The sequence below is a fragment of the Thalassolituus sp. genome (assembly GCF_984348125.1).
Genome location: NZ_CFHJLR010000003.1, coordinates 126,791 through 242,133 on the forward strand (window position 1 = coordinate 126,791; position 115,343 = coordinate 242,133).

Annotated in this window: 101 protein-coding genes and 1 riboswitch (2 of these 102 running past the window's edge); of the genes, 46 read left to right on the plus strand and 55 right to left on the minus strand. The window is 51.8% G+C overall.

Annotated features, from left to right (window positions below; genetic code table 11):
- A protein-coding gene (locus AC5E51_RS03235; protein ID WP_068434878.1) for an alkene reductase crosses the window boundary here: on the plus strand, positions 1 to 173 show its final stretch. Its footprint begins 922 nt before the window's first position; the window shows 173 of its 1,095 coding nt (coding positions 923–1,095); the start codon falls outside the window, past its left edge; the stop codon is at positions 171 to 173.
- Positions 174 to 419: 246 nt separating this feature from the next.
- Positions 420 to 887: a bacterioferritin gene (gene bfr / locus AC5E51_RS03240; protein WP_068434876.1), complete on the plus strand. Its 468-nt coding sequence runs from the start codon at positions 420 to 422 to the stop codon at positions 885 to 887.
- Between the two features lie 63 nt (positions 888 to 950).
- Here the strand turns inward: bfr and AC5E51_RS03245 are convergent, their stop codons facing one another.
- On the minus strand, positions 951 to 1,490 hold the full coding sequence (locus tag AC5E51_RS03245) for a TetR/AcrR family transcriptional regulator (protein ID WP_301388767.1): 540 nt from the start codon (positions 1,488 to 1,490) through the stop codon (positions 951 to 953).
- Positions 1,491 to 1,588: 98 nt separating this feature from the next.
- Here AC5E51_RS03245 and AC5E51_RS03250 point away from each other — a divergent pair, with 98 nt between their 5' ends.
- Entirely contained in the window at positions 1,589 to 2,491 is a 903-nt protein-coding gene (locus AC5E51_RS03250; protein WP_068434869.1) for an alpha/beta hydrolase, read from the plus strand.
- Here the strand turns inward: AC5E51_RS03250 and AC5E51_RS03255 are convergent.
- From AC5E51_RS03255 to AC5E51_RS03265, 3 genes are all read right to left on the minus strand, one after another.
- Complete coding sequence (locus AC5E51_RS03255) at positions 2,485 to 3,156, minus strand: type 2 periplasmic-binding domain-containing protein (protein ID WP_297533789.1); 672 nt, start codon at positions 3,154 to 3,156, stop codon at positions 2,485 to 2,487. The genes AC5E51_RS03250 and AC5E51_RS03255 overlap by 7 nt on opposite strands.
- A gap of 260 nt (positions 3,157 to 3,416) precedes the next feature.
- Positions 3,417 to 4,289 (minus strand): MOSC domain-containing protein, encoded by an 873-nt coding sequence (locus tag AC5E51_RS03260; RefSeq protein WP_301388768.1) that lies wholly within the window; start codon positions 4,287 to 4,289, stop codon positions 3,417 to 3,419.
- Between the two features lie 111 nt (positions 4,290 to 4,400).
- The gene (locus tag AC5E51_RS03265; RefSeq protein ID WP_301378120.1) at positions 4,401 to 5,195 is read right to left on the minus strand and encodes a hypothetical protein; all 795 of its coding nucleotides are present in this window, start codon (positions 5,193 to 5,195) and stop codon (positions 4,401 to 4,403) included.
- Between the two features lie 436 nt (positions 5,196 to 5,631).
- Here AC5E51_RS03265 and AC5E51_RS03270 point away from each other — a divergent pair, with 436 nt between their 5' ends.
- The 3 genes from AC5E51_RS03270 to AC5E51_RS03280 are packed head-to-tail and all read left to right on the plus strand — an operon-like array spanning position 5,632 to position 6,512.
- Complete coding sequence (locus AC5E51_RS03270) at positions 5,632 to 5,973, plus strand: type II toxin-antitoxin system RelE/ParE family toxin (RefSeq protein ID WP_301388770.1); 342 nt, start codon at positions 5,632 to 5,634, stop codon at positions 5,971 to 5,973.
- Positions 5,966 to 6,253 carry a NadS family protein gene (nadS, locus tag AC5E51_RS03275; protein ID WP_301388771.1) on the plus strand — a complete coding sequence of 96 codons (288 nt, stop codon included), beginning with the start codon at positions 5,966 to 5,968 and terminating at the stop codon, positions 6,251 to 6,253. The genes AC5E51_RS03270 and nadS overlap by 8 nt, the downstream gene beginning before the upstream one ends.
- 34 nt (positions 6,254 to 6,287) lie before the next feature.
- Positions 6,288 to 6,512, plus strand: a complete 225-nt coding sequence (locus AC5E51_RS03280; protein WP_301378085.1) for a CopG family antitoxin — start codon at positions 6,288 to 6,290, stop codon at positions 6,510 to 6,512.
- An 84-nt stretch (positions 6,513 to 6,596) separates the two neighbouring features.
- Here AC5E51_RS03280 and AC5E51_RS03285 read toward each other — a convergent pair whose 3' ends face one another.
- From AC5E51_RS03285 to purL, 3 genes are all read right to left on the minus strand, one after another.
- Complete coding sequence (locus AC5E51_RS03285) at positions 6,597 to 7,145, minus strand: GNAT family N-acetyltransferase (protein WP_301378084.1); 549 nt, start codon at positions 7,143 to 7,145, stop codon at positions 6,597 to 6,599.
- Complete coding sequence (locus AC5E51_RS03290) at positions 7,133 to 7,681, minus strand: NADPH-dependent FMN reductase (RefSeq protein WP_301378083.1); 549 nt, start codon at positions 7,679 to 7,681, stop codon at positions 7,133 to 7,135. Before AC5E51_RS03290 ends, AC5E51_RS03285 begins: the two co-directional genes overlap by 13 nt.
- A 520-nt stretch (positions 7,682 to 8,201) precedes the next feature.
- Positions 8,202 to 12,077: a phosphoribosylformylglycinamidine synthase gene (gene purL / locus AC5E51_RS03295; RefSeq protein ID WP_491778120.1), complete on the minus strand. Its 3,876-nt coding sequence runs from the start codon at positions 12,075 to 12,077 to the stop codon at positions 8,202 to 8,204.
- A gap of 287 nt (positions 12,078 to 12,364) precedes the next feature.
- On the opposite strand from purL, the gene mltF reads away from it, so the two are divergent.
- Positions 12,365 to 13,810, plus strand: coding sequence for a membrane-bound lytic murein transglycosylase MltF (gene mltF / locus AC5E51_RS03300; RefSeq protein ID WP_068435505.1), 1,446 nt, complete (start codon positions 12,365 to 12,367; stop codon positions 13,808 to 13,810).
- A 19-nt stretch (positions 13,811 to 13,829) separates the two neighbouring features.
- Here the strand turns inward: mltF and tadA are convergent, their stop codons facing one another.
- The 6 genes from tadA to AC5E51_RS03330 form a co-directional block, all read right to left on the minus strand.
- Positions 13,830 to 14,357 carry a tRNA adenosine(34) deaminase TadA gene (gene tadA / locus AC5E51_RS03305; RefSeq protein WP_491778121.1) on the minus strand — a complete coding sequence of 176 codons (528 nt, stop codon included), beginning with the start codon at positions 14,355 to 14,357 and terminating at the stop codon, positions 13,830 to 13,832.
- On the minus strand, positions 14,347 to 16,185 hold the full coding sequence (locus AC5E51_RS03310; protein ID WP_076515057.1) for a monovalent cation:proton antiporter-2 (CPA2) family protein: 1,839 nt from the start codon (positions 16,183 to 16,185) through the stop codon (positions 14,347 to 14,349). The genes tadA and AC5E51_RS03310 overlap by 11 nt, the downstream gene beginning before the upstream one ends.
- Positions 16,178 to 16,726: an NAD(P)H-dependent oxidoreductase gene (locus AC5E51_RS03315; RefSeq protein WP_076515058.1), complete on the minus strand. Its 549-nt coding sequence runs from the start codon at positions 16,724 to 16,726 to the stop codon at positions 16,178 to 16,180. The genes AC5E51_RS03310 and AC5E51_RS03315 overlap by 8 nt, the downstream gene beginning before the upstream one ends.
- A gap of 2 nt (positions 16,727 to 16,728) precedes the next feature.
- On the minus strand, positions 16,729 to 17,088 hold the full coding sequence (locus AC5E51_RS03320; protein WP_068435511.1) for a translation initiation factor Sui1: 360 nt from the start codon (positions 17,086 to 17,088) through the stop codon (positions 16,729 to 16,731).
- 75 nt (positions 17,089 to 17,163) lie between these two features.
- Entirely contained in the window at positions 17,164 to 18,777 is a 1,614-nt protein-coding gene (locus AC5E51_RS03325; RefSeq protein WP_491778122.1) for a sensor histidine kinase, read from the minus strand.
- Positions 18,778 to 18,819: 42 nt separating this feature from the next.
- On the minus strand, positions 18,820 to 19,305 hold the full coding sequence (locus AC5E51_RS03330; RefSeq protein ID WP_068435515.1) for an Lrp/AsnC family transcriptional regulator: 486 nt from the start codon (positions 19,303 to 19,305) through the stop codon (positions 18,820 to 18,822).
- A 288-nt stretch (positions 19,306 to 19,593) separates the two neighbouring features.
- On the opposite strand from AC5E51_RS03330, the gene AC5E51_RS03335 reads away from it, so the two are divergent.
- Positions 19,594 to 21,279: a 2-isopropylmalate synthase gene (locus tag AC5E51_RS03335; protein ID WP_491778123.1), complete on the plus strand. Its 1,686-nt coding sequence runs from the start codon at positions 19,594 to 19,596 to the stop codon at positions 21,277 to 21,279.
- Positions 21,280 to 21,323: 44 nt separating this feature from the next.
- Here AC5E51_RS03335 and AC5E51_RS03340 read toward each other — a convergent pair whose 3' ends face one another.
- The 7 genes from AC5E51_RS03340 to AC5E51_RS03370 form a co-directional block, all read right to left on the minus strand.
- Complete coding sequence (locus AC5E51_RS03340; RefSeq protein WP_491778124.1) at positions 21,324 to 23,018, minus strand: VRR-NUC domain-containing protein; 1,695 nt, start codon at positions 23,016 to 23,018, stop codon at positions 21,324 to 21,326.
- 83 nt (positions 23,019 to 23,101) lie between these two features.
- Entirely contained in the window at positions 23,102 to 23,314 is a 213-nt protein-coding gene (locus AC5E51_RS03345; RefSeq protein WP_301378075.1) for a hypothetical protein, read from the minus strand.
- A 390-nt stretch (positions 23,315 to 23,704) separates the two neighbouring features.
- Positions 23,705 to 24,190 (minus strand): FKBP-type peptidyl-prolyl cis-trans isomerase, encoded by a 486-nt coding sequence (locus AC5E51_RS03350; RefSeq protein ID WP_076515062.1) that lies wholly within the window; start codon positions 24,188 to 24,190, stop codon positions 23,705 to 23,707.
- A 76-nt stretch (positions 24,191 to 24,266) separates the two neighbouring features.
- A complete protein-coding gene (locus AC5E51_RS03355) occupies positions 24,267 to 26,588 on the minus strand; it encodes an ATP-dependent helicase (RefSeq protein ID WP_491778125.1) in 2,322 nt (773 codons plus the stop codon).
- A gap of 197 nt (positions 26,589 to 26,785) precedes the next feature.
- Positions 26,786 to 28,234 (minus strand): ethanolamine permease, encoded by a 1,449-nt coding sequence (gene eat / locus AC5E51_RS03360; protein WP_491778126.1) that lies wholly within the window; start codon positions 28,232 to 28,234, stop codon positions 26,786 to 26,788.
- A gap of 70 nt (positions 28,235 to 28,304) precedes the next feature.
- A complete protein-coding gene (gene eutC, locus AC5E51_RS03365) occupies positions 28,305 to 29,141 on the minus strand; it encodes an ethanolamine ammonia-lyase subunit EutC (RefSeq protein ID WP_491778127.1) in 837 nt (278 codons plus the stop codon).
- Between the two features lie 4 nt (positions 29,142 to 29,145).
- Complete coding sequence (locus AC5E51_RS03370) at positions 29,146 to 30,546, minus strand: ethanolamine ammonia-lyase subunit EutB (RefSeq protein ID WP_491778128.1); 1,401 nt, start codon at positions 30,544 to 30,546, stop codon at positions 29,146 to 29,148.
- Between the two features lie 236 nt (positions 30,547 to 30,782).
- Between AC5E51_RS03370 and AC5E51_RS03375 the strand changes: the two genes are divergently transcribed.
- A complete protein-coding gene (locus AC5E51_RS03375) occupies positions 30,783 to 31,769 on the plus strand; it encodes a helix-turn-helix domain-containing protein (RefSeq protein ID WP_491778129.1) in 987 nt (328 codons plus the stop codon).
- Between the two features lie 325 nt (positions 31,770 to 32,094).
- Here the strand turns inward: AC5E51_RS03375 and AC5E51_RS03380 are convergent, their stop codons facing one another.
- The 6 genes from AC5E51_RS03380 to AC5E51_RS03405 form a co-directional block, all read right to left on the minus strand.
- A complete protein-coding gene (locus tag AC5E51_RS03380) occupies positions 32,095 to 33,273 on the minus strand; it encodes an alkane 1-monooxygenase (protein WP_068436082.1) in 1,179 nt (392 codons plus the stop codon).
- Positions 33,274 to 33,321: 48 nt separating this feature from the next.
- On the minus strand, positions 33,322 to 34,371 hold the full coding sequence (locus AC5E51_RS03385; RefSeq protein WP_068436080.1) for a 2Fe-2S iron-sulfur cluster-binding protein: 1,050 nt from the start codon (positions 34,369 to 34,371) through the stop codon (positions 33,322 to 33,324).
- Between the two features lie 356 nt (positions 34,372 to 34,727).
- Complete coding sequence (locus tag AC5E51_RS03390) at positions 34,728 to 35,309, minus strand: NADPH-dependent FMN reductase (RefSeq protein WP_491778130.1); 582 nt, start codon at positions 35,307 to 35,309, stop codon at positions 34,728 to 34,730.
- Positions 35,310 to 35,377: 68 nt separating this feature from the next.
- Positions 35,378 to 35,986 (minus strand): glutathione S-transferase family protein, encoded by a 609-nt coding sequence (locus AC5E51_RS03395; RefSeq protein ID WP_491778131.1) that lies wholly within the window; start codon positions 35,984 to 35,986, stop codon positions 35,378 to 35,380.
- Positions 35,987 to 36,060: 74 nt separating this feature from the next.
- Positions 36,061 to 37,008 (minus strand): response regulator, encoded by a 948-nt coding sequence (locus AC5E51_RS03400; RefSeq protein WP_491226582.1) that lies wholly within the window; start codon positions 37,006 to 37,008, stop codon positions 36,061 to 36,063.
- Positions 37,005 to 40,445: a hybrid sensor histidine kinase/response regulator gene (locus tag AC5E51_RS03405; protein WP_491778132.1), complete on the minus strand. Its 3,441-nt coding sequence runs from the start codon at positions 40,443 to 40,445 to the stop codon at positions 37,005 to 37,007. The genes AC5E51_RS03400 and AC5E51_RS03405 overlap by 4 nt, the downstream gene beginning before the upstream one ends.
- A 200-nt stretch (positions 40,446 to 40,645) precedes the next feature.
- On the opposite strand from AC5E51_RS03405, the gene urtA reads away from it, so the two are divergent.
- The 9 genes from urtA to AC5E51_RS03450 all read left to right on the plus strand — a co-directional run bounded on the left by urtA (position 40,646) and on the right by AC5E51_RS03450 (position 49,371).
- Complete coding sequence (gene urtA / locus AC5E51_RS03410) at positions 40,646 to 41,902, plus strand: urea ABC transporter substrate-binding protein (protein WP_301378057.1); 1,257 nt, start codon at positions 40,646 to 40,648, stop codon at positions 41,900 to 41,902.
- A gap of 104 nt (positions 41,903 to 42,006) precedes the next feature.
- Positions 42,007 to 42,933, plus strand: coding sequence for an urea ABC transporter permease subunit UrtB (gene urtB / locus AC5E51_RS03415; RefSeq protein WP_297534069.1), 927 nt, complete (start codon positions 42,007 to 42,009; stop codon positions 42,931 to 42,933).
- Between the two features lie 15 nt (positions 42,934 to 42,948).
- Complete coding sequence (urtC, locus tag AC5E51_RS03420) at positions 42,949 to 44,136, plus strand: urea ABC transporter permease subunit UrtC (RefSeq protein WP_301387775.1); 1,188 nt, start codon at positions 42,949 to 42,951, stop codon at positions 44,134 to 44,136.
- Entirely contained in the window at positions 44,129 to 44,893 is a 765-nt protein-coding gene (urtD, locus tag AC5E51_RS03425) for an urea ABC transporter ATP-binding protein UrtD (RefSeq protein WP_068436057.1), read from the plus strand. Before urtC ends, urtD begins: the two co-directional genes overlap by 8 nt.
- A gap of 11 nt (positions 44,894 to 44,904) precedes the next feature.
- Positions 44,905 to 45,594 carry an urea ABC transporter ATP-binding subunit UrtE gene (gene urtE / locus AC5E51_RS03430; RefSeq protein WP_297534067.1) on the plus strand — a complete coding sequence of 230 codons (690 nt, stop codon included), beginning with the start codon at positions 44,905 to 44,907 and terminating at the stop codon, positions 45,592 to 45,594.
- A gap of 12 nt (positions 45,595 to 45,606) precedes the next feature.
- On the plus strand, positions 45,607 to 46,653 hold the full coding sequence (locus tag AC5E51_RS03435) for an aliphatic amidase (protein WP_301378055.1): 1,047 nt from the start codon (positions 45,607 to 45,609) through the stop codon (positions 46,651 to 46,653).
- A 14-nt stretch (positions 46,654 to 46,667) separates the two neighbouring features.
- Positions 46,668 to 47,738, plus strand: coding sequence for an AAA family ATPase (locus AC5E51_RS03440; RefSeq protein ID WP_491778133.1), 1,071 nt, complete (start codon positions 46,668 to 46,670; stop codon positions 47,736 to 47,738).
- A 10-nt stretch (positions 47,739 to 47,748) separates the two neighbouring features.
- Positions 47,749 to 48,978: a formamidase gene (gene fmdA, locus AC5E51_RS03445; RefSeq protein ID WP_076515082.1), complete on the plus strand. Its 1,230-nt coding sequence runs from the start codon at positions 47,749 to 47,751 to the stop codon at positions 48,976 to 48,978.
- 15 nt (positions 48,979 to 48,993) lie between these two features.
- Positions 48,994 to 49,371, plus strand: coding sequence for a zinc ribbon domain-containing protein (locus tag AC5E51_RS03450; RefSeq protein WP_068435725.1), 378 nt, complete (start codon positions 48,994 to 48,996; stop codon positions 49,369 to 49,371).
- Positions 49,372 to 49,523: 152 nt separating this feature from the next.
- Here AC5E51_RS03450 and AC5E51_RS03455 read toward each other — a convergent pair whose 3' ends face one another.
- Positions 49,524 to 51,404, minus strand: a complete 1,881-nt coding sequence (locus AC5E51_RS03455) for a DEAD/DEAH box helicase (RefSeq protein ID WP_297534059.1) — start codon at positions 51,402 to 51,404, stop codon at positions 49,524 to 49,526.
- Positions 51,405 to 51,654: 250 nt separating this feature from the next.
- Here AC5E51_RS03455 and ppnP point away from each other — a divergent pair, with 250 nt between their 5' ends.
- Complete coding sequence (ppnP, locus tag AC5E51_RS03460; RefSeq protein ID WP_076515084.1) at positions 51,655 to 51,936, plus strand: pyrimidine/purine nucleoside phosphorylase; 282 nt, start codon at positions 51,655 to 51,657, stop codon at positions 51,934 to 51,936.
- A gap of 87 nt (positions 51,937 to 52,023) precedes the next feature.
- Here the strand turns inward: ppnP and AC5E51_RS03465 are convergent, their stop codons facing one another.
- Entirely contained in the window at positions 52,024 to 54,669 is a 2,646-nt protein-coding gene (locus AC5E51_RS03465) for a bifunctional diguanylate cyclase/phosphodiesterase (RefSeq protein WP_297534055.1), read from the minus strand.
- Between the two features lie 249 nt (positions 54,670 to 54,918).
- Here AC5E51_RS03465 and AC5E51_RS03470 point away from each other — a divergent pair, with 249 nt between their 5' ends.
- Together AC5E51_RS03470 and AC5E51_RS03475 are read left to right on the plus strand one after the other, a co-directional pair.
- Positions 54,919 to 55,176 carry a DUF3820 family protein gene (locus tag AC5E51_RS03470; RefSeq protein ID WP_076515086.1) on the plus strand — a complete coding sequence of 86 codons (258 nt, stop codon included), beginning with the start codon at positions 54,919 to 54,921 and terminating at the stop codon, positions 55,174 to 55,176.
- Between the two features lie 3 nt (positions 55,177 to 55,179).
- Positions 55,180 to 55,890: a glutamine amidotransferase-related protein gene (locus AC5E51_RS03475; RefSeq protein ID WP_297534052.1), complete on the plus strand. Its 711-nt coding sequence runs from the start codon at positions 55,180 to 55,182 to the stop codon at positions 55,888 to 55,890.
- Between the two features lie 188 nt (positions 55,891 to 56,078).
- Here AC5E51_RS03475 and AC5E51_RS03480 read toward each other — a convergent pair whose 3' ends face one another.
- Both AC5E51_RS03480 and AC5E51_RS03485 read right to left on the minus strand, forming a co-directional pair.
- On the minus strand, positions 56,079 to 56,312 hold the full coding sequence (locus tag AC5E51_RS03480) for a GNAT family N-acetyltransferase (RefSeq protein WP_068435737.1): 234 nt from the start codon (positions 56,310 to 56,312) through the stop codon (positions 56,079 to 56,081).
- A gap of 38 nt (positions 56,313 to 56,350) precedes the next feature.
- A complete protein-coding gene (locus AC5E51_RS03485) occupies positions 56,351 to 56,671 on the minus strand; it encodes a DUF3301 domain-containing protein (RefSeq protein WP_297534049.1) in 321 nt (106 codons plus the stop codon).
- A gap of 86 nt (positions 56,672 to 56,757) precedes the next feature.
- On the opposite strand from AC5E51_RS03485, the gene AC5E51_RS03490 reads away from it, so the two are divergent.
- The 3 genes from AC5E51_RS03490 (at position 56,758) to AC5E51_RS03500 (ending at position 59,888) form a co-directional block, all read left to right on the plus strand.
- Positions 56,758 to 57,039, plus strand: a complete 282-nt coding sequence (locus AC5E51_RS03490) for a peptidylprolyl isomerase (protein WP_068435553.1) — start codon at positions 56,758 to 56,760, stop codon at positions 57,037 to 57,039.
- Between the two features lie 34 nt (positions 57,040 to 57,073).
- The gene (locus AC5E51_RS03495) at positions 57,074 to 58,153 is read left to right on the plus strand and encodes a CvfB family protein (protein WP_491778134.1); all 1,080 of its coding nucleotides are present in this window, start codon (positions 57,074 to 57,076) and stop codon (positions 58,151 to 58,153) included.
- A 139-nt stretch (positions 58,154 to 58,292) separates the two neighbouring features.
- Positions 58,293 to 59,888, plus strand: coding sequence for an ABC-F family ATPase (locus AC5E51_RS03500; RefSeq protein WP_297534086.1), 1,596 nt, complete (start codon positions 58,293 to 58,295; stop codon positions 59,886 to 59,888).
- Positions 59,889 to 59,917: 29 nt separating this feature from the next.
- On the opposite strand, the gene AC5E51_RS03505 is transcribed toward AC5E51_RS03500, so the two are convergent.
- Positions 59,918 to 60,787 (minus strand): endo alpha-1,4 polygalactosaminidase, encoded by an 870-nt coding sequence (locus tag AC5E51_RS03505; protein ID WP_491778135.1) that lies wholly within the window; start codon positions 60,785 to 60,787, stop codon positions 59,918 to 59,920.
- 184 nt (positions 60,788 to 60,971) lie between these two features.
- Between AC5E51_RS03505 and AC5E51_RS03510 the strand changes: the two genes are divergently transcribed.
- Positions 60,972 to 61,604 carry a cyclic nucleotide-binding domain-containing protein gene (locus AC5E51_RS03510; protein ID WP_301378048.1) on the plus strand — a complete coding sequence of 211 codons (633 nt, stop codon included), beginning with the start codon at positions 60,972 to 60,974 and terminating at the stop codon, positions 61,602 to 61,604.
- A gap of 120 nt (positions 61,605 to 61,724) precedes the next feature.
- Entirely contained in the window at positions 61,725 to 62,987 is a 1,263-nt protein-coding gene (gene nhaD, locus AC5E51_RS03515) for a sodium:proton antiporter NhaD (protein ID WP_301378047.1), read from the plus strand.
- A gap of 4 nt (positions 62,988 to 62,991) precedes the next feature.
- On the opposite strand, the gene AC5E51_RS03520 is transcribed toward nhaD, so the two are convergent.
- The 5 genes from AC5E51_RS03520 to dnaE form a co-directional block, all read right to left on the minus strand.
- Positions 62,992 to 63,723 (minus strand): glutathione S-transferase family protein, encoded by a 732-nt coding sequence (locus AC5E51_RS03520; protein ID WP_068435745.1) that lies wholly within the window; start codon positions 63,721 to 63,723, stop codon positions 62,992 to 62,994.
- Between the two features lie 9 nt (positions 63,724 to 63,732).
- On the minus strand, positions 63,733 to 64,095 hold the full coding sequence (locus tag AC5E51_RS03525; protein ID WP_301391091.1) for a thioesterase family protein: 363 nt from the start codon (positions 64,093 to 64,095) through the stop codon (positions 63,733 to 63,735).
- Positions 64,096 to 64,256: 161 nt separating this feature from the next.
- The gene (locus AC5E51_RS03530) at positions 64,257 to 64,814 is read right to left on the minus strand and encodes a hypothetical protein (protein WP_301378046.1); all 558 of its coding nucleotides are present in this window, start codon (positions 64,812 to 64,814) and stop codon (positions 64,257 to 64,259) included.
- Between the two features lie 16 nt (positions 64,815 to 64,830).
- Positions 64,831 to 66,183 (minus strand): tRNA lysidine(34) synthetase TilS, encoded by a 1,353-nt coding sequence (tilS, locus tag AC5E51_RS03535; RefSeq protein WP_301378045.1) that lies wholly within the window; start codon positions 66,181 to 66,183, stop codon positions 64,831 to 64,833.
- Positions 66,164 to 69,658, minus strand: coding sequence for a DNA polymerase III subunit alpha (gene dnaE, locus AC5E51_RS03540; protein WP_301378044.1), 3,495 nt, complete (start codon positions 69,656 to 69,658; stop codon positions 66,164 to 66,166). Before dnaE ends, tilS begins: the two co-directional genes overlap by 20 nt.
- A gap of 117 nt (positions 69,659 to 69,775) precedes the next feature.
- Positions 69,776 to 69,902: riboswitch (FMN riboswitch) on the plus strand.
- 2 nt (positions 69,903 to 69,904) lie between these two features.
- Here dnaE and AC5E51_RS03545 point away from each other — a divergent pair.
- Positions 69,905 to 70,369, plus strand: a complete 465-nt coding sequence (locus AC5E51_RS03545; protein ID WP_301378043.1) for a 6,7-dimethyl-8-ribityllumazine synthase — start codon at positions 69,905 to 69,907, stop codon at positions 70,367 to 70,369.
- A 98-nt stretch (positions 70,370 to 70,467) separates the two neighbouring features.
- On the opposite strand, the gene AC5E51_RS03550 is transcribed toward AC5E51_RS03545, so the two are convergent.
- Positions 70,468 to 70,731, minus strand: a complete 264-nt coding sequence (locus AC5E51_RS03550) for a hypothetical protein (RefSeq protein WP_301378042.1) — start codon at positions 70,729 to 70,731, stop codon at positions 70,468 to 70,470.
- Between the two features lie 188 nt (positions 70,732 to 70,919).
- On the opposite strand from AC5E51_RS03550, the gene AC5E51_RS03555 reads away from it, so the two are divergent.
- From AC5E51_RS03555 to AC5E51_RS03570, 4 genes are all read left to right on the plus strand, one after another.
- Positions 70,920 to 71,723 carry a TatD family hydrolase gene (locus AC5E51_RS03555; protein WP_297534029.1) on the plus strand — a complete coding sequence of 268 codons (804 nt, stop codon included), beginning with the start codon at positions 70,920 to 70,922 and terminating at the stop codon, positions 71,721 to 71,723.
- A 105-nt stretch (positions 71,724 to 71,828) separates the two neighbouring features.
- Positions 71,829 to 72,359 (plus strand): hypothetical protein, encoded by a 531-nt coding sequence (locus tag AC5E51_RS03560; RefSeq protein WP_273089357.1) that lies wholly within the window; start codon positions 71,829 to 71,831, stop codon positions 72,357 to 72,359.
- Positions 72,343 to 72,666 (plus strand): hypothetical protein, encoded by a 324-nt coding sequence (locus tag AC5E51_RS03565; RefSeq protein ID WP_068438390.1) that lies wholly within the window; start codon positions 72,343 to 72,345, stop codon positions 72,664 to 72,666. The genes AC5E51_RS03560 and AC5E51_RS03565 overlap by 17 nt, the downstream gene beginning before the upstream one ends.
- A 16-nt stretch (positions 72,667 to 72,682) precedes the next feature.
- The gene (locus AC5E51_RS03570; RefSeq protein ID WP_068438393.1) at positions 72,683 to 73,885 is read left to right on the plus strand and encodes a cation:proton antiporter; all 1,203 of its coding nucleotides are present in this window, start codon (positions 72,683 to 72,685) and stop codon (positions 73,883 to 73,885) included.
- Here AC5E51_RS03570 and AC5E51_RS03575 read toward each other — a convergent pair.
- The 4 genes from AC5E51_RS03575 to AC5E51_RS03590 all read right to left on the minus strand — a co-directional run bounded on the left by AC5E51_RS03575 (position 73,882) and on the right by AC5E51_RS03590 (position 77,556).
- Positions 73,882 to 74,547 (minus strand): YoaK family protein, encoded by a 666-nt coding sequence (locus AC5E51_RS03575; protein ID WP_301378041.1) that lies wholly within the window; start codon positions 74,545 to 74,547, stop codon positions 73,882 to 73,884. The two genes, AC5E51_RS03570 and AC5E51_RS03575, sit on opposite strands and share 4 nt — an antisense overlap.
- Positions 74,548 to 74,719: 172 nt before the next feature.
- Positions 74,720 to 75,832 (minus strand): putative solute-binding protein, encoded by a 1,113-nt coding sequence (locus tag AC5E51_RS03580; RefSeq protein ID WP_301378040.1) that lies wholly within the window; start codon positions 75,830 to 75,832, stop codon positions 74,720 to 74,722.
- A 170-nt stretch (positions 75,833 to 76,002) separates the two neighbouring features.
- Positions 76,003 to 76,317, minus strand: a complete 315-nt coding sequence (locus tag AC5E51_RS03585) for a hypothetical protein (RefSeq protein WP_068438400.1) — start codon at positions 76,315 to 76,317, stop codon at positions 76,003 to 76,005.
- 21 nt (positions 76,318 to 76,338) lie between these two features.
- A complete protein-coding gene (locus AC5E51_RS03590; RefSeq protein WP_301378039.1) occupies positions 76,339 to 77,556 on the minus strand; it encodes a glycosyltransferase in 1,218 nt (405 codons plus the stop codon).
- A 114-nt stretch (positions 77,557 to 77,670) separates the two neighbouring features.
- Here AC5E51_RS03590 and AC5E51_RS03595 point away from each other — a divergent pair, with 114 nt between their 5' ends.
- Positions 77,671 to 78,228 carry a hypothetical protein gene (locus tag AC5E51_RS03595; protein ID WP_297534021.1) on the plus strand — a complete coding sequence of 186 codons (558 nt, stop codon included), beginning with the start codon at positions 77,671 to 77,673 and terminating at the stop codon, positions 78,226 to 78,228.
- 72 nt (positions 78,229 to 78,300) lie between these two features.
- Entirely contained in the window at positions 78,301 to 78,846 is a 546-nt protein-coding gene (locus tag AC5E51_RS03600; protein ID WP_297534020.1) for a nucleoside 2-deoxyribosyltransferase, read from the plus strand.
- Here AC5E51_RS03600 and AC5E51_RS03605 read toward each other — a convergent pair.
- Both AC5E51_RS03605 and AC5E51_RS03610 read right to left on the minus strand, forming a co-directional pair.
- Positions 78,836 to 81,943 (minus strand): efflux RND transporter permease subunit, encoded by a 3,108-nt coding sequence (locus AC5E51_RS03605; RefSeq protein ID WP_491778136.1) that lies wholly within the window; start codon positions 81,941 to 81,943, stop codon positions 78,836 to 78,838. The two genes, AC5E51_RS03600 and AC5E51_RS03605, sit on opposite strands and share 11 nt — an antisense overlap.
- Positions 81,944 to 81,949: 6 nt before the next feature.
- Positions 81,950 to 83,128, minus strand: a complete 1,179-nt coding sequence (locus AC5E51_RS03610; RefSeq protein ID WP_301378036.1) for an efflux RND transporter periplasmic adaptor subunit — start codon at positions 83,126 to 83,128, stop codon at positions 81,950 to 81,952.
- A 108-nt stretch (positions 83,129 to 83,236) separates the two neighbouring features.
- Between AC5E51_RS03610 and AC5E51_RS03615 the strand changes: the two genes are divergently transcribed.
- On the plus strand, positions 83,237 to 83,890 hold the full coding sequence (locus AC5E51_RS03615; protein WP_068438414.1) for a TetR family transcriptional regulator: 654 nt from the start codon (positions 83,237 to 83,239) through the stop codon (positions 83,888 to 83,890).
- A 5-nt stretch (positions 83,891 to 83,895) separates the two neighbouring features.
- On the opposite strand, the gene AC5E51_RS03620 is transcribed toward AC5E51_RS03615, so the two are convergent.
- The 6 genes from AC5E51_RS03620 to AC5E51_RS03645 all read right to left on the minus strand — a co-directional run bounded on the left by AC5E51_RS03620 (position 83,896) and on the right by AC5E51_RS03645 (position 88,523).
- Positions 83,896 to 84,303 carry a hypothetical protein gene (locus tag AC5E51_RS03620; RefSeq protein WP_297534015.1) on the minus strand — a complete coding sequence of 136 codons (408 nt, stop codon included), beginning with the start codon at positions 84,301 to 84,303 and terminating at the stop codon, positions 83,896 to 83,898.
- Positions 84,304 to 84,307: 4 nt separating this feature from the next.
- A complete protein-coding gene (locus tag AC5E51_RS03625) occupies positions 84,308 to 84,745 on the minus strand; it encodes a DUF2059 domain-containing protein (RefSeq protein WP_068438418.1) in 438 nt (145 codons plus the stop codon).
- Between the two features lie 31 nt (positions 84,746 to 84,776).
- Positions 84,777 to 85,580: a 2,5-didehydrogluconate reductase DkgB gene (gene dkgB, locus AC5E51_RS03630; protein ID WP_297534014.1), complete on the minus strand. Its 804-nt coding sequence runs from the start codon at positions 85,578 to 85,580 to the stop codon at positions 84,777 to 84,779.
- A 285-nt stretch (positions 85,581 to 85,865) separates the two neighbouring features.
- A complete protein-coding gene (gene groL, locus AC5E51_RS03635) occupies positions 85,866 to 87,506 on the minus strand; it encodes a chaperonin GroEL (RefSeq protein WP_273089318.1) in 1,641 nt (546 codons plus the stop codon).
- A gap of 51 nt (positions 87,507 to 87,557) precedes the next feature.
- Complete coding sequence (locus tag AC5E51_RS03640) at positions 87,558 to 87,851, minus strand: co-chaperone GroES (protein ID WP_068438427.1); 294 nt, start codon at positions 87,849 to 87,851, stop codon at positions 87,558 to 87,560.
- Positions 87,852 to 88,043: 192 nt separating this feature from the next.
- Positions 88,044 to 88,523, minus strand: coding sequence for an FxsA family protein (locus tag AC5E51_RS03645; protein WP_297534013.1), 480 nt, complete (start codon positions 88,521 to 88,523; stop codon positions 88,044 to 88,046).
- 192 nt (positions 88,524 to 88,715) lie between these two features.
- On the opposite strand from AC5E51_RS03645, the gene AC5E51_RS03650 reads away from it, so the two are divergent.
- From AC5E51_RS03650 to AC5E51_RS03665, 4 genes are all read left to right on the plus strand, one after another.
- Positions 88,716 to 90,164, plus strand: a complete 1,449-nt coding sequence (locus AC5E51_RS03650; protein WP_068438430.1) for a flavin-containing monooxygenase — start codon at positions 88,716 to 88,718, stop codon at positions 90,162 to 90,164.
- Positions 90,165 to 90,286: 122 nt separating this feature from the next.
- Positions 90,287 to 91,045, plus strand: a complete 759-nt coding sequence (locus AC5E51_RS03655) for an SDR family oxidoreductase (protein WP_068436931.1) — start codon at positions 90,287 to 90,289, stop codon at positions 91,043 to 91,045.
- 4 nt (positions 91,046 to 91,049) lie between these two features.
- Positions 91,050 to 91,370, plus strand: coding sequence for an MGMT family protein (locus AC5E51_RS03660; protein ID WP_368043886.1), 321 nt, complete (start codon positions 91,050 to 91,052; stop codon positions 91,368 to 91,370).
- A gap of 482 nt (positions 91,371 to 91,852) precedes the next feature.
- The gene (locus AC5E51_RS03665) at positions 91,853 to 93,334 is read left to right on the plus strand and encodes a flavin-containing monooxygenase (protein WP_297534012.1); all 1,482 of its coding nucleotides are present in this window, start codon (positions 91,853 to 91,855) and stop codon (positions 93,332 to 93,334) included.
- 67 nt (positions 93,335 to 93,401) lie between these two features.
- Here the strand turns inward: AC5E51_RS03665 and AC5E51_RS03670 are convergent, their stop codons facing one another.
- The 4 genes from AC5E51_RS03670 to AC5E51_RS03685 all read right to left on the minus strand — a co-directional run bounded on the left by AC5E51_RS03670 (position 93,402) and on the right by AC5E51_RS03685 (position 102,267).
- Positions 93,402 to 95,423: a methyl-accepting chemotaxis protein gene (locus tag AC5E51_RS03670; RefSeq protein ID WP_297534011.1), complete on the minus strand. Its 2,022-nt coding sequence runs from the start codon at positions 95,421 to 95,423 to the stop codon at positions 93,402 to 93,404.
- 22 nt (positions 95,424 to 95,445) lie between these two features.
- A complete protein-coding gene (gene aceF, locus AC5E51_RS03675) occupies positions 95,446 to 97,077 on the minus strand; it encodes a dihydrolipoyllysine-residue acetyltransferase (protein ID WP_491778137.1) in 1,632 nt (543 codons plus the stop codon).
- Between the two features lie 11 nt (positions 97,078 to 97,088).
- A complete protein-coding gene (gene aceE, locus AC5E51_RS03680; protein ID WP_491778138.1) occupies positions 97,089 to 99,770 on the minus strand; it encodes a pyruvate dehydrogenase (acetyl-transferring), homodimeric type in 2,682 nt (893 codons plus the stop codon).
- A gap of 409 nt (positions 99,771 to 100,179) precedes the next feature.
- A complete protein-coding gene (locus AC5E51_RS03685; protein ID WP_297534008.1) occupies positions 100,180 to 102,267 on the minus strand; it encodes a putative bifunctional diguanylate cyclase/phosphodiesterase in 2,088 nt (695 codons plus the stop codon).
- A gap of 246 nt (positions 102,268 to 102,513) precedes the next feature.
- Here AC5E51_RS03685 and AC5E51_RS03690 point away from each other — a divergent pair, with 246 nt between their 5' ends.
- From AC5E51_RS03690 to AC5E51_RS03710, 5 genes are all read left to right on the plus strand, one after another.
- Positions 102,514 to 103,725 carry a hypothetical protein gene (locus AC5E51_RS03690; RefSeq protein ID WP_297534006.1) on the plus strand — a complete coding sequence of 404 codons (1,212 nt, stop codon included), beginning with the start codon at positions 102,514 to 102,516 and terminating at the stop codon, positions 103,723 to 103,725.
- On the plus strand, positions 103,725 to 104,153 hold the full coding sequence (locus AC5E51_RS03695) for a type 2 periplasmic-binding domain-containing protein (RefSeq protein WP_076515136.1): 429 nt from the start codon (positions 103,725 to 103,727) through the stop codon (positions 104,151 to 104,153). The genes AC5E51_RS03690 and AC5E51_RS03695 overlap by 1 nt, the downstream gene beginning before the upstream one ends.
- Positions 104,154 to 104,307: 154 nt before the next feature.
- Positions 104,308 to 104,979 (plus strand): translesion DNA synthesis-associated protein ImuA, encoded by a 672-nt coding sequence (gene imuA, locus AC5E51_RS03700; RefSeq protein WP_076515137.1) that lies wholly within the window; start codon positions 104,308 to 104,310, stop codon positions 104,977 to 104,979.
- A gap of 4 nt (positions 104,980 to 104,983) precedes the next feature.
- Positions 104,984 to 106,378, plus strand: coding sequence for a Y-family DNA polymerase (locus AC5E51_RS03705; protein ID WP_076515138.1), 1,395 nt, complete (start codon positions 104,984 to 104,986; stop codon positions 106,376 to 106,378).
- A gap of 11 nt (positions 106,379 to 106,389) precedes the next feature.
- Positions 106,390 to 109,440 (plus strand): error-prone DNA polymerase, encoded by a 3,051-nt coding sequence (locus AC5E51_RS03710; protein ID WP_491778139.1) that lies wholly within the window; start codon positions 106,390 to 106,392, stop codon positions 109,438 to 109,440.
- An 11-nt stretch (positions 109,441 to 109,451) separates the two neighbouring features.
- On the opposite strand, the gene AC5E51_RS03715 is transcribed toward AC5E51_RS03710, so the two are convergent.
- Positions 109,452 to 110,771 (minus strand): MFS transporter, encoded by a 1,320-nt coding sequence (locus AC5E51_RS03715; RefSeq protein ID WP_068443971.1) that lies wholly within the window; start codon positions 110,769 to 110,771, stop codon positions 109,452 to 109,454.
- Between the two features lie 5 nt (positions 110,772 to 110,776).
- Positions 110,777 to 111,262: a YajQ family cyclic di-GMP-binding protein gene (locus tag AC5E51_RS03720; RefSeq protein WP_068443969.1), complete on the minus strand. Its 486-nt coding sequence runs from the start codon at positions 111,260 to 111,262 to the stop codon at positions 110,777 to 110,779.
- A gap of 176 nt (positions 111,263 to 111,438) precedes the next feature.
- Here AC5E51_RS03720 and AC5E51_RS03725 point away from each other — a divergent pair, with 176 nt between their 5' ends.
- The 3 genes in view from AC5E51_RS03725 to AC5E51_RS03735 are tightly spaced (at most 25 nt apart) and all read left to right on the plus strand, a layout consistent with a single transcriptional unit that may run on beyond the window.
- Positions 111,439 to 112,515 carry a hypothetical protein gene (locus AC5E51_RS03725; protein WP_488046388.1) on the plus strand — a complete coding sequence of 359 codons (1,077 nt, stop codon included), beginning with the start codon at positions 111,439 to 111,441 and terminating at the stop codon, positions 112,513 to 112,515.
- Positions 112,516 to 112,530: 15 nt separating this feature from the next.
- Positions 112,531 to 113,460, plus strand: a complete 930-nt coding sequence (locus AC5E51_RS03730) for a ketopantoate reductase family protein (protein WP_491778140.1) — start codon at positions 112,531 to 112,533, stop codon at positions 113,458 to 113,460.
- A gap of 25 nt (positions 113,461 to 113,485) precedes the next feature.
- Positions 113,486 to 115,343, plus strand: the 5' portion of a protein-coding gene (locus tag AC5E51_RS03735) for a two-component system sensor histidine kinase NtrB (protein WP_491778141.1). It continues 86 nt past the right edge of the window; the window shows 1,858 of its 1,944 coding nt (coding positions 1–1,858); its start codon is at positions 113,486 to 113,488; its stop codon lies off the right edge, out of view.

Sequence of the window (115,343 nt, forward strand, 5' to 3'; positions counted from 1 at the left end):
ACTCTCACAATGCGGATGCAATCGCGTTCGGCACTGCGTTTCTTGCCAACCCTGACCTGCCAGAGCGCATTCGCCAGGGAGCAGAACTCAACGAACCCGACCCGAATACCTTCTACACGCAGGATGAAAAAGGGTACACCGATTATCCAGCGTTAGAAGCAGCTGAAGCTTAATCCAAAATACATAATATGAGAGCAACGCCGGGCATTTTGCCCGGCTGTTCTTTTATATTCCCTCCGGGCCTTCAGTCCGTGTTGCAATAAAACGGATATTTCAAAACATAAAAAGAACAATTCTCAGTCGTCTGGTTCATTACAAAAAACCACTCCTTACCCTAGTATTTACAGGCTTTTTGGCTTGTTCCGCACGCGTGCTCGCGCTATCGTTACCGGAGATATCTACTCAACCCGGAGCATCCCATGAAAGGCAGCCAACGCGTCATTGATCAATTACAAAAACTTCTCAATTGTGAATTGGCCGCCCGCGATCAGTATTTCGCTCACTCGCGCATTTACGAAGACATGGGGCTGAACAAACTCTACGAACGCCTTAGCCACGAAATGGAAGAAGAAACCCAGCACGCAGATGTGTTGGTGCGACGTATTCTTTTCCTGGAAGGCACTCCCGATCTTTCTAATGCAGACGATCTTAATGTCTGTGAAACGGTTCCTGAAATGCTACAAGCCGACCTGGATGTCGAGTACTACGTAGCTGACCTGCTGAAGGAAACGATGGAAATCTGTGAAGAAGAGAAAGACTATCAGACTCGTGAATTGCTTCAGCCTCTACTTTACGATACAGAAGAAGATCACGCTCGCTGGCTTGAACGTCAGCTACGAATGATCAAAATGATTGGTATTGAGAACTACCTGCAATCACAAATGTGAAGCTCTCTTTTTTATCAAAATAAGAAGCGCCATTATGGCGCTTTTTTTATGTCTGCTATTAACTTACATCAACTTTCCCAACGCGTGCTCTACAACCTGAACCCGCTCTTCCAGCGTATGAGGATGCGCAAGCAGGCCCTCGATAACATAAACCATCAAGCGGGCGCCCAGAACTGCCACCGCTGGCTCAAGACCTGCCTTAATGAGTTCTGATACTGACAACTGCTCCACCATCTGATGAAAGCGATCATGCCAGTCACGCACAACCTCGGAATGCGACACTCTGGAATGAACATCCGTCATCAATGAGCCTGAACTTTCGAATTGCTCAATCAACTTCAGCACCCGTTCCGTCAGAGGGGCGTTCTGCATGGCGATCACTTGAGGCATTGCCTGCATCACTTCACGGTTAAGCACCGCAACCAACAGGTCGTCCTTATTCTCGTAGTACCAGTAGATGGTATTCGCAGCAACGCCCGCAGCCTTAGCAACACTGGCCATCGACGTTTTGTCATAGCCCTGCTCTTTGAACAATGCCATAGCGACCGCTTCTATTTCTTCTCGTTTGATCTTCTGCTCTACGTGACGCTTGTTACGTGCCATTAACTGCCCAGCCACTTTCTTGATTGACGTTTAAGATACAGATGCGCTATCTTGAATGCCATTCAAGAAAAGAAAACCGAGAACAAAAGGCTAATACCATGAACGTATTGTCAGAGAATCGATTGAAAGGAACATTCGTAAATCAGGGTGTCAGTTGTGCAGCAACCCTTCACAGACCCACTACCGCCAAGGGCCCATATCCCACCATTCTGATGGTGCATGGTTGGGGTGGAACTCAACTCACACTAGTAACCGGCTTTATCGACGCATTTAACGAGGCAGGCTTTGCAGTGCTTACATTCGACTATCCGGGTTGGGGCGACAGCGAAGGCTTACCGCGCAATACCATCAGCCCCTGGAAGCGTGAAAAGACCGTCGAGGCGGCCTTGGCGTATACAAAGTCGCTGGCCGACGTTGATCAGACAAACATCATTCTCTGGGGGAGTTCCTTTGGCGGTGGCCATGTTGTGAAAACGGCAGCAGAACATCCCGAACTTCGCGGCGCGATTGCTCAAGTGCCGATGCTTGACGGTATGCTGGCAGTAAAAGCGGTTCCGCCAGCACGTATGATCCGCTTTGGGGTCGATATGATGCGCGATATGCTCAACCCGTTCGCAGCACACTACGTACCGATTGTCTCACCGGAAGGCGAATACTCCTCAATGGACCGTGACGGAGCATGGCGAGTGGAAGGCTGGATTTCAGACACATTGAAGCGCGAGAACGATAACCGTGTTGCAGCACGCTCACTGGCTACGATGGGCTTCTACCGCCCGCGGAAACATCTGAAAAGCATAAAAATCCCGATGTTAATTATTGGTGCCACCCGAGACACCGTAGCACCGTTTGATGAGGAAAAAGTACGTAAGCTGTCTTCTGAAAAGGTGGAGATACAAACCATCGACGCCAACCACTTCGATCCATATCTGGATCACTGGTTTGAAGATAACATTGCAAGACAGCTAAATTTCATTAAAAAGCTGGTGCCTGCAAACTACTGATCATGAGGTAGCAGGAAAATCTTCCGCGTTTCTTCCATGTATTGCTCAAATAATCCCTGAGCTTTCATCTCGCTCAACACCTGCTGCAGAGGTTGAGCGAGATCAGCGTGCCGCCGATGGAGCACGGGATAAACAACAATATCATCCTCAAATTCTGCGACGCGAATACCTGACAGAGTCAGCCCCAGTGACTCTTTCAACGCCGAAAGGCGCCCTGGGAAGTCCACAAATACATCGGAACGTCCTGCCAATAATTTATGAAGCCCCTGCTCCGGGCTCGTTATGGCGAACAGATAGCCCTCAGGCAAGCGAGCGGCGAGCATTTCACCCAGCGGCTCAACCCCACGCAGGTATTCAACCCGATAACTTGTCTTCTCCAGGTCTGCGAGACGCTCAAACTGAATATCCGGATCAACCGTCGCATACCCATACTTAGTCGTAAGAATCGACTCCCGCACGATAACAGCCGCAGGATTATCGTTCTCATAACCTGCAGCACGTAAGCCCTCGACGTCGATTTTACCAGTGTTCAATAGAGTGTTAGCGCGAAGTGGAGGATAGACACCATACTCCAGCGTAATACCTAAGCGATCAAATGCCTCAGAAATAAGCCGATGATACCAGGCCATGGTCAGGCTCTGGGCTGGGTCAGCCGTATAAGCCATAATAAATCTGGTTCGTTCGGAAGTGCCGTCGGCATGAGAGAAGAGCGATAGGAGAAGAAGAGACCAAAGAAAAACGCGGCTAACGTACCGAAGCCAGCTGAAAACTGTCATAAATTAAACCTAAAAATGCCTGAACAAACCAGCAGGACAGTAATAGATCCTTATCGTCGTCACACATTGCCAGCGAGCTATAGCTATACAATAGCAGGGCGTTGATAAATTACTTAATACATTCTGCGGCTTAAGATGCCATTCAAGCACTAGCAATCATCATCTCGACATAAGTATACCGCATCACCAACGCGGACCTTTCCCTCCTCAAAAATATCACCGTAGCCCCCCAGGTTCTGCTCAGCGTCGCGGACGATGGTTCTGAGAACCTGCGGGTCTTTCGATATTCCATGCTGTTCACGAACAACGGAACCGCACCTTGGTGCTGTATCAGAACATAAAATAGTGACCTCACCGACCTTCAAAGAACAACCAACCCAGGCTTGTTCAACCAGCCCTTCCATTTCAGGGAATGTTTCCACAACAAGATTTGGCCGGAAGCGCTCGATCTGCCAGTCCGAATCTGGATTCCTAGTCTTCAGATACTCAAGACTGGCCGTAGAAATAATATGAAACGGAGAGACCAGAAAGAAACTACCCAACACAGACACATACGTCTGCATCTCTTCGGGTAAATTATCGAGATCTGGAAGAGGCTCTCCGGGTAGGCGTTCGAACGTCGCTTTTAATTCATCAAGCCAGGTGTGATCGTCTTCTTTAAAACGCTGATAAAACCCCTTATCAGAAGCAGGCCTTAAAGCCTGAATGCGACTGGGCTGACCAACTAGCTCTGACAGTTTTACATCCACGTCCTCCGCATCTGATGGAAGACACTGACCATCAGGAAAGCGAATAGTGACACCACTGTGAATATCGCTGGGGTCAGTAAATTGTGCGCGACACTGCAAAAGTTGAGGGCGAAACTTACAGCTCTGAATCTCCTGACGAACGACATCCTGAACCGCCAGAATTCGATCGCCTCGTCCCCCCATACGCTGTACATCAGCCTCTGACAATGCCTCACCCGCCATCCCTTTCACCGGGTAACGCCAGACTGATTTAACCGTACCTACTTTAATCATCAGAACCTCCTCGTATCACCAAAGTAAACGAGCAAGTTCACAGGAACCATACGTTATAAGACGTAGCTATGTGGCGAGCTGCAATGCAGGCGGAACAATAAGGACTGAAGGTTAACGGCCAGTTTCACTGAATGCCTGCCGTACCTCTTTCATATAGAGATCGAACAAGCCTTCTGCTTTCATTTGAGCAAATACCTCAGCCAGAGCATCCGCAAGATCAGTATACTGTATATTGAGGTAAGTATAGTGCGGCACTTGCTCTTCAATATCGGAGATATAAATCCCTTTACCACGAAGCCTCAAATCATCCGCATCCAGCAGCATACGGCCCCTGAAATCTACCAGCACATCGGTACGCCCCGCGATCAACTTAGCGATGCCCTGTTCAACTTCCGATACCTCAGAGAGGCTATCCTCATCAATGTATTCAGAAAGTATCTGCTCCAGCGGCTCGACACCGCGGACAAATTCGACACGATAGTCTTTCCTACGAAAGTCTTCCCATTTGGTAATTTTCAAATCAGGATCGGTTACGGCAACAGAAAAGGCCACTTCAAGCAGCGTCTGATTGACCCGTACAGCCTGAGGGTACACTTTGCTATACCCTTCTGGACGGATGGCCTCGGCATCAACCTGCCCCTGCTCTAGCAACATACCGGATCGAACTGGCGGATAGACACGTGCAACAAACTCACGATCCAGCCGACGGAAGGCCTCCCTGACCACCATATCGTACCAGCGCATCGTAATACTCTCGGCAGGATCGGCAGAGTAAGCGATGACGAACGGGGCCTCGCTCACATCCGCACCATCATTGCTGGCCAGACACAGCTGCCAGGGTAGCAGCGCTGACAGCACCACAACCCAACACTTCACTAATGCCTGAAAGCCCAAAGCCTGACTCACTTCACCTTCCGGGAGATCAACAGAATCATAACAATCTCAATATCGAACCATATTTCAGGATAGTTGAAGTATGCCGGAAGGCACAAGATAAAGAGCTTTGGTCGCCACTCAACTGAAGGGAATCTTATTCCCAGCAAATACACGGTTAAGCTTTCAAATCACCCTGTAGGAGCGATTCAGCCAGCTTGCCTGGCTATTCGCGATACCCTGCTCGATGAAACCTAATCCCACGCTTGTAGGAGAGAATCTTATTCCCGACAGCGTATCGGACAATACACGGTTCAGGCTTCAAACCACCCTATAGGAGCGATTCAGCCAGCTTGCGTGGCTATTCGCGAACAACCTCAGCAGTGACCGGCGCTGTGACGTCTATGTAAACCGGACTATTATGCCTGCATCTAGCTGAAGTATAATCCATTGGATTACACTAATAACCATGCAGACAATTGTAGAGCTCCCTGAATTTCAGAAGCGAGCTAGCAATCTTTTCACGGATGAAGAGAAGCTGAGTATTATCAATTACTTAGCACGTCATCCTATGGCTGGCGACATCCTGCAAGGAACTGGCGGAATACGAAAGCTACGGTGGTCTGCTCAAGGGCGAGGTAAAAGCGGTGGTGCACGTGTCGTGTACTTCTACCATAACGGAACCATGCCCCTCTTTCTTCTGACTGTTTTTGGGAAGGGTGAAAAGGCTAATCTCAGCAAGGCTGAGCGAAACGACCTGGCCAGACTCACCGACCTGTTACGTAAGCATTATGGTGATGTTGATGAGTAATGCATTCGCAAGTATCGAACAAGGGCTGAAAGAAGCCGTCGAGTTTTCTAAGGGCAAATCCCAAAAAGCCGTCATACATGAGTTTGGCCCTTTAGATGTTAAGGCTATCCGGGCAAAACTGGATATGTCACAGAATGAGTTTGCATCTGCCTTTGGCATCAGCGTCAGTACCCTGCGCCACTGGGAGCGCGGTGATCGCTCCCCTCAAGGTCCGGCTTTGGTATTGCTGAATGTTGTGGCGAGGGAGCCTGAGCTGGTGTTGCGGGCGCTGGCGGACTGATTAGAACGAAGCTTTCGTAAAATGGGGGTATTCGATGAAAGATGAGTACGATTTATCAGAAATGAAGTCGCGTAAAAATCCTTACGCTTCAAAACTGAAGAAATCAGTCACCATGCGCCTGAGCGAAGACGTGATTGAATACCTTAAAGACATGGCCGAAGAAAAAGGCATCCCCTATCAGAGCCTGATCAACCTGTACCTGCGCGACTGCGTAGCGCAGCATCGTGAAGTGGATATTTCGTGGCATTCGAAGTCTTGAGATTCTGATTTCTGCGGTAGCAATTCAGTCAGTATTCCCAGGCTATTTTCGAATCACCCTGTCTGTGATTCTAGGAATCAGATGCTATGGGACATGATAAACCACTTCATCTAGCAGATTACCCGACAAGGACAATGTTTTCTGTTCTTTAATAATCTCTCCGCCTAGCGACACAGCAATTTTCCTGCTTGCCAGATTCTTCTTCTCAACTGGGTAGATAAAGTAACTGAGTTTCAGATTCTCAGAAGCCCAGTCCCTCAGGCAGCGCACGGCCTCCCGACCCAAAGCGCTTCCATGAGCGCATTTTTTAACCCAGATACCTAGCTCTGGAGTAAGTGAAGACTCACGAGAATGCAAACCAGCACATCCGAGGAATTGCCCTTCAGTATCAACTATTACAAACACTAACTCTTCCGAGCGCTGCATACCTTCAATACTGCTGCGAATGAACTCAAGCGTTTCGGAGATATCCTGTGGTGGAGGCGGCATCATGTAGCGAGTAATTTCTGATGTGAATTCGCGATAAATATCCTCTCGAAACCGTTCAGAAATAGGAGTCAAGGAAATGCGTTGAGAAACGATAACCAGATCTTCAAAGCTTGATATCGGATTATTAAAAGTCAGTTGGTGCATTGTGTACTACCTCCCCTAATTTCAGCCAAATAAGCATGAAGAAACCTAGAAACGTCCTTCTGCAACTCAGTGCTTCTAAGTAATTCATATACTTCATCAGGCGTTTTACCAATAAGGGGGATACGCAAAAAATGGTCCTCAAAAAATTTACTACTTACCGTCGAAAGAACCAGCCTCAATGAATAAAGCATATCATCTCCACGATGAGAGGCATGCGCTAACGCTACTGGTTTATCGACAATTTCAAATCGAGAAACCATCCAGTCGATTGCGTTCTTCAGCCCGCCGGGAATGGCTCTGACATATTCTGGGCTTGAGATAATCAGGCCATCGCACTCCTGAACTAACTTGATAAAGTCACAAACCACATCTGGTGTTAAGGCGCCTTCTGCATCTGGAGAGAAAATGGGTAGGGAATCAAGACTACTGAAAACTGTAAGTTCGACCCCTTCGGGGGCCGTATCCTTCATTGCATTCAACAAGGCTGTATTCGTAGATAATCTGCGGGAACTTCCTGATATAGCGAGTATTTTCATAGCATCCTAGCTAACACGGTAATTTCATAAGTAGCGTACCTCCACAATCGGTATCGCTCTCGGGACAAAGAATAGCCTCCGGCTGCTAGTATAGAAAGCGCCCTTTCATCCAACCAGATTGCCAGACTACTCCATATACACTGCTCGATAAAACCTTATCCGGTAATTGTATGAGGGAGTCATATTCCTTCCTACAGTGATACCCGCAGTTGATCGCGAATAGCCAAGCAAGCTGGCTGAATCGCTCCTACATGGTGTGATTTACCTATAGATTCCCAGAGAACCAAAAAGCCGCTAATCATTACTGACCAGCGGCTTTCTTTATGGGCAGGCATGGTAGGCATCGCCTACCCTACACAGGCAATGCAGTTAGTTCTCAAAGGAGTATTGCAAAAGCGTCGCTGACGACGAATTGGCTAGGCAAATCTGAACGAAAAAGCGCAGTTTACGTGTAGTAAATGAGCATTTTGAGTTCAGATTTAACAACTCCAAGTCGAGTAAAGCAGCTTTGGCTTACTCCTTAGTTTTCAGAACACCACACCCGCGCATTTCTGAACATACGCATCCAAGCACCGTCCTCGTCCCAGTCGCCTGGAATATGGCTGTTCTGGATCGCGCGGAATACACGCTCTGGGTGCGGCATCATAATGGTGACGCGGCCGTCGGCAGCGGTCAGGCCGGTAATACCCTGCGGTGAACCGTTCGGGTTCAGTGGGTATTGCTCGGTGACTTTGCCGTAGTTGTCGGTGTAGCGCAGTGCAATCTGGCCTGCCAGTTCGTCGATGTCTGATTCGTCGGCGAATTCTGCACGACCTTCCCCGTGGGCGATGGCGATTGGCATACGTGAGCCGGCCATACCTGCGAGGAAGACAGAATCCGATTCCTGAACTTCAACCATAGCAACACGGGCTTCGAACTGTTCGCTGGTGTTGCGAACGAAGTGCGGCCAGTGCTCAGTGCCTGGGATCAGTTCGTGCAGGTTGGAGAGCATCTGACAGCCGTTACATACGCCCAGTGCGAAGGTGTCATTACGCTCGAAGAAGGCTTTGAACTGACCACGAGCCTGTTCGTTAAACAGAATCGATTTCGCCCAACCTTCACCGGCACCCAGTACGTCGCCGTACGAGAAGCCGCCGCACGCCACAAGACCACGGAAGCCTTCAAGCGTTACGCTGCCCGACAGGATGTCGCTCATGTGTACGTCAACAGTGGCGAAACCAGCGCGGTCGAAGGCCGCAGCCATTTCGATCTGACCGTTAACGCCCTGCTCACGCAGAATCGCTACCAGCGGACGCTCGTCGCCCAGATCCGCTGTAATATCTTCATTAATATCGAAGGTCAGTTCAGCGTGGATACCCGGATCTTCTGCATCGAGCAGAGCATCAAATTCCTGCTTCGCGCAGTCGGCGTTATCACGCAATGCCTGCATTTCGTAGCTGGTCTGTGCCCACAGGCGCTGCCAGGTCACGCGGCTTTCGCTGAGGAATTCTTCGTCCTGGAAGCTGAAGGTAATCTGGTCGTCGTCATTCAGCGTACCGATCACCTGAGTGCAGTCCCCCAGACCCGCCGCTTCAAACTGTGCCAGTACTTCTTCCAGATCGTCACGTTTTACCTGCATGACTGCACCTAGTTCTTCAGCGAACAGGGCTGCGGCAAGCTCATCTTTGTTTTCTGCTAATAAGTCCAGTTTGATATCCAGACCCGTATGCGCAGCGAACGCCATCTCGGTCAGGGTGGCAAACAGACCACCGTCTGAACGGTCGTGGTATGCCAGCAGTTTGCGATCAGCGTTCAGGCCCTGTACCACAGCGAAGAAGGCTTTCAGGTCTTCTGCGTCATCCAGATCCGGCGCAGTATCACCCACGCGGTTGAATACCTGTGCCAGACAGGAAGCACCGAGACGGTTCTGACCACGACCCAGATCGACCAGAATCAGGTCAGAGGCTTCGTCAATGCGCTTCAGTTCTGGCGTCAGTACTTTGCGTGCATCAGACACTGGCGCGAAGCCGGTGATGATCAGTGACATAGGCGCAGTAACGGCCTTGTCTTCTCCTGCATCATTCCAACGGGTCTTCATCGACATAGAGTCTTTACCCACAGGAATAGTTACCTGCAGCTCTGGGCAGAGTTCCATACCCACGGCTTTTACGGTGTCGTACAGTTTGGCGTCTTCACCTTCGTGACCCGCTGCACACATCCAGTTAGCCGACATTTTGATGTCAGCCAATTTGTTGATGGGTGCTGCGGCGATGTTGGTGATGGCTTCGGCCACTGCCAGACGACCAGATGCTGGTGCGTCAATAAGTGCAACAGGGGTACGCTCACCCATCGCCATCGCTTCACCGGCGTAGGTGTCGTAAGACGAGGTCGTTACGGCAACGTCAGCCACTGGCACCTGCCAAGGGCCAACGAACTGATCACGCGCAACGGTACCGGTAATAGAACGGTCACCGATGGTGATCAGGAAAGATTTGCTCGCCACGGTAGGCAGCGTCAGGATGCGCTTAGCGGCGTCCGTCATGTCTATTCCGGCGCTGGTGAAGCTCTCTTCGGCTTTGCCACGGGTCGCAACGTCACGGTGCATACGTGGAGCCTTACCCAGCAGGACTTCTAAGGGCAGGTCTACCGGGCTGTTGTCGAAGTGGCTGTCGGTCACGGTCAGGTGTTCTTCTTCGGTGGCGATACCGACTACGGCGTATGGGCAGCGCTCACGGGCACAAATAGCGTCGAACGCGTCCATGTCTTCTTCCGCAACGGCCATTACATAGCGTTCCTGAGATTCGTTACACCAGATCGCCAGCGGGCTCATGCCCGGCTCGTCGTTTGGTACGTTACGCAGTTCAAACTTACCGCCACGGCCGCCGTCAGATACCAGCTCCGGGAAGGCGTTAGACAGACCGCCCGCACCTACGTCGTGGATAAAGGCGATTGGGTTTTTGTCACCCAGCTGCCAGCAGCGGTCAATAACTTCCTGACAACGACGTTCCATTTCTGGGTTTTCACGCTGTACAGAGGCAAAGTCTAGGTCGGCATTCGACTGGCCAGAAGACATAGACGAGGCAGCGCCACCGCCCAGACCAATCTGCATCGCAGGGCCACCCAGTGCGATCAGGCGTGCGCCAACAGGGATATCACCCTTCTGTACGTGCTCGTCACGGATGTTGCCGTAACCACCCGCAATCATGATTGGCTTGTGGTAACCACGAACTTCGCCATCGTGCTGCAGTTCGAACGTACGGAAGTAACCACACAGGTTCGGACGACCGAATTCGTTGTTAAATGCTGCACCACCGATAGGGCCTTCGATCATGATATCGAGGGCAGATACGATGCGATCAGGCTTGCCGTACTGGCTTTCCCATGGCTGTTCGAAGCCCGGAATTTTCAGGTCAGATACAGTAAAACCAGTCAGACCCGCTTTTGGCTTAGAGCCTCGGCCAGTTGCGCCTTCGTCACGGATCTCGCCGCCGGAGCCGGTTGCTGCACCAGAGTGCGGTGCAATCGCGGTTGGGTGGTTGTGGGTCTCAACCTTCATCAGGATGTGCATTTCTTCCTGATGGTAAGAATATTCACGGCCATCTGGATTGGGGAAGAAACGGCCAGTGTGATGACCACGGATCACAGAGGCGTTGTCTTTATACGCAGACAGGATGTTTTCGTTGTAACACTCGTAAGTGTTTTTGATCATGGCGAACAGGGATTTGTCCTGGTCTTCGCCGTCAATCGTCCAGCTGGCGTTAAAGATCTTGTGACGGCAGTGCTCGGAGTTCGCCTGGGCGAACATCATGAGTTCGACGTCAGTCGGGTTGCGATCCAGCTTTATGTAGTTTTCAACCAAGTAGTCGACTTCGTCGTCGGCCAGAGCCAGGCCCAGGTTCTGGTCAGCAGCGATCAGTGCATCACGGCCACCACCCAGAATATCAATGGTGCTCAGCGGCGCAGGCTCAGCGTGAGAGAACAGGTTCTCAGCGGCGGCGCTGTTTTCAAGTACCACTTCAGTCATGCGGTCGTGCAGTGCTGCAGCCACGGCATCACGGTCAGCTGCTGTTGCACCCTCAACGTAGTAAGCAACACCACGCTCAAGACGATCCACATTGCTCAGGCCACAGTTATGAGCGATGTCGGTTGCCTTAGAAGACCATGGCGAAATCGTGCCAAAACGCGGTACGACTAAGAACAGCTCACCCGCTCCGTCTTTCTGCTCAGCCTTTGGCCCATAGCGCAGAATGCGCTCAAGGACAGTGAGTTCAGCGTCATTCAAATCGGCTTTCAGATCAGCAAAGTGCATGAATTCGGCGTACACGCCGGTTACTGCTGGCACCGCTGACTGCAGCTTGTTAAGGATTTTGTTCTGACGGAATGAGGAAAGCGCCGGGGCGCCACGCAGCTCAAGCATGGTGGTTCGACTCATAACAGGAAAAAAATGAGGCCGAATTGTACTGGATCAGCCCTTCATCTGCCATACGGAAGGTGAAGCAATAGAAAAACAGATATGACTGAAAGAACAGTCTGTTCCTGAGGTCAGAGTGGCATGTTGTGCCAGACAAACTCTATTTTCTGTATATATTTCAAAGTACTACCTGCAATTCACTGCTTAAGGCGAAGGTAAAATTCTCCCGCATCGCTGTTTTAACTCATTCACAGGAGCTAAACTCTCAAGTCCAAGGGAGATGTAAAATACTTATGACCAGGCTGCTGAACACCATAAGGAATACAAGACGTGTACTGACCACACTCGTTGTGGTTGCACTGCTTGTGAGCAGCCGACACCCCACTCTGCTCGACCGGATTATTGAAGATGGTCGTCTGATCGTTGTTACACGTAACAATCCCACCACCTATTATGAAGAGCGCCACGGCGCGACAGGGTACGAGTACGAACTCGTCGAGTCTTTTGCGGATTACCTGGGCGTAGAGCTTGAACTGATGGTCGTTGATAATCTGCAAACAGCCATGGAAGCTCTCGAAAATGGCGATGCACATATATCAGCAGCGGGGTTCACCAAAGAGCAGACATCAGGCTACCCGGTTGTGTATGGCCCAACCTACTCCTCAATATCAGAGCAGATCGTTTACCGTCTGCGCACCACAAAACCTGAATCGATTGAAGACCTGCAAACCGGGCGCCTGATGGTTCCGGCTAAGTCACGGCACGCACGTACGCTCAGGCACTGGCAGAAAACCGAGCTGCCCTCGCTTTCATGGCGGGAAACCAGCGAGCTGGATGCGTCTGACCTGCTGCAGATGGTGTCTGACCGCGAGCTGGATTTTACGCTGGTGAACTCGAACGAATTTCGCCTCATGCGTTCGTACCTTCCGAACCTCGATGTCGCATTTACTCTGGGTGAAATTCAGACCGTTGCCTGGGTTATGCCGCGCCGCGCAGATGACTCTCTGCGCGACCGGACTTTCGACTTTTTCTACCGCCCCGAGACCGGCGTACTCATGGCCGAACTGTCTGAGCGGTTTTATGGTCACGTCGGGCAGTTTGACTATGTCGGCGCTCATCGATTCCTGCGTCATAGCCGCAAGATCCTGCCGCGCTACGAGAAAGACTTCAAAGCAGCCGCGGAGAAACACGGTTTCGACTGGCGCCTGCTCGCCGCTATGGGCTATCAGGAAAGTCACTGGAATCCACGCGCGCGTTCATTCACAGGCGTCAGAGGCCTGATGATGCTGACCCTGAGAACCGCAGGGGAACTGGGCGTTACCAACCGCCTCGACCCATCACAGAGTATTGCTGGCGGTAGCCGTTACCTCGCTGGGTTACGCGAGCGTCTGGATGAGTCAGTGCGCGAGCCGGACCGCACCTGGATGGCGCTGGCCGCCTACAACGTCGGCTTCGGCCACCTTGAGGATGCCCGCAGACTGGCGGAGAAACTGGGGCGTAACCCGGATCTGTGGATCGATGTGAAAAAGGTACTGCCGTTATTGACTCAGCAGCGCTACTACCGCCAGACGCGTTATGGCTATGCGCGTGGCCAGGAGCCAGTGACCTATGTTCAGAATATCCGTCGTTATTACGATGTTCTGATCTGGAATGAAGAACAGGTTGTCGCAGACGAGACCGACAACGACAGCATTCAGGACTCCGATGTGCCCGTGACGGTTATTCCACCCCTGCTCTGAAGCGCAAAGTACTTAAAATTCAGTCTGCCGCAGGCGAGGCTTTCTTGAGCTTCTTTTTACCTGCTCTTCGCGCAGCAAAAAACTCGGTCATGGTGGTAGCACATTGCTCAGCCTTTACGCCGCCCACGACCTCTACCTGCCAGTTCAGAAAGGGCTTTTCAAAGAAGCACTCAGCGCTTTCCACCACGCCCGCTTTGGGCTCGGTAGTGCCGTAAACCACCCGCCCGATCCGGCTGTGAATAATCGCACCTGAACACATACTGCAGGGCTCGACAGTGACATAGAGCGTCGCGCCACTCAGCCGGTAGTTTCCGATCCGCTGTGCAGCATCACGAATCGCGTTAACCTCCGCGTGAGCAGTTGGGTCGAGACCAGTGATCGGCGAATTTGATCCGACGCCAATGATTTTGCCGTCGCTGACGATCAAAGCCCCTACTGGCACTTCGCCCTGCTCTGCAGCCAGAGCTGCCAGCTCAAGCGCACAGGCCATTCCCGCCTCATCATCGGCAATGTCGAGGCCGCACAGACTCACAGGATCAACTGCCACTGTCCCAGCCTCTGTCGTCGAGTTCGGTATTCGCCTGATCGTCTGACTTAAGCACTTTTTCCAGATCGGTGGCGTGCTGTTTGGCAACCGTCAGATACTTCTTATCGTCCTCGATTACTTCACTAAGAGCGTACAGGCTCTTCTTGTCGTGGTGCTTAAACAGCTGTGCCGCTCGTTGTGCCTGGTAGGCACGGAATCCCATCAGCGAAAGTGCCATACGGCCCATCGACAGCGCCGAATCAAAGGTTTCCCGCTCAATATGGTCAGCACCGGCGTGAATTAATTCAGCGGCCTCACGGCGCCCAGCGGCTCGCGCCAGAATCTTAATATCCGGATGATGACGCTTAACCTGATGGATGGTTTTCAACATCCGCTGATGATCATCAATCGCCAGTACCAGCAAATCCACGTCTTCAATGCCTGCGGTTTCCAGCAGATCCATCCGGGCGGCATCACCGTAGTAAACTTTGTGGCCAAAGTTACGGACAAGATCCACCTGAGCAGCATCGTGCTCAAGTACGGTAATTTCAAAGCCGTTCATACGCAACAGACGCCCTACAATCTGGCCAAAACGACCAAACCCTACAAGGATCGCCTTCCCTTCCGGTTGTTTAATCGCATCGTGGGGACGTTCGGATGCTTTCACTCCGCGCAGGCGCGGCAACACAAAGCGCTCATTGATAACAAACAGTAATGGTGTCAGTGCCATCGATAAAGCAACAACAAGCGTCAGTGGGTCAATAATGTATGGCGGCAATACATCCTGCGCAGATGCAAAACTGAACAGCACAAAAGCAAATTCACCGGCCTGCGCCAACGAGAAAGTAAAGATGGCATTACTGCGGCTACTGAGGCCGAAGGCCTTACCCAGTACCAGCAGAATCACCAGCTTAACCAGCACCAGTCCGCCAACCATCGCAAGAATTGGCCACGGATTTTCCATCAATAGAGCGAAGTCGATAGACGCGCCCACAGAGATAAAGAAGAGCGCCAGCAGCAGCCCTTTAAAAGGCTCGACCTCGGCTTCTAATTCATGGCGATATTCAGAGTTCGCCAGAACCACACCAGCGACAAACGTACCCAGCGCCGGAGACAGACCAATGTGCTCCATCAGTAAAGCAATGCCGACCACCAGAAAGAGTGCTGTCGCAGTAAACATTTCGCGTAGACGGGTTTCAGCAATAATGCGGAATACCGAGCGGCTCAGCCAGCGACCGACAACAACGATCCCGATAACCACACCCAATACCATCAGAGCACTCTGATAGCCCGGCAGATTATGTTTATCACTATAAGTACCGACCTCAGCCACCGCCAACAACGGCAGCACGGCAAGCATAGGAATGACGGCAATGTCCTGAAACAGCAGCACGGCAAATGCGGACTGGCCGCTGTCATTTTTCATCAGACCTTTTTCGTTCAGGGTCTGAAGAACAATTGCGGTAGATGATAACGACAGAACCATGCCGACGACGACCGCATGCTGCCAGTTGTCGAGATAGATAAGCGCTATACCGGCAATCACGGCAGTAGTGAGTACGACCTGCAACCCACCCATACCGACAATAGGCACACGCATACGCCAGAGCTTTGATGGATCCAGTTCCAACCCCACGAGGAACAGCATCATCACCACACCGAACTCAGCGAAGTGCATAACTTCTTCAATGTCCTGACCAATCAACCCCAGCGCAAACGGCCCGATAACCGCTCCGGCACAGAGATAGCCGAGAACAGACCCCAGCCCCAGGCGCGCAGCAATAGGTACAGCAATAACCGCCGCGGCCAGAAACACGAACGCCTGCATCAGAAAACCAGTTTCATGCATCGGTCGGGAACTCCTTAAGGTACTTCAACAGACAAGACCGATATTGCTCAGCGGCTTTATCTATATCCTCATCCGGAGAGTGGCGTCCGTGATACACCTCAAAGGTTGGTTTCATATCGAGATGACAGACGTTGGCCATACGCGGATAGTGGTGAAAGTAATCACTCAGTGGGCGCTCATTAACACCTGTTTCACTGTAGGTATGCTCAGGCGCGCCGGCTGTTAATACGACCCACATCTGCTTTCCAGCCAGACGCTGCTGCTTACGCCCGTACGCATAGCCGTATTCGAGTACGAGATCCTGCCATTCACGCAAAAGCGCTGGCATGTTGTACCAGTAAACAGGATGTTGAATTACGATAACGTCGTGTTCCAGAAGCAGCTTCTGCTCGGCCTCTACGTCGATAAAGAAATCCGGGTAGGTTTCATACAAGTCATGTACGGTGACGTTATGCAGGTCACTGATCCTGTTTAACAAAGCACGATTCGCCCGCGAGCGCTGATGCGCGGGATGAGCATAGACAATCAGAGCCTTGGCCAATATCAGCCCCCTACTTTTTTGACAGTAAATCCACGCTTAGTCAGCTCAGAGACCAGCAGATCACGCTGTTCGCCCTGAATCTCAATCACACCATCTTTGAGAGCACCGCCCGTACCACACTTCTTTTTCAGTTCTTTTGCCAGTGTTTTCAACTCACTACCAACAAGAGGCACGCCCGACACCAGAGTCATGACCTTGCCGCCGCGACCTTTGGTTTCACGCGCGACCCTGACAATACCGTCGCCCTCGGGCACCTGCTCCTGATCGCAGACACACTGATCAACAGGCTCGCCGCAACCCGGGCAGGCACGACCGAATTCAGTGGAATAAACCAGACCACCAGATGAAGATTTTTTAGACATGACGTGTTTCCGTTGTCAGAGCAGTTCAGCTGGAAACTACCCTAACCGTGGAATGGGTTCAATCAGAGGAGCCGTTCAGAAGAGTACATTATCTCTGGGAAACTTAAGAACCACCATAGTGCCGTGACCTTCCTCACTGGCCATGCTCAATTCGCCGCCCTGATTCAGCATCAGGTTGTAAGCGACGGTCAGGCCAAGGCCGGTTCCTTCGCCGACGGCTTTACTGCTATAGAAGGGGTTAATCGCTTTTTCCAGTTCACCAGCACTCATGCCGCACCCGCTGTCTTTGATCACCAGGTTGATGTTGGCATCATCGACTTCTGAAGCAATTTCGATGTTGCCGCCCGCTGGCATTGCCTCACAGGCATTTTCCAGTATTTTCCCAAGGATCAATCGCATTTGCGATGGCACAACCTCGACCTCAAGATCCTCGTCGACCAGACTGATCAGTCGGATTTCATCTCTCTGGCAGCCATCGACGGTACGAACAGCTTCGCGTAACAGATCATTCAGCCGCACTTTCTCCCGCGCGAGAGAATCAGAATCGGCAAAGGTTCGTAGTTCACTGATGATGTTCCGGACACGCTCAAGGCTATGTTTCGATGCTGAAATTAACTCTGGCCCATCGTCTTTCACAAAGGCCAGGTCAATCGCCTCGCGCATTTTCTCCAGCGCTAAGCGCAATTCGTTATCGTTAATTTTATCTTCGGCATGCTGATACTCTTCGGCGAGGCTGATCAACTCACTGAGATATTCACTCAACGTCGCGATATTGCTGTAAACCACAGCGACAGGATTATTGATTTCGTGAGCGACGCCGGCAGCAAGATGCCCCAGAGAGGCCATTCGCTGGGCTTGCAAAAGCAGCGCCTGCATTTTTTGCAACTGATCAAGGCTGGCTTGCAGGTTAGTATTACTCTCGTGCAGTTCGCGCGTTCGGGCATGTACCTTTTCTTCCAACTGCTCATTCAACTGCTTCGCTTTCTGCTCAGCGGCCTGTCGCCGCTCCATCTGCGATTGCATCGCCGATAAGAGATCACGCATCTTCGATGTCAGGTCATCCAGCTCTGTACCAGCCAGCGACTCCTCGACTTCGATATTAAGTTGAGTAGGACTATGAATGTCGGTTTCGATCAAGCGCCGGGTCAGGCGTCGGACCGGCCCAGTCAGACGTAAACGAAGTACAATCAAAAGAACAACGATCAGTGTCACTGTGCGGCCCAGATCTGCCAGAAGCACAATGATTGCGCGGCGCTCGAAACCTGCGTTGATCTCAGATTTGTCAGCAAAAAGCGTGACTTCCCCAATGACCGACGGCGGCGCGGCGTTGGCCGTGCGATACTGCTGAGGCACGAAGAGCTCGGTGGTGAATTCCAGTAACTCCTGACGACCAGACACACTGCCCTGACGGATCATAAAGTCAGTATTTACTTCGCTGACCTGGGCAGCAACAACCCCAGGGTGGGTGAGCATACTATCGAGCCCTGCGGTCAGACTGCGTTGATCATAGTTATACAGTGCCAGCGCAGCCGTAGAGGTAGATCGCTCTAACAGGGTATTAACAGATTGATCAAAATTTTTCTGTGCATCGCGATAGTCCACCACCATCTGTATGCCGCTGAAAACGAGTCCGGCAAGAAGGCTCCAGATTACAACCTGAAGGGTGAGCTTTTTATCGATCGAAGTCACTGGCGACACTCAGATTCTGTAATGTATCCCGAAGTATAGACCCTATCGGGGAATTGGAATCGCAGTACGGTCCACAACTTTACGCATTACAAATGAAGAGTGTACGCCGCTGACGCCTTCAATCCGTGTCAGGGTGCCCAAAAGAAACTGCTGATAGGCGTCCATGTCCTCTACCAGCACCTTAAGCACATAATCGGCTGACTGGCCGGTAATCAGATAGCACTCCAGCACTTCCGGGCAGGCGGTCAGCTTCTCCTCGAAGTTATTGAAACGCTCTGGGGTATGACGGTCCATGCTGATATTGATCAGTGCCAGCAGGTCGAGGCCAAGCTTACGGGCGTCTAACAACGCCCGGTAGCCCGTGATCAGCCCGCTATCCTCCAACGCTTTCACCCGGCGCGAACACGGCGAGGGCGACAAGCCGACTTTATCCGCCAGCTCAAGATTACTGAGACTGCCATCCTGCTGCAGGAGCTCCAGGAGGTGTCGGTCGGTGCGATCAAGCACCACAGGAGTTGTTTTAGCCATCGCCCCGCCTTTGAAAGCAATATCTAACCAATAAAAGTTGCAATAAAAGTATTTTATTGCTCAATTTAAGGTTTTAAAAGGCATATTTGCAATCATTACTCGCAAAAAGAGGCATACACTATATCCATACTGTGAAGGCAGCCGGTGACTCCAATCAGAGCCCGGTGGCGGAAAGCTCAAAAGGCTGACCGAAGTAACACTCACAAGGCAGTTACAGGCCAGCCATACAGTCTCGAAACCAACTGAAACTACCCATTCAGAACCAACGGACAGATAACGGATACGACAATGACGACGCCTACGAACCCACGCTTCAATCACACCAAATACCGCGCCTTTCCGCGCGTGACGCTTGACGACCGCCAGTGGCCATCGAACGCCCTGAGCAAAGCGCCACTCTGGTGTTCTGTGGATCTACGTGATGGTAACCAGGCGCTTATTGATCCTATGACCGTTGAGCAGAAAAAACAGATGTGGGCCTTGCTGGTGCGCATGGGCTTTAAAGAAATTGAAATCGGTTTTCCATCGGCGTCACAACCTGACTTCGACTTTGCCCGCTGGCTGATCGAGGCCCGCCAGATACCAGAAGATGTCACTGTTCAGGTACTGGTACAGGCACGCGATGAACTGATTGAACGCACCTACGAAGCATTGCGCGGCGTACGCCGGGCTGTAGTGCACGTCTATAACTCCACCTCGCCCGTGCAGCGCAACAAAGTCTTCGGGCTCGAGAAAAGTGGCATCATCGACATTGCCCGCAAAGGTGCAACGAAGGTGATGGAAGAATCGAAAAAATTTCCTGATACAGAGTGGGTGTTCCAGTACTCACCGGAAAGCTTCTCAAGCACCGAAGTCGAATTTGCCACAGAAGTGTGTAATGCCGTGATCGATGTCTGGCAGCCAACGCCAGAAAACAAAACCATCATCAACCTGCCGGCCACGGTAGAGTCTGCCATGCCGAACGTCTTTGCTGATCAGGTTGAATGGTTCTGCCGCAATGTCGATAAGCGTGACAGCATTACCGTGAGCATTCACACCCACAATGACCGTGGATGTGCCGTCGCCGCAGCAGAACTTGCCTTACTGGCAGGCGCCGACCGCATCGAAGGGACGCTCCTCGGCAACGGCGAGCGCACAGGCAACATGGACATAGTGACGATGGCCATGAACCTTTACAGCCAGGGCATCGATCCCGAGCTGGATATCAGTATTGCTGATGACATCATTGCGACCGTCGAAGAATGCACGAACATTAAAACGCATCCACGCCACCCGTGGTTGGGAGAGCTGGTTTATACGGCCTTCTCGGGAAGCCACCAGGACGCTATCCGTAAGTGTCTTGCGCAGCAGAGCGAGGAAGAGCACTGGGATGTTGCCTACCTGCCGATTGATCCACAGGACATTGGCCGTACGTACCAGTCGGTTATCCGCGTGAACAGCCAGTCGGGTAAAGGTGGCGCCAGTTATATCGTCGAACAGGCGTTAGGAGTGACTCTGCCACGCTGGATGCAGATCGAACTGGCGCAGCACATTCAGTCAGCATCGGAGCGCGAAGCTCGTGAACTGAGCGGTGATGAGATTGTCGCCATTTTCCGTCAGGCCTTTATGCCTCGGGGCGGTCACTACGAACTGTCGGGTTATCAGACCGAGCATGACAGCCTGCACCATACGATTCAGGCGACTTTGAATGACGGTCAGAACCTGATCACTCTGCACGGTAAAGGCAGCGGCAGTATCAGCGCCTTTGGAGATGCACTGCACAAAACGACCGGGCTGGATCTTCAGGTAGTGCAGTTTGAAGAAGTATCTCTCGGCGAAGGCTCAGACGCCGAGGCAATGGCGTTTGTTCAGATCAGTCTGCAGGGGCAGCGCTTCACAGCAGCTGCTCAGGACGGCGACACACTGGCAGCCAGTCTGGAGTCGATTGTGACTGCACTGAATATCGCCATCAGTCAGGGCGTTAAAGCAGCCTGAGCGCAGAGTTACTCTTCCTCACTCGTCTCCCGGCTTATCACCAGTCAGACCGCCCCCCCCATAATGGTGGGGTCGTCTTTTACACGAATCACCCTGGCTGGAATGCCTAAGCGTTCGAACTCGGCGAACCAGACTTTCTGATTTTTCTGTAAGGTGTCTCCCGGCCCTTTTACCTCCAATAATTCGAAGCCCTCACTCGCGGGGAATCGGATCAGGTCTGGCAAGCCGGCTTTATGCTGTCTGAGATCTTGCAGCATAAAACGAAATACACCCTGCCACACGGCCACAGGAATGCGCTCAACAGACAAACGAATCAGGTCTTCGGTCAGCACCGCCCAATGCACAAACGGATTCGCGATGCCCTGCTTCTGCTGATAGGTTTCTGAAGCTCTCTCTAAAAGACTGTCAGCGGATTCTAATGCCTGCCAGCAGACATCAAACTCTTTCTGGCGCAATGTCACGAAGTCCGCTTCATAAAGGTCTGATGGCCGGATCTGGAATGGGTGGAAAAACGCACCAGGGACTTCAGCATAGATAGCCGACCAGAAGATCAGGCCGAACATCCCAGGAATTAACAGATTTTCGCAGTACACCAGCCGGTCACCGGGGTTCTCCGATTCAAATGCAGCAGCCACTGCGCGCTCAACACCAAGCGATAATCGCGTTTCAGCCGGCATAGTCATAACGTCTTCCAAGGGAGCCGACACCCGCTCTGCAAGACGCTGACACAGTTCATGGTTGTGCTTCATTTTTCGCGGCACAAATGAAAGTAAAAACTGGTGCTCTTCTTCGTTGAAGGGAGCCTTCGCCATGGCGAAGGCCAGCTTATCAGCGTCTTCCTGCTGCCCTTGCGCAACTAATATCCTGAGCCGGCGCTCCCGGGCCGGGTGACGCATGCTGCGCTCATAGATAGTGAGAGCGTCATCAGAATACCCCAGCCGTTCTACCTGGCGCCCGATATCGACCAGAAAGCGATGACGTCGCCGCCTGAGAGTGGGCTCTTCGGACGCCGGCAAGCTGTCGGCGATCCGGCACAGGTTTTCTTTGCTGTGATCCTTCAGGTCTCCGGCCTCTTCACGCAAAGCGTAATACAGCCGGTGTGCTTCAAGATCACTACGTTGATGACACCAACGACTGGCCGCATTGAGGTCGTAAGATTCGTATCGGTAAATCCCCAGATCCCGCAGTACAAATTCCGTAAAGTCCTGATAAAGATTGCCAAAAAAAAGCAGCCGGAAGGTGTCCAGCTCCTGCTCTCCGTAAACGCAATAAATCTCCGTGTCAGGCAGACCGGCAACGAGCTTCTCGCTGTTTTCCTCGAAGCGTGCCAGCAACTCTTGCTTGCGCAGCGACGTTGGCACTTTCTGACCGGTAGACGTCTGTATGGCTGTGGCCAGTTCCTGACGCGTGAACAGATTCAGCCAGTCATCTTCCTGGGGCAATCCGCCCGACTGAAGGTCATAGATTTCGAGAAAACGCTGGCGCTGTAATTCGACTGCTGCGGCAGTGATATCGGGGATTTCTGCGTACGCCAGTTTGTCACGCCTGAACCAGTCCCCACGGCGACTGAGCAAGCGAGCATATAGACACTGTGCACTTTCCGACAGCCCAATAAAATCGTCGTAAAAGGTACGCTCGTCCTCATTAATAATGTCTGCGTAAAGTTGCGCGACATGATTGAGAACAAAATAAAAGTTATCGAGGTAGTATTTCTCGGGAAGATCCGGGGCGACGGGCATGCGTAGGTAACTCGTCCTGTGTGGTCAGTGCCAGGACATAATAACAGGCGCAGCAGCCTGCCCAAGACCGCTGCGCAGAATTCTTATTTTTTTGTCTGGTGAGGGTGATGATGTACCGGAAAGGTACGACCGTACGTAATCATCTCTCCCAGGATCAAACCACCGAAGAAGCCTGTCAGTGCAGCTTCAAGGGACGCGCCCACCATGCTGCCGATTACAACGCCAAAGGCGGCACCAAGAAGACCACCAAATACCATTGACTTGCGACGATACGCCGCTATTTTGCCTTTTCTCATTTGCATTTCCTCCAGATGTTCAACCTGTTGAACAGGGCATGCTTGAAGACAGCCTAATTCCTGAAAAGTTGCCGTTGTACTAACAAATCTCCAGGTTGTTTCTGCCGTCTGACTTTTAATTTATCACAGCCTGTTAAACCTTCAATCCGGTGGCGCAGGAGGTCGCAGTTCTTACAGAGAAAATACGACTCAGATCAAGATTGATGTACAAATTAATGCTGACGAATGGTGCATGATTACTGGTATTTCAGAGGGGCGCACCAGTGGTGTGCAGTGAGATGTACAGTATTGGTAAATAAGGCGGGAGGGTCTGAATTTGTCGGCTTTGACAGAGGGATGAGAAGTCAGCGAAGAGCAGACCAGCGCCTGGCCTGCTCTGTCATACGAAGATCAGTGCTGAACGCCACCTTCGCCGTGCACGTGACCGTGCTGCAGTTCTTCTTCGCTCGCTTCACGAATGCTCTCAACTTTTACAGAGAACGCCAGTGACTTACCTGCCAGCGGATGGTTTGCATCAACAGTCACTTCAGTTTCGTCAACTTCGGTAACGATCAGGTTGATTGGGCCGTGTTCAGTCTGAGCAGTAAACGCCATACCCGGCTCTACTTTCTCAACACCCTGGAAAGCTTCGTGCGGTACTTTCTGGATACGCTCATCGCTGTATTCGCCATAAGCATCTTCAGGAGCGATGGTCACTTCAAGCTCGTCACCCACCTGCTTGCCTTCCAGTGCAGCTTCCAGGCCTGGAATGATGTTCTGCGCACCGTGCAGGTACGTCATTGGCTGACCACCTTCTGAAGAGTCGATCACTTCGTTGCTGGCAACGTCAGTGACTTTATAGTGAATAGTAACGACTTTCTTTTGTTCGATGGTCATAGTGTTTCCCGTAATTGTTTGCCCGACTGGGCTGAATGTGGCCCCAGTATAACAAGCCACGCGCTGAGGAAAACCGTCACAGCAAGCGGATTTTGTCCATGACGGCATTTCTTGAGAGTGTTCGCACCCTGGAATCACTGTCAAAACGGACTTTGAGGTAATCGCTGTCCTCACTGATAACAATTCCTGTCCCCAGGGTGTCATGCACAATTCTGGTCAACTTTTTATCATCATTGAATTTGCTGTCGATCACACCGCCCGGGCGTTTAACCTGCCCGACAGTCGACGAAGCGGGTACTTCAAAACGTACTTCAAGATCCCCGGCGCCGAGGTGCGCAAGGTACGTCCCCAGCCATTGTGGTTGATAGCCGTCCTGACCGCGGAGAACGTAGGTACTGTCTCCCCGGGCTATTGCCTCGAGCAAGTCTTTCGATCGTGAAACACCCAGTTCACGCTCAAAGGTACTCGGCATCTCACGCTCTGAACACTCACGCAGAGGTTTCTCGGGCGTATCCGGCGCTAACAGATGCAGCTGCTTCCGCGCCCGGGTCATGCTGACATAGAGAAGTCTGCGTTCACTGGCGACATCGGCTGCTGTGGTGAACTCCCCCTCAGGATGGTACGGGAAGTACTGGCCATTCAGGCCCGGGATAATCACAGTATCCCACTCCCTACCCTTGCTTTTGTGCGCACTGGTCAGGGTGACTCTCTGATCTGAGTGGTTTTTCTGCGCTTTTACTTTCTGCAGCAGTGCACGCCAGTGTTCCGATAATTCACTGGCGCTGAGGTCGGTCGTACGAGCGTAACTCATGAAGGCGCGAATGGTCTCTATGCGATCATCGCTCTGCTGTGCACTGAAGGCATTATCGCGAATGCCCTCTTCCAGCTCAGTCTGCTCTGCATAATCTTTCAGCAGCCGCCAACCCTTCATATTGGTCAGTTCTGCGGCTGAAATAATCTGCGCACGCGTTTCAAGTTGTTGTATCTGCCATTTGCTCAGATCGTCCGGAAGCGCCTCAATCAAGGCTTCGCCGTAACCATGAGTCACAGCGCCCATTTTCTGAGCAATACGTTCCAGGAGTGCTCGTCTTACTTTTGGAAAAGGCGTCGTCAGTATGTGCAGCCAACTGTCTTCCCGACTGCGGACTGAACGCTCTGCAAAACGTCCGGACGCAATCTCCAGTAATAACCAGAAAATGCGTAATTCCCAGGCCTCAAGAACCGAACGACTGTGATCCAGGTGATAAGGAATATCTTCCTTGAGAAGACCAAGCTCCAATGCCGCCGACAACGACCAGATACGGTGGATAACGACAATCTCTGCGTTCTCATCCTGCTCAATGGCATCCCGGATTAACTTAATACTGAAAGCAGCTTCATTCCGTACCCGGTGCAGTTTTACCCGCGTCTCGGGCGTCGTCGAATGCGACAGACCCGTGACTGCTTCGCGCTCGCGATTGTGGTAAATCAAGTGATTAGCACAGAAACTGAGGGCATGGCCGTAGCGGAAGGTATGAGGCAACTGATACGTCGTCACATCGCCAAATTCCTGAGCAAACCGGCTTACGATAAATTCGGGTTTTGAGCCACGGAACTCATAAATCGTCTGATCTGGGTCACCGATCACGACGACATTTCCGCGCCCACCCCAGAGCATATGAAGAAGCGCCTGCTGAACATCATTGATGTCCTGATACTCGTCGACCAGTATCCATTGCATGTGACCGCCAAAGTGATCGGCCAACTCAGGATGCGATCGTAAGCACATCACAGGGTCGTACAGCATGTCAGAGTAACTGATGCGGTAATTCGACCGGCGCCAGTCTTCAAAGCGGTAAAAGAGTTCAGTGAAGATCCGGCACTCTGGTGGGTAATCGAGGGTTTCCAGAACATCGGCCGCGGGCAATAGCCCTGACTTAACCAGATCAAGAAATGCCATCGCGGGTTCTACCCACTTGCGCCGCTGGGAAAGAATATCCTGACGGGTGTCATCGTCTGCTATCTCCTGTAGCAAGCGCCAGACAATGTTCTCGGTCTCTCCGTCTGACAGGACTTTCCCCTGCCATTGCGGCAACGCCCCCATAGTGATCAGGCGATCATAAATCTTGAGCCCTAATGAGTGGAATGTCCGAATCTGGGGCAGCGACTGTCCCCTGACAAGTGATGTCAGACGCTTTTGAAAATCTTCCTGCGCCGCTTTGTTGTACATCAACACCAACATCCGCCGCGCAGGCACATTTTCCTGCAGTCTCGCCTGAATGAAATGCGTCAATGTCGATGTCTTGCCAGCCCCGGCGACAGCGATCACTCGCGCATGTCCATGACGGTGTGCAACCACGGCTTGCTGTTCTGACGTCAGATGGGCATTCACCTGAGAAGTGGGCTGTGAGGTAGACAAGGCAAAGGGGCTCAATCGTGTAAACCGGCATGGTACGAAGGCCAGCCTGTATATGCAATTCAGGCATGCTATCAGGGCAACCTAGACCCAGACCCTGACGCAGACGACGCCCATAAAGAAGCGCTCTGTCACCGAAGTAACAGAGCGCTGCGGGTTAAACTAAAGGGACTACTTAAGACATTTCTTAAGATACTACTTTACGAAGCAGCTTTCGGCGTTGCCATAGAAGGTGTTGTTTCAGGTTCGTCTTCCAGTTCATGTTCCGCCGCTTCCAGCATGGCGAACTCTTCCGCCGCAGTCTTGGCAACAAGATGATTGCGGCTGTAACCGAAGAAGTACGCCGCACCAATCACAAACAGCACCACAGTGAAGAAGAAGGCACGAGGATCGAAAGCGTACACACCGGTCAGAGCGATCAGCGACAGCACCAGCGCAATACCTGAAGTCACCACACCACCCGGTGTTTTATACGGGCGTGGCATATCTGGCTGGCGTACACGCAGCAGGATATGGCTCAGTGCCATCAGGGCATAAGACACAGTGGCACCAACGACCGCCATGGCAAGCATCAGATCACCTTCGCCACTCAAGGAAGCCAGAAAGCCCAGAACACCCGGTACGATTAAGGCACGTGATGGCACTTTACGCTCACTTGTCACCGACAGTGACTTCGGCAGGTAACCCGCACGAGACAGGGCAAATACCAGACGGCTGTAGCCGTAAATAATCGAGAAGAAAGACGCGATCAGACCCGCCAGACCCAGTACGTTCACCGCTGTCGCCAGATTTTCATTACCAGTTACTTTCAGAGCATCAACCAATGGCACCGCACTGCCACCCATAGCTTCAGCACCCGCTGCACCCGCCAGCAGAACCACAACCAGGAGCGCAGTAAACAGCAGGAAGACCATGGCACCGATAATACCTTTGGGAACATCTTTCGCCGGGTTCTTAGCTTCTTCTGCCGCCAGAGGTACACCTTCTACTGCCAGGAACAACCACATGGCAAACGGCAACGCCGCCCACACACCGTACCAGCCGAATGGCAGGACTTCTGAAGCACCAGCGGCTGCGGTCGGAGCAATATCAAACAGACGGCTCGCGTCGAAGTCGCCTATCAGGGCAACGGCTGTCGCCAGAATCGCGAATACCGCGAGAGCACTGATCACCATCATGACTTTTAAGGCTTCACCGACACCGGCCAGATGAATACCAATAAACACCAGATAGAAACCGGCATAGACAAGAGGGCCGTTTAACCCAGTGAGCTCTTCAAAAGCCGAGCCGATGAAGATCACAATCGCCGCAGGTGCCAGCGCATATTCAATCAGTACCGCGAGACCGGTTAAATATCCGCCTGATGGGCCCATCGCCTGACGCGCAAAGGAATAACCACCGCCTGCCGCCGGAATCGCCGCCGACATTTCTGCCAGTGACAATACCAATGTTAAATACATAATCGCCATCAATACGGCAGCAATGGCAAAACCACCCCAGCCCGCTTCCGCGAGGCCAAAGTTCCAGCCGGCGAAATCGCCGGAAATAACATACGATACGCCAAGACCTGCGAGAAGAATCCAGCCGGCAGTACCGCGTTTTAACTGGCGCTGGGCCAGATACTCCTGATTAACTTTAGGTTCAGACATAATGGTCTCTCCGTTTTTCAGATCATTTAAAGTTGGTTTAAAAATTGGTTTGCGATTCAGGTTTTTAAAATCACGAAATTAAAAAGTTCTTATTGCCGGATACCGTTTCAATCACGTTATCCTGGGTTCGGTCTTTTAAGTTCACGCCCGACAGTTTCAGCTGGCGGGCTTCATCCAGTAGATACTGAGTACGACGGGCCGCTTCTGTGTAAGAAAGCCCTGCCGGGCGGATATTCGAGATACAGTTACGGGCCGCATCGGTAAGGCCAACGTGGGGCTTATAGGTCAGATACAGACCCAGGCTATCCGGTGAGCTGAGCCCCGGACGTTCGCCGATCAACACAATCACGCAGCGAGCATTCAGCAGCTCACCGACTTCGTCGCCAATCGCGACCCGGCCCTGCTCAACAATAGTGATGGGTGCCAGTGAGTAATCGTGTAATTGCGGCAGCAATGTCTCGATAAATGGCACCACATTCTGCTGTACGGCTAATGACGACAGCCCATCAACAATCACAATACCGAGGTCATATTCGCTGATGACGCCGCTTTCGGAAGATGAAATATCATGCTGAAGCAAGCTGCGGGAATGCTCATTGAGGCGACGTCCTAAATCCGGACGCTGCAGGTATTCCATGCGGTCAGATGCACGACTGTGCACTCGATGGATATCGGCGACACGACTATTAATCACCTCAGAGCCTTCAATGGCTGTGATCAGACCATCGCAATCCAATGGAAAATGCACAGCATCACGCGCACGGGCATGCGATAACTGAAATTCGAGTAATTCTTTGGTCGGCAAACTGACACCGGCACGCCCTAAGCCAATACGCGCATCGGTAAATTCGCGCAGACGACGCCAGGGATTCTCTACAACACCAGTTGAATTATTTTTCATCGTCATCTCCTCAGTGCTGACCGGAAGCAGGCGGCAGTGAGTTAAGTGAACGGGCAAATGCATCAGGCAGTGCGTCGTTTAATACAAAGGCATCACCCATGATCTGCATACGCGCAAGCCATTGCGCGAACTCAGGCGCGGGCTGACTGCCCAGCACACGTCGGGCGTAAAGTGCATCGTGAAAAGAGGTGGTCTGATAATTCAGCATGATGTCGTCAGAGCCGGGAATGCCCATCACAAACGAACAACCGGCGACACCCAATAAGGTCAGAAGGTTGTCCATATCGTTCTGGTCGGCTTCGGCATGATTGGTGTAACAGACGTCACAGCCCATCGGCAGGCCGAGTAATTTTGCGCAGAAATGATCTTCAAGACCGGCACGGATAATTTCTTTACCGTCGAATAAATATTCCGGGCCGATAAAACCAACAACGGTGTTAATTAACAGCGGATTAAATTTACGCGCGACGGCATAAGCACGTACTTCACAAGTCTGCTGATCCAGCCCATGATGGGCATTGGCCGAGAGCGAGCTGCCCTGCCCGGTTTCGAAATACATAACGTTATTACCCACCGTGCCGCGTTTTAAACTCAGCGCGGCGTCCTGGGCCTCGGCAAGTGTTGCGATATTAAAACCGAAGGAAGAGTTGGTCGCTTCCGTACCGCCAATCGACTGAAATACCAGATCGACCGGCGCACCTGCTTCAATGCATTCAATCGTATTCGTCACATGGGTGAGCACACAGGACTGAGTAGGAATCTCGTATTTACAGATCACTTCGTCCATCAGTTTCATCAGCTTGATCGCCTGAGCAACGTTATCGGTAGCGGGGTTAATACCGATTACCGCATCGCCATTGCCGTACAACAGGCCATCTAAAATACTGGCAGCAATGCCGTTCACATCATCAGTGGGATGATTCGGCTGCAGACGTGTCGATAAATGCCCCGGCAAACCAATGGTGTTGCGGAAGGCGGTGTTTACATAGCATTTTTTAGCGACCAGAATCAGATCCTGGTTGCGCATAATCTTCGATACCGCCGCCGCCATCTCGGGCGTAATACCCGCACGCACACCTTCTAATACCTCAGGTGTGGCCATATCGCTTAACAGCCAGTTGCGAAAATCGCCAACGGTGAGATGAGAGATCGCTGAGAATGATTGAGCATCGTGCTCGTCGATAATCAGACGGGTCACTTCGTCGTCTTCGTACGGTACCAAAGCTTCATTCAGGAACTGCTTCAGTGGAACGTCGGCCAGAACCATCTGCGCGATCACCCGCTCTTCTGCTGAACGTGCAATCACCCCTGCAAGACGGTCGCCGCTGCGGGCTGGTGTGGCCTTCGCCATCACTTCTGCCAGGTTCTCAAAGTGCCAGGTCTGCTGACCGGCGGTGTAGCTGTATTTCATACTTTTCCTTCGCTTCCCGTCCTTATTGAGCCAGACGGGAACACTTGTTGCTGTGTCATACGAAGGAGTAGTGCGAGAGATAGTCCAGCGGCCTATCGAATTTTGGCAAAGTTTTTCAGAACCTCTGAAAAGCTGATGCCACGGGCCTCTCAGCTGGTTAGGATGACTGTAATACAGAAGATCACAGACTTAATAACGGACAGATGCAGTACCGTTACCGAGCCGGGGAGCAGAAAATGCACCAACAACAGACACTCGATGCACTGACTCAGAGCACTGAACCACTGCACGCAGCGAATACGAGTGAAGCATGTGATGCCGATCTTCACGCCCGCAACCTCACCAACTGGCAGCAGGAATACGACCAGCTCTCCGGCGGCCACTTCTATGGGCGCATTGATGAGATCGCCCTGGAAGGCATGCAGGTCTTTAAAGAACACACCAGTCAGGCGCTGCGCCAGCAATGCAATGTCTGGCCTGATGCCATCTGGTTAGGAATTTCTGCTGAACCTGCTGATTGCCGGATTAACGGCCTTGAAGTCGATAACAACCAGATCATGTGCCGCCCCGGCGCCTGTGATTTTGAACTTATCACACCGAATGAGTTCGACATTTATGGTCTGGTGATCCGCACGGATGCACTATTGGCCGCCGCAGAAAATGATGAACTGAATCTTCAGGGGTTATCATTGCACGAACACCCGCGTCTGGCGATTCCTGAACAGGACCTCGCGCATGTACGCGAACTGCTCGGCAAACTGGTCAACCCAGACACACCCGACCTTCATCAACGCTTACAACGCGATCTGATTCTGCGCACCCTGTTAGACCTGCTGAAGAAAGAAACACCGGCCAAACGCCCTGCCACTAGCTACGCCCACCGCAAAGCCGTAGTCGATAAAGTAAAAGCCTGGATGGACATGAATCAGGATGCACCGCTTACCATTACAGAGCTGTGCGAACTCACACATACCAGCCGCCGCACCCTGCAGTACAGCTTTGAAAGTATTCTGGGTATCAGCCCACTGAAGTTCTTAAAAACTGCACGCTTAAATCAGGTACGACGTTCTCTGTTAGCAACCGAAAATCAGGAGCGTCCTATTTCTTCAATCGCCGCAGACTGGGGCTTCTGGCATCCGGGACAGTTCGGGCAGGACTATAAAAAGCTGTTTGGCGAAATGCCGTCGGAGACGATATCGAGAGCTGAACTGATTTTTGGCTAGACCTAAACTCTGTAAGAAAATTCGTTAGCCAAACTCGGTAAATAGAAGCTTTCCAGAATTATTTCAACCAACGCATCCGACGTTTCCCGCTCAATATCACTGATTACATGGCACGCAAAACAGGTCGCCCTGGATCACGATCAGAAAAATTTTCGTTCAATTGCCGGGACTAGGTTTTGCTCTCCGGCCATTTCATCAGCAATATTTCACGGCGCCGCACGCATTTTGGTTTCAACAACTCTGAAAAGCATCAAAACCAGGCCCAACACAAAAAAAAAGCCCCGTTTCCGGGGCTTTCGATTTAAGCAATGTTCCTGTTTTAAGCTTACGCCTGCTGAGCTGATACCTGGCCATGCTCTGTCAGCGCTTTAATGCCACTGATACGGTTCGCTTCGGCGGCCAGTACCTTCTCTTCGTCGCTGGCGTATTTCTCATCCCACTCCAGCACTTTTGGCGTCATCAGGTGGTGCCACAGCGGTGGGATCAGGGCGACGACGATGGTAGTCAGGTAGCCATTGATCATAGTCGGTGCTTCTGGGTATGGGCGCAGGTCCTGGTATGGCACTTCACCGTGAGCGTGATGGTGAGAGTGACGGGTCAGGTTAAACATGGTCCATGACGAGAAGCGCTTGTTGGTATTCCATGAGTGACGTGGCTGCACTGGCAGTTCTGGGTTACGAACCATGCCGTAGTGTTCCATGTAGTTCACGATTTCAAGCAGAGCTTTACCGAACAGGCCAGCACCGATAAACAGCAGCATGGTTTCTACACCACCAGCCAGGAATGCCAGTGCAACAATGATGGCACTCATGCCGTAACCACGCAGTACCGAGTTACGGATCGACAGTGGGCTGTGACCCATTTTACGTAGACGCTCAGCTTCGAGTTTCAGTGCGCTGATGTTGCCCTTAATGGTCGATGCCAGTACGTGGAAATAGACGTTGCGGCCACGCGGTGCAGTGGCAGGATCTTTAGTCGTACTCACGTAACGGTGGTGACCGTAAACATGTTCAACGGCGAAGGCGACATCGAAGCTGAAAGCCAGCAACCAGCGACCAATAAACATTGAGGTCGGGTCCCAGGTACGATGCGTCAGTTCATGGCCGGTAATGGTGCCCACCATACCAATCATCAGGCCGGTCATAAGCAGAGCGCACAGATCTGACACCCAAGTGCCCTCGGCTTTAGCTGCCAGAACATCGTAACCGGTCAGGCTGGTGAGCATTTCTCCCAGACCGAACAGATCACCGGCACTCACCTGCCAGAAATAGGCAAAGACAATCAACGAAAGGAGAGGCAATGCTAACCAGAGCTGCGCAGTCAAAATACCCGGGTGTTTAAAGTCAGGAGTCGTTGTGTCATCCCCCAACACAGCGTCCAGTACGATATAGCCGCCGAAGATGGCGATCAGACCATAAATAATCCAGTCGGCGCCGAGGAACATTGCCGCTGCGGCAAGCAGACCAATGGCGTGAAAAAGAAAGTATTTGAGGTAATGGAACATAGGATTCTCCTTCCGTTATGCTCTTTTATGTTAGATTTAAATTCTGTCTTATCCGGCTTTTTGGGTATGCGAACGGTCGGTAAACCGGTCGCAATAAATTCCGTTTTCGCTCATGCCTAATTTCTTCAGGCAGCTTTCTGCAGCGTCCAACATAGGAGGTGGGCCGCACATGTAGGTTTGGGTAATGTCTGTTAATTCAGGAATAACATCCGTGACCAGACCGCGACGCCCTTCCCAACTGCTGCCTTCAGGCTCTTCAGACAGCACCGGGATAAAGCGGAAGCGGCCGGACCAGTTGCGCGAAATACGGGATATTTCTTCAAGCGCACACAGGTCTTTCTCGGTGCGCGCGCCAAACAGGAAGGTCACGTCACGGTCTATTTTGTGGTTCATGGCGTCTTCGAGAATCGCCAGTACCGGCGCTATGCCACTGCCACCAGCAATCATCAGCATTTCACCACCGCGTTTTTCACCCGCGTCCTGACGCAGATAAAAATCACCATAAGGGCCATCCACAGTCACTTTATCGCCGACAACGGCATGGTGATTCGCCCAGCCAGACATTTCGCCACCCGGTACTTCACGGATAAAGAAACGCACATGGTTCCCCTGAGGCGGCGTCGCGAATGAATAGCTACGAGAACCTGAAGGCACAGCAGGTGTTGAAAACAGAGCGTATTGGCCAGGTACATAGGTGGTTTCTTCAGGCAAAGTCACCGTGACGCAGACCATGTCGGCGGTAAGCTTTTCAATCGCTGTTATTTCTCCTTCCTGCACATTTGCCACAGACGTGCCATCAGACAGGCCATCCACAAACACCGTCACGTCAGACTTCAGTTGTGACTGACAGCCGAGAATGTATTTCTGTTCGATATCCTCAGAGCTGAGAATAAAGGCCGCTGAGGTTAATTCTTTAACCTGGCCGTCCTGCAATTTGCACTTACAGGTTGCGCAACCACCCACTTTGCAGCTGTAAGGAAAACGAACGCCCTGACGCAGGGCAGCAGTCAGAATGGTCTCTTTCGGATTTACCGTGAACTCTCCAACGCCTTCGATGGTTAAGGTATGTGGTTTCGCAGATTTAAACAGCCCGAACATTGCTCTGTCTTCTCATTGTTAGATTGTTAGACAATCCTACAGTTGAAAACAAACATGAAAAGGTTTGATTCTGCCATCCACAGAGAAAATGGCTCATCACAGAGCACTGAAGGAAGCCAGTAGATGAGAATAAACCAACCGAAGAAAATGTAAGGAAAAGGATAAAAACCGGAAAATGTCCGGGTAAATAAAGTAATACCCAGAAGAAAAGATACGGAAAACAGGGAGAAGTAAGAGAAAGTGTTTATCAGCCAGAGCGGCTTCAGCACAGTGGTAGTAATGTGTCGCTCACTTGACCTGCATCAAGTGAGCCAAAGCCCCAGCTAGCACTGAGGACTCAATACAAGGCTAACGGCTTAAGACATGCCGTTTGGAAAATCTTCCAGGCCCGCAGTCAGTGCTTCGCGTTGAGGCGCAAGCGCTTCGGTGTAGGTCTTGAGTTGATCAACCGCATAGCGGGCACGCTTCTCAAGGTACTCATCTGATTCACGCCCCTTACCCTGCCATAGCTCAGAGGCATCACGCAGAATCAGGTGCTCCGGTAACCAGAGTAAACGCGAGTTTTTGTAGCCACTACCGCGAAGTTCAGCAACAACAAAGGCACCACCGACCGAACCAGATACTGCGACCAGCAAGGCAGGTTTATGGGCAAATTGCGGGTGGTTGCACCAGAGAAACAGGTTTTTCAACCCGGCAGGTGCCATGCCGTGCCACTCAGGAACCACAAACACCAGCCCGTCAGCCTGAGTAATTTTTTCCTGTACTTCTTTGACCTGAGCATTCGCTTCGCGCTCGCCATTCCACAATGGAAGATCCGCTTTAAAAAGATCTATAACCTCAGCGCCACCGTCAAAAAAGCGTGTGTTCAGCTCTCGCGCAAGACGCAGGCTTTGTGCGCCATCACGATGGCTAGCACTGATAATTGCATAATTTGCCATAGTTACCCCTTATAGCTAATCCGTAGAGTTGCTTATATTTCTGTGTCCAAAAGAGCGAAAAAGTTCTCTTAAGCCGCGTATGACGGACGCTCTTTCATTGCCGCGTACCAACGCTGGATATTGGGGTACTCGTCGCCGACCCGGACTTTAACAATGCGTGCAAAGTCGATGGCACAAATCGCAGTGATGTCGGCAATAGAAAACTGGCTGCCTGCTATCCACTCGTTATTAGCAAGCTGAGCATCCAGAACAGGCAAAGACTTCATGAAGTTTTTGACACTCTCTTTGCCGAAGTCTTCGACTGGCGTCATGCGATCTTTAAAGAAGCCAGTAATGTGCTGAAAAGCGAACAGTGCAGGATACAGAACCATAGACTCCATCCGGTGCTCCCACATATCAATGATGGCGCGCTCTTTTGGTGTGGTCCCAAAGAGGCTGCCTTCATCGGAAACTTCATCAAGGTAACGACAAATAGCCGGCGTTTCTGACAGGCAAAGACCATCATCCAGTTCCAGCACCGGCACTTTGGCAAAAGGGTTCTTGGCGCAGAATTCTTCTTTCAGGTTATCACCCGCACCGAGATCAAGTTCCTCTCGATCGTAGGCAATGCCTTTCTCGGCCAGCACCATACGGACGCGACGTGGGTTTGGAGCATGGGGGTTATCGTACAGTTTCATGAAGAATCAGCCTCTGCCTGAGTAAATGTAGCTCCAAGCTACCCAGAGGCTATATAGCGGTCAAGTTCGACAACTTATTGTTGTCCAGATATGGCTAATGCGGTGGCAACGGCCGCAGTGCGGTTCTCTACACCCAGCTTGCGGAATACGGGCTCGAGGTGCTTATTCACTGTACGGGGGCTCATCTCAAGTATCTGGGCAATCTCCTGATTGGTCTTACCACGGCTAAGCCAGAACAGTACCTGAGTCTCACGATCTGTCAGATCAAATGCCGCCTGAAGCGCCTGCCGTGCCGCCACCTCTTCATTGAGTACGAAACGCATCAGATATTCACCGGGCAGCGGGCGCCCGAGATAGCGCACACTGACTTCAGCCTGCTCAGAGGTCAGTCGCAGGGTCGCGTTACGTTCCGGCGAGCGGGTCAGCCATAAAGGCAGATCCCGGCTTAGTACCGGCTGCCAACTTTCAAGGTCTGCACCTGTGCTTTCCAGAAGCTCTTCTGCGACGCGCGTCGCCCACAGTAAAGTGCCGTTAACATCACAGGCAAAAGCGGGCTGCCCCATTTCTTCAAGTGCGCGACGCGCACTTTTTGTTTTCATCGCGGTCGACAGGTGTACCTGAACACGCGCTAACATTTCATCGAGATTCACAGGCTTAGTCAGGTAGTCGACGCCGCCAGCCTCAAGCCCTTTTAATACATCACTGCTGTCACTCAACCCGGTGAGAAAAATGACCGGGACATCTTCGCTGTCTGGCGACGCCTTAAGAGCACGACAGGTTTCAAAACCATCCATGCGAGGCATTACTCCATCCATCAGAATCAGATCTGGCGTCATCAACCGGGCGATATTCAATGCCTGCTCACCATCCATAGCGACTAAAACGGTATACCCTGCCCCAGCCAACGCCTCATTCATAAAGGCCAGAGATTCCGGTGTATCGTCGACGATCAGAATAGTGCCGGACGCTGTTGTGCCAGAAATTGTTGCACCAGATTTAGCCGAGCCTGCTTCAGGACTCATGGTTTTTCACTCCCAATACTGTGCTCATCAGTATTATCTTGTGACTTCGGAGATTGAGCATCCAGGCGCGCGGCGCACATGGCGTGGACGTCAGCAAAGCGGAACGAGGTAATACAACGCTTAAGCTCTCTGACGAAATCAGGGTCCAACTCTTCCTGCTCGCAAGCCTCGATCAATGTCTCCAGCCCCGCCACATAGCCGAGCTGAGAAAATGACATGAATTCGCGTAGCCTCGCATCAGTGAGAGGAGCGACCGTTGCCTGACCCGGGACATCCTCAGAGCTGCCTTCATAAATCCAGCTCAGATCCAGCTGTCGCGCAATTTTATCGAGTAATACCTGATCCTTCATCGGTTTGATCAGATAGTCATCGTTCAAACGTCGGCCCGGTTCAGAAAATGCCCCGTTACCTTCGGCAGAAATCCGGTCTTCCGCATCAGCTGATACCATAATCACAGGCGCCGAAAATCCATCGTTACGTAGCTTCTGTAACAGGGTCCAACCGTTGCGGCCCGGCATCGAAATATCCAGTAACAGAAGATCGACTCTTACCTCACCAAGCACAGCCTCGCATTCATCGGCACCGGAGGCTTCAAGCACAGTGAAGCCAAGTGGTGATAAGGTCTCACTGATCAGCCCACGATGTGATGGTTCATCATCCACAGTGAGTACGACTCGTTTATCGCCTTCATAACCAATGATTTTCTGTGCCGGCGCTGCGGGTTTATCAGCAAGGTGAACTTTTCGTTCAATGCTGGATAACATCATGGTTAAGCGGAACGTACTGCCGGAACCCGGTGCGCTTTTCAGTGTGATTTCACCGCCCATAATATCGGCAAGTAATTGACTGATCGTCAGGCCAAGACCGGTGCCCGGCTGCTGCGGATGGCCAGGTTTGCGAATACGTTCAAACGGTTGGAATATCTTTTTGTGCTCTTCTGCGCTGATCCCCGGCCCGGTGTCTTTTACCGTAAATTCAGCAACCTGGCTACGGTATTTTACGCTCAGCGAAACACCGCCCGACTCGGTATATTTCACGGCATTCGACAACAGATTGGTCAAAATCTGGCGCAGGTGTTTTTCATCGGTACGTACCATGTCCGGTAAATAGGACGGGGCCTCGTACGTAAACGTAATGCCCTTGGCGACCGACTGCAGACGGAACATTTCGGCGAGATCATCCAATAAGCGCTTAAGGTTGACTTCATCGCGGCGAATTTCAAGCCGCCCGGCTTCGATACGCGACAGGTCGAGCAAGCCTTCAATCAGGTCAGCAAGATATTCGCCACTGCTGCGGATCAGACTTATCTGACGCTGTTGCTTATCGCTCAGGCCGTCACTTTTTTCGAGTAATTGAGCGTAACCCAGTACGGAATTCAACGGGCTTCTTAACTCATGGCTGATACCACCGAGATAGCGGCTTTTTGCCTGGTTGGCAGCCTCTGCTAATTCTTTCGCCTGCTGCAAGGCACGGTCTGTCTCTTCGTGCGCAGCAATTTCCTGCGATAACAGATCCGTCTGTTTTGTGGCTTCATCAAGCGCTAACTCGCGACTCTCGTTAGCGAGTACAAATAACCAGATCAGAACACCGACGATAATCATCAACAATACGTAAACCTGCAACAGACTACTGCCAAGCAAAGCCTGCATGCTGTTATCAGAGGGTGCCTGCATGTACACCAACCAGAACAGGAGCCCAACGATGCCGCCGATAATGGTCAATAAACCTGAGAACTGCAGAATACGAGGATTAAGACGATGCACTAAGCGGTCGGGAAGTAGGGTCGTCAGCGTCGCGGCAATCTGATCACTGAAACGTGCGTTGTCTTTGCACTGGTCGTGGCAGCGTGATTCCAGCGTGCAGCATAACGAGCAGATGTGCCCGTTGTAAGCCGGGCACACGGCGATATCTTCGCGGTCGAATTCGTTCTCGCAGACGCTGCAGGTTAACTGCTCAGTGGCTGGTGACAGCGGAATAATCTCACGCGCAAGATAGTATTTACCGCCGGTGATCAGAGCGATAACAGGTGCCAGAAAGAACGCAGTAAATAAAGAAATAAACGAAGACAGCGCCTGTGCCGTCTCACCCCAGATACCGGTAAATGACAAAATGCCGCACAAGGATGCGAGCACCATAGCGCCAAAGCCCACCGGGTTAATGTCATAAAGGTAGGCCCGCTTGAACTCAATATGCTTCGGGCTCAGGCCTAACGGTTTATTAATCACAAGATCGGCAACCAGTGCGCCGACCCAGGCGACTGCGACATTCGAATAGATGCCTAAGATATGCTCGAGTGATTCGTACACTCCAAGCGCCATCACCAGAATGGCAATCATCACGTTGAAGAAGAGCCAGACAACACGCCCCGGGTGGCTGTGGGTCAGACGTGAAAAGAAATTCGACCAGGCGATTGAACCCGCGTAGGCGTTGGTCACATTAATCTTCACCTGACAGAGCACTACAAAAATCCCCGTCAGTGCCATCACCGCCAGTGGTGATTCGGTCAGGTAGCTGAACGCAACAGCGTACATGTGGGTCGGGTCACCCGCCTCGTCGTAACCCAGCCCGTGACTGAGTGCCAGCACAACCAGAAATGATCCGGCCATGATTTTAATGGCGCCCATCAGAATCCATCCCGGCCCGCCGATAATCAATGCAGTCCACCAGCGTAGTCGCTGACCCGGTTTCGGCTCCGGCAAAAAGCGCAGGAAGTCGACCTGCTCTCCGATTTGAGCAATCAACGAAAAGATGACGGCAGATGCGGCACCAAAATAGATCAGACTGACGCCGTTGCCCTCTGACGGTGCAACCGGCGATTCAAAGTTGATCCAGTCGCTGATGGCCTGAGTTTCCTGCCAAAGAATGAACACGAACGGCGCCAGCTGAAGCAGAAACCAGAGGGGTTGAGTCCATAGCTGAAACCGTGAAATCAGGGTAATACCGTGAGTTACCAGCGGAATCACGATCAAGGCACTGATCAGGTAGCCAAGCCACAAGGGCACCGAAAAGAGGATATCCATGGCCGACGCCATGATGGCAGCTTCGAGCGCCATAAAGATAAAGGTGAAAGATGCGTAGATCAGCGAAGTCACCGTCGAGCCGATATAGCCGAATCCGGCTCCCCGGCTGAGCAGATCAATATCGACCCCATAGCGGGCTGCGTAATAACTGATGGGAATCGCCGTCAGGAAGATAATGGCCGACACCACCATGGTCGCCAGAAGCGCCGCATGGACGCCATAGACCAGAGTAATCGCTGCTCCGATGGCTTCCAGCGCCAGGAACGAGATTGCGCCAAGTGCGGTATTGGATACCCGTGCCGACGACCAGCGGCGGGCGTTCTTACCCGTAAAACGAAGTGCAAAGTCTTCGAGGGTCTGGTTGGCAACCCAGCGATTGTAGTTACGGCGGGTAGTCAGTAGTTGTGGGTTTGCCATCCGGTCTCCAGGAAGTCTGCTGTCGCGTTCATAAAATCTGTTATCGCATCCTGGCGACTTATATTATTCATATCCCGTGCCAACTCGTATGCGTCAAATGACGTACCCCGGTGGAGCGTTCAACGAATGTTCCAAAACCGTCGCTACAGGCAATCTGAAAAGGTCACAGCAACCACAAACTACCTAAGTGAGGCCTGACTATGCGACTACCAACCTTTGAAAACACAGCGCTTGCACGGCGCGGTTTTCTGAAAAATTTACTCGCAATACCTGCCGCTCTGATGCTTGCACATACAAGTGTTCCAGCGCTGGCGGACGAAGTGAACAGCACTGGGCTGGCAGTAACGGACGATACCGTTAAAGTCGGTATTCTACACTCAGTTACTGGTACCATGGCGATCAGTGAAACAGGTTCAGTACAAGCTGAGAAGCTTGCCATTGAACAGATCAACGCCATGGGCGGTGTACTGGGTCGTAAGATCGAATACATTCAGGAAGACGGCGCCAGTGACTGGCCAACCTTCGCTGAGAAATCCAAGAAGCTCCTGGTTCAGGATAAAGTCGCGGCCGTTTTCGGTTGCTGGACTTCAGCGTCACGTAAAGCCGCTCTGCCAGTCTTTGAGCAGTATAACGGTATGCTCTACTACCCGACTTTCTACGAAGGTCTGGAACAGTCTCCTAACGTGATCTACACAGGTCAGGAAGCGACTCAGCAGATTCTTGAAGGTCTGGACTGGGCAGCCCGCGAAAAAGGTGCGAAGAAATTCTACCTGCTCGGCTCTGACTACATCTGGCCACGTACCTCAAACAAAATTGCACGTAAGCACATCGAAAACGTACTCGGCTCTAAAGTTGTGGGCGAAGAGTACTACCCACTGGGTCACACTCAGTTCAACTCAGTGATCAACAAAATCAAGCTGAAAAAGCCTGACGTTGTATTCATCTCAGTGGTAGGCGGTTCTAACGTTGCTTTCTATAAACAGCTGAAAGCGGCCGGTATCGACATGGGCAAAGAGAAGCCACTGTTCCTGACCATCTCAGTCACAGAGGATGAAATCCTCGGTATTGGCGGTGAGAACATTGAAGGTATCTACGCTTCAATGAAGTACTTCCAGTCTCTGCCTAACGAAAACAACCAGGCGTTCGTAAAAGCATTTAAAGAACGCTGGGGTGACGACATCGTGATCGGTGACGTAACTCAGGCAGCTTACCTTGGCCCATGGTTATGGAAAGCAGCGGTCGAAAAAGCCGGTTCTTTCGATATCGATAAAGTCCGTGAAGCCTCACCGGGTATCGAGCTGACAACCGCACCTGAAGGTTATGTCCGTGTTCACGAAAACCATCACCTTTGGTCGAAAACCCGCATCGGTCTCGCCGAGCCTGACGGTCAGTACAAAGTGGTTTATGAAAGTGATGAACTGATCGAGCCTGATCCATTCCCTGAGGGTTACCAGTAAAACCCCACGCATGACCCGGGCTGAGTTTTCTCAGCCCACCCTTCCGGTAGCGCGCCGGTAACCACCAGCCGCTACCGAATTCTGATCCACCGGGGAGAAACATCATGTTTGCCGAATATTCTGCATCCGAGCTTACCTCCATCTTTGCTATGCAAGGTTTTGCCGGACTTATCCTGTTTTCTGTTTTTGTTCTGATGGCACTCGGTCTGGCGATTATTTTCGGCCAGATGGGTGTGATCAATATGGCACACGGCGAATTTATGATTCTCGGTGCTTACGTTACCTACATAATTTCAAATCTGTTTGCTGACTACCTGCCAAGTATTTATGGCAGTTACTTCTTTCTGGCCATGATAGTGGCCTTCTTTGTCACGGCCGCTCTCGGGGCCTTTGTCGAGTGGGCGATGATACGCCATCTTTATCACCGCCCTCTGGATACTCTGCTTGCTACCTGGGGCCTGAGCCTGATTCTGCAACAACTCTACCGCACCGTATTTGGCGCGCGTGAAGTAGGCGTCACTCTGCCTGACTGGTTGATGGGTTCGTACCCGGTAACCGACATGGTTGAAGTGCCGGTTAATGGTCTGTTTGTGATGGGCCTGACGATCGTGATTACCGTCGGTGTTGCATTAATGATGCAGAAATCCCGTCTGGGTAAACAAACCCGTGCGGTTGTACAGAATCGTCCGATGGCTGCTGCTGTTGGTATTAATACCGAGAAAGTTGACCGTCTGACCTTCGCACTCGGTTGCGGCATCGCAGGCATCGCAGGTTCTGCGTTCACCATGATCGGTTCTACCGGTCCGACGTCAGGTCAGCTATATATCGTTGATACCTTCCTTGTTGTTGTGTTCGGTGGTGCATCCAGCCTTCTGGGTACCGTCGCCTCGGCCTTCACCATCTCTCAGGCCCAGTCAACGATGGAATTCTTCCTCAGCGGTTCCATGGCCAAAGTACTCACCCTGCTGTTTGTGGTCGGCATTCTGATGCTTCGTCCTCAGGGTCTGTTCACTCTCAAAGTACGTCACTGAGCAGGAGCATAACGTATGAATAAATTTGCCGATTTTATTGCCCGCAATCAGTACAGCCACATGATCATTCTTGCAGTTCTGCTGCTGGTGATCCTGCCGCTGTCGATGGATATCTTCCGCCTTAACCTGGTGGGTAAATATCTCACTTACGCTTTCGTTGCTCTTGGTCTGGTTCTTTGCTGGGGCTACGGTGGCATTCTCAGCCTCGGTCAGGGGGTATTCTTTGGCCTGGGCGGTTACTGCATGGCGATGTTCCTGAAACTGGAAGCCTCGTCACCTGAAAATACTGCGATTCAGTCTACTCCTGGTATTCCGGACTTTATGGACTGGAACCAGCTCACCGAACTGCCATGGTTCTGGGAACCCTTCCACAGCTTTGGCTTTACTCTGTTCGCTGTTATTGCTGTGCCTGCTGTCTTCGCTTTTATCATTGCTGTTGCCATGTTCAAGCGTCGTGTCGGTGGTGTGTACTTCGCCATTATCACGCAAGCGGTTGCGGCCATCCTGACCATCCTGATTATCGGTCAGCAAGGCTACACCGGCGGCGTAAACGGTATTACCGACCTACGCACACTGCATGGCTGGGATATCCGCACCGACGAAGCAAAATACATCCTCTACTACATCAACGCACTGCTGCTGTTTCTCGCCCTGTTTGTTGCCGCCTTTGTGATTAAAAGCAAACTCGGTCGCTTATTAGTCGCGATGCGTGAAAGTGAAGAGCGCGTTCGTTTCTCTGGCTACGACGTCTCTGGCTTCAAGATTTTTATCTTCTGCCTGGCCGCTGCGATTTCAGCTGTCGGCGGTGCCATGTTCACTCTGCAGGTTGGCTTTATGTCGCCTACCTTCGTCGGCATCGTACCATCGATTGAAATGGTGATTTTCTGTGCACTGGGTGGTCGTCTGTCAATCCTCGGCGCTGTGTACGGCACCCTTCTGGTGAACTGGGCGAAAACCAGCTTTTCCGAATCCTTCCCTGAACTCTGGTTGTTTGCCATGGGCGCCCTGTTCATCGGTGTGGTGATGGCCTTCCCGAATGGTCTGGCCGGTGTCTACCAGCGTTACATCGAACCTCTGCTGCTGAAAATGAGCAAGAAAGACGATTCACCTTCGGCACCAACGCCTGCAGCGAAAGATGCTTCATCCGACAAAGCAGATAACGGCGAAGAGACCCTGACTTCTGAGGAGCGCAAACATGCTTGAGTCAACGAAATCCATTCCAGCAAAAGACTTTGTCTTGAGCGTAGAAGGTCTGACTGTGTCCTTCGATGGCTTTAAAGCAGTGAACGATTTATCGCTGTACGTCGAAGAACAAGAAATCCGCGTCATTATCGGCCCTAACGGGGCCGGTAAGACCACGGTACTGGATCTCATCTGTGGCCGTACCAAGGCCACTGAAGGTTCGATTAAATTTAAGGGTAAAGAATTAACCAAGCTGAACGAGCACCAGATTGTTCACGCCGGTGTGGGTCGGAAATTCCAGAACCCATCCATCTATGAAGACCTGACGGTATTCGAAAATCTTGAGCTGTCGTTCCCGCGTGGACGCAACGTCTGGGGTGCCCTCTTCTTCCGTCGCGATAAAGAGGTCGTCGACAAAGTAAAAGAAATCGCCGACATGATTTTTCTCGGCGACAAACTGGATACCTCAGCTGACCTGCTCTCTCACGGTCAGAAGCAGTGGCTGGAAATTGGCATGCTGCTGATCCAGGACCCTGAGCTCCTGATGTTGGACGAGCCGGTTGCAGGTATGTCGGTCTCTGAGCGTAAACAGACAGCAGACCTGCTGCACCGAATTACCAAAGACCGCTCAGTACTTGTGATTGAACACGATATGCAATTCGTTGCCGACATTGCCGACCGGGTGACCGTGCTTCACCAGGGCAAGGTTTTATCTGAAGGCTCAATGGAACGGGTGCAGTCTGACCCTAAAGTCGTCGAAGTCTACCTGGGCCATTAAGGGGAACTACCATGCTGCAATTAAACGATTACTCCGTCGCCTACGGCCAGAGCACCATCATTGATGGTATGAACCTGACCCTTAAAGAGAACGAAATCATCGCCATTCTCGGTCGCAATGGCATGGGCAAAACCACATTGATGAAATCCCTGATTGGCATGATTCCAAGCAAGGGAGGCACGGTTAAATTGGCGGACAAAGAACTGTCGCCATTAAAGAGTCACGAGCGTGTCAGTGCTGGTCTGGCCTTCGTGCCCCAGGGCCGGATGATTTTCTCGACCATGACGGTAGAAGAAAACATCGAAACCGGACTGACCAGCACCGGTGAGCGCAACATTCCATCTGACCTCTACAGCATCTTCCCGGTGCTGGATGAAATGAAACATCGCCGCGGTGGCAACCTGTCGGGCGGTCAGCAACAACAGCTTGCGATCGCACGAGCACTGGCAAGTAACCCGGATGTCCTCATTCTGGATGAACCTACCGAGGGAATTCAGCCCAGCATCATTAAAGATATGGCCAAAACGCTGAAACAGATACGCACACAGCGTGGCTTGTCGATTCTGGTTTCCGAGCAGGTACTCAGTTTTGCACTGGATGTCGCTGACCGGATTCTGGTGATTGAAAAAGGAAAAATTGTACTGGACGTACCGGTCGAAGAAGCCGACCAGGAAACCATTTCAAAATACCTTTCTGTTTAAGCGGAGAACATTATGCGTCACGGTGATATTTCCAGTAGCCCAGATACCGTTGGTGTTGCGGTCGTTAATTACAAAATGCCACGTCTTCACAGTAAAGCTGAAGTCCTCGACAACGCCCGCAAAATTGCCGACATGATCAAGGGCATGAAAGTCGGATTGCCCGGTATGGATCTGGTCGTATTCCCGGAATATTCAACCATGGGAATCATGTACGACGAAGAGGAAATGTATGCCACTGCTGCCACTATCCCGGGTGATGAAACGGACATCTTCGCAGCTGCCTGCAAAGAGGCCGATACCTGGGGCATCTTTTCACTGACAGGTGAACAGCACGAAGAACACCCGAATAAAGCGCCCTACAACACGTTAGTCCTGATCAATAACGAAGGCGAAATTGTTCAGAAATATCGTAAGTGCATTCCGTGGTGCCCGATTGAAGGCTGGTATCCCGGTGACCGTACTTATGTAAGTGAAGGTCCTAAAGGGTTAAAAATCAGTCTGATCATCTGTGATGACGGTAACTATCCGGAGATCTGGCGCGACTGTGCCATGAAAGGCGCAGAGCTGATTGTTCGCTGTCAGGGCTACATGTACCCAGCCAAAGAACAACAGATCATGATGGCGAAAACCATGGCATGGGCAAACAACTGCTACGTAGCTGTCGCCAATGCAACAGGCTTCGACGGTGTCTATTCCTACTTTGGTCACTCTGCTCTGATCGGCTTCGATGGCCGTACACTCGGCGAATGTGGCGAAGAAGACATGGGTGTCCAGTATGCCCAATTATCTGTGTCACAGATTCGCGACGCCCGTAAAAACGATCAGTCGCAGAATCATTTGTTCAAACTTCTGCACCGTGGATACAGCGGTGTTCATGCCTCGGGCGATGGTGACAAAGGCATTGCCGATTGCCCATTCGAGTTCTATCGCACTTGGGTAACCGATGCTGAAAAAGCCCAGGCCGATGTCGAAGCCATGACGCGCACAACAGTCGGCGTAGCAGATTGCCCGGTCGGTACTCTGCCCGTTGAAGAGCGCTCAATGGAGGCTGGCGAGTAATCGCCAGATTGCCGATGGTCTTTGTCACTGATCGCATTCGTTCACAGACACAATCGCAGAGCCAACCGCTTCTGTCGCGGTTCGCTTTTCAGCCGGCTGAAGTATCAGCTCACCTGAAAGCATGTATCCGTAGTCAGGATGCCGTGATTGATCGGCTTGAATCGCAACTGAATGTGATCAGTGCCGGACTTAACGACCGTCGGCGCCCGCTTCTCTCAGCTTTATTTATCGGCGCGACCGGCGTTGGTAAAACCGAAATGGTGCGACAGGTTGCGCAGGCGATTCACGGTCGCAGCGATGCTTTCTGTCGTATCGATATGAATACTCTCGCACAGAGCCACTACAGTGCTGCCATTACAGGGGCACCGCCGGGCTATGTGGGCAGCAAAGAAAACCTCAGCTTACTTAATGAAGAACTGATCAGTGGCACAAGCTCGCGCCCGGGCATTGTCCTGTTCGATGAAATAGAAAAAGCAGACCACTCGGTGGTACTGAGTCTGATGAATATCCTCGACAACGGCACCCTGAAGCTGGCGTCAGGACAGAAGTCGATCAGTTTCACCAATACGCTGGTGTTTATGACCAGCAATGTCGGCAGCCGCCTCGCGGAGTCATTACGCTGGCTGGACTCCGTTCCCGGCGTTAATCGCAGTGGTCTTTATAAGCGCGCACTGGAACGCCATTTTAATACGGAGTTTATCAACCGCATTGGCATTGTTGAGTACTTCTCTGCACTGACATCGGAGGATATGCCGAGTCTGGTTAAAGGCCTCGAGCAGTCGCTGAATTCTCAACTGAAACGCCACAACACCAGTATTGAACTTGAACCGGCGGCTCGTGATTTTATCGTCATGACATCCGGATTCCGTAAGTACGGTGCCCGCGCCATCGAACGTCGTTTCCGCGACCTGGTTATTACCGAGGTGGCTCGTCACCTCACTGCGCACAACGACACTATGAATACACACCTGCAGGGCGTTCTGTCTGAACGACAGATCACTCTGCTCCCGGTTTCCCTTGCGGAAACGCACTCTGAATTCCCTTCCGAACCGGAATTTACCCCGAAAAGCCCCAAGGCTACCTAAGGAGAAAACCATGACTGATACCATCATTAAAATTGATCTCAGTAAATCCGCTTATGAAAATGACCAGGTTCACAACCGCTGGCATCCGGACATTCCGATGGTAGCAACCGTAAAACCCGGTGATGACTTCATTGTTGAATGTTATGACTGGACCGGTGGTCAGATTGAAAATAACGACGACGCTTCCGACGTCCGTGATGTTGACCTGAGCCAGGTTCACTTCTTATCCGGCCCGATTAAAGTCGAAGGTGCCGAACCCGGTGACCTGCTTGAAGTCGATATTCTGGACATCGGAGCCTTCCCTGATAACCAGTGGGGCTTTAATGGTTTCTTCTCGAAAAAGAACGGCGGTGGCTTCCTGACCGATCGCTTCCCGGAAGCACAGAAATCCATCTGGGACTTCAACGGCATGATGACCAGCTCACGTCACGTTCCAGGCGTTGAGTTTGCCGGTATTCTCCACCCCGGTCTGATCGGCTGCCTGCCAGACAAAAAAATGCTGGATATGTGGAATACCCGTGAAAAAGCCTTAGTAGACACCGATCCAGAACGCGTCCCTGAACTGGCAACACTGCCTTATGCAGAAACGGCTCACATGGGTCGCCTATCAGGGGATGAAAAAGCGAAAGCAGCAGCCGAAGGTGCGCGTACTGTGCCTCCTCGTGAGCACGGTGGTAACTGTGATATTAAAGACCTGACACGCGGTTCTAAAGTCTATTTCCCTGTCTATGTTGATGGTGCGGGCCTGTCTGTTGGTGACCTTCACTTCTCACAGGGTGACGGTGAAATCACCTTCTGTGGCGCGATTGAAATGGCCGGTTGGATTCACATGCGCGTTAATATCATCAAAGATGGTATGGCGAAATATCAGGTTAAAAACCCAATCTTTAAGCCAAGTAAAATGGTACCGAAATACGACGATTACCTGATCTTTGAAGGTATTTCTGTTGATGAAGACGGTAAGCAGCACTACCTGGATACCAGCATTGCCTATCGTCAGGCCTGTCATAACGCCATTAACTACCTGACCCAGTTCGGTTACAGCGAAGCTCAGGGTTACGCCATTATTGGTTGTGCGCCGGTACAGGGTCACATCAGTGGTGTGGTTGATATTCCGAACTCCTGTGCGACGCTTTGGTTACCAACCGATATCTTCGAGTTTGACGTGCAGCCGAATTCCGAAGGGCCTAAGAAACACCTCGATGGCAGCATCGATATTCCGAAAGCACCGGATCTTTAATAAGGGGATTCAACTATGCCACTCTATGACTATAAATGTCCTGAACACGGTGTATTCCAGGAACTGGCTTCGATGGAGCACCACGATAAACCCGCGTTCTGCCCGCAATGCCAGACTATGTCTGCGCGGGTGATTGTGTTGCCACCAGAGATTGCCAGCATGATCAAAGAGCGGCGGGAAGCCATGGAAGCGAACGAAAAAGCAAGTCACTCACCCGAGGTTATGACCGCCGGTGAATTCCATGCGCGCGAGAAGGAAAAGCAGGAGCGCCATGCCCACAAGCATGGTAGCAACTGTGGTTGCAACGCGAAAAAACGTCGGAGCAATCTGATGTATACCGCGGAAGGCAACAAGATGTTCCCCTCGATGCGGCCATGGATGATCAGTCACTGACAGCTCATTACAGCTCTCGAATCACCTTGCAGTTTTTTCGGGGCTGTTTCTGAGACGATCAGTGTTTTGAGACTTCCCCGGGCATCTGCCCGGGGCTTTTTGATAAGGCGACGAAGTAAACCTGTCGTCTTATTTAACCGATAAAAGATTTATCAGTCGGCTTTACGTGCAGGCGCGTTTCCGCCTTTACGGTGAGGCTTACGTGGCTTGTCTTTAAAGTCGCGGCTGCCTTTAAAATCACGGTCTTTAGAACCTTTGCCTTTAAAGCCGCCGTCACGGCGCTTAGGACCACCCGGCTTACGCTCAGGAATACCCGCCTCGCCTTTAAACTCTTTAATTTCCAGTGCACGGCCACACACGCGCGCATTGCGCAGTGTTTTCATTGTTTCTGGTGGCATGCCCGCTGGCAGGTCAACGATAGAGTAATTTTCCAGAATCTCGATGTGACCAATATAACGGCTTTCCAGATCCGCCTCATTGGCTACCGCACCAACCAGATTACCCGGACGCAGGCCGTCGTCGTATCCGACGCCAACCATGTAACGCACCATATCGACATTTGGCTGACCTTTTAATGGCAGCGGATTAATGTCTGGTGTCGCCTTACGGCCACGGCTACCGCGATCACCTCTGTCGCGAGGTTCACGCTGCTGACGAGGTTCACGATCATCGCGGTCACGTTTTTTGCGTTCCTGCATTTTCTGATCGGCTTTTTCATCAATAAACAGCGCTTTGTCACCCTGAATCAGGCTGGCGCAAGCGGCAGCAACGTCGAGTGCATCGACCGGATGCTCGGTCAGTACAGACTCAATAATCTCGCGGTAAAGTGCATTTTTCTCAGTGTTGAGAGCATCAATAATACGCGCTCGGAAAGCTTCGCGACGCTTTGCATTCACCTGGGCTGCGCTTGGCAACGGCATTTCTTCAATCGGCTGACGCGTGGCTTTTTCAATATCACGCAGCATGCGCTTTTCACGACCACGTACAAATACAATCGCTTCACCTTCACGACCGGCACGGCCAGTACGACCAATACGGTGAACGTACGACTCTGTATCCTGTGGAATGTCGTAGTTGATAACGTGGCTGATGCGTTCAACGTCAAGACCACGAGCGGCAACGTCGGTCGCCACAATCATGTCGAGCTTGCCTGCTTTCAGCTTTTCAACAGCGCGTTCACGCTGCTGCTGCGGAATGTCGCCGTTCAGAGGCGCACAACGGAAGCCGTTCGCAGCCATAAAGTCAGCCACTTCTTCCGTTGCTTGCTTGGTGCGCACGAAAATCATCATGGCATCAAAGTCTTCGGTTTCGGCGATACGCAGCAGTGCGTCGTTCTTATGTACACCACCTACAAACCAGTAACGCTGACGGATACGGTCATTGGTGGTTGTCTTTGATTCAATCTTCACCTGTACCGGTTCGTTCAGGTGAGTTTCAGCGACACGCTGGATTTCTTTTGGCATGGTTGCCGAGAACAGAGCGACCTGGCGTTTCGCCGGTGCCTGCTCCAGAATCCAGTTTACGTCGTCAATAAAGCCCATGCGCAGCATTTCATCGGCTTCATCAAGCACGACGGCCTTGATGTCAGCCAGACTCAGCGTGCCGCGACGCAGGTGATCCATAACACGACCCGGCGTACCAACCACCCACTGTGGTCCGCGCTTAAGATCACGCAGCTGGCTACCATAGTCTGAACCGCCATAGATTGCGGTCACATTGATGCCACTCATGTGCTTGCTGTAGGTTTTAGCGGCTTCCGCTACCTGCTGAGCAAGCTCTCGGGTTGGCGCCAGTACCAGCACCTGTGGTGTGCGGAAGTCTGGGTTGGTTCGTACCAGCAGTGGCAACGCGAATGCTGCGGTTTTACCGGTACCCGTCTGGGCCATACCCAGAACGTCTTTGCCTTCCAGCAACGGCGGAATACTGTTTGCCTGAATGGCAGAAGGAGTTTCGTAACCCAGCTCTTCAAGAACACGGAGTACAGGAAATGGCAGGCCCAGGCTCGCAAAGCCTGTGCTGTTCGAATCGGTCATATTTTCACCTGTGTACAATCGCTTAGGGGCTTACCGTTGACGGTCAGTTCTCTGCTGTCCGTGCAATGCTCAATGAGGCATCTGTTGACCCCGAACACCCCTCAGGGTGCTGCTGACACGGTGTTGCCCGACGATCTGATTTAAAAGGGTGGCGGAGTATACACAAATGATGGGGCTTTTGCTCGTCTATTTTGCGCTTATGGACAGTGCCTGCGTATAATCGCCCGCCAGATCCACAGGAGAATCTAAAATGTTAAAAGTAAACGAGTATTTCGACGGCAAGGTGATGTCGATTGCCCTGCAGACCGAGACGCTGCCAGCGACTGTTGGCGTTATGGAGCCAGGCGATTACGAATTCGGCACCAGCCAGAAAGAAGTCATGACTATCGTGTCAGGCAAGATGGACGCTCTGCTCCCAGGCAGCGAAGAGTGGCAGACCTTCACTAATGGTGAATCCTTCGAGATTGAAGCTAACGTGAAGTTCAAAGTCCGCCTGTCAGGTCAGACGGCTTACTTCTGTACTTACGAGTAAGTTGCTCGGGTACAAGTCTTGGGTACAGGTGTAAGTACCTGAGCGTCGTTATCGGGCAGACAACCGCCCGATAACGCTGAGACGTCATCAGTTAAGTCTCAGTTCTTCTACCGGCACCGGGCGACTGAAGAAGAACCCCTGGCAGGTTTCACAGCCGTTATCCCTCAGGAAGTGCAACTGACCTTCCGTCTCGACACCTTCAGCCAGCACCTGTAAACCCAGGCCTTTCGCCATCTGAATGATGGTACGGGTAATGACTTTTCCTTCATCTTCAATTTCGACGCTCTGAACGAAGCCTCGGTCGATCTTGAGCTTATCAACCTGATAACGATGCAGATAAGACAACGAAGAGTAGCCAGTTCCGAAATCATCAATCGCCAGAGCCACCCCTAAGGCTTTCAGGCCCGAAATCGTACCCAGCACCTGAGAACTCGGTTCCAGTAAGGCCCCCTCAGTAATTTCCAGCTCAAGCCAGCTGGGATCAATGCCGGTTTCCTCCAGCAATGCCGTCAGACGCCCCACAAGGCCACCGGCCATAAAGGTTGGCTGGGTGATGTTTACCGCAACGGTAATCTTATCGATACCTTCCTTTTGCCAACTGGCAATCTGACGGCAGGCGACGCCCAGTACATAGCTGTCCAGATCAGGCATCATGCCGCCCTCTTCCGCCACAGGAAGGAAGCGCCCCGGCGGAATGATTTCGCCGTCCGGCGTATGCCAGCGGATCAGTGCTTCAACTCCAACAACGCGACCTTCGGTGAGCTCTACCTGAGGCTGATAATACAATCTCAACTCATCTTCTGTAGTGAGTGCCTGGCGCAAACGGTTGCCCAGTTCAAGACGGTCAGCAACGACCTGAGTCATTTCGTTGCTGTAGACCTTGTACATATTGCGGCCTTCTTTCTTAGCCTCGTACATAGCCACATCGGCGTTACTGAGCAGCTGAGTCACATCCGCCCCATGATCCGGGAACATGGTGACACCTATACTGGCGCCGATATAAAAATCTTTACCAACCCCCACATCAAAAGGTGTCTTGAGCAACTCAAGAATAATACCGGCAACGTTCTCGATCTGAGAGACGTTACCCACACTTTCCAGCACGACAACAAAATCATCACCACCCTGACGTGCAACGGTATCCGAATCTCTCAACCTTTGGCGCAGACGTTTGGCAAAGTCCTGCAACAAACGATCGCCCGCGGGATGTCCGAGGCTATCATTAATGTGCTTAAAGTGATCCAGATCGATCGCAATCACTCCGACCTTGCGCTGATTAATCGTGGCATCAGCGATCGCACCTTCGAGGCGACTCAACAGTAAATGGCGATTAGGAAGATTGGTTAAAGAGTCGTAATTTGATAAATGTTTGAGTTGTTGTTCGTGCTCTTTTATGCGCGACATATCCGAGAATACACCGACGTAATGCGTCACTCGTTTCTGTTCGTCACGCACCAATGTCAGAGTTAGCCACTGAGGATAACTTTCGCCGTTTTTACGCGTATTCCAGATTTCACCGCGCCAGTAACCGCGTTCATTCAACTGACTGTTAATACGCTGGTAAAATTCCCGATTGTGCCGACTGGAGCGAAGAAAACCAAGATCTTTGCCCAGAGCTTCTCGTTCAGAATATCCGGTAATGGTACTGAACGCCGGATTAACCGCTTCAATTTTCTGGTCAGCATCGGTAATCACCACACCTTCCATTGAAAACTCGAACACCGTCATCGCCAGGCGCAGGCGATTCTCCCGTGCCTGCTGTTCAGTAATATCCTGCACCGAACCAACACGAGCAACAACCCGGCCCTCAGCATTAACAATAACTTCAGCACGGCCGTGAATAACTTTCTCTGCTCCGGACGGTAAGCTGATCCGATAGGTCATGTCCGACGGCTTACACTCGTTCATGCTTTCCGTGAGTGTCTGCGCAACACGCTCTATATCTTCGGGGTGAATGTACTCGAAATACTGAGAAAGACTGACGACTTCAAGATTTTCATCCTGCTCAAAAATTGCTGCCGTTTGGGGAGTAATAGTGATCTGATCGTTTTCAACGTCGTCATACCAGGAACCAATATTGGCAAGACGCTCTGTCTGACGTAAAAGATGCTCACGATCTTCGAGTACTTCCATGACATGCAGGCGTTCCTGCATAAGCAGGCAGAACTGCGCGAACGTTCCCAGCTGAGTCAGCTTACGTGGAGAAAGGCGCTGTGTAGGATCATCGAACGTGAGAAATAACCAACCAGTCACGCCATAGTCATTTAACAGGGGAATAGTAGAGAGGCGGTTGCCTCCGAGATAATGACGTAATGCTTCTTCGTCCGCATTTTCATCATCAGCAAAAGAGCAGCGTGGAGATATACTGCCACCCTCCATAGACCATCCATCGCGAATAACCGTCGCCAGTTGCTCCGTATCATTCGGTGACACAGCAACGGCCAGCTCGGGACGTTTTCCTGAGCCGTCTGTCGCGATATAGAGTGCAGCCGCCCTGGCCTTGAGGACTCGGGCCATCTGGAATAGCGCTCCCTCAACGTCAGTCGCAAAGGTTGCGGCACGGGTAGTAATAAATACCCGCATGGTTCTCTCCAGAATGGTTTCCAGACGCAAATCAGCCGCACCGAAACGTCCACCATTGGTGACGCCAGCGCGACGACTTTCTTCTTCTACGCGTTTCCATCCCTCACTAGGCTGATATTTCCCTTCAGCTGTTGAGGTCAGCACAACCATACAAATTCTCTGACTCCTGATATTACTGTCTCTGGCACACCCTGATGACCCGTGGTCATATGAATATCAGACGAGCCTTACTACTTAATGTCCGAGCGCCCTAACAACTCTATCACCCGGTAGATCTCTTAAAGTGTAGACTATCAATATGAGGTTTAACTGACTTTTTAACAATTTGAAAGAATCTGGGGAACTTTTTAGAATCAAAACTGTTGTTGCATTGCCCCAACCATCCATACAGGCCAAATAATGTATACCAAAGAGCACCTTCTACAGCTGGTTCAGATGACCATGCCGTTCGGTAAATATCAGGGAAAACGCATTTGCGACATTCCTGAAGAATACTTGCTCTGGATGCAAAAAAAGGGGTTCCCACAGGGGCGTCTGGGTGACTTGCTTGCTATGATGCTCGAGATACGGATTCATGGGGTCGAAGATGTCCTTCTCCCTCTCAAAAAAGCTTATCCGGCAAAGTTGATACAACCAGCAGCAAAAGGGACCCATTGATCTATGGCCGCTCTCGGTATCCTTGAATGTGATGTTCTCTATGATGACCTTATCGGCGATTATGTGTCCTATGGCGTCATGTTGTCTGAACTTCTCGCCAGCATTGATCCAAACCTGAACTTCACTTTCTATCAGATTCATGACGGCGAGTTACCCTCAGCGGGGGAATGCGACGCCTACCTACTGACCGGCTCAAAGACCGGTGTTTACGACACCGACCACTGGATTCAGCCATTAATGGAATGGGTGCGCGAAGCCCACTCACGTAAAGAACGCATGCTGGGAATATGCTTTGGCCACCAACTACTCGCTCATGCGCTGGGTGGCAAGGCTGGCTTAAGTGATAAAGGCTGGGGAGTTGGTAATCATATGACAGAGATTGATCACCGTCCCATGTGGCTGAATGATGATCAGCCAGCCTATCAACTGATTTACAGTCATAAAGATCAGGTTTCTGCGCTACCAGAAGGGGCCCTTAGACTGGCGGGTAGTGACTTCTGCCAATACGCCGCCTGGTATAACAATGATCTGATCCTGAGCTTTCAAGGGCACCCGGAATTTACGCCCGAATACTTCAGAAGGTTACTGGAGCGCCGCCGCGAAGACGTTGGCGATGAGCGTTTAACTCAGGCAATGAATACTTTGGAACAACCGAATGACAGCAAAACCATCGCTCGCTGGATGACTGAATTTATTCACCTGCCGCGCGCTTAAGCGTGGTACCGATGGCTCTATTTTTACTGACGATTTTCTCGAGTCCTTATGCATTCAGCATTTAGTTCTCTCTGGACAGAAATTCGTAAGTATCAGTGAACGTCCTGCCAGGTCTGCTGATACCTGAGCACACACAATTCACTATGGATGAGGCTATCGAGTGTGCAGATCAGACAGGTTGTAAATGCTTACAGAAATTTCTTCACATACCAACAACTGGCCTTGATAGTAAGAGAGTTGTCATTAGCCCATTGAAGCCCGGTTTTAACAAGTTCTTCAGCTAACCCCTTTCCGCGCAAAGCGAACGGGACATAGGTGTGTGTAAAATTCACTTGATCACCTTTCAGTACGTAATCAAGCACACACTCTTTACCGTCCTGTTCAATCACGAAGCGGGACTTCTCTGATTCGTGGTTAACCATTATCTCGTTCCTTGTATGAAGTTGTTGATGGCAGCGAATCAGGCCTGTGGATCAGAATGCACCGCCAGCACCACAGATACCGGCCGGTAGCCCTCCAGTACCAGTGAGCCCGGGTAGCGATCACCGCCGTCGACACTGAATTCAAATTCGTAGCCTCGTACCAGCACAGGTCGCCCCTTAGTAAACTTAAGACGCATACGTGCCAGCGACACAGTGTCATCGAGCAGCTGCAGATTCTCCTGCTGACACTGCTTCCGCAGATACCTGAGCGCCAGCACCCGCGCCGCCTGTTGCCGCTGAATTGCGGGCCAACCAAGCAAAGCCAGCCCGGCGAGTACCGCTATGATCAGTAATTCCACCCGTACCTCACCTCTGGGCCTGTGATACTATCCGCGCTGAGAGTAACACACCTGTATGACCCGTCAGTATTCCGGAGGTTTCCACCATGGCCAACCGCGCCTGCGCCTGCCATATTCTTGTCAAAACCCGTGAGGAAGCCGAATCTTTGCTGAAACAGCTCAACAAAGGGGCTGAGTTCGACAAGCTGGCGCGTAAACACTCCACCTGTCCGTCCGGCAAACAAGGCGGCTCACTGGGAGAGTTCGGTCGCAACGATATGGTGAAGCCCTTCGCCGATGCCGTCTTCAAAGGCCCCCTGTTAAAAGTACAAGGGCCGGTGAAAACCAAATTCGGCTGGCATCTGATCAAAACACTTTACCGTCAGTGAAGACGCTGACGCCCCTCAAAATACGGAGAACCCCATGATGACACCCGGTCTGTTTCACACTCTGACGGTCGCCGACACGCAGCCTCAGGGCCTGTACCTGAGCGATGACAGCGGCGAGCGCGTGCTCCTGCCCAACCGTTTTGTGCCCGAGGGCATAGAAACCGGCAGTACGCTTGAGGTATTTATTTACCTGGATTCCGATGATCGTCTGATCGCTACGACACAGCGCCCGCGGGTACAGCTGAACCAGGCGGCGAGCCTGATGGTGAAAGACGTGAACCGTACCGGAGCGTTTCTCGACTGGGGCCTGCCGAAAGATCTGTTCGTTCCTTTTGCTGAGCAGAAGCAACGCATGGAAGCCGGGCAGTCGTACGTGGTCTACGTCACCAGCGACAATACCGGGCGTTTAATCGGCACTACACGTCTGAATCGCTTTATTAAAGACGAAGCAAGCGCGAACTGGCCGGACGCTGCTGACCCATATCAGATGGGCGATAAGGTCAAGCTACTGATCGCGCAACGTACGGATATTGGCTACAAAGCCATCGTCGATAACACCTACTGGGGTGTGCTTCACAACAGCCAGATTCATAAAGCGATCCGCGTTGGACAGAAGACCGAGGGCTTTATCCGTCAGGTACGGGAAGACCAGCGTCTGGACCTGAGCCTCGAGCCCATTGGCCATCAGAGAGCCGATTCGCTATCAAAGCGCATCCTGCAGAAGCTCAAAGACTCCGGCGGCACTCTGGGCCTGAACGATTACAGCCCGGCAGAACTGATCGAAATGCACTTCGGTGTCAGCAAGCGTGCGTTTAAGATGGCCGTAGGGAAGCTCTACAAAGAACGGGAAATCATAATCGAGGAGAATGGCATCCGACTCGCCAGTGAGGAAGAGCGTAAGAAAGCCATCAAACATGCCGGTGGCAAGCCCGATGCTAAAAAGAACAAGCCCAAAGGCCAGAAGGCAAACAATCGCAAGCCTGAGAAGCATACCGCCCGGAAAGAACAGCCCAAAGACAGCAAAGATGACAGCAGCTCATCTGCACCGCGCAAAAAGACGGTATACCGCAATCCTAAGAACACCTCGGGCAATACCCTGCGCCTGAAAAAGTAAGTCACTCAATTAAGGCCCCCGCGACAGGTACTCTGGTGTATGTGGTGGGGGTTCAGACTCGTTTTCTGTGGCGAAAACGCGTATAGTCGCGGCCTTTGAATACGTCCCAAAATCTGCCTACGCAATTCAGGAAGTGCCTGTGATTTCTACCGCTAATATCACCATGCAGTTCGGTGCCAAGCCGCTGTTCGAGAACATCTCTGTCAAATTCGGAGATGGCAACCGCTACGGCCTCATCGGTGCCAACGGTTGTGGAAAATCTACCTTCATGAAGATCCTCGATGGTTCACTGGAGCCAAGCGCGGGCAACGTCAGCGTATCACCGGGCGAGCGTCTCGGTAAGCTGCATCAGGATCAGTTTGCGTTTGAAGAATGCACTGTGATCGACACCGTGATGATGGGCAACAAAGAGTTGTGGGCCATCAAAGAAGAGCGCGATGCGATCTACGCTAATCTGGAAGCCACCGAAGACGACTACATGCGCGCCGCTGAGCTTGAAGGTGAGTTCGCAGAAATGGACGGCTACACCGCCGAAAGCCGTGCCGGTGAGCTTCTGTTAGGCGCGGGCATTGAGACCGAACTTCATCAGGGCCCGATGTCTGAAGTCGCCCCAGGCTGGAAACTGCGTGTTCTGCTGGCGCAGGCGCTGTTCTCAAACCCGGACATCCTGCTGCTCGACGAACCGACCAACAACCTCGACATCAACACGATTCGTTGGCTGGAAGGCATCATCAATGACATGAAGTGCACCATGATCATCATCTCGCACGACCGTCACTTCCTGAACTCTGTGTGCACGCACATGGCCGACATTGATTACGGCGATATCAAGATTTATCCGGGCAACTACGACGACTTTATGATTGCCTCGACCGCAGCCCGCGAGCGTCTGCAATCAGAAAACGCCAAGAAGAAAGCTCAGATCGCTGAACTGCAGCAGTTTGTATCGCGCTTCTCGGCCAACGCGTCGAAAGCGAAGCAGGCCACCAGCCGCGCTAAGCAGATGGAAAAAATTAAGCTCGACGACATCAAGCCTTCGAGCCGTCAGAACCCATATATCCGCTTCAATCAGGAGAAGAAACTCCACCGTCTGGCGCTGGAGATCGAAGGTCTGGCACATTCGTACGATGGCGAAGCACCGCTGTTCAAGAACACCAACCTGCTGATTGAAGCCGGTGAAAAGATTGCTGTGATCGGTGCTAACGGCGCCGGTAAGACGACCTTCCTCAAGTGTCTGGTCGGCGATGTCACGCCAACGGCCGGCACCATTAAGTGGGCTGAAAACGCCGACCTTGGCTACTACGCACAGGATCACGAATACGAATTCGATATGGGCGGCAACCTGTACGACTGGATGGAGCAGTGGAAAACCGATAAGCACGACGATCAGGCCGTGCGCGGTACTCTTGGCCGTCTGCTGTTCAACCAGGACGACATCAAGAAATCCGTCAAAGTGTGCTCAGGGGGTGAGAAGGGTCGCCTGCTTTTCGGTAAGCTGATGATGAACGACCATAACGTTCTACTGATGGACGAACCGACCAACCACATGGACATGGAATCCATTGAGTCTCTGAACATGGCACTGGAGATGTACGAAGGCACCCTGATCTTCGTCTCTCATGACCGTGAGTTCGTATCATCACTGGCGACCCGTATTATCGAGATCCGTGACAACGAGATCGTCGACTTCCACGGCAGCTATGACGAGTACCTGAAATCTCTGGGTATTGAGTAAAGTCAGGTGGGTGACTGAGCCATAACGGCTCAGTCACAGACAAACCGGAAACTGTCGTCCAGTTCGAGCGGCAGCACCATTGAGCTAAAGCCAAGCGCGACCATTTCATCGCAGAACAGTGCTCGCGCTTCGGGATCGTTGACGAGTGTCTCAGCGTATTCCGCATGCAACACCGGCTTTCCAGCTTCGATAAAGGGTGTCAGTCGCTCACACTCGTCATATTCATAACATTCTTCATTCACGGCAAAGTCAAACGCAGCGACTAATTCGCTGATCTGATCGAGATCATTCTTGAGGCCAATCAGTAACCCCCGCTCGTGAGCAGCGGAGGCAAGGAAGCGGTTGTAGGCAAGCTGGTCATTGCCTGATAACGGAAAGCCCGAATCATTGGCATAACCATCGACGTTATCGGGTTCGACACCATCACAGCCTTTCTCTACCGCGACATCAAGACGAGCCTCCATGACAGCCTCAAGCGACGAGGCTCTGACATCCAGCCACTTCTCGCCTGGCCAGCCGTCCAGAGGGTTGCCCAGCGCCGCCTGCTCGAAGTCATCCGCATCATCGCGCCAGTCCTCCCAGGAGCCTGCCGAGAAGTAGCAGATCACCACCCGCCCCTGAGCCTTCAGGTCGTCGATGATCTGGGTGTCTGTATCGAACAAATCAATGTCATACAGATCCACGTCATAGCCCGTATTCAGGTCTCCCTGTAACTGCCAATGCCAACTATTGCCCACCTCCAGAGTACGGGGGACAGGGCTGTCTGGGCCTGTCGGGCCGCTATCGTCCCCGACCTGCGGTAACGGCTCAGGATCAGAGCCTCCACAGGCACTGAGCACGGCAGACGCCGCCAGCACTAACACTGAACGCAACATCATTTTATACAGCGATGACTTCATATTGAGCTACTCTTAATCAGACGATGCGATAATCTGCCACAATGCGGGCCGATTCTCATTTTCATCGTAAAGCGAGTGGTATGCTCCCGTCGTTCGTATGTGGCTGAGCCGGATTACGATTGGAGCTACATAAATCATAGGGCATACCTGAGCGTTAGGTGTGCGTTAGACAACAGGATCTTTTATGCGCCCCGTCACCCGGGAAGAGTACCCGCTTGAAAACCTCCACAGAATCGTTTCCGGCGTCACTTTTTTCAAAGAGCTACTGAAGACTGATCCAGAACAATTCGAGTTATTGATGACGCAGGCGCGATTTGTGACCGCCGAGCAGAATGAAATTGTGCTGCATAAAGGTGATGGCGCAAACGTATTGTATTTTCTGCTGCGTGGTGAGCTCGACGTCATTGCCGATGATCACGCAGAAGAAGTCTTGGGCACAATCAACCCCGGCGAACCATTTGGTGTCATGGCAATGGTGCTGAATTTTAAGCGCTCAGCATCTATCCGGGTCTCGAGTAAGAACGCCCTGCTGGCAGGCATTGAGTTCGACCACTTCCGTCACAGCGACAGCGCCAGTATCTTCAGCCTGACAACTCGTATTACCTTCTTCCGCATGCTGAACAGCAATATCCGCTGGGCACTTGAGCGAAAAAAAATGGAATCACCGGACCACGCACTCGTACAACGCATCCGCTCTCTGCCTATCTATTCTGGCGAGAAGAATACAGCTGCCGAACTGCATGCATTGATGGAGCTTGCTCATCTTCAGGCAGAACTATTGCGCGACTGGAATGACGCCAGCCTGTCAGATAACTGATCTCACGTAACAGCCTCTGAGCTGGATCAATTTGTTCAGCAATTAGGACATATGTCTGCTTTCGCACCTATGGTGATGGGCATAGAATGAAGGTTCTCATGCCCTGAATAAGCGTCGCTCATGCCTGAATTTGTTTCCTGGATTCTGATTACACTCGCCGTGCTGGCGTTGATCGGAATTATCTTCGAAGAAGTTATTCACATTAATAAAGCCCAGTCGGTATTGTTCTTCGGCTCAATTTCCTGGGTCATTCTGTTTGCCGCCAGCATCGGGACACCGGAGCATCATAGGATTGAGGAAGGGCTGAAAGAAAACATCGGAGAAATTGCCGCACTCTGGCTGTTCCTCACCGCAGCGATGACCTTTGTCGCTTACCTTAATAAAAAGGGCTTGATCGAAAGCGCCATTTTCAAGGTGCTTCCGCAGCAAATATCCGAACGAAAACTGATGCTGCTCACTGGTTTATTTGCCTTTGTCTTCTCATCGCTCGCCGACAACATTACCGCGACACTGGTATCCGTCGCTCTCATTCTTTCGTTGCAATTACCTGCTCAGAAGACACTGAGGTTCGCCGCGATTGCTGTCTTTGCTGTGAATTCAGGCGGCGTGGCCATGATCACTGGCGACGTGACGACGTTGATGATATTTCTCGCCGATAAAGCAGAAATTACCAGCCTGCTGATGCTTTCTCTGCCAGCCTTCTGTGCCGTTCTCGTTCTGATCGCTCTGCTGATGTTACCGATGTCCGGCGAGGTGACTGTCACCAAAACATCGCACGACCTACAGCAGGTCGACATTGTCGTAGCGGGTATTTTCCTGCTGACGATCATGACTACCATTGCCTTCAATGTACTCTTCGATATTCCACCTGTACTTACCTTTCTGACCGGGCTGTCCATTATGTTCCTGGTCGCGAAAGGGATGGGAGAAGATACTGAGGATGATCCTATTATGGATTATATCCGTCGTATCGAATTCGATACCCTGATGTTCTTCCTCGGCATTCTTATGGTGGTCGGCGCGCTGAAAGAGATCCGAGCACTGGATTCGTTTGTTGCCGTCTATGAGTATCTTCCTGCGTGGCAGGCGAACTATCTGATGGGGCTGTTTTCATCCATTATCGATAACGTCCCTCTCACTGCTGCCCTGCTCAAATCAGACGTTGTGATGAGTCCAGCGGAGTGGTTGGCACTGACCTATGCCGTAGGAGTGGGTGGTTCACTGCTGATCATAGGTTCAGCCGCAGGCATTGTCGCAATGAGTAAGATTGAAGCATTAACGTTTGGCACTTATCTGAGATTTATCGTCGCTTTACTACTGGCATACACCCTGGGGTACGCTCTGACGATGGGGCTCGGCACCCTGATCTTCGCTCAAACCTGACGCCTTAACGGTTCTGTTCGTAGCGAATAGCCAACGATTGCAGGGCTCGCTCGTGAGACGCTTTCCAGTGTTTCATTTCGGCGGGTTCCTCGACGTCAGTCGGCCACTTAAGGCCATAGCCATTCGGTCTGAATAAAGGTGCAAACAAAGCGCAGGCAGTGAGATCAGCACGCGTAAATTCATCACCGACCAGATATCGGGTGTTCGCATATATCTGTCGCAATTCGTTCAGCAATTCATCCATGTCGTTCATTGCTTTGTGAGCACTGGTTTCGTTGATGTTCATCCAGCCACGTAAGGTATTCGAGAGCTTACGATAACCAACGTAAAACATCATGCTCACTACCAGGCTCTGTTTTGCAGTAAGCAAGGGCACGATTGCTCTCGGGAATGGTAACAGGAAATGATAATTAAACGTTCTGACCGCTGGGCCAGCGATCCGATCCAGACGCTCTTCCCAAGCCCTGGCTTGCTCTGCCAGCGAAGGGTCTTTTGGCGTGAGTGAGCGTTCGGGGTATTTCGATTCGAGGTAATCAATAATCTCTGCACTGCCCTGCACTATCACTTTGCCGTCTTCAAGAACCGGCACCTGTGATCTTGAGGCCATCTGCAGAACCTTGCGCACATGAGGTCCAGGTACAAGATTAATTTTCCGGTATTTCAGCCCCTTAAAATCCAGCGCCCAGCGAACTTTTTCGCAGTAGTGCGACACCGGGAACTGATATAGCTTTATCATCGGACCTCCTCAGCGGGGTCCCGATGCACTCCGGACTTCCGCCTGAAATTGCTGCCAGCTCTCCACGATACCCGCAGCACTCTGTGGACTTTCTCCACTGAAAATATCTTCCGGGGACAGAACTGCTCCTTTGGCGACACACGCTTCCTTCACGATTCCAGTTGCCACCAGTTTTTTCCCCACGTAAAAATCGTGTCTGAAATATACGTACTTCTTATCCCACCCCAGAAGAGTGGTCTCCATATCCAGCCGGGCGAGAAAACCTACCGGGCGGATATAAATCATGTCCTGCGCGGCAATCAGACGCATCCCCGCAGGCCGCTTCAGTTCTTGTTTAAGCCCTCTCCAGAACTGAAACCTTCCTAATTCCATAAAACTCAGAAAGCGGAAATTTGGAAGATGGTTCCGCCAGCCCATATCATGCGGCTGGATGCGGTAACTCTGCCTGACCGTATCGCTCTTGCTATGCTGTGTCTGGCCGCTGAACAGCCAGAGAAGAAAAAAACGTATTAACAGATTCATGGCTTATCCTGTCAGGGCAAATAGAACTGCAGTTCTACCTCTGCGCCTTTAATTGTATCTTCGATCGGCATTTGCCTAGCCTCTTCTGATTCATCCCAGAGCAGTTTTCCGGAGAAGTTCAATGTCGACTCCTGCGGTATTTCCCGGAATACATCGGGGAGCACGCCGCGAGAAGAACCGTCACCTCCTATCGTCTCCCAGGACATCGAGGGCAAAGATAAATTCAGGGGCCTTTTGTCTTTATTTTTATTCTCTTCTTTTACTTTCGTTACTGTCTTCAGAAAAGTCTTTTCAGCCTCAGAACTCTCTTCTGATCCTGATACGCCTTCCGGATCAGAATTCTGATCTGACTTACTCTGAGCTGAAGTATCGTCGCTTGCCTCTGCCTCTGTCTGAGAGGCAGTCCCCATTTCAGACCATAAATTTGAGACTGGCTTTTCTCCACGCAGTATTTTTGCGGTCTGGTCCTCACACCCGGCCAGAAAGATCAGCGATACAATACTTATTACTGCAGACATCCTTATCCAGCAGCGCTTCGTTTTGCAAGTTTGCTTTCTGCTGTCTGTCATAGATAACGTCATAATATCATTCAGTCGTTTCCCTCCAAATAGCGCCCTGGCGCCATTTGAGGCTTAAAATGTCTACCGGTTCACATTCAGGAGAACATTCATTCATCAAACCCAGAACGGCCAGAATATCACCCTGGTAAATCAGCATGGGCCAGTCATCTCTGAGCCAGACCGGAACACCGTTTTCCTGCCACACGTTCTTCAATGTTTTCGTCTGTTGCCCTTCTCGGCGCAGAACTTTCGACGCACATTGCCGGGCGGGCAATACCGACCAGCCCTCAGGCAAGAGTCGACTATTTTCTAAGGGCGCGATGGTACCCCGCCCCCATGTCACCGGTATACAGTCGACACTATCTGGCGTCTTTTGTTCACTCCATGCATAAAGGTGCTGTTTGAAACGCTGTAGTACGACACCGTCAAACCGTAAGCTCGGCTGGCGGTCTGGCCCTGCGCTCAAGGCCTGTTCCAGCCAGTGCCAGACCTTCTTTCCCTGAGGTATGGGTAATCCATTTTTCTGAAGCCAATACCTGACCTGATGAAAACGCACCCGCGGAGACCGCTCATTAACTGCTTCGACAGAGAGGCAAAAGGGGGCAGTGGCCGGCCAGTTACATTCTGAGATCGCCTCATCTAATACCGGCGAGAGTAGATCCATCAATAACTGATGGTCAGCGGACAGGTGGTGTGTGGTTTCGATGAGGGTTGACTCAATAGACGGATACCGGGCCTGCAGTGACGGCAGTAAACTGTGCCTGATCCAGTTACGATCGAAGGTCTGATCCAGATTAGAATCATCTTCAATCCAACTCAGCCCTCTTGCGGCCAGGGCCAATTGCTCTCGCGTAAACCCCAACCACGGACGCACGACTGTGCGTTCATCGTCAGGGTGACGGGTCAGCTTACGACTGGGTGACATTCCTTTGAGTCCGGCCAAACCGCTGCCACGAAATAACCGCAGCAGTAGGGTTTCCGCCTGGTCAGAACCGTGATGTGCGGTCAGTAACAGAGCCTGGGGCGGGAGCAACTGCTGAAAAGCGGCGTAGCGGGCGTCCCGGGCAGCGGCTTCGGTTCCCTGCCCTTTGTATTCCAGCGTTACCTTCCGGCCGATGAAAGAAACACCACAGGCTTCACAGTGACGCTGGCATTCCTGCTGCCAGAGGTCTGAATCCGGGCTAAGGCCATGATTAACATGAATCGCCGTCACCCGTGAGCACCACTCTGGCCGGGAGGCAATGCAATCGAGCATCAGACGGGAGTCCATGCCGCCGCTCAACGCGAGATACACAGCCGTACCGGGGTATTCTGAGAATACCGGTGCGAGTGCCTCAGTTAACTCAATACGCAGCTGCTCAGCTGAAGACAAGCTCAACGGAGGCCTCGCCGAATTCGTATCTCAACTCCTGTAATAGCTCATCGGTTGGATTGATACGCCAACGATCATCGAGACGGATATCACAACTCGCAACTTCGTTGCGATAGTCCAGAACCACAGGGCAGCCGTTTTCTAAGGGTTGCAGTAGCTTAGCAAGGCGCTGACAGAAGGTATCGGGGTTGACCTCACCATCGACGCTGACACGAACTGAATTGGCGTAAGTGAGGCGAGCCTGGCTGATTTCCATAGCATTGCGCCCAGTAGCTTTCAGGCCGCCTGAGTAATCGTCGTGGCTGATCTGAGCTTCGACGACGAGCACCTTATCTTTAGCGACGACCTCGCGCACCTGTTCATAAACATCGGAGAAAAGTGCGACTTCCATCCGGCCAGAGCGGTCATCCAGAGTGACGAAGCACATATTGTCGCCGCGCTTATTCTTCATCACCCGCATATCAACCACCAGACCAGAGAGCTTCTGCGGTGCTTTGGCTTCCTGCAGGTGTGACAGGCGGGTCGGCACTAACTGGCGGACCTCTTTCTCATATTCATCGAATGGGTGACCCGTGACGAACAGACCGAGCGTATCTTTTTCGCCTTGTAAGCGCTCTTTCAGGCTCCAGTCACGCAGACGACGATGACGTTCATAAACATCGCCAGTGACGGCCTCTTCAGCTTCGACTTCACCAAACATGTCGAACATGCCGGCGGCTTCATTTGCGGCGCTCTGGTTAGCTGCCTTGATGGCATCTTCGATGCTGGCCATCAGCACCGAACGCGGTGCAGTGTACTCAAGACGGTCAAAGGCACCGCAACGCACCAGCGCCTCCATTACCCGTTTGTTGATTTTCTTCGGGTCAACCCGCTTGCAGAAATCAAACATGTCACGGAAAGGGCCGTCTTTACGGGCAGCAATAATGGCGTCAATCGGGCCTTCACCCACGCCCTTCACCGCGCCGAGACCATAAACGATGGCGTCGTCATCATTCACGGTAAAGCCGTACTGGCTCTGGTTTACGTCCGGTAGGATGAGCTCAATGCCCATCTCCCGACACTCTTCGATAAAGACCACCACCTTGTCGGTGGTCTGCATGTCCGAGGTCAGTACCGCCGCCATAAAGGGCGCTGGGAAGTGCTGTTTCAGCCACAGAGTCTGATAAGAAACGACAGCGTAAGCAGCGGAGTGAGACTTGTTGAAGCCGTAACCTGCAAATTTCTCTACCAGGTCGAAGATCTTCATCGCCAGATCCGGGTCTACCCCCACCGAGATAGCACCCTCACGAAAAGTATCCCGCTGTTTGGCCATCTCTTCTGGCTTTTTCTTACCCATGGCACGACGCAACATGTCTGCGCCGCCCAGCGTGTAGCCCGCAAGGATCTGGGCGATCTGCATCACCTGTTCCTGATAGACGATAACTCCGTACGTAGGCTCAAGCGTTTCTTTCAAGGTTTCGTGTTGGAAATCTGGGTGTGGATAGGCGACTTCGGCACGACCGTGCTTACGGTTAATAAAGTCGTCCACCATGCCGGATTCCAGCGGCCCCGGACGGAACAGGGCCACCAGTGCGATCATGTCTTCGATGTTATCCGGCTGGAGACGGCGGATCAGATCTTTCATCCCGCGCGATTCGAGCTGGAATACCGCGGTGGTTTTGGCTTCTTTCAGCAGCTTGTAGGAGGGCTCGTCATCGAGTGGAATCATATTGATGTCCACCGGCTCCAACCCTTTTTCCGCTTGCTTGCGGTTAATGGTTTCGAGCGCCCAGTCGATGATGGTCAGGGTCCGCAGACCCAGGAAGTCGAACTTCACCAGGCCGGCTTCTTCCACGTCGTTCTTATCAAACTGAGTCACCAGACCGGTACCGTCTGGTTCACAGGCTGTCGCCGAGAAGTCGGTCAATTTAGTCGGTGCGATCACCACACCACCAGCATGTTTACCGGTCTGACGGGCAATCCCCTCAAGCTTGAGGGCCATTTCCCAGATTTCCTGGGCTTCTTCGTCTTCGTCGAGGAATTCTTTCAGCAGGGCTTCGGTCGACAAAGCTTTCTCCAGCGTCATGCCCGGATCACCCGGAATCAGCTTAGAGAGCTTATCGGCCAAACCAAACGACTTGCCCTGAGCACGGGCCACGTCACGCACTACCGCCTTCGCCGCCATGGTGCCGAAGGTTACGATCTGAGACACCGCCTCACGGCCGTAGTTGTCGGCCACGTACTGAATCACCTTCTCACGATCTTCCATACAGAAGTCGATATCGAAGTCAGGCATGGAGACACGTTCCGGGTTCAGGAATCGTTCGAACAGCAGGTCGTATTCGAGCGGATCAAGGTCGGTAATTTTCTGCGCGTAGGCCACCAACGAGCCCGCACCGGAACCCCGCCCCGGGCCAACCGGAATATCGTGATCTTTGGCCCACTGAATAAAGTCCATTACGATCAGGAAATAACCGGGGAATCCCATCTGAATAATAATATCCAGCTCGAACTTCAGACGGTCATCGTAAGGTTTGCGCTTTTCGGCGTATTCCGGTGAGTCTTTAGGTATCCCAGCCAGAATGACGTCCAGGCGCTCATTCAGACCTACCTCAGAAATCTTGCGGAAAAAGTCGTCCTCGTTCATACCTTCCGGAATCGGATAGTCCGGCAAGTAGTAGGTGCCCAGTTCGACTTCTACCGAACACCGCTTGGCAATCTCCACGGTGTTTTCAATGGCGGACGGAATATCACTGAACAGCGACTCCATTTCTTCGCCCGAGCGGAAATACTGCTGCTCACTGTATTCACGTGGACGACGTGGATCGTCCAACGCAAAGCCCTGACCAATAGACACACGGGTTTCGTGAGCTTCAAAGTCATCGGCTTTGATAAAACGTACGTCATTGGTGGCGACAAGGGGTACATCCAGCTTACTGGCCATCGCCATGCCCGCGCGGACAATATTTTCATCGCCCTCACGCCCAGTGCGCTGGACCTCAAAATAGAAGCGATCCGGGAAATGCGCCATATACTCTTCGACCAGAGCCTCAGCCGCTTCAAGCTTACCTTTAATGATCCGCTGACCAACATCGCCATCACGTCCACCCGATAACAGAATCAGACCGGCTGACTGTTCGAATAGCCATTCTTTTCGAACAATGGCTTTATCAAAGTGCTGATTCTGGCTGTACCCACGAGACACCAGCTCACGGAGATTTTTGTACCCATCATCATTGATACATAAAGCGCAGACGCGGAAAGGCGCCGTCTGGTCATCGGGGTTTTCCAGCCAGAGGTCCGCGCCCAGAATCGGTTTAAGGCCTGCTCCCAATGCGGTTTTGTAGAATTTAACCAGCGCATAGGTATTGGCCTGATCCGTTAAAGCAACCGCCGGCATGCCCGCATCTGCGGCTGCCTGAACCAGTTTTTTTACACGAATTGTACTGTCGTAAAGCGAGTACTCGGAGTGAACTCTGAGATGAACAAAGCGACCGGCCATGTTGCCCCCTGTTAATGATCGGGAGATTGTACCGGTTTTCTCTGAACGCCAAAACAGACGTCCTTTGACCTGAGCGGCCCATATGCCTATATTGGCCGCCCCCTGCAAAGGGGAAACAACCATTCTCGGGGCGGGGTGCAATTCCCCACCGGCGGTATAGCCCGCGAGCGCCTGTTAAACAGGGTCAGCAGATCTGGTGAAACTCCAGAGCCGACGGTCACAGTCCGGATATGAGAGAGAGACGATATGAGTACTACGTTTGACCCAAGCAAAGCCCGCTTTGCCTTTATCCATGCCAGCTGGCATACCGACATTGTTCTGAAGTGCCTGGACGGTTTCCGTGAAGGTCTGGCAGAACGCGGTTACAACACCGACAACATCGATGTTGTTGCCGTACCCGGCGCTTATGAAATCCCACTGCAAGCCAAGCTTCTGGCAAAAACCGGTCGCTATGACGCGGTTGCCTGCAGCGCATTAGTGGTGGATGGTGGCATTTATCGCCATGACTTCGTGGCCAATGCCGTCTGTCAGGGGCTGATGCAAGTGCAACTGGAGACCGAAGTGCCGGTACTGACCGCAGTGCTGACACCACATAACTTCCACGAGCACGACGAGCACAAGCAATACTACACTCGCCACTTCGTGGTGAAAGGTCAGGAATTGGCCAATGCCGCCGATGGCTCTCTGCGCGCTAAGGCAGCGATCGCCTGAAGAAACACTCGTTTGTTCGGGTATGTTGAGTGACGCCAATCAAACAGCGCTCACTCAACACCTTTTCTTACCATTACTGAACCACAAACGTCGATAATTCAACGGTGACCCAGCACAGACTGAAAGCGCCGGATTCGCTGGCACTCACTGGCAATATCGTCACACACATCGCGGAGGTCAGCCTCAGAATGCGAGTGAGCTTGGGGGATGTTGTCGACTGTTGTACCGGTTGCTTCGGAGTGAAGTACTTCAATGGAAGCATCGTTCGCCGAAAAACGACACGGTCCACACAGATTACGTACCAGGTTGGCACATAAGTGCTTCAGGTGATGCTCTATCTGAGGTTCTGAATGACTACTCACTGTTCATACCTTCACGTGTGGGGCTCGTTCTTTTAACCAAAGCGGCTATCCTGATTTCTGCCCGTCACACTGAACTGTCATACTCGCCTTTCGGCCCGTATAATGACTTCGATCACATAATGACCAATATCCTAGGGTCATTGCTTAATCGCACATCATCCCATTCATGACTTTTTATCATATTCGACATGGCCAAAAAACGCAGAGATATCCCCAACTATCAGCAGCCCATCATTGAAACGCACTTTCATCTGGACTATCTGAAGGAACAACCGGCATCAGACATCCTGCAGCAGGGTCGTGATATTGGTGTCGAGCGCTTTATGACAATCGCTGTCGCGCCAGAGAACATGGGGCAAGTACTGGCTTTAACAGAAGAGCACCACGACGTTTATGGCACACTGGGAGTGCACCCGCACGATGCGGAAAAGTACACCGAAGAAACTGGCAGCTTTGTTCGGGAGCATTGTCAACGCGAGAAGATTGTCGCCATAGGTGAAATTGGTCTCGACTATTTTTACGACAACAGTGACCGTGCCGTGCAGCGCAAGGTCTTTGCTGAGCAGCTTCAGATCGCTGTCGATACCGGCCTGCCAGTCGTCATCCACACGCGTGAAGCCGACGACGACACCATGGCGCTACTGCGTGAATACGCCCCCCAGATGAACCGCAAAGGCGTGGTTCACAGCTTCACCAGTGGCATGGAACTGGCCCAGTTGGCGGTTGAGCTGGGCTTCTGCCTGGGAATCAACGGCATCGTTACCTTTAATAAGGCAGACAACGTTCGCGAGGTCGTTGCCGCCACCCCTATGAGCCGGCTGCTTCTGGAGACTGACTCTCCGTTTCTGACTCCGGTCCCATACCGTGGGACAGAAAATGCGCCCAAATATCTGCCCTTTATCGCAGAGAAAATCGCCGAGGTGAAAGATCTCTCTGTTGAAGAAGTTCTCAGCGCTTCTTACGATAATTCGTTACGTACCTTCTTTAACTGATAGGCACCAGCTCCCGCAACAAGTAGAGCGACAATCCTTGCAAACTGCCTGACCTGTCGTCATTCTGAGCGATTAACTCACTGACGACAGACTCAGGAACAGGGAATGGCACTACAGAACTGGTTCGGCCGTGGATGGCTTGCGTTGGCTTTTGCAACCATCTACATCATTTCGCAAGCCACTATTGCATCAACCTTGCACAGTGCAAATGCATCGCATCTTCTGTTCGCATTCCAGTTTACTTACGATGCGGCCAGCTTCAGGGAACTGTTAGCGTCGATCAGTGCCGTACAACAAGCCGGTCTTCAGGCGCATTTCACTTACGATCATATCCACCCTCTCTGGTATGGCGGCCTGATTGTGACCCTGACGGCCTGGTTACTTAAGAAGAATGACTTGGGTGGGCGCTGGAATCTTCTGATTATTTTCGGTGTTATTCCCTCACTGATGGATATCATCGAGAACAGTATTCACGAGCCACTGCTGTTTGAAACAGCCATTCCCACTGACCCTGCTGTTACCATCGCAGCGATCTGCGCTACCATTAAATGGTCCATGGCATTGGGCTATCTGCTGATGGCCATCACCCTTGGGGTACGAGCAGCGATTCAAGCGAAGAATGAAAAAACGAGCTAGTAAGCAAGAGATTCGTGACAGCCTGAAACAGGATATCGAGCGATACCTGAGCGATGGTGGTGAAGTCCACGAATTTGAACGCGGAGAGAGTGGCCTGATTGATGGCCGCTACAACGAACAGGCCATGTCGTTTGAAAAACGACAGGAGCGTACCCCTGTGTCTGACGTTCTGCGCGCTATTGATGAACGCCGTGATGCCCGACGCAAACCCCAGAAGAAAATCACAGAAAAACGCTCGTCCGGCCCAAAAAAGAAAGTCATATACGACGACTTCGGTGAACCTTTACGGGTTGTCTGGGAAGACTGACCTCAGGAAACGTTAAATGAGTAACGACCCTCTCCTGCTGATTCTTGCGGCAGGTTTACTCACCTTCGGGTTGATATCCCAACGTATCGCGCGCATTGCGCTCACTGCCCCCATGCTGTTCCTGCTTCTGGGTGTTATCAGCGGGCCTGTATTACTGGACTGGAGCGCCCCCGCGATCGAGAGCAGTGCACTCAAAATCATTGCTGAACTGACGCTGGCATTAATTCTGTTTACCGACGCCAGTCAGGTGCAGAGATCGCATCTGGTGAAGTTCGAGAATCTTCCGATACGGCTTCTCGGCATTGGTCTGCCTCTAACCATGCTGGCAGGCGCCGCCGTCGCTTTCTTACTGTATCCAGGGTATTGGCAGGTCGCGATTATGATCGGTGTGATTCTGGCCCCTACCGATGCGGCGCTTGCCCAGAGCGTATTCTCAGCATCGGCCATCAAAGAAAAACTCCGTCATTCAATCACAGTTGAAAGCGGCCTGAACGATGGCCTTGCTCTTCCTTTCCTCCTTTTGATTATTGCCATTGCCAGTGCCGGTGACCTCAGCACCGTAGATCCATGGTACTGGGGTAATTTTCTGTTTCAGCAGATTGCACTCGGGGCCTTAACAGGTATTGCCGTGGGCTACTTTGGTGGATACCTGCTTGAGCAAGCCGGAAGGCATGATTGGATGGATCCGGTATTTCAGCGGTTATCCTCTGTCGCACTTGCTCTGGTAACCTACACCGGCGCTGAACACGCCGGCGGAAACGGGTTTATTGCCGTATTTATGGCCGGACTGTTCCTACACGCAGGGCGCACTATGGTTGTTACCCGTCTCAAAGAATTCGGAGAAGCGGAGGGCCAGTTATTAACACTGGTCATGTTCTTCCTGTTCGGTCTTATTTACGTGCCCGATGCACTGCCACAGATAACCCTTGAAACGGTCATTTACGCACTCCTCAGTCTCACCCTGATACGCATCATTCCAGTCGTATTAGCCCTGACTGGGACAGGGCTTGATATCAAAGAAAAGCTGTTTCTGGGATGGTTTGGTCCCCGCGGAATTGCCAGTATTCTGTACCTGTTAATGGTGATTGAGCAGTTGGGTTTTGCAGAGCAGCTACCCGGGTATCAGCTGCTTTTCCCTACCGTAGTGACGACAGTGGTGCTCAGTATTTTTGTACACGGGATGTCGGTGCCTCTATGGGTTCGATGGCTCAAACGCTAAGTACGGACACTCCGTAACAGCACCACCGCGTATCCAACAGACACCAGGGCAACCCAGATACCGTTAATCAGTACAGCATCGTAACCTAGTTGCTGAAAACCGAGAGTGCCCGCCGCAGCCCCCAGGATAAAGGCGAGAAAAATAGACAATTGCAGTAGCAACTGTTGCCTGAGCAGACCACGCCCTGCAAAGAAATTCCCGAGCACAGAACCTATATCAGACACGATGCCGGTCAGGTGGGTAGTACGAATGACTGAGCCGCTATAGGTCGCCACCATAGCGTTCTGTAAACCGCAGGCCGCTGACGCCAGCCACTCCGCCGACATGTGATCAGTACGGAAAGCGTACCAGGCAAAAAACAGAAGAAAGGCTTCAATGGTCAGCGCCAGACCGTAGCGGCGGCCGAGTTGCAACGCCTCATTACCAACGATGATACCGCTGATAATGGCCCCAATTACAAAGCTGAGAAGTATGCTCGCTGTATGGAATAAAACTTCAGACCGCCCTGACACCAGCGCATCCGCTGCAATGGTCGCCGTCCCTGTTACATGTGAAACCGCATTATTCGCGAAAGAGAGTAAAGCGACGCTATTGATAAAGCCTGCGTTCAGCGCCAGCATCACACTGCCCGCCAGAACCCAGACGGGAAGTTGACGAATCATTCTGCCTGCTCCTGTCGAGCGTTTTATTCTATCGGATTTGCGCACTCAAAGTGATCGGGTTGAAAACGACAGCGCACTTTGCGTTGCCATGTCAGCATTTGAAAGAAAAAAAATACCCAGCAATGCTGGGTATTTATCTCAATCACCGGTGATGTTCTCGTACTCTACCGGCTTATTCTACTGGGTTAGCACATTCGAAATGTCCTGGCTCAAACTTACAACGAACCTTACGCTGGAGCTTCAGCATATCGGCATCATAGTATTCACGCTCACGCAGCTGAATACGGGCTTCCTGCATCATAACCTGATATTCCGCTTTATCGTCGTCAGGAATATTGATCCAGTACTGTTCCGGAATCTCACCTTCCTGTGCTTTGACCAGTTTTTCGATTGTTTCGAACCGTGTCAGGAAGTCTTCGCGAACCAACTGCGCCAGTTCATTCGGGAATTTATCAGCACGCCCTACAAGCTGCAGAGTGATCTGTGAGAACGGATAATCAACGATACCGCCGTTATCCCCCAACCCTTTGTACAGCTCCATGACCTGATACGCAGCCAGTGGTGCTGCCAGAACATCTACAATCTTGTTATTGAACTTAGTACCCGCGTTCACGAGTGCCGTTGGCACCGGGTTGGCACCGATCTGCGATACCATTTCAGCCTGCACCAGATCGTAATCAAGAACGGCTACACGTTTACCTGCTGCTTTCGCCAGCGTATTAATCTTGCGGTCATTCACGAAGATATACGCGGCACCCATCGGAGCGTAACCCATCACAACGTACTGACCATCAAGCATGCGGTCGGCATTTTTCGGGCTGGTAATAGCCTGCATCAGCAACTTCATGTGATCACGGCTTGGCACCGCACCGATTGCATCAATGGTGCCTGTGTAGCGGTTAAACAGACGTGCGCGTAAGCCAGTAAACAATGCTGCATCACACATACCCGCTTTGAGTTCTTCAGTCAGAACAGATTCGCTGGTGTAAGCATCCAGTTCAACGGTAACGCCCCACTCCATCAATTGAGCAGCCTGATCGACTGCGGCATTGTAGATAGGGCCATTTTTACCCGCAATATCCCACACACAGATACGGCGCGATGGAATCGAACCATCTTCATTCAGCATATCGGGATACATGGCCTTGATCGCTTCAACACGCTCAGCTTTAGCGACCTTAGGGTCCATGGCTTTGATTCTGAGGGCCTCAGTATCGGCAGCGATGGCCGACGCCGAAACCAGAGTCGAAACAGCACATACGGCTGTGGCGATAAAACGCTTCATAATTTGTTCCTGTTCTTATTTTAATCTCAGCGACTACTCTAAATATGCAGTGCCGGTTATTTTTGTTGTCACACCGGGCACAGCATCTGCCGGGTGTTTGTCGTCGGAATAACCCCATACATCGACGAACACGAAATACTTTACACCTGTCTGTAAAAATTAACCAGTACTCAGATATGAGTCGCCCGGTAAGGGCGGCGGCTGCGTTCTTTCCGCATGCAGTGTAACCACCAGATGCAGCAGGTTGGCGCCAGAATCAAGCCTATCGGTACGCCCACCAGTAGCGTCCAGCCCAACATTGACAGCCCGTAGAGAAGATCAGCAATATTCACGTCCCCCAGATGGCAGACGCCTCCGACCGAGGATATCAGGTCACACCCCAGAAACTCTGCCAATGAAGTTGCAAAGACAATAAACAGGAAAGGAGAAATCAACAGGAGGGCTGATGTCCAGAGGCTGATCAACGCTTTGTATGATAACTGCATCTGGCCCTCCAGACTGCTCACTTAGTGACGGTTCTTCGCCTCTATCCACTGCGCCATATACTGGGTGCTCTTGAGGCTATGGTGGCGAAGCATACCACCAATAAAGTCGCACTGGCGGTGTCTTTCGAGGCCATTGAGCAGGTCATCAATCCGAGTCAGTAAATTCTGGCCATGAATGGCCTCATTGAACCTGCCGATGGCCAGATGCGGCCCCCTTGCACTGTATTCGGACCACAGAAATTCATCCCTGTAGAGTGCAACCGCCGATTCAACGAACTCACTGGGTTCGTCGGCGACCATGGCTGGCGATGGTTCGCTACCGAACATGCCTTCCGCACCAATCCCTGAGGTCACCGCTGGCGTCCCCAGTGTGGCAGCATCCAGTAACTTCCCTTTAAGGCCCGCACCAAAGCGCAGAGGGGCCAGCATCACACGCGCGTTACTGATCACAGCCTCTGCGGAGGGTGCCCAGCCTTTGACTCTGAAACCAAGGCCCGGATTATCCAGCTGCGTTGCTTTCTTTGGCGGGTACGCGCCGTAAACGTGAAGCTCTGCAGATGGGAGCTGACGACGAATATCCGGCCATAACTCGCGTAACTGCAGCACGGCATCCCAGTTCGGTGCATGGCGAAAATTCCCGATTGCGACGAAGTGTTCACGCTCATTAAATGCTTTGATCTCCCGATCGGACGGACTAAGCATAAACGGCAGATACAGGATCTTTGATCGATCAACCGGAAAGTTATCTTGCAGCCAGCTCATTTCATATTCAGAGATGACAAGCGTCAGGTCACAGCGCAGCAGCGAAGCGATTTCCCGGAAAGCCATATCCGTCTGCCACTCCAGCTCAGTCACCGGGCGCCCTGCCTTAATCGCGCGGTGTCGGGCATCACGCAGGCAGTGAACGTCTTCCATATCAAGGATACGAAGCGCCTTCGGGGCAAACTTCTCGACGCGCCAGCCGAACTGCTCCTCCATCATAAAGCGGTCAAACATCACGATATCAGGCGACTGTTCCGTCAGCCAGGTATCAAAGGTCGATGAGTTCAGCTCAATACGATGCTTCTCTATGTCCATCGCAGCGAGGTTAACCGCATGATCACTGTCATCGGCGGGAGAGGCAAACAGCACACGGTAGCCGCTCGCACGCATCAGCGAGAGAATCTGCAGCATACGACTGCCCGCTGCTGATGAATTGGGTTCTGGCCAGACGTAGCCAATAGCAATAAAGGTTTTCATGGCGCGATTATAGCGCGTTGCACCGCACAATTTGGTCTTAACACGGAGACGACCAAAAACAGCCCGGATGCTGGTATACTCCGCTCCTGTTTTTAATTGCCCGACGGTTGAATAATGAGCGAAATTACCACTCCTGATTACCTCAAAGACGCCGAGCAACTGCTCAGCGAGAACGGTTTTGCAACCAGTGATGACTGGTATCACGGCACGGCCTCTGGTCTGGTAGACACGATTCTCAAAGACGGCCTGAAAGGCGGCGGCGATACAGAGACGGCTCAGCGTGAGCAGGGTACTCTGGGCACTATCGGCAACCGCCAATTCGAAACCAGCGAACCGGTGTTCCTCACGCAAAGCAAAGAGTTGGCGTACTTCTGGGCCGCACGTAAAGCCCACATGCGTAACCTATATTTCCGCAAAGAAGAGACGCCTGTCGTTCTCAAGGTGACGGCGCCTGAAAAAGTGACTCCGGATGTCGGCGGTACCGCTATCCTGCTGGAGCCTTCCAACACGTATATTATGATGTTGAAAGAGCTCTACGAGAAGAAAGGCATTGCCTGGATCGACGAATCGAATCCACTCAAGCTGCCACGTGAGACCTATCTCACCATGCTGGGGCTTGGCTACAGCTACAATGACATTCCGGCCGATAAAATCAGCCTTGTCAGTGAGTGACATGGCCTGAATTAAAGGTCTGAATAACGGCTGACATAGTGCTTTATCAGGCACTTGATATGGATAACTAAGATGAAGATCTATCTTGCGGGTCCGGAAGTCTTTTTCCCTGACGCGGATGAGCTCGGGGCCCGCAAGAAGCAGATCTGCGAAAAGTACGGTTTTACCGGCCTGTTTCCCCTCGATACACAGATTGCACCGGCCGCAACGGCCTCGGCAACCGGGTTCCTGATCAGCCATGAAAATGAACAACTGATCCGGGCCTGCGATCTGGTGATCGCCAACCTCACGCCTTTTCGTGGCGCCAGTGCCGACGTCGGTACCGTCTATGAGATTGGCCTTGCCCGCGGTATGGGTAAACCAATCCACGGCTACACTAATGACCCGGAGCTATACCACTCCCGTCTGAACGCTCTGTTTGGAAGCGGGACGGAACAGCCACAAGGTCAACTCTGTGACAGCGACGGCCTGAAGATCGAAGAGTTCGACCTGCGCGACAATCTTATGATTGATGGTGGTATCCATGCCAGCGGCGGACACTTTATCGCGGCACAAAAAAAGGCCGCCATCACAGAGACAGCGGCCTTTGAGAAAATCCTGATCAGGCTCAGCCGTTAAGCTTCACCCCGGACATTCTGCGCACCAGAACATAGAAGAGCGGGATAAAGAAGATCGCCAGTACAGTTGCGGCAACCACCCCACCAAACACCCCGGTACCAATCGCATGACGTGCACCTGAACCCGCGCCGGAGCTGAGCATCAGTGGTGTCACACCCAGACCAAAGGCCATCGATGTCATCAGGATCGGACGTAGACGCATACGGGTGGCATCAAGCGTTGCCTGAAGCAGTGTTTTACCCTGATCTTCCAGCGCTTTGGCAAACTCAACGATCAGAATCGCGTTCTTAGACGACAGACCAATGGTCGTCAGCAGGCCTACCTGGAAGAAGACGTCATTACCCAGTCCACGGAAATTAGCCGCAGCAACCGCACCAATAACACCCAGAGGCACAACCAGCATCACAGAGAACGGAATCGACCAGCTTTCATAAAGTGCCGCCAGGCACAGGAAGACTACCAGCAACGACAAGGCATACAGTAGTGGCGCCTGGTTACCGGCCTCAGCTTCCTGATAGGAAAGCCCGGTCCACTCGAAACCAAACCCGTCCGGCAACTGCGAGGCAATTTCTTCCATTGCCGCCATGGCATCACCGGTACTGAAACCTGGCGAAGCTGAGCCCTGAATATTTATCGACGGCACGCCGTTATAGCGTTGCAGCTGCTGTGCACCGTAGGTCCAGTTCCCTTCAGAGAAGCTTGAGAACGGTACCATTTCACCGCTGGTATTACGTACATACCAGTCGGTAATGTCATCCGGCAGCATGCGGTATGGTGCATCCGCCTGAACGTACACACGCTTGATCTGACCGCGGTCGAGGAAGTCATTCACATAACTCGAACCCCAGGCAACGGCCATGGTGCTGTTAATTTCAGAGACTGGGATACCCATCGCCAGCGCTTTCTGGTGATCCACTTTCAGGTCAAACTGAGGCGCATCAGGCAGACCACTGTATCGTACCTGATTCATTTTCTCGTGTTGATTGGCCTGGCCAAGTACCTGATAAGTCGCTCCCATCAGCGCTTCGTGCCCCATACCACTGCGATCCTGTAGCTGGAAGTTAAAACCGCTGGCCACACCAAGTGCAGGAATCGCTGGCGGGTTGATCGCGAATACAAAGGCTTCACGGATTTGAGAGAAAGCCCCCCATGCACGACCAACCACAGCCTGAACACCGTCTTTTTCAAGATCACGCTCATCCCAATCTTTAAGACGGATAAAGGCGATACCTGAGTTCTGACCACGACCTGAGAAGCTGAAACCAGCGGCCGCGAACATTGACTGCACAGCGTCTGATTCATTATCGAGGAAGTGATCTTCAATCTTCTTCAACACCTCAATCGTCTGCTCCTGTGACGAACCCACCGGCAACTGAACCAGCGCGATCAAGATGCCCTGATCTTCTTCGGGTAAGAACGCACTTGGCAGACGCATAAAGGCAAAGATCAGCACGCCAACAATCAGCACATACATCACCACATAACGAACCCAGTGGCGGATGGTGCTATCAACGCGATTACGATAGCCGTTCGTTGCTTTCTCAAACGTGCGGTTAAACCAGCCAAAGAAACCTCTTTTGGTCTGATGATCACCGTCGTGAGGTTTGAGCATAGTGGCACACAGTGCCGGCGTCAGAATCAATGCCACCAACACCGACAACACCATGGCCGACACGATAGTGATCGAGAATTGCTGATAAATTGCACCTGTCGAACCAGGGAAGAAGGCCATCGGAATAAATACAGCAGACAACACCAGGGCAATACCGACGAGAGCACCGGTAATTTCACCCATCGACTTGCGGGTTGCCTCAACGGGCCCAAGGCCCTCTTCAGCCATGATCCGCTCGACGTTTTCCACCACTACAATGGCGTCATCTACCAGAAGACCAATCGCCAGCACCATACCAAACATGGTCAGGGTGTTTACTGAGAAACCAAAGGCATAAAGAACCGCAAAGGTACCCAGCAGAACCACGGGCACTGCAATAGTAGGGATCAGTGTTGCACGGAAGTTCTGCAGGAACAGGTACATCACCAGGAAGACCAGTGCGATCCCTTCAAACAGAGTTTTCACAACCTCGGTAATAGAGATCTCAACAAATGGGGTCGTATCGTACGGGTAACTGACACTGAGGCTGTCCGGGAAAAACTCCTGCAGTTCAGCCAGACGCTCTTTTACCAGTTTTGCCGTGTCGAGCGCGTTTGCGCCAGATGCCAATGTGACGGCTAGACCAGCGGCCGGCTTACGGTTAAAGCGACCACTGATTTCATACGACTCAGAACCGAGTTCAATACGGGCAACGTCAGACAGCGTGACGCGCGAACCATCAGGTGTCACTTTCAGAAGAATCCGCCCAAACTCTTCTGGCGTTTCCAGAAGCGTCTGCACAACAATCGACGCATTCAATTGCTGGCCTTCAACAGCCGGCGTACCACCTAACTGACCACCAGCCACCTGATTATTCTGCACCTGAATCGCAGAGGTTACGTCGTTAGGCGTCAGGCTGTACTCATTCAGTTTGTTCGGATCCAGCCAGACACGCATTGCATACTGAGAGCCGAACAAGCGCGTATTACCCACGCCTTCAACACGGGCAATTGAGTCCTGAACATTTGCACCGATAAAGTCTGCGATATCAGAGCGCGTCATGCTGCCGTCTTCAGAAGTGAAACCAATCACCATCAGGAAGGTATCCGACGACTTAGCTACGCGTACACCCTGCTGCTGAACCGCCTGAGGCAGGCGTGGCGTCGCCATCTGCAGTTTATTCTGAACCTGAACCTGGGCGATGTCAGGATCAGTCCCAGCAGCAAAGGTCAGTGTGATCGACGCGTTACCCGATGAGTCACTGCTGGCCGACATGTAAAGCAGATTGTCGATACCGTTCATCTGCTCTTCAATCACCTGCGTCACAGAGTTCTCAACGGCTTTCGAAGACGCACCCGGATAGGTCGCAGTAATCTGAACTTCGGGTGGCGCCACCTGTGGATATTGCTCCACAGGCAGGTTGATGATCGACAGGGTACCCGCCAGCATCAGAATGATGGCGATTACCCAGGCGAAAATCGGGCGATCAATAAAGAAACGAGCCATAAATTATCAACCCTCAGCTGACGATTGTGCAGATGTTTTTTCAGCGTTGACGTCTACTGGCGTCACCGGTATCCCAGGGCCAATTTTCTGCAGGCCGTCGACAATTAGCTTATCTCCAGCCTTCAGACCAGACTTAATTAACCAGCTACCGCCCACGGCTTTCTCAGTTTTCACCGTGCGCTTCTCAACGATATTGTTCTCACCAATCACCAGCGCAGTGGCAGAACCGTTAGGCTGACGGGAAATGCCTTTCTGAGGAACGACAATGGCATTTTCACGCTCGCCCTGAGGCAGACGCGCACGAACAAACATGCCCGGCAGCAACGCACCATCAGGATTTGGAATCAAAGCGCGCAGAGCGACAGTACCTGTCTGTTCATCCACTGCGTATTCAGAAAACTGCAGAGTGCCTTTGTGTGGGTACACGGTACCGTCAGGGAGAGCCAGCTCGACGGTTGCCTGATCTTTACCGGTTGTGATCAGTTCGCCACTGGCCATCGCCGCACGCAGACTGCGTAGCTCTTCATAAGACTGAGTTAAGTCCACATAAATTGGGTCAAGCTGGCGGATCGTCACCAGCGCTGCTGCCTGATTCGCGGTGACCAGAGCACCTGCGGTCAGTGACGAACGACCGATACGACCGTTAATCGGCGCCTTGATCGTAGTGTATTCAACATTGATTCGAGCCGTATCCAGACGCGCCTGAGCAGCCGCCACCTGAGCTTCAGTGACAGCAAGATTCGCGTTGGCATCCTCCAGCTCCTGCTGGCTGACAGCCTCGGACTTACTCAGTTTGTCGTAACGGCCATCAGTAAGCTTCGCCAGTTCCCGGTTCGCTTGCGCATTCGCCAGGTCGGCTTCAGCACTGGCCAGTGCTGCCTGGTAAAGCTTGTCGTCCAATTGATATAGAGGCTGACCCGCCTTTACCCGATCCCCTTCCTTGAACAGGCGCTCTTCAATAATGCCTGTTACCTGCGGACGAACTTCAGCAACCTGATAAGGCGTTGTCCGGCCCGGCAACTCGTTCACCAGGGTAAACGGCTGTGCAGTCACTTCCACATATCCAGCCTGAGGCGGCGGCATCTGCCCACCACCGGCGGCTTGTTGGCCAGACTGCTCACCACAGGCAGCCAGAATAAATGAAACCGTCAGCGCAGCTGCTGGTAAACGGAATGATGTACGCATGAGTAACCTCAGTCTGGTGGTACTTTAAAGGGCACAATATACATACATGCACGAATGTATGTATAGTGTGAAACAGTGAGTTGTCATTCGTAGTACAGTGAGCCCGCCATGCCCCGCCGCACCAAAGAAGAAGCCCTACAGACCCGCGAGACGCTCATCGAAGCGGCGGAGGTAGTCTTCCACCGGAAGGGCGTTTCAGCATCCTCATTAAACGACATCGCGAAAGAAGCGGGTGTGACACGCGGTGCCGTCTACTGGCATTTCAAAAACAAACACGACATTTTCCAGGCCATCGTCGATCGTCTATTGGCTCCACTCGATGCCTTACACGACCAGATAGAAGACCCTTCGGAGCCTGATCCACTCAGCCGTTTCCGCGAGTTACTTGAATACCTTACTCTAGAAATCGCCCGTGATCCACGGCGCCGCCGCGGGTTTGAAATAGCATTTCTGAAATGCGAGCAGACCGAGGCCAATGCGGTGCTGAACGAGCGTCATCGCCAGAACTATCTGGATGGGTCAGAACGGATAAGAAAAGCTTTGGAAGCAGCCGTAAACAAAGGGCAGCTTCCGGCGGATCTGGACATTGAGCGCGGCGTTGCACACCTTCATATTCAGCTCACCGGAATTATCTACCTCTGGCTGGTACTGCCAGACGTAATCGATTTTAAGAAAGAAGCCCTCCACATGATCGACAGCTTCTTTTTGACGATTAAGCAGAATTTTGGCTCTCACTCCCAAGGCGACAATGAAAGCCAATAAGGGATTCAGGCTTTAGCGGCTGAAGCACTCTTCAGATACACCCAGGCAAAAAAGACCATAAACACGGCGTCGTTCAAGCCATAGATACTGTAGAAAATCCCCGCAAAGAGATCCTGCTCGTACACCGCCTGCAAATTATCTCTACTGAACCATGTCAGCCAGCAAACAACGTAGACCAGTTTTTCAACTGCAAAGGCTCCTGCGATCCAACGCAAATTGCCCGGTGTAAAAGCGGCCCCCAAATACGCCAGCCCCCAGACCATGATCATGATCAGACCGAAAGACGACATAACCACAGGGTCGGCTTCCATTAAGGCTGTATTCGTCAGGCCCTTTGAAAAAATAAGAACACCACTGATGTTAGCAATGGCAGCGGCGATAAAGCCTTGCTTAACCAACGAAGGATTCAACATTTAATTATTCCTGACGTTCCTTCAGTTTTTCTTGTGCGCGTTGCATCAATTTTATGCCCCACTCCTGACCAACCATCATGGATTCCTGCATGATCAGCGGCTGCACTTTGATCATTTTCTGACCTACATCTGACTGCAGAAACTTCAGCTGTGCATCGACATCCGCCTGAGTGAGGTGCTTCTGATAGATCGGGATCACCATATTTTCCAGCTCGTCGCCATCGACCTGGCTTGCAAATTCCTCCCAGAAAGCCTCAGGTGCATCCGGCACCATACGCTTCATGGAAGGTATCATCTGCTCCATCATCTGCGTGGCCATATTACCCGCGCCGGTTACCTGAAGAAGCTCTTTAACGCTCTCACTGCTGGGGGCCTCTGCCCACGAAGTCGCAGAAATAATGAACATCAGGCCCGTGAGAAAAGTTAACTTAATTGGTTTCATGCGATAGTACTTCAACAAATGAAGGCCTATGCTAATCCCATTGCGGAGCAAAGTCAGGGTCAATTTTACGGTCGCCCCGATCAAGCTTGCCGATTGCGATCATGTCTTCAGCATCAAGCTGTAAACCGTGACTGTTGAAGTTATCTTTCAGGTGATCTTTATTGGTCGATGCAGGAATGGTGATCAAACCGTTCTGTAACTGCCATGAAATGGCAACGTTTGCCGGCGTGACACCGTGCTTCCTGGCAATACGAACGATTTCTGGGTCAGAGAGAACCTCACCCACGTAGAATGGGTTATAGCCCGTGACCTTAATATCATTAGAAGCACAGAATGCGCGCAAATCATGGTTCTGAAGATACGGTTGTACTTCCACCTGATTCACATACAACTCGCCTGCCGGAAGAATACGCAGTGCATCTTTTAGCTGAGCGATAGTAAAGTTTGATACACCGATGTGCTTTGTCAGCCCCTGCTGCTTCGCTTTTAAAAGCTCGCTCAGGTACTCATCCATTGGTGCATTATCTTCTGGCGATGGCCAGTGAATCAGTAAAAGATCCACGTAATCCACAGACAGTTTTTCAAGGCTTTCCTTCACACTGGGTATAAATCCGGTCCGGTTCAGATGACTGTTCCAGACCTTAGTCGTCAGAAAGAACTCGTCACGCTCTAATTCAAAATCAGCGAGTGCGGAACCCACTTCAGATTCGTTATCGTAAATCTGAGCGGTGTCGATGTGGCGGAACCCCACATCAAGAGCGTCAGTAACTGCCTGATACGCGGTTTCGCCCTTCAGACGAAAAGTGCCCAACCCCAGAGAAGGAATATTTTTCATTACGCTACCTCATTATTAAAAACACAATAAGTCCGATAACGGAGAGGCTCCTAAGTTCGCAACATCTGTAAATGAGGCATAAAAAAAACCGGCCCTCGTGAGGCCGGTTTTAATTGCTCCCCGGTAAGGTCGCAATGTTCTTAAATACATAGTGAACAGCGTGAGCTTCGACAGATTGTATAAATCGACTACTGAGGGCAGTTCAGTCGAGGCGCTGGTTTCGACGTGTAGTTCACCTACACGAGAAACCAGCAACAAAGAATGAACAACCTCAGGGGGCGATTTTTACATCATGCCGCCCATACCGCCCATTCCACCCATACCACCCATGTCAGGGGCAGCAGGCGCATCCTGAGGAATCTCAGCAACCATGGCTTCGGTGGTGATCATCAGACCTGCCACAGAGGCTGCTGCCTGCAGAGATGAACGGGTCACTTTCGCTGGGTCAAGAATACCCATTTCGATCATATCGCCGTATTCACCGGTGGATGCATTGAAGCCGAATGAACCTTCACCGGCTTTTACTTTATCGACAACGACTGAGCCTTCAGCACCGGCGTTACCAGCGATCTGACGGATGGGAGCTTCCATCGCGCGCAGTGCCAGAGCAATACCCACGTTCTGGTCTTCGTTATCACCTTCGACGGTGATTCCGGTCAGAGCGCGAACCAGAGCAACACCACCACCAGCGACGACGCCTTCTTCAACCGCAGCACGGGTCGCGTGCAGAGCATCATCTACGCGGTCTTTCTTCTCTTTCATTTCAACTTCAGAGCCTGCACCGACTTTAATAACGGCTACACCGCCAGCCAGTTTCGCAACACGCTCCTGCAGCTTTTCTTTGTCGTAATCAGAGGTAGAGGCTTCCATCTCAGCACGGATCTGCTCAACACGGGCAGTCACGTCCTGCTGTGAACCAGCGCCGTCAACAACGACTGTGTTTTCTTTGCTGATAACAACGCGCTTGGCAGTACCCAGCATATCCAGAGTGGTTGTCTCGAGCGACATGCCCACTTCTTCAGAGATCACCTGACCACCGGTCAGCACTGCGATGTCCTGAAGCATGGCTTTCCGGCGATCACCGAAGCCTGGTGCTTTCACTGCAGCCACTTTGAAGGTGCCGCGCAGGTTGTTCACAACCAGAGTTGCCAGCGCCTGACCTTCAACGTCTTCTGCAATGATCAGCAGCGGACGTCCAGATTTAGCCACATTTTCGAGAACCGGAATCAGCTCCTGCAGATTGTCGATCTTTTTGTCGACCAGCAGCAGCAGAGGGTTCTCCAGCTCAGCAACCATTTTTTCCTGGTTGTTGATGAAGTATGGAGACAGGTAACCGCGGTCGAACTGCATGCCTTCTACAACGTCCAGCTCATCAGTCAGGCCTTTGCCTTCTTCTACTGTGATAACACCTTCTTTGCCGACTTTTTCCATCGCTTCGGCGATGATGCGACCTACGGTCTCGTCAGAGTTTGCTGAGATAGTACCTACCTGAGCGATGGCTTTGCTGTCTTCGCATGGTTTTGCCTGAGCTTTCAGCGCTTCAACAACCGCAGCAGTCGCCTTGTCGATACCGCGCTTCAGGTCCATTGGGTTCATGCCAGCAGCAACCGCTTTCAGACCTTCGTTAACAATCGCCTGCGCCAGTACGGTCGCGGTGGTTGTACCGTCACCCGCCTGATCGTTCGCTTGCGAAGCAACCTCTTTTACCATCTGGGCACCCATGTTTTCGAACTTATCTTCCAGTTCGATCTCACGTGCTACAGATACGCCGTCTTTTGTAATGGTCGGGCCACCAAAAGCCTTATCCAGAACGACGTTACGGCCTTTAGGACCCAGTGTTACTTTTACTGCGTCAGCCAGAATATTTACGCCGTCGAGCATTTTTGAACGGGCGTCATTACCAAACTTAACTTCTTTTGCTGCCATGGTAGTTTCCTTAAAATTCGTTGATTTGAAGTATCAGAAGACGGATAACAATTAGTCTTCGATTACACCGTAGATTTCGCTTTCGTTGAGAATCAGCAGTTCTTCGCCGTCTACAGTGATTGTGTTGGAACCTGAATACTTACCAAACACAACGATATCCCCTACGTTTACAGCCAGAGCCTGCACATCACCGTTATCCAGAACTCGGCCATTACCGACGGCTACCACTTCACCCTGATTCGGCTTCTCAGCCGCAGCGCCCGGCAGCAGGATGCCACCAGCAGTGGTTTGCTCTTCTTCCTTGCGACGAACTACGACGCGATCGTGTAAAGGACGGATTTTCATTTGAAGTTCTCTCCAATGTATATGCAAATAAGTTGCGTGTTATGAAACCCCGCTGTCAGCGTGCTCGCTGATCAGGCGGCCCCAAAATCTGTGTGGTTTTCTTTATTGGGGTGGTGATCTGGTTTTCAACACCCCAAAATGAAATTTTTTACTCTTGTCGCTTTTCGATCTTCACGCTTCAGTTTTCGCGTTTCAGTCTTCGCGTTTATAGTCTCCCTCAATCACATCACCACCAACCCGGCCATCCTTCTGAGGTCGTTGTGATTGGTGACGCTGATTGAACGGCTCCTGAGTGCCCGGCTGCTCGAATGGATTCATTACCTGAGGTTTGAATCGCTTCATGATCGACTGCGCCATCACTCCACGCACACCGGGAAGCAGAAGACTGAAGCCAAAGGCATCAGTAATGAATCCGGGAGTCAATAAAAGTGCACCGGCGAGCGCTAATAAGAAACCTTCAGCCAATTCCTGCGCCGGCAGGCTACCCTGCCGCATACGTTCACTGGCACGCATCAATGTGGCGAGACCCTGAGCACGCAATAGAGTGACACCGACCAGAGCGGTGAGAAGAATCAGAGCGAACGTCCACAGTATGCCGATGGCACTGCCAACTTTGATCAGGACGGCCAACTCGGCCATAGGAACAAGAATAAATATAAAGAGTAAAGGCACGTATAACTCCCGTAAGCTTTGCTATCTGAAATGGGGGCCAATCTTCTGAATACAACCCCAGCGGGACTGAAGCACAAGTCCGGGGATGGCCCATAAGTGTCACGATTGCCCGTAATTTGTCTTCTTTTGCCCTACTATTTGATACCTACACAACGGATAGTGCCCGCGTCAGATAATAATTGGAGTAAAAAAATGGCAACTGAACATTTCGACGTATTGATTGCAGGCGCGGGACTCTCCGGGATCGGGGTAGCTTGTCACCTGACAAAAAAGTGCCCTGATAAGTCATTTGCCATTCTGGAAGCCCGCGACGCCATTGGCGGCACCTGGGATCTGTTCCGCTACCCTGGAATCCGCTCTGATTCCGATATGTTTACACTGGGCTACCGCTTTAAGCCCTGGACCAGCGATAAGGGCATCGCCGACGGCGGTGACATCCGCCAGTACATACGTGATGCTGCGACTGAAAATAAAGTCGATGAGAAAATCCGCTTTAAGCACAAAGTTAAGAATGCCGACTGGAACAGCCGTGAAAAACTCTGGACTGTGACCTCGGACGTTGACGGCGAAACCCGCACCTATACGGCCAAGTACCTGGTCGGTTGTACCGGTTATTACGATTACGATGAAGGCTTCACGCCAGAATTTGCAGGACGTGAAGACTTCAAAGGTCAGGTGATTCATCCGCAGTTCTGGCCGGAAGATCTCGACTACACCGGTAAGAAAGTCGTGGTGATCGGTTCAGGTGCAACGGCGGTTACATTAATCCCGTCTATGTCACGCGAAGTTGAAAGCATTACTATGCTACAGCGCTCGCCAACCTACATCGTGCCAGTACCGAGCAAAGACAAACTCGCTATCCGCCTGCGTAAGTTCCTGCCAGAGAGTTTCGTATACAGCATCATCCGTAGCCGTAACATCATGCTGACCATGGCGTTCTACAACTACTGCAAACGCTTCCCGCAGAAAGCCCGTGACTTTATCTTCAACTTCAATAAGAAGATTCTGCCGAAAGACTTCGACATGTCGCACTTCACTCCGAAGTACAACCCATGGGATGAGCGTTTGTGTGCCGTTCCCGGCGGCGACCTGTACAAGGCCATTCACAAGGGCAAAGCAGACGTTGTGACAGACCACATCGATAAGTTCGTCGACAATGGTATCCTGCTGAAATCAGGTAAAACGCTGGAAGCCGACATCATCATTACCGCTACGGGTCTGAAAGTTGTTGTGCTTGGTAAAATCAACGTCACTATGGATGGGCAGCCTTTCGATGTCACCGATAAGATGAGCTACCGGGGCGTGATGTTCGAAGGTATCCCGAACGCCGCCATGGTGTTTGGTTACACGAACTCATCGTGGACGCTGAAAGCGGACCTTATTGCTGACTACTTCTGTCGTGTTGTGAACTACATGGATGATAAGGGCTACGACGAAGTTATTCCGGTCAACCATGATCCGGGAATGGCGAAAAAGTCCTTCATCGACCTGACATCAGGCTATATCTCCCGGGTAAAAGATCAGCTACCGAAGCAAGGCACCAAAGGCGCCTGGAAGCTGCATCAGAACTACTTCCGTGATTGGCTGTCTCTCCGTGCCAGCCGAATTACCGCAAAAGAGCTTCAGTACGGTAAGAAGTAAGCTCTATCGCTCTGCTTGTCCGGGCACCCGCCCGGGCAAAGCGGACAGAGCTGCCAGTACCTGCAAGGGACACTGGCTAGCCGCTATACTCTCAGGGCATTCAGCCGCCCCAGGAGCCCCCCATGAATATTCACGGACACACAATCGCAATCACTGGCGCAGGACAGGGACTCGGCCGCACTATGGCTGTAGAACTCGCCAAGAAAGGCGCCCGCCTCGCTATTATTGATCTCAACCCTGAGCCGATGCAGGAAACACAACGCCTGATCAGTGCTTTGGGAGGGGAAGCTCGAATATACGAATGCAATGTCGCCGATGAAGATTCCGTCGTCTCCACCTTCAATACGATTAACACCGACTTCGGTGGGATTCACGGCCTGATCAACAACGCTGGCATCCTACGCGACGGGCTCTTCGTTAAATCAAAGAACGACGAAATTACAACCATGAGCCTGGCCAACTGGCAAATGGTGATCGACGTTAACCTTACCGGTGTTTTTCTGTGCGGGCGGGAAGCCGCCAGCCATATGGTGCGTAACAAAGAGCCCGGCTGCCTGATCAATATATCCAGTATCAGTCGCGCAGGTAACGTTGGCCAGACCAACTACTCTGCCGCCAAGGCTGGTGTTGCCGCAATGGCCGTTACCTGGGCGAAAGAGCTGGCGCGTTACAACATCCGTTCAAACGCTATTGCGCCGGGCTTTATATCTACAGAAATGACATCTGGTATGCGCCCGGAAACACTGGAGATGATCTGCTCCGGCATCCCGGCATCACGCATGGGGACCCCTGAAGAAATAGCACATGCTGTTATTTTTCTGCTCGAAAATGAATACGTTTCAGGCCGGGTCATTGAAGTCGACGGAGCATTACGCATCTGAGTCTATGCCCGAAGAGATCCAGACACCTTCTGATGAAGAGAAGCTCTACATTGCCTTGAGCAGCGTGCCGGCTGGGCGGGTCATTGCCTATGGAGAGCTTGCCCGGTTGGCCGGGCTCCCGGGACGAGCGCGCTGGGCCGGACGCACACTGTCAAAACTTCCGGATGAAACAGCTCTGCCGTGGCACCGGGTAATCAATGCCAACCGGAAAATAAGCCTGCCAAATGGCTCACCAGGCTATGAAGAACAACGGCAGCGCCTGCTCGAAGAAGGCATCCATTTCTCTCCTGCAGGCACAATCGACAGGAAATTCCTCCTGACCTGAATGCACAAATCCGACGGATATGACGTTAAAGCACCCCATAAGATGCCGGGTGCTGAAACGACGTCTGAAAGATGCCACTCCATAACCCAGCGCACATGAGAGAAAGAAAAGCTATTAGACTTACACTCTCGATAGCTTTAGTGCATGAAATTAAAAACGCCAGATCAACATCAAATGCGATAGTGAGTACAAACTAACAAACAGAAGCGGACACCGCTATAACAATCCCGGCCAAGGCAATGAAGCCAGCAATGACGGGGCTTTTAGAGCCAATCAATAGTGTATTCTGCATCAGGCAACTGGCGGGTTTCACGACATGTGTCAATTAAGTACAGATTTGTGTCGGCCAATCACCTTTCCCCCTTGCTTTATTTCAGACAAATTACACACCATCAGCCGCAAGGCACCCTTGAACAACGAGGGCCTGCTACCGACATATACCGGTCAGCAAGCCGACTCATACGATAACAACAGGTGTGACTATGTCTCAGACTAACGAATATTTTGACCTTCTAATCATCGGCGCAGGCCTGTCAGGCATTGGTGCTGGTTGCCACATGAAAAAAGAATGTCCGGGAAAAAGCTTCGCCATTCTGGAAGGCCGTCAGGCAATTGGTGGCACCTGGGACCTGTTCCGCTACCCTGGTATCCGTTCAGACTCTGACATGTACACTCTGGGCTATGAATTCAAACCATGGGTAAACAAAAAAGGCATCGCTGATGGCGACGACATCCGTAACTACATCCGCGAAGCTGCTCAGGAAAATAAAGTAGAAGAGCACATCCGCTTTGGCCACAAAGTGATCGGCGCTGACTACTCGAGCAGTGAATCACTGTGGACAGTCACGGTAGAAGTTGATGGCGAGACACGTACCTATCGCTCACAGTTCCTGCTGAGCTGTACTGGTTACTACAACTACAACGAAGGTTTCACGCCTGACTTCGAAGGTCGTGATGACTTCAAAGGCCAGATTCTTCACCCACAATTCTGGCCTGAAGACCTGGATTACGAAGGCAAAAACGTACTCGTAATCGGCTCTGGTGCAACGGCGGTTACTCTGGTGCCGGCGATGACCGACAAGGCTAAGAGCGTTACTATGCTGCAGCGTTCGCCGTCTTACGTGATTTCTGTACCGCAGATGGACCCTATGATTAACTTCATGCGTAAAATCATGCCTGAAAAGTGGGTCTACAAAATCACACGCGGTCGTAATGTGACTATCACCCTGGCTATCTACAATTTCTGTAAGAAATTCCCGGGGCTGGCTCGTAAGCTTCTGCAGAAGCAGGTATCCAGCCAACTGCCTAAAGACTTCGATATGTCGCACTTTACGCCTAAGTACAATCCTTGGGATGAGCGTCTGTGCGCTGTGCCAAATGGCGATATGTTCAAAGCAATCAAGGCCGGTAAAGCCAACGTCGTTACCGATCACATTGATCGTTTCGTCGAGAACGGTATTCTGCTGAAGTCTGGCAAAGTACAGCAAGCGGACATCATCGTAACGGCGACAGGCCTGAAAATTCAGCTGCTTGGCAACATGAATCTGACGATGGATGGTCAGGAAATTCCAATGCCAGAGAAGATGAGCTACCGTGGCGTGATGTTCGAGGACATCCCGAACTTCGGCATGATCTTCGGTTACACCAACGCATCCTGGACACTGAAAGCCGACATGCTGTCTAAATGGTTCTGTGGTCTGATGAAGCACATGGATCACATTGGCGCCCGTGAAGCTAAGCCTGTGAACCACCACGGTAAAATGGAAACGCGTCCATTTGTAGACATGCAGTCTGGTTACATCGCGCGTATGGCCCACACTCTGCCTCGTCAGGGCATGGAAAAGCCATGGAAGCTTTACCAGAACTACTTCGCAGATATGGCAGCCCTGAAAACGGCTAACTACGATGAAGAAACCATCGAATATGGCAACAGAATAGAAACGACTGAACCGCGACCTGCGTGATCATCCTCTGTTACTGATGAAAAGAGCCCACTCTCAACGAGTGGGCCCGTATCGACCTACGTCGCGGTCAGTTAACTTTAAACTGGTCGACTTTATTGCCCAGCGATTCAGCGATTGAACGGGTCTTGGCAACGGCCTGAACCGTACCTTCTGCATTGCGCGACGTTTCTTCACCCGTACTGCGGATCTCACTAAGATTTGTGCGCAAGCGCGTCGCCGCCTCGCGCTGCTGTCCAGCGGTACCCGCAATCCGGTCAGTACGCTGCTGAATATCGCCCATGCTCTGTTGAATTTCTGCCAGAGTGTCACTGACTTGTACCGAATTTTTCACGGTTGCATCCACCATGTCGCGGTTGACGCGCATGGTGTCGACTGCTTTCACAATGTTTTCCTGAACATCGCTGATCAAGGTTTCAATCTCCTGAGCGGACCCCTGAGTTCGGCTCGCCAGTGTCCTCACTTCATCCGCGACCACAGCAAACCCACGGCCTTGCTCTCCAGCCCGAGCAGCTTCAATAGCAGCATTCAGAGCCAATAGATTGGTTTGTTCCGCAATACCTTTAATCGTTTCAAGGATAGAGCTGATGCTGGTCGAGTTTTCGGCCAGGCGGTTTACAGCCGCCATCGAATTTTCCATTTCGTCAGACAGACGGCCGACCTCGCCCATGACGCGTGTCACAACCTTGCCTGCTTCGTCGGATTTGCCCTGTCCTGAGCGGGCTGCCTCTTCGGCTTCTTCTGCAAGACGGCTGACATCAGCCGCACTCTCAGCAACCTCTTCAATGGTGGTGCTAACCTCGTTCGTCTGCGCTAACTGCACGGTGACTGCCTCGCGACTGCGGTCTGCGATGGATTCAACTTCAGATACATTGCTGCCCACCTCAGATGCAGAATCTTTGACCGCGGTCAGAGTCTGACGAATATTATCGATCATCTGATTAAAGGCATCCCGCAACTGCCCCATTTCATCACTGCCAACCACTTCAATCCGCCGGGTGAAGTCACCCTCTGCGACCACGCCCGCAGTTTTGGTAAAGCTTTTGATCGTCGCCCGAACAGACATAAAGAACGAGAGGTACAGGTAAACAATAATAGAGAGTGTTACGAGCAGCACAGTAACGAGTGTGGTGACCCGGGTGGTCTGGCCAGCCAGTCGCTCTTCAAGTCGGGTCTGAAGCAGAGGGAATGCATTACCACGCATGTTATCGAAAACGGACGATGCCTCAAGATAGTAATTATGGAAATCCTGCCAGGGCCGCTCAATAGAGGCAGCCATAATGACCTGTTCATCCAGGGTCATTCTCAGGTCATTCAGAAATGCCAGGACATTACGTGCATTATCGGCAAGTGCCGCATCACCCGTCACTTCAGCGTTAGCCATAACCAACTCTGTTCCCTGCTCAGCCGCCAGAATCTCATCATAAATAAGATTCATAAGATCGTAAGTCGATGACTGTAGATACTGCTCAGCAAAGGCATAAATACCTGCGGAGTGGCCAAGACCAGCAGCTTTCTCGACCTGAGGGAGATCAATCAGCAAGGTAGACGTCAGACGTTGGATAGTGTCATCAGAGTCCAATGTAAGCCCGGACGTCTGCGCATACTGGCGGGCGGTCAGATAGATCTCTTCGATGTTCGTCTGGAAGTAATTAAATTGATCAAGAAAAGCCGGTTGGCGTTGCTCACCAACGATACTGAAACGTCCCAGGTATTGAGAGCGCCACTCTTCGATAGTGGTGATCAGGTTATCGTCATCAAGTTGGTCGATCAGCGTATTGGTTTTTTGCGGCAGCAAACCAATCAAGCGCGTCGCCTCATCTCTTAGCGCCTGATCACTCTGAATCACCGCCGCTGCAGAAATGTCGCGAACATTTTCAAGCTCTTTGGCAAAAGCGAGCAACAATTCAACAGAATAAACAGCGTTAATCTCACGCTCAGTTTTCTTCATGGAGTCGAATGCGGCCAGAAAGACCTGGCCGCTGAGGATTACGAGAGGCACCAGAAACAGGAAACTGATGAGGCTGAACTTGGAGGCGTAGCTTAAACGCCCCATAAACTTGATACCCGGAAGCATCAGTGACCTGAACATATGTACAATCTCCGCTAAAACTTCACATCAAGAGCTGCCGCATATCCTCCAGATAACTCACGAGTTTCTGGCTGAAGCGCGCTGCTTCAGCCCCGTCGATCACCCGATGGTCGTATGAAAGCGACAGAGGCAACATCAAGCGAGGAACAAATTCAGAACCATTCCAGACGGGTTTCATCTCAGACCGTGACAGGCCCAGAATGGCAACCTCTGGCGGATTAACAATCGGTGTAAACGCAGTTCCACCAATTCCGCCCAGACTGGATAGACTGAAGCAACCTCCCTGCATGTCTTTTAAGGATAGTTTACCTTCACGGGCCAGGCTGGCCTTATTTCCCAGTTCTTGTGTAATTTCTGTAACAGACTTCTGATCGACGTCACGAATTACAGGGACTAGCAATCCTTTCGGTGTATCCACCGCGACGCCAATATGAACGTACCCCTTCATAATCAGAGATTCACCGTCCGGCGCAAGCGATGCATTAAAGGTCGGGAACTCTTTCAGTAGTTTTGCGATGGCTTTAAGTACGAAGGGAACAATAGAGTAGCGCACGTCTCCGTTGGCGTTCTGTTCCTTACGGAAAGCCTCCAGACCCGTGATATCAGCGTGGTCGAACTGAGTCACCTGAGGCACGTTCAACCAGGCCGTCGTCATCGAGCGCGCAGTCGCTCGCTTGATATTGTTCAACGCCTCTGTTGTTACCGGGCCAAACTGTGAGAAGTCGATCTCCGGAACTGCTGGGATGCCTGTTCCGCCAGCGGTAGCGGGACCGTTCACACGCTCTTTAACGAAAGCCTGAACGTCCTCTTTAAGAACACGCCCTTTAGGGCCAGAGCCCGCAACTAACGCCAGATCGACACCAAATTCCCGTGCGACCTTACGGACCGCAGGGCCTGCATGAACCTGCTTCGACGGCGATGCCGCCGCAGCATTACTCTTGGCTGACGCAGACTGAGAAGACAGTGAAGCCGGTGCGGACTCCGGTTTCTTATCCTTGCTTTCGCTAGAGCTGGCAGGTGCTGGCTTGCTTTCCTGCATAGCAGTGGCAGCGGTTTTTATCACCACCATAGGATCGCCTTCGCTGACCTTATCACCCATCTTAATCAGGATTTCTTCAACCGTACCGGCAACGCCAGCAGGAATTTCCATGCTGGCTTTATCGGTTTCAAGTGTGATCACTGACTGCTCTTCGTCAATTTCTTCACCGACGCGAACAGACACTTCGATCACTTCGACGTCTTTAGAGCCACCCAGGTCAGGGATGGGGATGGTTTTACTTTCACCGCCTCCAGTGGCCGGCGCATCCTTTTCAGGCTCTTCCGAAGCGTTTGCTTCAGGCGCCGGCTCTTTGTTGCTCTCGGTATCTGAGCGACTGTCATCGCTGTCTGAACTGGACGACTCTGAGCTGCTGTCTCCAGAAGTAGCACTGTCCAATTCAAGAAAGTCGTCGCCCTGACTGACTTTATCGCCGACTTTCACCAGAACACCGGTTACGGTGCCTTCTTCTTCAGCCGGAATTTCCATCGTAGCTTTGTCTGTTTCGAGGACAATCAGAGCCTGCTCTTTCTCGACGCTGTCCCCATCACTGACCAGTACCTCGATAACTTCGACGTTGCTGGAACCACCCAAGTCAGGAATTTTCAATGTTGTCATCGGTTCCTTCCTCAGCTGTACAGCGGATCTGGTTTAGACGCATCAATAGAAAGCTCTTCTCTCCAGCTTTCCAGCTCATCGGCAGACAGAGTGCCCTCTTTCATCAGCTCATAACCTGCGGCCCAGGCGATGTGCTGCCAGTCGACTTCAAAGAAGCGACGCAGGGCGTCACGGGTGTCACTACGACCAAAGCCGTCGGTACCTAACACCTGATAGCTGCGACCCGCCGGGATGTAAGGACGGATCTGATCCGAGTAGGCTTTCATGTGGTCGGTTGCAGAAATCAGCGGACCTTCGCTCTGTTTCAGCTGAGAAGTCACATACGGCTCAGGTGTGCGCTGTCCTGCGGAAAGCAGCGCTTCACGCTCACATGCCATACCCTCACGGCGCAACTCGTTGTACGAGGTCACAGACCAGACGCTGGCAGCGATACCTTTTTCGTTAAGCCATTCGGCCGCTTTTTCAACCTGGCGAAGAATAGAGCCTGATCCCATCAACTGTACGGGTTTGTCGGTGCCAGCCGACTCACGCAAGCGATAAATACCGCGGCGTATGCCTTCTTCAACACCTTCTGGCATCGCTGGGTGTGGGTAGTTCTCATTCAGAGAGGTGATGTAGTAGAAGACTTTTTCTTTCTTCTCGTACATGCGCTTCAGACCATCCTGAACGATTACGGCCATTTCATAAGCGTAAGTCGGGTCGTAAGAAATACAGTTCGGAATGGTCGATGCCAATAAGTGACTGTGACCGTCCTGATGCTGGAGGCCTTCACCGTTCAGTGTTGTGCGTCCGGAAGTTGCACCAATCAGGAACCCCTGACACTGCATATCTCCCGCAGCCCAGGCGAAGTCGCCGATACGCTGGAAACCGAACATCGAGTAATAGATGTAGAACGGAATCATGGCCAGGCCGTTAGTGCTGTATGAACTGCCCGCTGCCATCCAGGCAGAAAATGCACCAGCTTCGTTGATGCCCTCTTCAAGGATGCGGCCTTTTTTATCCTCGCGGTAATACATAACCTGCCCCTGATCGACCGGCTCATAGAGCTGGCCTTCGGATGAGTAGATACCCATCTGACGGAACATGCCTTCCATACCAAACGTGCGCGCCTCATCCGGAACAATAGGCACAACACGTTCGCCCATATTCTTGTCTTTCACTACCTGTGACAGGATCCGCACAAACGCCATGGTCGTTGAAATTTCACGCTCTCCAGTACCATCGAGCTGGGCCTGGAAGAACGACAGATCCGGCGCAGTAAGGCCCTGCCAGTTCTCGGTGCGCACCGGCAGACTACCACCCAGCTTTTCACGCTGCTTACGCATGTAGGTCATTTCAGGGCTATCTGCCGGCGGACGATAAAACGGCAGATGCTCAAGGTCTTCGTCACGGATAGGAATGCCAAAACGATCGCGGAAGGCTTTCAGGCTGTCGATATCCAGTTTCTTAACCTGGTGCGCCTGATTCTGCCCCTCGGCTTCACCGCCCATACCATATCCTTTTACGGTATGAGCCAGAATAACCGTGGGCTGCCCTTTGTGATTCACGGCTTCGTGATACGCCGCGAATACCTTGTACGGGTCATGTCCCCCACGGTTAAGTTTAAAGATGTCCTCATCGCTGAGATCTTTAACCAGGTCTTTCAGCTCAGGATACTTTTCGAAGAAGTGCTCACGCGTATACTTACCGCCTTTGGCCTTGTAGTTCTGATATTCACCATCAACGGTTTCGTCCATGCGTTTCTGCAGGAGGCCTTTACGGTCTTTCGCTAACAAAGGATCCCAATGGCGACCCCAGACGACTTTAATAACGTTCCAGCCAGCTCCACGGAACTGACTCTCCAACTCCTGAATAATCTTACCGTTACCCCTGACCGGGCCGTCGAGGCGCTGCAGATTGCAGTTAATAACGAAGATCAGGTTTTCGAGCTTTTCGCGCCCGGCAAGACCGATGGCGCCCAGAGTCTCAGGCTCATCACACTCGCCGTCACCGAGAAACGCCCAGACTTTACGACCTTTACGCGGCACGAGTCCTCGCGCAGACAGATAACGCATAAAGTGCGCCTGATAGATCGCCTGTAACGGTCCAAGGCCCATCGAAACCGTAGGGAACTGCCAGTAGTCTGGCATCAGTTTCGGATGAGGGTACGATGACAGTCCCGGGGCCAGTGCTTCCTGTCGGAATCGTTCAAGATCGTGTTCGTCGAACCGCCCCTCAAGATAACTGCGCGCATAAATGCCCGGTGATACGTGACCCTGGTAATAAATCAGATCGCCCAGCGGCGATTGCTCGCTGTCAGCATTTGGAGCACGGAAGAAGTGATTGAATCCCACATCGTACAGCGTCGCACTGGAGGCAAAACTGGAAATATGGCCACCAAGATCACCCGCGCCTTCTTTATTTGCTCGCAGTACCATCGCCAACGCATTCCAACGCACCAGAGAGCGGATACGTCGTTCCATGAAGAGGTCACCGGGCATCGGCGCTTCTTTTTCAGGTGGGATAGTGTTGCGATACGGGGTATTCAGGGCATACGGGAGAGGCATCCCGTCCCTGGTGGCCCTTTCGGCGATACGTTCAATTAAGAAGTGGGCTCTGTCTAACCCTTCAGCTCGAATAACGGAGTGGATTGCATCCACCCATTCTTTGGTTTCCTGAGGATCTGCATCGTTCGTGTAGACCTGATCATCCATTCGCTAGGCTCCTGACCTTGGGCATGTGCTGATTTCAGTATAGATAAAGTCTCGGCAAACACTCACTCGGGGCCGTAAAGAAATTCGAGGCTGGTCGCAAAACTCTGAACCAGCCCCCTATCATTTCCACAAATGTTGATGCCCCCGTCACAAAGGTGACTATTTTGTCATTTAAGACTTTCACGCAAATATTGAGACATCGATATGTCCGTAGGGTTTCATCCTGCCCATTGACTCTTTTTGTCCGGATTGATGAGCCCATTTTTACCAGTGTCCCTAAGCGACACTCCGAACAACCTATTCCTCATAAGATCTAGAGTTGAATGTATGGAATTAGTTCAAAAGCTTCGCGCCAGAATCACGAGCGGCGGAGGATTTCCCAGTACTGAGTCAGTGTATTGGTGAACGACTATCGGTGCGTGAGCACGCCTGACTGATCCGAAATTGACGTGGCAAAATTGGCCTTGAGCTGTTCTAGCTCCTGAGGACGGTCAAACAGATAGCCCTGCATCAGGTTACAACCGTGAATTTTCAGAAAATCACGCTGAGCTTCGGTTTCTACACCCTCTGCACACAGTTCTATCCCCAGACGCTTGGCCATCTCAATAATGGTTAAAACCAATGCATCATCGCGGGCTGTAAGGCCAATATTCTCAACAAACTGCTTATCAATTTTGATCAGATCGATAGGAATACGAGTCAGGTAACTGAGCGACGAATACCCTGTGCCGAAGTCGTCTAATGCGACGCGACAACCAAGTTCGCTGATGTCATTGAAGAATCGATTCGCCATCTCAAGATTATCGAGATACGCATGCTCCGTCACTTCAAACTCAATGAGCTCAGGACGAACAGCATGGGTTTCAAACGTACTGCGGATAAAATCAGAGAACTGGTAGCGCTTAAGATCGTATGCCGACAGATTAAGAGAAACCAGTATCGGAACAGGAAGGTCCTGAAAGTAATTCGCAACATCGCGGCAGACACGCTCAACAACCCAGTCGGTCAGCGCAGTAATCTTGCCTGAGCGTTCAGCAATAGGGACAAAATCTGATGGCGACACTCTGCCCAGCGTTTGGCTGTTCCAACGCACCAGAGCCTCAACACCACGGGGCTCACCATCGCTGCTGACCTTGAGTTGATAACAGATGTAAAACTCGCCGCGCTCCAGGCCCGGCTCAATGGCATTGGCAATGTCTATTTTACGCTGATGCTCAATGAGCATATGTTCCTGGAAGAAGCAGTACTGAGACTTACCCTCTTTTTTAGCAACGTACATAGCGACATCGGCATTACGGATAGTGTCCTGCGTATCAAACCCACCTTCTGACGCCCGCGCAATACCGACGCTGGCGCTGATCCGGACCTCCCATGAATCAATCAGAAAAGTCGTTCTCAGGCCACCGACAATGTTTTCAGCCATACTCTCCGGATGATCAGAAGAGGTTCGACACAGGACAAGGAATTCATCACCGCCATGACGACTGACAACGTCCTCTCTCGGGATGTACGATTTCAGCCTCTCAGCAACCTCAACCAGCAATTTGTCACCGACCTCATGGCCCAGCGTATCGTTAACCTCTTTAAAACCGTCCAGATCGACGAACATGACCACCAGATCACCTTCCCCGCTATCACGCAGTTCACGTAATGAAGCATCGAGAATACCCATAAAGCTCTGGCGATTGAGCAGACGCGTCAGACTGTCGTAGTTCGCCAGGTATTCCATTTCCTCCCGGCGCTGCTCCAGAAGTTCGACGTACTCCTGATTAATATCGGACTCAACACGGATCGCATCCATCATATTGTTGATGTCCTGCGTTAACGACGACACCTCATACTTACCGTATACAGGGATCTTCAATCGATAGTCTTTGGTTTCCTGAACTTTTCGGGCAAATTCAGATAGCTGAGTCAATGGCCACAACCAGCGACTGGCCTGAACATAGAACAGCCCCACCATGATGAGTATCACAGCAATCGCGACAGGAAGAATACGTAATGCCAGGCTGATAGTGCTGGAAAGCAGTGGTCCCTCAAGGTCAACGATCAGGGCCAGATGCCCCATCACCAAAGGTGGTTCGCCGATACGTCGGACAGCAATCAGACGTCCGTCGTCGCGTAGTACACCAGACTCGAAAAACTTCCAGTCCGTGAAATCAACGGGGAAATCACCCTGGCTCTCAAGCATGGCCTGGCCAGCATACAGTTCAAGTACGTTCCACTGCGGGTCAAAAATGGCGGCACCCACCACATTTTCGTAAGGCTCAAGGCTCAGCAGATAACGCTTCAGGTCGAAGAAATGATCCGACTTACTGAGAATCCCAACCAGGTCGCTGGCCATGTTGTCAGAGAGTGCACGGAGATCGCTTTCAACATAACGGGTGTAAAGCTCCCGATGCTCGCGCAGGGCAGAATAAAATACAGAAGTAGCGACCAGTGCAATCGAGATAAGACTCAATAGCATTACCGCCGTTCTGATGCTTCTAATCAGCATGTAACTCTCTCTGTTCCCTGACGTCGTAAATTTTTATACCTGCCATCAGATCATAGTGCACTATAAGTTCAATGTCTGGCCGTTAAGGAATGATATTTATCCTTCTCAGCCTATCACTTATATGACATATTAGGCCAAACTGTCAGAAGTGGGACATCCCGCAAGCTGTATGGACAGATTTGATTACTATACTCCTGCAACAGAGCCGACATTGAGTTCTCTGGCGCAACTTGGAGCAACCATATAATGATAAAAATACCCGGTGTTGCTGCCGTTGTATCTGCCCTCCTTCTGAGTGCAGAGGCATGCTATGCAGAAAAACTGACCGACAATCTGGAAATCTCGGGCTTTGCCCGCGTCATTGGTGGCTACCTCAGCCACAGCAGCCGACGTTTCGATGGCTATACCAATGAAGCATCTCTGGATGAGCAATCACTGTTAGCAGTACAGCCATCCTATTCCTTCAACGATAAACTGTCCGTTTCGAGCCAGTTTGTCGCACATACCAGTGACGATCGTGACAGCGGGCTGGAGTGGGCTTACCTGAGTTACCAGCCAAGCAGCGCATGGCACTTCAGGGCTGGGAAACTGCGTACACCGTTTTTTATTTACAGCGACGGTTACGACGTTGGCTACAGCTATCCATGGGTAACCGCACCTGTGCAGGTTTACAACAATTACCTGTTCTCTAATTTTAATGGTGCCAGTGCCAGTTATTATCACGCCGGTAACTCTCTGGCCCTCAACCTTGAAGCTTACTATGGATACTTCAAAGGCGATTTGTTCCTTGCCGGCACAAAAGTAGACGTTGAAACAGAAGTTGAAGACCTGGCGGGGATCGTCGCTACGATTAATCGCAATAACCTGTCTTTACGCATGTCATACCATCAGGCGCACAACACGACCGAGATCCCGAATGTATCTGAACTGCGCTCACAATTGTATGCCCTCGGCTACAACGACAGCGCCAAAAGTCTGGAATCTTCCGGTAATGTATACGCTCTGCAGACATCTCTCAGCTACGACACGTTAAATTCATTCTATAAAGCAGAATGGGTCAACATAGTCACAGGGTACGAAATTGCTCCTGAGATCACGGGTTACTACCTGATGGCAGGTCGGGTTATCAACGACTGGACACTGCACGCGACATACAGCCGCAGCGAATACAGTGCAGTCAAAATGTCGAACGAGCTGCCGATGCCCCCGACCGGAAACCCGCAGCAGGATATGTTATCAACGGCCTACTACCAGGTATTTGCCAGCACACCGAATGGCAACCTGGATAGCTACACCCTGGGAACACGTTGGGACTTTCGGATGAATATGGCACTGAAAGCAGAAATAACTCTGCTTGAAGAGTCACGAAGCCGCAGCGGTTTCTTTATGAGCCCATCATCAAATGACTCCACTGAAAATGCCTACCTCTACCAAGTGGCGTGGGAGTGGATCTTCTGATGAGACTCATATTTAGCTCTTTACTGGCGCTGACCTTATTGTCTGCACCAGGAGCATTTGCTGCCTTCGCCAGTGAGCGGATCATTATTGTGACGCATTCCGACAATACCGGCGTGCGATTATCCCGTGAACAGATACGCAATCTGTTTATGGGGGCTTCGGTGGGTCGTGATCTGCAGCCTGTAGCCCTACCTCCCGGCAGTCGTACGCGCAGTCTGTTTAACATCAAGATCGTCGGCCTGTCTGACTCCCGGGTTCAGTCTTATTGGGCTCAAATGAAGTTTACTGGTCGCCGCCCGCCGCCTCAGATAGTCAATTCAGAGGAGGCGATGGTTCAGTATCTTCTTAATACACCAAGCAGCATTGGCTATCTCACTGCGGACACAGACCTACCGGAAGATCTGGTTATTATTTATGCCACCGACTGACCGGTAAGCGTACGCCGACCAAGACAAGTACTGAACTGAGAAAGGGCCTGCGAGGCCCTTTTTTTCTGCGTCTTTCACGCTCTGTCGTAGCCACCCCCTTGAACACTGTTTTTATATACAGTACTGTATATAAAAACACATAAAGGAGAGAGGTATGCCAGCGACACAATCACATTCGTCATCCGGTCTGAGTTACCCTCTCGACCAGGCTCTGAACAAAGGACTGGTATGGCAGGCGGCTCAGCAACCTTGTAGCAGTGCCAGCGTCATCTCCTCTGGGTATCAGCAGCTGAACCGTGAACTCCCACAAGGGGGCTGGCAAGCTGGCCAGGTCTGCGAGATTTACCCTCATAGGTACGGCTGCGGTGATATGCACATTCTGCTACCCGTGCTGGCGACATTAAGTCATCAACAGCAGTGGATCATGATGGTAGCTCCTCCTGCTATTCCCTACGCGCCAGCCCTGACAATGGCAGGAATAGATACCCGACGACTGTTGATGGTGCACCCCAAAGATCGCAAAGAAGCACTCTGGTGCGTCGAAGAAGGGCTTCGGTCTGGTCACTGCAGCGCCGTCATGGGATGGCTGCCTGAATCGGACCCTAACAGCATTCGCAGGATTCAACTGGCCTGCGAAGCAAGTAAGAACTTCTGCTGGCTATGGCCCGACGCCAGACACCAGAACAGCGCTTCAGCCGCACCATTGAGGCTTCAGGTCACACGAATCTCAGCAGAACAGGCAAACCTGCGCTTTATTAAACGTCGGGGACGCTGGCCGGGTAATGCCTTTTCACTGTCACTGAACAGCGCAACCCGAACAGGTTAAGCCCATGAACGCCTGGCTCTATCTCTACTTTCCGGATATGTACCTGCACAGTCTGGTCCATGATTATCACAGCCCGGTTATTGTGATTACTCAGGATCAGCAGCGGGTCGTTCAGGTATCAGCGGCTGCAAAGCAATGTGGAATTCGCCCAGACATGCCCCTCGCCAGTGCGTTGTTTCTGTGTCCGGAAGTTGTCTGTCATACCCTGAACCAGGAATACGCAGAGCAGTTACTGCAACAAAGGGCATTGTGGGCATATCGCTACTCTGCACAGATATTTCCCGACCCAGCGGACGGCTTATGGCTCGAAGCAGGAAGCATGCTGAGGCTGTTTGGTGGCATTGAAGCCTTCGTTAACACGCTCAAAGACGGCTGTCAGCAGCATCAGTGGCCACTGCAATATGGCTTAGGCCTGACGCCTGTTTCTGCGCGCTGGCAGGCACTCGCTGATGTACAGACACTCTCTCTGAATACCGCACAACAACAGCATGCGCTACAGACACTTCCTTTGGATAAGTTGCATCTCAACGATGCACAGCTGCTGGCATTACAGCGACTGGGTATTCAGCATCTGGGAGAGTTATTACAACTGCCACTCGCAGAAACTGGTCGTCGTATCTGTCCGCAGTTGATGCAACAACTGCAGCAACTGCACGGACAGCAAAAACCGCCCTCTAGTCTTTTTACTCCGCCGCTGAAATTCTCTGAGAAAGTCATATTCAGTCATGATGCCGAGCACAGAAATGGGCTATTTTTTCCATTGGCTCGTCTGCTCGACAGCCTCTGTGGATTTCTCCACCACCATCAGCTTTCAGTCCGCTGGCTGGCCTTACGTCTGTTACACAGAGAACCTCCGGAAACCCGCTGGCTATTCAGCTTTGCCAACCATGAATACCGCTATGAAGAACTGTTACAACTGTGCCGTTATCAATTGGATAAGCAGTCTCTGCGGGCCCCGGTCACTGAGCTTCAGCTTAGTGTCACCCAGTTCACTTCAAGACAGCATGAGCAGGCATCATGCCTTGCAACAGACGACCAGACGCCTCTGTCAGGCAGTCTGATTAACCGCTTACAAGCCAGGCTATCAGCCAGCCAGGTGTCGGTACTGCAAAGCACTGGAGACCCGCGACCAGAAGCTTCATGGCAAGCACAGCCCGCAGATGAAAGCGTAACAGACAGCCTGAGCCGAACCGGAGACTGGCCTATCTGGTTGCTGCCTGAGCCAGTTCCCTACCCTCCTCCCGCAGACATTATCCAAGGCCCTCTGCGCATAACCAGCGGCTGGTGGGATAGCTGGATGACGCGCCGGGATTATTATCAGGTTATGCAGGATGAACAATTGCTCTGGGTATTCAGGGATGACCAGAAACGTTGGTTTCTGCATGGCTATTTTTCATAGGCTGACACTCCGTGACTACGCCATATGCTGAGCTTCACTGTCTGAGTAACTTTACCTTTCTTCGGGGCGCTTCTCATCCCGAAGAATTAGTCCAGCAAGCCGCTGATCTTGGCTATCAGGCATTGGCTCTGACCGATGAATGCTCTTTCGCAGGCGTTGTGTGCGCCCACCGGGCCATTAAAGAAGAAAATCTGTCACTGAAGCTGATTATTGGTAGCGAATTTCGTCACGCCAGTGGCCTCTATATTGTGCTCGTTACCGGGCGCAAAGCGTACGCTGAACTCTCAACACTGATTACTCAATGCCGGCGTCAGGCAGAAAAAGGGCATTATACGTTTACGCCCGCACAGCTCACTGATTTGCAACATTGTCTGTTGCTCTGGCAGCCAGCTGAACAAGAGATACTCTCTGAGTACGCAGCATTAATCCGACATTTTCATCAACGTCTGTGGCTATTGGGAGAGCGGACGCTGGATGAATTTGATGCCCATCACTATATCGATATCGCCCGCTGGGCAGATACCCTCGACCTGCCTGTTGTCGCAGCGAGCAATGTACATATGCACCACCCGTCACGGCACAGCTTACAGGACTGCCTGACAGCTATACGTATGAACCAACCGGTTCAGCAGATAAAACATCGCTTATACGCAAACGCCGAGCGTCACTTACGGTCTCTTAAAAAATTATCACATCTTTATCCTGAACATTGGCTACAGGAAAGCGTCAGCGTCGCTAATAAATGCACATTTAATCTTGATGAAATTTCCTATCTTTACCCCACAGATTCAGTTCCTGATGGTCTGTGCGCCCGGGAATATCTCAAAACTCTGGTAGAAAAAGGCCAGACAATCCGCTTCCCTGAAGGTACCCCTGCTCATATCCAACAAACCATCGATAAAGAGCTTCGCCTGATCGCACAGAAAGAATACGAGCATTACTTTGTCACCCTCTACGATATCGTCCAGTTCGCCCGCTCAAAAAATATCATGTGTCAGGGACGTGGTTCCGCGGCCAATTCCGTGGTCTGTTATTGTTTATTTCTGACCGAAGTAAATCCGCAAGAGGTACAACTACTTTTTGAACGCTTTATTTCAGAAGAGCGCCACGAACCGCCAGATATTGATATTGATTTTGAAAGCCAGCGACGTGAAGAAGTTATTCAGTACATATATCAGAAATACGGGCGCGAGCGTGCTGCACTCGCAGCTACTGTCATCCGTTACCGTCCGCGTAGTGCTTTGCGTGATGTCGCAAAAGCACTGGGAGTCAATACTGCAGAGCAGGACCGTATTGTTGCCCGCTACGCTGGCCGCTATCACGGTCACGAATGGATGGATCATGTCTATCCAGACTCCGATCAAAGCCCTTTAACGCAACGCCTTCGTTCACTGACTCAAGAGATTCTGGGTTTTCCTCGCCACCTGTCACAGCATGTTGGTGGCTTTGTTATTGCCGAAGGTTGTCTGCATGAATTAGTTCCGGTCGAAAATGCCAGCATGAAAGAGCGCACGGTGATTCAGTGGGATAAAGACGATCTGGAAACGCTTGGTCTGATGAAAGTGGATATTCTTGGCCTGGGCATGATGACAGCGATACGTCGTAGCCTGAATCATTTAGAAATGCAGATCAGTGACATTCCGCGTGAAGACCCGGCGACGTATAAAATGCTGCAGAAAGCAGATTCCGTGGGGGTCTTTCAGGTCGAGAGTCGTGCTCAGATGAATATGCTGCCACGCCTGAAACCAGCTTGTTATTACGACCTGGTGGTCCAGGTTTCGATCGTACGGCCGGGCCCCATTCATGGTGATATGGTGCACCCTTATTTAAAGCGGCGTAACGGTCAGGAAGCCGCAGATTATCCTCTGCCTGAACTCAGACCTATCCTTGAACGCACCCACGGGGTTCCATTATTTCAGGAGCAAGTCATTGCCTTTGCCATGGTCGCCGCAGACTTTACTGCCTCTGAGGCCGATCAATTAAGACGCTCCATGGCCAGCTGGCGAAAGAAAGGCCACATGCACAGACTACAGAATCGTCTGCGTGAAAACATGCTTAAAAATGGATTTTCAGAAGCCTACATAGAGAGAATTCAGCGCCAGCTCGAAGGCTTTGGTGAATACGGTTTTCCAGAATCTCACGCCGCCAGTTTTGCCTTGTTGGTGTATCTGACTGCCTGGCTGAAATGTCATCACCCTGGCGTATTTCTGGCGGCCCTACTCAATAGCCAACCTATGGGATTTTATAGCCCAGCACAGCTGATCAATGATGCGCGACACCATAAGGTTATGATTCACCCGGTCGATGTTAATCACAGCCACTGGGACCACGAAGCACTTCCTGATGGCTCAGTCAGACTTGGCCTTCGTCTGGTAAAAGGTATGAATCAGGATGCAGCGACGCGACTGTTAGCAGCGCGTCCGGAAGCAGGATACAAGAGCATTTCTGACTGCACCCAGGCTGCTCAGCTCAATCGCAAAGAGCGTGAGGCGCTGGCTTCTTCAGGTGCATTCGGTGCCCTCAGTGAGCATCGTTACCATGCACGCTGGCAAGCCGCTGAACCCGCTGCGGCATCTTATCAACCCGACCTTCTTGAGAACCTTTCACAAGCCACAGCCTGGGAGCTGGCAGCGCCAGATGAAGTCGATAATCTACTGGAAGATTATCAGAGTCTGGGCGTGACGCTTGGACGCCATCCGATGGAAGTCCTGCGTGAACAGGGTCTCTTAGGGAACAGTGTGACAGCAGAAGGTTTAAAACAACTGAAACACGGAGACGAAAGCTATATCAGCGGTATTGTCACGTGTCGCCAACGCCCCGGAACCTCAGCAGGCGTGACCTTTATTACGCTCGAAGATGAAACCGGTTGCTCGAATATTGTGGTCTGGCTGGCTACGGCAAAACGTCAGCTGGATACTTTGATTCATGCACGGTTACTACAGGTATACGGCAAAGTTGAGCAAGACCCCGAAAGCGGCATCACCCACATGATTGCTTATCGACTGCTCGACCTGAGTGGTTCACTGGAGCGCCTGAAGGTACAGTCGCACGACTTCCACTAAGAACCACGCTCTCAGTCACGGGACAAGAAGTTGCGAGCCTGCAACAGACGAATCAACCACCAGAGAATCACCAGGCTCGGTAAGACCATCAGGGTGGTTAATACAAAGAAGGTCGCCCAGTCACCGTTGAGGTAATCGACCACATAACCGCTGGCACCTGACACTGTCGTCCTGCCAAAATTCGCGATCGACGCCAGCAAGGCGTATTGAGTCGCAGAAAACACTCTGTCTGTCAGCAGAGTTACGAAGCTGACCAGTACCACGGTCGCAAATGCGCTGGTGAATCCATCTGCAATCACCGCAAACAGATAGAGGCTCTCCAGCGGCCCGGTAACGGCAATCCACGCAAACAGGAGATTGGTTCCGGCCATCGCCAACCCACCGATCAGTAGCCCCCTGAAAATACCCAGTTTCTGATTAAAATACGCACCTATCAGGCTGAAAACGATGGTCACCCACCAGGTCACCATCTTCGAATAGGTGGCAATCTGAGCATCGGTAAAGCCAATTTCCTTGTAAAAGGTAATCGACATACGTCCAAGGAATGCCTCGCCCATTTTGAACGTAAACAAGAAAGAGAGCAGTAAAAGTACTATCGTACTGCCATAACGGCTGAGCAACGCCCGGAAAGGTTCAATCAGGGTGAATTGAAGTTGTGCGCTTAGGCTCAGGCCAGAAACACGACTCTCGAGTTTTTCGCGACGGCGATTGTCTCGTTCCACTAATACCGTCACTAACGCGGTAATAAAGAGACAAAACATGGCCAGATAGAAAAACACATCGGCCCAGTCCATCGACGACAGACCTTTCATATAAAACGCCGCAGCACCAAGCAAGCTGTACCCCGTCCACCAGCCGCTGGTAGCAAACGCCGCGGCATAGGGAATAAGGGCCTCTTCAGCTTCAGGATCGAAACTGTCTACCCTGAATCCATCAATGGCTATGTCACAGGTCGCTGATGCCAGAGCAATAGTCATTGCCAGTATGCTTAACCAGACCATGCTGGCCTGCGGAGAAATCTGACTGATACCCCAACATGCCAGTGTCATTACCAGCAACAGAAACACAATCCAGGATTTGCGGTCACCTAAACGCCTGAAAACAGGCAGCCGAAAACCGTCGACGAGCGGCGCCCAGAGAAAGTTAATGGCGTACACGAAGAAGATGGAACCAAACAGCCCGATGCTGGTACGGGACAAACCTGCATCAGTCAGCCAGCCAGTCATTGCCGAGCCAATCAGAACCCAGGGAAAACCACTGCAGATGCCCAACAGAAAGATCATCCGCAGCCGGGGTTCGCGCAACAACTGCGCCAGCGGCATCCCGCTCATAAATATCAGTCTTTAAAGTTCTTGAATGCCAGTGGCATATCAATGGATTCCTCACCGCGAAGCATCGCCATAACCTGTTGCAGATCATCGCGTTTCTTGCCTTGCACACGAACTGTATCGCCCTGAATGCTGGCCTGAACTTTGATTTTGCTGTCTTTAATCATCTTGGCTATTTTACGGCCCAGATCTTTATCAATACCCTGGCGCATAGTCGCCAGAATTTTCACCTGCTTCCCAGTTCCCTGAGGGTCAGCAAATTCAAGGCAGTTCGCCTTAATAGAGCGCTTGATCATGGCACTGATGAGCATGGATTTCATCTGATCAAGCTGAGTGTTGTTATCAGCGATCATAGTGACGACAAAATCTTTCAGCTCAAAGCTGGCACTGACACCACGAAAATCGAAACGGGTACTCAGTTCGCGGTTCGCCTGATCAACGGCATTCTGTGCTTCGTGCTTATCTACTTCTGATACTACGTCAAAGGATGGCATATCGGGTCTCCTGTAAATGTCGCCATATATACCGCGCTGTCTGAGATATTGCAAAGAAACGCCCCGCCCGGAGACTGGCGAAAGTTGCTAAACGCACTAGGCTTAAAGCATATCTGCACCACTATTCAAGGCATTGAGTAGCCCAGGTCGCTGAACAGGCATATTGAGAGCAACGCATGGATAATCGTCAGAAAACTTTGCATGGACCGGGAATTTACTACTTCCGGCTGACCGGAGCCCGACAACAGCCGATATTCCGTTCTGTCTTCGAGTATAACTATGCCGCCAAGCTGCTGAGTAATGTCGAGGGCTCTACACTTCTCGCCTACGTATTCTTTGATCACGAGATTCATTGCGTACTAGACTGTCAGCGTGACTGGCCCGGCATAATCGATGACATCCGAGATGAATTCACCGACCAACATGAACGCCTCTGGGAGGCCCATAAGGCCGTCATTTCAGAAGAGGTCAGTCCGGTTCTCGTTGACGAGCAGGCGTGTCTCGCTGATCTCATCATTACCCTCCACCAGCTACCTGTCAGCAGAAATCTGGTACCTGATGCCAGCATGTATTCGTGGAGCAGCGATCATCACTATCGCTCATTGAATCCGCCAGGCTGGATCGACTGTGGACGCATGCTCAATCAGCTCTGTCAGACCCGGCACAACCGCTCGCTGCGTTACGAATCACTTATGAATACAACGCACGTGACGCAGCTCAATCTCAATGAAAGCAACCACCCGGAATTTCTTCTGTTTGGTCGCCCCGCATTGGCTGAGAAACAGCAGGCACGCGCTGAAATGAATCAACCCGGACGCAGCGCAAATGAACTGAAGCGACTGAGGGACGACGCTCTGCAACTCATCGCCGGCCGCTTTGGGATTACTCTGGAATCATTGCAGGACTCATCGTTCAGACGACAGTACCAGCGCCTGATGCCGTTGGTCGCCTGGTTACTTGAAAAACGCCAGCTCTCCAATGAAACCATTGCCGACCTGCTGGACGAAGATGAAGACACCATTCCGTTATGGTTGCGAGGGATTCCCGCAGATCACCCCCAGTCGCTTCTCGATAAACTGAGTGCGCTCTGGTCGCCTGCGGATTCACTCAGTGAGTCTCCACAAAATCAACTTCCCACTGATACTCTGACTGATGATGCTTCCGCCGACAGCGAAGAAAACGATGCCATTGCCCCCGCTGACACTGCGGAAGACGCCGACAAGCCAGAAAGTAAGGACGTTGTGAATCAGTAGTCATATAATCGGACTATGACGAATATCGATATTCATACCCCCCAGAGTTCTACCGAGCGCCTGCGTATTGTAGTCGCGGGTCTTGGTGCTCTGGGCACACTGATAGCATGGCACTGTCGCTTTGAGGCGCTCTTTACGCACAACCGCCGGCAACAGACAGAGTTCTCTTTACAAACATCCGCCAGCGCCTCAGATACCCCTCCCCAAGTCGACACGTTTTCCGCTCCCCTCTGGCGTGGCGAAGAGGCCGACTGGCTGATTATTACAACCAAGGCAGCTGCAACATTAGAGATTTTCAGTGATCTTAAAGATCACCTTAAAAACACTTCCCGGATTCTTCTGCTTCAGAACGGAATGGGTCAGCAGGAAGAAGCTTCTGCATGGTTAAAACAGAATAGAATCAGCGCTGAACTCTGGGTAGCTTCATCCACAGAAGGCGCCTACAAGGCGGATAGCGGAACCGTAATCTACGCTGGCAAGGGGCAGACAGTGGCAGGTCGCTGGCAGCTGTCAGGGGAAACCGCCAAGGCTCAACTCCCACCTTCCATGAAGTTGGCCACCGATATAAAACAGGTTCTGCACGAGAAGCTGGCCATCAATGCCATCATCAATCCACTGACTGCACACTATCGCTGTCGTAATGGTGAACTGCTGACCAGTACCGGAAAACACAGCGACTTCAAAGCCCTCAGTATTGAAGTAGCGACGCTATTTAAAGAACTGAACTGGAAGACCGGTTTCGATATTCAGCAACAGGCAGCAAAAGTGGCTGAAGCAACGGCTCAGAATCAATCGTCAACCTTTCAGGATGTATTGCATCAACGCCGAACTGAGTTACCTTATATCTGTGGGTACTTACTGCAGCATGCAAAACAAAATGGGCTGAATGCACCGCTGACGGAAAGTCTGTACCAATCAATTTCTGCCCTGGAGGCAGCATGGTAATGCACAGCAAAGGAAACCGGTTCATATGATGTTGGCGCGACAGAAATCGATGCTCGCCATGGTACTGGTTTGTTCAGGCATCATCCTTGTCGCAACCCTCGCCTACGTTATTGCCGCTGAACGCATTGGCCGCGAACATCTGGCGCCTGATCTGTCACGCACCATGGGGCATATCATTGAAGCCCAGATGGCAGCCTCTCCCGGTAAGCTGCAGGCCATACAGACCACCCTGTATCACATGGCACAGCACTACCAGATTCAGGAGGCTGGGCTTTACAACGAGCGTGGAGAACGTCTGGCGCACAGCCACTCAGGCGAAGGCCCCACGCTTCTGGCGTCCAATCTTCATGCTCAGCCTCTCCCAGAGGATTACTTTGAATATCGCTTTGCCATTCTCGGAGACGAGTTCGATTTATTCATCAGGAACGATGTTTCCTTGCCAGGCTTCTTTTACATGGACACCCTGAGCACCAGCCTGGTTATCGTTACCTTATCAGCGATGCTCGTATTTATGTTGTATCTGATGACCCGGCAGTGGCAGCAGACCCCCTACATGCATTTGCTTGAAGACATTCGGGAAGCCAACACTCGCGACGACGATGGCCGCATTACCCTGAAACTCAGAGATCCTGACCTTCACCCCCTGATCGAGGCGTTGAACGATCTTTTCTGGCGCCGCAATCAACGCACTCAGCACCTGAAAACAGCTCATCAGCAAGCAGAACATGCCCGTTTACGCGCAACACGATTATCGACGGAAACCCGCCAGATGAACGAAAACCTGGCGAAAGAGGTCTCCGTCCGCCGTAGTATTGAAGTGCAGCTGAAAAACACTCAGACACTGCTCGACGGTATCCTGAACTCCATGCCCACCGCCCTGTTCGCGCTTGATTCCCGTAATCGGATCGTGCAGTGCAACGAGCAGGCCGGTGACTGGTTGAACATGGAGTATTCACAACTCAATGGCCTGCCTCTGGCGCAGCTGATACCTGAGTTGGGCAAGCTGAATCTGATGCCAACGCACCCCGGCGAAACACCCCATCTGGTGAAATCTGAACGCGTCAAAATACGCTTTGCAGAAAAAGTTCTGGTCACGGACGTACTCGCTTATCCTCTGCATAGCGGGCAGCAGGCACGGTTGGTAATACGTATCGACGATGTGTCTCAACGTCAGCGTATGGAAGAAGTCATGGTACAGACCGAAAAAATGATGACGGTCGGTGGGTTGGCTGCCGGCATGGCCCACGAAATTAATAATCCGCTTGGGGCCATTCTGCAAAACCTGCAGAATACACGACGTCGCTTAGATCCGAGCCTGGCTGCGAACCAGCGCCTTGCTGACGAACTCGGGTTAAGTATGGAGCTTCTGAATCAGTACCTAACAGGAAGAGGCATTGATCAGTTCTTTGACCATATTCAGAACGCTGGTGAACGCGCGGCACGTATTGTTGCCAATATGCTGCAATTTTCCCGTAACGATCACCTCCAGAAACGCGACATCGGCATCACTGAACTCATTAATACCACACTGAATATCGCCCACAACGACCTGTCGCTGAAACATATAGACCTAGATATCGACAAGGCCGCAGGCGATGCCCAGATACACTGCGTGCCGAGTGAGATTGAGCAGGTACTGCTGAACCTGCTGCGCAATGCTCAACAGGCGCTGGAAGAATACGATGGCGGCGATGGCTGGCACCCTAAGGTGAAAATCAAAGCCAGCCGTCAGAACAACATGACCTGCCTGGAAATTGAAGATAATGGGCCGGGCATCCCTGCGGATGTCGCACCGCATATTTTCGAACCCTTCTATACAACCAAAGAAGTCGGAGACGGCACAGGTCTGGGGCTGTCGGTATCGTATTTTATCGTTACATCAC

What these genes read in the sequence shown, in the direction of transcription:
- bfr (WP_068434876.1), top strand. Translation starts at nt 420, where the DNA reads ATGAAAGGCAGCCAACGCGTCATTGATCAATTACAAAAACTTCTCAAT.
- AC5E51_RS03245 (WP_301388767.1), bottom strand. Translation starts at nt 1,490, where the DNA reads ATGGCACGTAACAAGCGTCACGTAGAGCAGAAGATCAAACGAGAAGAA.
- AC5E51_RS03250 (WP_068434869.1), top strand. Translation starts at nt 1,589, where the DNA reads ATGAACGTATTGTCAGAGAATCGATTGAAAGGAACATTCGTAAATCAG.
- AC5E51_RS03255 (WP_297533789.1), bottom strand. Translation starts at nt 3,156, where the DNA reads ATGGCTTATACGGCTGACCCAGCCCAGAGCCTGACCATGGCCTGGTAT.
- AC5E51_RS03260 (WP_301388768.1), bottom strand. Translation starts at nt 4,289, where the DNA reads ATGATTAAAGTAGGTACGGTTAAATCAGTCTGGCGTTACCCGGTGAAA.
- AC5E51_RS03270 (WP_301388770.1), top strand. Translation starts at nt 5,632, where the DNA reads ATGCAGACAATTGTAGAGCTCCCTGAATTTCAGAAGCGAGCTAGCAAT.
- nadS (WP_301388771.1), top strand. Translation starts at nt 5,966, where the DNA reads ATGAGTAATGCATTCGCAAGTATCGAACAAGGGCTGAAAGAAGCCGTC.
- AC5E51_RS03280 (WP_301378085.1), top strand. Translation starts at nt 6,288, where the DNA reads ATGAAAGATGAGTACGATTTATCAGAAATGAAGTCGCGTAAAAATCCT.
- AC5E51_RS03285 (WP_301378084.1), bottom strand. Translation starts at nt 7,145, where the DNA reads ATGCACCAACTGACTTTTAATAATCCGATATCAAGCTTTGAAGATCTG.
- AC5E51_RS03290 (WP_301378083.1), bottom strand. Translation starts at nt 7,681, where the DNA reads ATGAAAATACTCGCTATATCAGGAAGTTCCCGCAGATTATCTACGAAT.
- purL (WP_491778120.1), bottom strand. Translation starts at nt 12,077, where the DNA reads ATGCTTGAGCTGCGTGGCGCCCCGGCGCTTTCCTCATTCCGTCAGAAC.
- mltF (WP_068435505.1), top strand. Translation starts at nt 12,365, where the DNA reads ATGACCAGGCTGCTGAACACCATAAGGAATACAAGACGTGTACTGACC.
- AC5E51_RS03310 (WP_076515057.1), bottom strand. Translation starts at nt 16,185, where the DNA reads ATGCATGAAACTGGTTTTCTGATGCAGGCGTTCGTGTTTCTGGCCGCG.
- AC5E51_RS03320 (WP_068435511.1), bottom strand. Translation starts at nt 17,088, where the DNA reads ATGTCTAAAAAATCTTCATCTGGTGGTCTGGTTTATTCCACTGAATTC.
- AC5E51_RS03330 (WP_068435515.1), bottom strand. Translation starts at nt 19,305, where the DNA reads ATGGCTAAAACAACTCCTGTGGTGCTTGATCGCACCGACCGACACCTC.
- AC5E51_RS03335 (WP_491778123.1), top strand. Translation starts at nt 19,594, where the DNA reads ATGACGACGCCTACGAACCCACGCTTCAATCACACCAAATACCGCGCC.
- AC5E51_RS03340 (WP_491778124.1), bottom strand. Translation starts at nt 23,018, where the DNA reads ATGCCCGTCGCCCCGGATCTTCCCGAGAAATACTACCTCGATAACTTT.
- AC5E51_RS03345 (WP_301378075.1), bottom strand. Translation starts at nt 23,314, where the DNA reads ATGAGAAAAGGCAAAATAGCGGCGTATCGTCGCAAGTCAATGGTATTT.
- AC5E51_RS03350 (WP_076515062.1), bottom strand. Translation starts at nt 24,190, where the DNA reads ATGACCATCGAACAAAAGAAAGTCGTTACTATTCACTATAAAGTCACT.
- eat (WP_491778126.1), bottom strand. Translation starts at nt 28,234, where the DNA reads ATGTCTGAACCTAAAGTTAATCAGGAGTATCTGGCCCAGCGCCAGTTA.
- eutC (WP_491778127.1), bottom strand. Translation starts at nt 29,141, where the DNA reads ATGACGATGAAAAATAATTCAACTGGTGTTGTAGAGAATCCCTGGCGT.
- AC5E51_RS03370 (WP_491778128.1), bottom strand. Translation starts at nt 30,546, where the DNA reads ATGAAATACAGCTACACCGCCGGTCAGCAGACCTGGCACTTTGAGAAC.
- AC5E51_RS03375 (WP_491778129.1), top strand. Translation starts at nt 30,783, where the DNA reads ATGCACCAACAACAGACACTCGATGCACTGACTCAGAGCACTGAACCA.
- AC5E51_RS03380 (WP_068436082.1), bottom strand. Translation starts at nt 33,273, where the DNA reads ATGTTCCATTACCTCAAATACTTTCTTTTTCACGCCATTGGTCTGCTT.
- AC5E51_RS03385 (WP_068436080.1), bottom strand. Translation starts at nt 34,371, where the DNA reads ATGTTCGGGCTGTTTAAATCTGCGAAACCACATACCTTAACCATCGAA.
- AC5E51_RS03390 (WP_491778130.1), bottom strand. Translation starts at nt 35,309, where the DNA reads ATGGCAAATTATGCAATTATCAGTGCTAGCCATCGTGATGGCGCACAA.
- AC5E51_RS03395 (WP_491778131.1), bottom strand. Translation starts at nt 35,986, where the DNA reads ATGAAACTGTACGATAACCCCCATGCTCCAAACCCACGTCGCGTCCGT.
- AC5E51_RS03400 (WP_491226582.1), bottom strand. Translation starts at nt 37,008, where the DNA reads ATGAGTCCTGAAGCAGGCTCGGCTAAATCTGGTGCAACAATTTCTGGC.
- AC5E51_RS03405 (WP_491778132.1), bottom strand. Translation starts at nt 40,445, where the DNA reads ATGGCAAACCCACAACTACTGACTACCCGCCGTAACTACAATCGCTGG.
- urtA (WP_301378057.1), top strand. Translation starts at nt 40,646, where the DNA reads ATGCGACTACCAACCTTTGAAAACACAGCGCTTGCACGGCGCGGTTTT.
- urtB (WP_297534069.1), top strand. Translation starts at nt 42,007, where the DNA reads ATGTTTGCCGAATATTCTGCATCCGAGCTTACCTCCATCTTTGCTATG.
- urtC (WP_301387775.1), top strand. Translation starts at nt 42,949, where the DNA reads ATGAATAAATTTGCCGATTTTATTGCCCGCAATCAGTACAGCCACATG.
- urtD (WP_068436057.1), top strand. Translation starts at nt 44,129, where the DNA reads ATGCTTGAGTCAACGAAATCCATTCCAGCAAAAGACTTTGTCTTGAGC.
- urtE (WP_297534067.1), top strand. Translation starts at nt 44,905, where the DNA reads ATGCTGCAATTAAACGATTACTCCGTCGCCTACGGCCAGAGCACCATC.
- AC5E51_RS03435 (WP_301378055.1), top strand. Translation starts at nt 45,607, where the DNA reads ATGCGTCACGGTGATATTTCCAGTAGCCCAGATACCGTTGGTGTTGCG.
- AC5E51_RS03440 (WP_491778133.1), top strand. Translation starts at nt 46,668, where the DNA reads ATGGTCTTTGTCACTGATCGCATTCGTTCACAGACACAATCGCAGAGC.
- fmdA (WP_076515082.1), top strand. Translation starts at nt 47,749, where the DNA reads ATGACTGATACCATCATTAAAATTGATCTCAGTAAATCCGCTTATGAA.
- AC5E51_RS03450 (WP_068435725.1), top strand. Translation starts at nt 48,994, where the DNA reads ATGCCACTCTATGACTATAAATGTCCTGAACACGGTGTATTCCAGGAA.
- AC5E51_RS03455 (WP_297534059.1), bottom strand. Translation starts at nt 51,404, where the DNA reads ATGACCGATTCGAACAGCACAGGCTTTGCGAGCCTGGGCCTGCCATTT.
- ppnP (WP_076515084.1), top strand. Translation starts at nt 51,655, where the DNA reads ATGTTAAAAGTAAACGAGTATTTCGACGGCAAGGTGATGTCGATTGCC.
- AC5E51_RS03465 (WP_297534055.1), bottom strand. Translation starts at nt 54,669, where the DNA reads ATGGTTGTGCTGACCTCAACAGCTGAAGGGAAATATCAGCCTAGTGAG.
- AC5E51_RS03470 (WP_076515086.1), top strand. Translation starts at nt 54,919, where the DNA reads ATGTATACCAAAGAGCACCTTCTACAGCTGGTTCAGATGACCATGCCG.
- AC5E51_RS03475 (WP_297534052.1), top strand. Translation starts at nt 55,180, where the DNA reads ATGGCCGCTCTCGGTATCCTTGAATGTGATGTTCTCTATGATGACCTT.
- AC5E51_RS03480 (WP_068435737.1), bottom strand. Translation starts at nt 56,312, where the DNA reads ATGGTTAACCACGAATCAGAGAAGTCCCGCTTCGTGATTGAACAGGAC.
- AC5E51_RS03490 (WP_068435553.1), top strand. Translation starts at nt 56,758, where the DNA reads ATGGCCAACCGCGCCTGCGCCTGCCATATTCTTGTCAAAACCCGTGAG.
- AC5E51_RS03495 (WP_491778134.1), top strand. Translation starts at nt 57,074, where the DNA reads ATGATGACACCCGGTCTGTTTCACACTCTGACGGTCGCCGACACGCAG.
- AC5E51_RS03505 (WP_491778135.1), bottom strand. Translation starts at nt 60,787, where the DNA reads ATGAAGTCATCGCTGTATAAAATGATGTTGCGTTCAGTGTTAGTGCTG.
- AC5E51_RS03510 (WP_301378048.1), top strand. Translation starts at nt 60,972, where the DNA reads ATGCGCCCCGTCACCCGGGAAGAGTACCCGCTTGAAAACCTCCACAGA.
- nhaD (WP_301378047.1), top strand. Translation starts at nt 61,725, where the DNA reads ATGCCTGAATTTGTTTCCTGGATTCTGATTACACTCGCCGTGCTGGCG.
- AC5E51_RS03520 (WP_068435745.1), bottom strand. Translation starts at nt 63,723, where the DNA reads ATGATAAAGCTATATCAGTTCCCGGTGTCGCACTACTGCGAAAAAGTT.
- AC5E51_RS03525 (WP_301391091.1), bottom strand. Translation starts at nt 64,095, where the DNA reads ATGGAATTAGGAAGGTTTCAGTTCTGGAGAGGGCTTAAACAAGAACTG.
- AC5E51_RS03530 (WP_301378046.1), bottom strand. Translation starts at nt 64,814, where the DNA reads ATGACAGACAGCAGAAAGCAAACTTGCAAAACGAAGCGCTGCTGGATA.
- dnaE (WP_301378044.1), bottom strand. Translation starts at nt 69,658, where the DNA reads ATGGCCGGTCGCTTTGTTCATCTCAGAGTTCACTCCGAGTACTCGCTT.
- AC5E51_RS03545 (WP_301378043.1), top strand. Translation starts at nt 69,905, where the DNA reads ATGAGTACTACGTTTGACCCAAGCAAAGCCCGCTTTGCCTTTATCCAT.
- AC5E51_RS03555 (WP_297534029.1), top strand. Translation starts at nt 70,920, where the DNA reads ATGGCCAAAAAACGCAGAGATATCCCCAACTATCAGCAGCCCATCATT.
- AC5E51_RS03560 (WP_273089357.1), top strand. Translation starts at nt 71,829, where the DNA reads ATGGCACTACAGAACTGGTTCGGCCGTGGATGGCTTGCGTTGGCTTTT.
- AC5E51_RS03565 (WP_068438390.1), top strand. Translation starts at nt 72,343, where the DNA reads ATGAAAAAACGAGCTAGTAAGCAAGAGATTCGTGACAGCCTGAAACAG.
- AC5E51_RS03570 (WP_068438393.1), top strand. Translation starts at nt 72,683, where the DNA reads ATGAGTAACGACCCTCTCCTGCTGATTCTTGCGGCAGGTTTACTCACC.
- AC5E51_RS03575 (WP_301378041.1), bottom strand. Translation starts at nt 74,547, where the DNA reads ATGATTCGTCAACTTCCCGTCTGGGTTCTGGCGGGCAGTGTGATGCTG.
- AC5E51_RS03580 (WP_301378040.1), bottom strand. Translation starts at nt 75,832, where the DNA reads ATGAAGCGTTTTATCGCCACAGCCGTATGTGCTGTTTCGACTCTGGTT.
- AC5E51_RS03585 (WP_068438400.1), bottom strand. Translation starts at nt 76,317, where the DNA reads ATGCAGTTATCATACAAAGCGTTGATCAGCCTCTGGACATCAGCCCTC.
- AC5E51_RS03590 (WP_301378039.1), bottom strand. Translation starts at nt 77,556, where the DNA reads ATGAAAACCTTTATTGCTATTGGCTACGTCTGGCCAGAACCCAATTCA.
- AC5E51_RS03595 (WP_297534021.1), top strand. Translation starts at nt 77,671, where the DNA reads ATGAGCGAAATTACCACTCCTGATTACCTCAAAGACGCCGAGCAACTG.
- AC5E51_RS03600 (WP_297534020.1), top strand. Translation starts at nt 78,301, where the DNA reads ATGAAGATCTATCTTGCGGGTCCGGAAGTCTTTTTCCCTGACGCGGAT.
- AC5E51_RS03605 (WP_491778136.1), bottom strand. Translation starts at nt 81,943, where the DNA reads ATGGCTCGTTTCTTTATTGATCGCCCGATTTTCGCCTGGGTAATCGCC.
- AC5E51_RS03610 (WP_301378036.1), bottom strand. Translation starts at nt 83,128, where the DNA reads ATGCGTACATCATTCCGTTTACCAGCAGCTGCGCTGACGGTTTCATTT.
- AC5E51_RS03615 (WP_068438414.1), top strand. Translation starts at nt 83,237, where the DNA reads ATGCCCCGCCGCACCAAAGAAGAAGCCCTACAGACCCGCGAGACGCTC.
- AC5E51_RS03620 (WP_297534015.1), bottom strand. Translation starts at nt 84,303, where the DNA reads ATGTTGAATCCTTCGTTGGTTAAGCAAGGCTTTATCGCCGCTGCCATT.
- AC5E51_RS03625 (WP_068438418.1), bottom strand. Translation starts at nt 84,745, where the DNA reads ATGAAACCAATTAAGTTAACTTTTCTCACGGGCCTGATGTTCATTATT.
- dkgB (WP_297534014.1), bottom strand. Translation starts at nt 85,580, where the DNA reads ATGAAAAATATTCCTTCTCTGGGGTTGGGCACTTTTCGTCTGAAGGGC.
- groL (WP_273089318.1), bottom strand. Translation starts at nt 87,506, where the DNA reads ATGGCAGCAAAAGAAGTTAAGTTTGGTAATGACGCCCGTTCAAAAATG.
- AC5E51_RS03640 (WP_068438427.1), bottom strand. Translation starts at nt 87,851, where the DNA reads ATGAAAATCCGTCCTTTACACGATCGCGTCGTAGTTCGTCGCAAGGAA.
- AC5E51_RS03650 (WP_068438430.1), top strand. Translation starts at nt 88,716, where the DNA reads ATGGCAACTGAACATTTCGACGTATTGATTGCAGGCGCGGGACTCTCC.
- AC5E51_RS03655 (WP_068436931.1), top strand. Translation starts at nt 90,287, where the DNA reads ATGAATATTCACGGACACACAATCGCAATCACTGGCGCAGGACAGGGA.
- AC5E51_RS03660 (WP_368043886.1), top strand. Translation starts at nt 91,050, where the DNA reads ATGCCCGAAGAGATCCAGACACCTTCTGATGAAGAGAAGCTCTACATT.
- AC5E51_RS03665 (WP_297534012.1), top strand. Translation starts at nt 91,853, where the DNA reads ATGTCTCAGACTAACGAATATTTTGACCTTCTAATCATCGGCGCAGGC.
- AC5E51_RS03670 (WP_297534011.1), bottom strand. Translation starts at nt 95,423, where the DNA reads ATGTTCAGGTCACTGATGCTTCCGGGTATCAAGTTTATGGGGCGTTTA.
- aceF (WP_491778137.1), bottom strand. Translation starts at nt 97,077, where the DNA reads ATGACAACATTGAAAATTCCTGACTTGGGTGGTTCCAGCAACGTCGAA.
- aceE (WP_491778138.1), bottom strand. Translation starts at nt 99,770, where the DNA reads ATGGATGATCAGGTCTACACGAACGATGCAGATCCTCAGGAAACCAAA.
- AC5E51_RS03685 (WP_297534008.1), bottom strand. Translation starts at nt 102,267, where the DNA reads ATGCTGATTAGAAGCATCAGAACGGCGGTAATGCTATTGAGTCTTATC.
- AC5E51_RS03690 (WP_297534006.1), top strand. Translation starts at nt 102,514, where the DNA reads ATGATAAAAATACCCGGTGTTGCTGCCGTTGTATCTGCCCTCCTTCTG.
- AC5E51_RS03695 (WP_076515136.1), top strand. Translation starts at nt 103,725, where the DNA reads ATGAGACTCATATTTAGCTCTTTACTGGCGCTGACCTTATTGTCTGCA.
- imuA (WP_076515137.1), top strand. Translation starts at nt 104,308, where the DNA reads ATGCCAGCGACACAATCACATTCGTCATCCGGTCTGAGTTACCCTCTC.
- AC5E51_RS03705 (WP_076515138.1), top strand. Translation starts at nt 104,984, where the DNA reads ATGAACGCCTGGCTCTATCTCTACTTTCCGGATATGTACCTGCACAGT.
- AC5E51_RS03715 (WP_068443971.1), bottom strand. Translation starts at nt 110,771, where the DNA reads ATGAGCGGGATGCCGCTGGCGCAGTTGTTGCGCGAACCCCGGCTGCGG.
- AC5E51_RS03720 (WP_068443969.1), bottom strand. Translation starts at nt 111,262, where the DNA reads ATGCCATCCTTTGACGTAGTATCAGAAGTAGATAAGCACGAAGCACAG.
- AC5E51_RS03725 (WP_488046388.1), top strand. Translation starts at nt 111,439, where the DNA reads ATGGATAATCGTCAGAAAACTTTGCATGGACCGGGAATTTACTACTTC.
- AC5E51_RS03730 (WP_491778140.1), top strand. Translation starts at nt 112,531, where the DNA reads ATGACGAATATCGATATTCATACCCCCCAGAGTTCTACCGAGCGCCTG.